General features: G+C 54.5%; 104 protein-coding genes and 3 tRNA genes (1 of these 107 running past the window's edge). 48 read left to right on the top strand and 59 right to left on the bottom strand.

The features are described from left to right. Together drmD and ACTVJH_RS00530 are read right to left on the bottom strand one after the other, a co-directional pair. Window positions 1–684: the 5' end (the start) of a DISARM system SNF2-like helicase DrmD gene (drmD, locus tag ACTVJH_RS00535; RefSeq protein ID WP_455986378.1), read on the bottom strand. The gene continues 2484 nt to the left of window position 1, outside the view; the window shows 684 of its 3168 coding nt (coding positions 1–684); its start codon is at window positions 682–684; its stop codon lies off the left edge, out of view. 9 nt (window positions 685–693) lie between these two features. Next, the gene (locus ACTVJH_RS00530; protein ID WP_455986376.1) at window positions 694–1779 is read right to left on the bottom strand and encodes a DNA cytosine methyltransferase; all 1086 of its coding nucleotides are present in this window, start codon (window positions 1777–1779) and stop codon (window positions 694–696) included. An 813-nt stretch (window positions 1780–2592) separates the two neighbouring features. Here ACTVJH_RS00530 and ACTVJH_RS00525 point away from each other — a divergent pair. The 7 genes from ACTVJH_RS00525 (at window position 2593) to ACTVJH_RS00495 (ending at window position 10715) form a co-directional block, all read left to right on the top strand. Next, window positions 2593–3849 (top strand): tyrosine-type recombinase/integrase, encoded by a 1257-nt coding sequence (locus ACTVJH_RS00525; RefSeq protein WP_455986374.1) that lies wholly within the window; start codon window positions 2593–2595, stop codon window positions 3847–3849. A 285-nt stretch (window positions 3850–4134) separates the two neighbouring features. Further along, a complete protein-coding gene (locus ACTVJH_RS00520; RefSeq protein WP_455986372.1) occupies window positions 4135–4815 on the top strand; it encodes a hypothetical protein in 681 nt (226 codons plus the stop codon). Between the two features lie 336 nt (window positions 4816–5151). Further along, window positions 5152–7602, top strand: coding sequence for a DUF3987 domain-containing protein (locus ACTVJH_RS00515; RefSeq protein ID WP_455986370.1), 2451 nt, complete (start codon window positions 5152–5154; stop codon window positions 7600–7602). A 493-nt stretch (window positions 7603–8095) separates the two neighbouring features. Beyond that, window positions 8096–8665 (top strand): hypothetical protein, encoded by a 570-nt coding sequence (locus tag ACTVJH_RS00510; RefSeq protein WP_455986368.1) that lies wholly within the window; start codon window positions 8096–8098, stop codon window positions 8663–8665. A 162-nt stretch (window positions 8666–8827) separates the two neighbouring features. Beyond that, complete coding sequence (locus tag ACTVJH_RS00505; RefSeq protein ID WP_455986366.1) at window positions 8828–10177, top strand: DEAD/DEAH box helicase; 1350 nt, start codon at window positions 8828–8830, stop codon at window positions 10175–10177. A 126-nt stretch (window positions 10178–10303) separates the two neighbouring features. Further along, window positions 10304–10495: a hypothetical protein gene (locus tag ACTVJH_RS00500; RefSeq protein WP_455986364.1), complete on the top strand. Its 192-nt coding sequence runs from the start codon at window positions 10304–10306 to the stop codon at window positions 10493–10495. 40 nt (window positions 10496–10535) lie between these two features. Further along, window positions 10536–10715, top strand: coding sequence for a hypothetical protein (locus tag ACTVJH_RS00495; protein ID WP_455986362.1), 180 nt, complete (start codon window positions 10536–10538; stop codon window positions 10713–10715). 250 nt (window positions 10716–10965) lie between these two features. Here ACTVJH_RS00495 and ACTVJH_RS00490 read toward each other — a convergent pair. Continuing rightward, a tRNA-Arg gene (locus ACTVJH_RS00490) sits at window positions 10966–11042 on the bottom strand. A 653-nt stretch (window positions 11043–11695) separates the two neighbouring features. On the opposite strand from ACTVJH_RS00490, the gene ACTVJH_RS00485 reads away from it, so the two are divergent. The 3 genes from ACTVJH_RS00485 to ACTVJH_RS00475 all read left to right on the top strand — a co-directional run bounded on the left by ACTVJH_RS00485 (window position 11696) and on the right by ACTVJH_RS00475 (window position 14583). After that, complete coding sequence (locus ACTVJH_RS00485; protein ID WP_455986360.1) at window positions 11696–13021, top strand: TolC family protein; 1326 nt, start codon at window positions 11696–11698, stop codon at window positions 13019–13021. Between the two features lie 179 nt (window positions 13022–13200). Then, the gene (locus ACTVJH_RS00480; RefSeq protein WP_455986358.1) at window positions 13201–13662 is read left to right on the top strand and encodes a chemotaxis protein CheX; all 462 of its coding nucleotides are present in this window, start codon (window positions 13201–13203) and stop codon (window positions 13660–13662) included. 102 nt (window positions 13663–13764) lie between these two features. Beyond that, the gene (locus ACTVJH_RS00475; RefSeq protein WP_455986356.1) at window positions 13765–14583 is read left to right on the top strand and encodes a hypothetical protein; all 819 of its coding nucleotides are present in this window, start codon (window positions 13765–13767) and stop codon (window positions 14581–14583) included. Here ACTVJH_RS00475 and malQ read toward each other — a convergent pair whose 3' ends face one another. The 3 genes from malQ to ACTVJH_RS00460 form a co-directional block, all read right to left on the bottom strand. Further along, window positions 14584–16146 (bottom strand): 4-alpha-glucanotransferase, encoded by a 1563-nt coding sequence (gene malQ / locus ACTVJH_RS00470; RefSeq protein WP_455986354.1) that lies wholly within the window; start codon window positions 16144–16146, stop codon window positions 14584–14586. An 11-nt stretch (window positions 16147–16157) separates the two neighbouring features. After that, a complete protein-coding gene (glgB, locus tag ACTVJH_RS00465) occupies window positions 16158–18047 on the bottom strand; it encodes a 1,4-alpha-glucan branching protein GlgB (protein ID WP_455986352.1) in 1890 nt (629 codons plus the stop codon). A gap of 112 nt (window positions 18048–18159) precedes the next feature. Continuing rightward, on the bottom strand, window positions 18160–19011 hold the full coding sequence (locus tag ACTVJH_RS00460) for a DNA polymerase III subunit delta' (protein ID WP_455986350.1): 852 nt from the start codon (window positions 19009–19011) through the stop codon (window positions 18160–18162). Between the two features lie 511 nt (window positions 19012–19522). Here ACTVJH_RS00460 and ACTVJH_RS00455 point away from each other — a divergent pair. The 8 genes from ACTVJH_RS00455 to ACTVJH_RS00420 all read left to right on the top strand — a co-directional run bounded on the left by ACTVJH_RS00455 (window position 19523) and on the right by ACTVJH_RS00420 (window position 28526). Beyond that, complete coding sequence (locus ACTVJH_RS00455) at window positions 19523–20320, top strand: 2-amino-3,7-dideoxy-D-threo-hept-6-ulosonate synthase (protein ID WP_455986348.1); 798 nt, start codon at window positions 19523–19525, stop codon at window positions 20318–20320. A gap of 234 nt (window positions 20321–20554) precedes the next feature. Then, on the top strand, window positions 20555–21526 hold the full coding sequence (locus tag ACTVJH_RS00450) for a 3-dehydroquinate synthase II family protein (RefSeq protein ID WP_455986346.1): 972 nt from the start codon (window positions 20555–20557) through the stop codon (window positions 21524–21526). A 10-nt stretch (window positions 21527–21536) separates the two neighbouring features. Next, entirely contained in the window at window positions 21537–22610 is a 1074-nt protein-coding gene (gene pheA, locus ACTVJH_RS00445; RefSeq protein ID WP_455986344.1) for a prephenate dehydratase, read from the top strand. A gap of 51 nt (window positions 22611–22661) precedes the next feature. Further along, complete coding sequence (aroA, locus tag ACTVJH_RS00440) at window positions 22662–23978, top strand: 3-phosphoshikimate 1-carboxyvinyltransferase (RefSeq protein WP_455986342.1); 1317 nt, start codon at window positions 22662–22664, stop codon at window positions 23976–23978. A 142-nt stretch (window positions 23979–24120) separates the two neighbouring features. Continuing rightward, window positions 24121–24843, top strand: a complete 723-nt coding sequence (locus ACTVJH_RS00435; protein WP_455986340.1) for a prephenate dehydrogenase/arogenate dehydrogenase family protein — start codon at window positions 24121–24123, stop codon at window positions 24841–24843. Between the two features lie 272 nt (window positions 24844–25115). Continuing rightward, a complete protein-coding gene (locus tag ACTVJH_RS00430) occupies window positions 25116–26468 on the top strand; it encodes a glutamine synthetase family protein (RefSeq protein WP_455986338.1) in 1353 nt (450 codons plus the stop codon). 134 nt (window positions 26469–26602) lie between these two features. Beyond that, window positions 26603–27613, top strand: coding sequence for an NAD-dependent epimerase (locus ACTVJH_RS00425; protein ID WP_455986336.1), 1011 nt, complete (start codon window positions 26603–26605; stop codon window positions 27611–27613). Window positions 27614–27764: 151 nt separating this feature from the next. Beyond that, window positions 27765–28526, top strand: a complete 762-nt coding sequence (locus ACTVJH_RS00420) for a ParA family protein (RefSeq protein ID WP_455986334.1) — start codon at window positions 27765–27767, stop codon at window positions 28524–28526. A gap of 5 nt (window positions 28527–28531) precedes the next feature. Here ACTVJH_RS00420 and ACTVJH_RS00415 read toward each other — a convergent pair whose 3' ends face one another. Beyond that, a complete protein-coding gene (locus ACTVJH_RS00415) occupies window positions 28532–28942 on the bottom strand; it encodes a hypothetical protein (protein WP_455986332.1) in 411 nt (136 codons plus the stop codon). 165 nt (window positions 28943–29107) lie between these two features. On the opposite strand from ACTVJH_RS00415, the gene ACTVJH_RS00410 reads away from it, so the two are divergent. Next, entirely contained in the window at window positions 29108–30046 is a 939-nt protein-coding gene (locus ACTVJH_RS00410; protein WP_455986330.1) for a ParB/RepB/Spo0J family partition protein, read from the top strand. Continuing rightward, window positions 30047–31057: a bifunctional heptose 7-phosphate kinase/heptose 1-phosphate adenyltransferase gene (locus tag ACTVJH_RS00405; protein WP_455986328.1), complete on the top strand. Its 1011-nt coding sequence runs from the start codon at window positions 30047–30049 to the stop codon at window positions 31055–31057. It abuts the gene before it with no gap. A gap of 50 nt (window positions 31058–31107) precedes the next feature. Here the strand turns inward: ACTVJH_RS00405 and ACTVJH_RS00400 are convergent, their stop codons facing one another. Continuing rightward, window positions 31108–31776 carry a hypothetical protein gene (locus tag ACTVJH_RS00400; protein WP_455986326.1) on the bottom strand — a complete coding sequence of 223 codons (669 nt, stop codon included), beginning with the start codon at window positions 31774–31776 and terminating at the stop codon, window positions 31108–31110. A 400-nt stretch (window positions 31777–32176) separates the two neighbouring features. Then, complete coding sequence (locus ACTVJH_RS00395; RefSeq protein ID WP_455986324.1) at window positions 32177–32731, bottom strand: hypothetical protein; 555 nt, start codon at window positions 32729–32731, stop codon at window positions 32177–32179. A gap of 254 nt (window positions 32732–32985) precedes the next feature. Here ACTVJH_RS00395 and ACTVJH_RS00390 point away from each other — a divergent pair, with 254 nt between their 5' ends. The 4 genes from ACTVJH_RS00390 to ACTVJH_RS00375 all read left to right on the top strand — a co-directional run bounded on the left by ACTVJH_RS00390 (window position 32986) and on the right by ACTVJH_RS00375 (window position 35040). After that, on the top strand, window positions 32986–33765 hold the full coding sequence (locus ACTVJH_RS00390; protein WP_455986322.1) for an inositol monophosphatase family protein: 780 nt from the start codon (window positions 32986–32988) through the stop codon (window positions 33763–33765). A gap of 113 nt (window positions 33766–33878) precedes the next feature. Then, window positions 33879–34151 carry a LysO family transporter gene (locus tag ACTVJH_RS00385; RefSeq protein ID WP_455986320.1) on the top strand — a complete coding sequence of 91 codons (273 nt, stop codon included), beginning with the start codon at window positions 33879–33881 and terminating at the stop codon, window positions 34149–34151. After that, a complete protein-coding gene (locus ACTVJH_RS00380) occupies window positions 34148–34762 on the top strand; it encodes a lysine exporter LysO family protein (RefSeq protein WP_455986318.1) in 615 nt (204 codons plus the stop codon). Before ACTVJH_RS00385 ends, ACTVJH_RS00380 begins: the two co-directional genes overlap by 4 nt. A 101-nt stretch (window positions 34763–34863) precedes the next feature. Continuing rightward, on the top strand, window positions 34864–35040 hold the full coding sequence (locus ACTVJH_RS00375; protein ID WP_455986316.1) for a hypothetical protein: 177 nt from the start codon (window positions 34864–34866) through the stop codon (window positions 35038–35040). A gap of 213 nt (window positions 35041–35253) precedes the next feature. Here the strand turns inward: ACTVJH_RS00375 and ACTVJH_RS00370 are convergent, their stop codons facing one another. From ACTVJH_RS00370 to ACTVJH_RS00285, 18 genes are all read right to left on the bottom strand, one after another. Beyond that, complete coding sequence (locus ACTVJH_RS00370) at window positions 35254–37443, bottom strand: ATP-binding protein (protein ID WP_455986314.1); 2190 nt, start codon at window positions 37441–37443, stop codon at window positions 35254–35256. After that, complete coding sequence (locus ACTVJH_RS00365; protein WP_455986312.1) at window positions 37440–38540, bottom strand: ABC transporter substrate-binding protein; 1101 nt, start codon at window positions 38538–38540, stop codon at window positions 37440–37442. Before ACTVJH_RS00365 ends, ACTVJH_RS00370 begins: the two co-directional genes overlap by 4 nt. Window positions 38541–38775: 235 nt before the next feature. Further along, window positions 38776–39663 (bottom strand): motility protein A, encoded by an 888-nt coding sequence (locus ACTVJH_RS00360; RefSeq protein WP_455986310.1) that lies wholly within the window; start codon window positions 39661–39663, stop codon window positions 38776–38778. Window positions 39664–39665: 2 nt separating this feature from the next. Further along, window positions 39666–40415: an OmpA/MotB family protein gene (locus ACTVJH_RS00355; protein WP_455986308.1), complete on the bottom strand. Its 750-nt coding sequence runs from the start codon at window positions 40413–40415 to the stop codon at window positions 39666–39668. Between the two features lie 303 nt (window positions 40416–40718). Next, window positions 40719–42146 (bottom strand): NADH-quinone oxidoreductase subunit N, encoded by a 1428-nt coding sequence (locus tag ACTVJH_RS00350; RefSeq protein WP_455986306.1) that lies wholly within the window; start codon window positions 42144–42146, stop codon window positions 40719–40721. Between the two features lie 2 nt (window positions 42147–42148). Continuing rightward, a complete protein-coding gene (locus ACTVJH_RS00345; RefSeq protein WP_455986304.1) occupies window positions 42149–43663 on the bottom strand; it encodes a complex I subunit 4 family protein in 1515 nt (504 codons plus the stop codon). A 66-nt stretch (window positions 43664–43729) separates the two neighbouring features. After that, entirely contained in the window at window positions 43730–45505 is a 1776-nt protein-coding gene (locus ACTVJH_RS00340) for a Na(+)/H(+) antiporter subunit D (RefSeq protein WP_455986302.1), read from the bottom strand. After that, a complete protein-coding gene (locus ACTVJH_RS00335) occupies window positions 45489–45758 on the bottom strand; it encodes a hypothetical protein (RefSeq protein ID WP_455986300.1) in 270 nt (89 codons plus the stop codon). Before ACTVJH_RS00335 ends, ACTVJH_RS00340 begins: the two co-directional genes overlap by 17 nt. Before the next feature lie 70 nt (window positions 45759–45828). Further along, window positions 45829–47322 (bottom strand): monovalent cation/H+ antiporter subunit D family protein, encoded by a 1494-nt coding sequence (locus ACTVJH_RS00330; protein WP_455986298.1) that lies wholly within the window; start codon window positions 47320–47322, stop codon window positions 45829–45831. Between the two features lie 3 nt (window positions 47323–47325). Continuing rightward, on the bottom strand, window positions 47326–47634 hold the full coding sequence (nuoK, locus tag ACTVJH_RS00325; RefSeq protein WP_455986296.1) for an NADH-quinone oxidoreductase subunit NuoK: 309 nt from the start codon (window positions 47632–47634) through the stop codon (window positions 47326–47328). Continuing rightward, window positions 47631–48134 carry an NADH-quinone oxidoreductase subunit J family protein gene (locus tag ACTVJH_RS00320; protein WP_455986294.1) on the bottom strand — a complete coding sequence of 168 codons (504 nt, stop codon included), beginning with the start codon at window positions 48132–48134 and terminating at the stop codon, window positions 47631–47633. The genes nuoK and ACTVJH_RS00320 overlap by 4 nt, the downstream gene beginning before the upstream one ends. A 5-nt stretch (window positions 48135–48139) precedes the next feature. Beyond that, window positions 48140–48652 carry a 4Fe-4S binding protein gene (locus ACTVJH_RS00315; RefSeq protein WP_455986292.1) on the bottom strand — a complete coding sequence of 171 codons (513 nt, stop codon included), beginning with the start codon at window positions 48650–48652 and terminating at the stop codon, window positions 48140–48142. 58 nt (window positions 48653–48710) lie between these two features. Next, window positions 48711–49682: an NADH-quinone oxidoreductase subunit NuoH gene (nuoH, locus tag ACTVJH_RS00310; protein WP_455986290.1), complete on the bottom strand. Its 972-nt coding sequence runs from the start codon at window positions 49680–49682 to the stop codon at window positions 48711–48713. Next, on the bottom strand, window positions 49679–50824 hold the full coding sequence (locus ACTVJH_RS00305; protein ID WP_455986288.1) for an NADH-quinone oxidoreductase subunit D: 1146 nt from the start codon (window positions 50822–50824) through the stop codon (window positions 49679–49681). The genes nuoH and ACTVJH_RS00305 overlap by 4 nt, the downstream gene beginning before the upstream one ends. A 9-nt stretch (window positions 50825–50833) precedes the next feature. Further along, window positions 50834–51361 carry an NADH-quinone oxidoreductase subunit C gene (locus ACTVJH_RS00300; protein WP_455986286.1) on the bottom strand — a complete coding sequence of 176 codons (528 nt, stop codon included), beginning with the start codon at window positions 51359–51361 and terminating at the stop codon, window positions 50834–50836. Then, window positions 51358–51888, bottom strand: a complete 531-nt coding sequence (locus tag ACTVJH_RS00295; RefSeq protein WP_455986284.1) for an NADH-quinone oxidoreductase subunit B — start codon at window positions 51886–51888, stop codon at window positions 51358–51360. Before ACTVJH_RS00295 ends, ACTVJH_RS00300 begins: the two co-directional genes overlap by 4 nt. Continuing rightward, entirely contained in the window at window positions 51864–52244 is a 381-nt protein-coding gene (locus ACTVJH_RS00290) for an NADH-quinone oxidoreductase subunit A (protein WP_455986666.1), read from the bottom strand. Before ACTVJH_RS00290 ends, ACTVJH_RS00295 begins: the two co-directional genes overlap by 25 nt. Window positions 52245–52896: 652 nt before the next feature. Then, a complete protein-coding gene (locus ACTVJH_RS00285) occupies window positions 52897–53472 on the bottom strand; it encodes a TetR/AcrR family transcriptional regulator (RefSeq protein WP_455986282.1) in 576 nt (191 codons plus the stop codon). 359 nt (window positions 53473–53831) lie between these two features. Between ACTVJH_RS00285 and ACTVJH_RS00280 the strand changes: the two genes are divergently transcribed. Then, window positions 53832–55124, top strand: a complete 1293-nt coding sequence (locus ACTVJH_RS00280; RefSeq protein WP_455986280.1) for an OmpP1/FadL family transporter — start codon at window positions 53832–53834, stop codon at window positions 55122–55124. A 67-nt stretch (window positions 55125–55191) separates the two neighbouring features. Here ACTVJH_RS00280 and ACTVJH_RS00275 read toward each other — a convergent pair whose 3' ends face one another. Next, the gene (locus ACTVJH_RS00275) at window positions 55192–55725 is read right to left on the bottom strand and encodes an FmdE family protein (protein ID WP_455986278.1); all 534 of its coding nucleotides are present in this window, start codon (window positions 55723–55725) and stop codon (window positions 55192–55194) included. A gap of 240 nt (window positions 55726–55965) precedes the next feature. Here ACTVJH_RS00275 and ACTVJH_RS00270 point away from each other — a divergent pair, with 240 nt between their 5' ends. From ACTVJH_RS00270 to ACTVJH_RS00230, 9 genes are all read left to right on the top strand, one after another. After that, window positions 55966–56622, top strand: coding sequence for an ABC transporter ATP-binding protein (locus ACTVJH_RS00270; RefSeq protein ID WP_455986276.1), 657 nt, complete (start codon window positions 55966–55968; stop codon window positions 56620–56622). Beyond that, window positions 56619–57410: an ABC transporter permease gene (locus ACTVJH_RS00265; RefSeq protein WP_455986274.1), complete on the top strand. Its 792-nt coding sequence runs from the start codon at window positions 56619–56621 to the stop codon at window positions 57408–57410. Before ACTVJH_RS00270 ends, ACTVJH_RS00265 begins: the two co-directional genes overlap by 4 nt. 184 nt (window positions 57411–57594) lie before the next feature. Further along, entirely contained in the window at window positions 57595–58506 is a 912-nt protein-coding gene (locus tag ACTVJH_RS00260; RefSeq protein ID WP_455986272.1) for a TIGR01777 family oxidoreductase, read from the top strand. Window positions 58507–58580: 74 nt separating this feature from the next. Next, on the top strand, window positions 58581–58871 hold the full coding sequence (locus ACTVJH_RS00255; protein WP_455986664.1) for a response regulator: 291 nt from the start codon (window positions 58581–58583) through the stop codon (window positions 58869–58871). A gap of 183 nt (window positions 58872–59054) precedes the next feature. Then, window positions 59055–60347 (top strand): electron transfer complex subunit TmcD, encoded by a 1293-nt coding sequence (tmcD, locus tag ACTVJH_RS00250; protein ID WP_455986270.1) that lies wholly within the window; start codon window positions 59055–59057, stop codon window positions 60345–60347. 27 nt (window positions 60348–60374) lie between these two features. Next, entirely contained in the window at window positions 60375–61034 is a 660-nt protein-coding gene (gene tmcC / locus ACTVJH_RS00245; protein ID WP_455986268.1) for a TmcC family electron transfer complex membrane anchor subunit, read from the top strand. A gap of 38 nt (window positions 61035–61072) precedes the next feature. Next, complete coding sequence (gene tmcB, locus ACTVJH_RS00240; RefSeq protein WP_455986266.1) at window positions 61073–62395, top strand: electron transfer complex ferredoxin TmcB; 1323 nt, start codon at window positions 61073–61075, stop codon at window positions 62393–62395. Between the two features lie 9 nt (window positions 62396–62404). Continuing rightward, complete coding sequence (gene tmcA / locus ACTVJH_RS00235; RefSeq protein WP_455986264.1) at window positions 62405–62836, top strand: acidic tetraheme cytochrome c3 TmcA; 432 nt, start codon at window positions 62405–62407, stop codon at window positions 62834–62836. Between the two features lie 113 nt (window positions 62837–62949). Further along, complete coding sequence (locus ACTVJH_RS00230; protein WP_455986662.1) at window positions 62950–63792, top strand: universal stress protein; 843 nt, start codon at window positions 62950–62952, stop codon at window positions 63790–63792. A 138-nt stretch (window positions 63793–63930) separates the two neighbouring features. On the opposite strand, the gene ACTVJH_RS00225 is transcribed toward ACTVJH_RS00230, so the two are convergent. Next, complete coding sequence (locus ACTVJH_RS00225) at window positions 63931–64248, bottom strand: MoaD/ThiS family protein (protein ID WP_455986262.1); 318 nt, start codon at window positions 64246–64248, stop codon at window positions 63931–63933. Window positions 64249–64345: 97 nt separating this feature from the next. On the opposite strand from ACTVJH_RS00225, the gene larC reads away from it, so the two are divergent. Genes larC through larB form a run of 3 tightly spaced genes read left to right on the top strand, consistent with a single transcriptional unit; the run spans window position 64346 to window position 67130 of the window. After that, on the top strand, window positions 64346–65521 hold the full coding sequence (larC, locus tag ACTVJH_RS00220; RefSeq protein ID WP_455986260.1) for a nickel pincer cofactor biosynthesis protein LarC: 1176 nt from the start codon (window positions 64346–64348) through the stop codon (window positions 65519–65521). Further along, window positions 65518–66351, top strand: a complete 834-nt coding sequence (larE, locus tag ACTVJH_RS00215; protein ID WP_455986258.1) for an ATP-dependent sacrificial sulfur transferase LarE — start codon at window positions 65518–65520, stop codon at window positions 66349–66351. Before larC ends, larE begins: the two co-directional genes overlap by 4 nt. Next, window positions 66348–67130, top strand: coding sequence for a nickel pincer cofactor biosynthesis protein LarB (gene larB / locus ACTVJH_RS00210; RefSeq protein ID WP_455986256.1), 783 nt, complete (start codon window positions 66348–66350; stop codon window positions 67128–67130). The genes larE and larB overlap by 4 nt, the downstream gene beginning before the upstream one ends. A 323-nt stretch (window positions 67131–67453) precedes the next feature. Here the strand turns inward: larB and ACTVJH_RS00205 are convergent, their stop codons facing one another. Further along, the gene (locus ACTVJH_RS00205; protein ID WP_455986254.1) at window positions 67454–67756 is read right to left on the bottom strand and encodes a YciI family protein; all 303 of its coding nucleotides are present in this window, start codon (window positions 67754–67756) and stop codon (window positions 67454–67456) included. A 279-nt stretch (window positions 67757–68035) separates the two neighbouring features. On the opposite strand from ACTVJH_RS00205, the gene ACTVJH_RS00200 reads away from it, so the two are divergent. The 5 genes from ACTVJH_RS00200 (at window position 68036) to ACTVJH_RS00180 (ending at window position 73213) form a co-directional block, all read left to right on the top strand. After that, entirely contained in the window at window positions 68036–70237 is a 2202-nt protein-coding gene (locus tag ACTVJH_RS00200) for a methyl-accepting chemotaxis protein (RefSeq protein ID WP_455986252.1), read from the top strand. A gap of 308 nt (window positions 70238–70545) precedes the next feature. Further along, a complete protein-coding gene (locus ACTVJH_RS00195) occupies window positions 70546–70812 on the top strand; it encodes a helix-turn-helix domain-containing protein (RefSeq protein ID WP_455986250.1) in 267 nt (88 codons plus the stop codon). Continuing rightward, window positions 70790–71998: a type II toxin-antitoxin system HipA family toxin gene (locus tag ACTVJH_RS00190; protein ID WP_455986248.1), complete on the top strand. Its 1209-nt coding sequence runs from the start codon at window positions 70790–70792 to the stop codon at window positions 71996–71998. Before ACTVJH_RS00195 ends, ACTVJH_RS00190 begins: the two co-directional genes overlap by 23 nt. Before the next feature lie 400 nt (window positions 71999–72398). Continuing rightward, window positions 72399–72722 carry a type II toxin-antitoxin system PrlF family antitoxin gene (locus ACTVJH_RS00185; protein WP_455986246.1) on the top strand — a complete coding sequence of 108 codons (324 nt, stop codon included), beginning with the start codon at window positions 72399–72401 and terminating at the stop codon, window positions 72720–72722. After that, window positions 72719–73213 carry a type II toxin-antitoxin system YhaV family toxin gene (locus tag ACTVJH_RS00180; RefSeq protein ID WP_455986244.1) on the top strand — a complete coding sequence of 165 codons (495 nt, stop codon included), beginning with the start codon at window positions 72719–72721 and terminating at the stop codon, window positions 73211–73213. Before ACTVJH_RS00185 ends, ACTVJH_RS00180 begins: the two co-directional genes overlap by 4 nt. Window positions 73214–73286: 73 nt before the next feature. On the opposite strand, the gene ACTVJH_RS00175 is transcribed toward ACTVJH_RS00180, so the two are convergent. From ACTVJH_RS00175 to ACTVJH_RS00155, 5 genes are all read right to left on the bottom strand, one after another. Then, on the bottom strand, window positions 73287–73949 hold the full coding sequence (locus tag ACTVJH_RS00175; protein WP_455986242.1) for a Fic family protein: 663 nt from the start codon (window positions 73947–73949) through the stop codon (window positions 73287–73289). 88 nt (window positions 73950–74037) lie between these two features. Beyond that, window positions 74038–75150: an ABC transporter permease gene (locus tag ACTVJH_RS00170; RefSeq protein WP_455986241.1), complete on the bottom strand. Its 1113-nt coding sequence runs from the start codon at window positions 75148–75150 to the stop codon at window positions 74038–74040. A 2-nt stretch (window positions 75151–75152) separates the two neighbouring features. After that, window positions 75153–76289 (bottom strand): ABC transporter permease, encoded by a 1137-nt coding sequence (locus tag ACTVJH_RS00165; protein WP_455986239.1) that lies wholly within the window; start codon window positions 76287–76289, stop codon window positions 75153–75155. Then, window positions 76286–78247: an ATP-binding cassette domain-containing protein gene (locus ACTVJH_RS00160; RefSeq protein ID WP_455986237.1), complete on the bottom strand. Its 1962-nt coding sequence runs from the start codon at window positions 78245–78247 to the stop codon at window positions 76286–76288. Before ACTVJH_RS00160 ends, ACTVJH_RS00165 begins: the two co-directional genes overlap by 4 nt. 250 nt (window positions 78248–78497) lie before the next feature. Beyond that, the gene (locus tag ACTVJH_RS00155) at window positions 78498–79577 is read right to left on the bottom strand and encodes an efflux RND transporter periplasmic adaptor subunit (protein ID WP_455986235.1); all 1080 of its coding nucleotides are present in this window, start codon (window positions 79575–79577) and stop codon (window positions 78498–78500) included. Between the two features lie 149 nt (window positions 79578–79726). On the opposite strand from ACTVJH_RS00155, the gene ACTVJH_RS00150 reads away from it, so the two are divergent. Both ACTVJH_RS00150 and ACTVJH_RS00145 read left to right on the top strand, forming a co-directional pair. Then, entirely contained in the window at window positions 79727–80062 is a 336-nt protein-coding gene (locus ACTVJH_RS00150) for an MGMT family protein (RefSeq protein WP_455986233.1), read from the top strand. Window positions 80063–80131: 69 nt separating this feature from the next. Continuing rightward, window positions 80132–80476, top strand: coding sequence for a helix-turn-helix domain-containing protein (locus tag ACTVJH_RS00145; RefSeq protein WP_455986231.1), 345 nt, complete (start codon window positions 80132–80134; stop codon window positions 80474–80476). A 597-nt stretch (window positions 80477–81073) separates the two neighbouring features. On the opposite strand, the gene rhuM is transcribed toward ACTVJH_RS00145, so the two are convergent. The 15 genes from rhuM to ACTVJH_RS00070 all read right to left on the bottom strand — a co-directional run bounded on the left by rhuM (window position 81074) and on the right by ACTVJH_RS00070 (window position 94288). Next, a complete protein-coding gene (rhuM, locus tag ACTVJH_RS00140) occupies window positions 81074–81430 on the bottom strand; it encodes a RhuM family protein (protein WP_455986229.1) in 357 nt (118 codons plus the stop codon). A gap of 181 nt (window positions 81431–81611) precedes the next feature. Beyond that, the gene (locus ACTVJH_RS00135; RefSeq protein ID WP_455986227.1) at window positions 81612–81791 is read right to left on the bottom strand and encodes a hypothetical protein; all 180 of its coding nucleotides are present in this window, start codon (window positions 81789–81791) and stop codon (window positions 81612–81614) included. Beyond that, on the bottom strand, window positions 81791–83146 hold the full coding sequence (locus tag ACTVJH_RS00130; protein ID WP_455986225.1) for an ATP-binding protein: 1356 nt from the start codon (window positions 83144–83146) through the stop codon (window positions 81791–81793). The genes ACTVJH_RS00135 and ACTVJH_RS00130 overlap by 1 nt, the downstream gene beginning before the upstream one ends. Window positions 83147–83420: 274 nt before the next feature. Then, window positions 83421–83759 (bottom strand): tRNA-binding protein, encoded by a 339-nt coding sequence (locus tag ACTVJH_RS00125; RefSeq protein ID WP_455986224.1) that lies wholly within the window; start codon window positions 83757–83759, stop codon window positions 83421–83423. A gap of 125 nt (window positions 83760–83884) precedes the next feature. Then, window positions 83885–84916, bottom strand: coding sequence for a DUF3089 domain-containing protein (locus ACTVJH_RS00120; RefSeq protein ID WP_455986222.1), 1032 nt, complete (start codon window positions 84914–84916; stop codon window positions 83885–83887). 202 nt (window positions 84917–85118) lie between these two features. Then, window positions 85119–85958, bottom strand: a complete 840-nt coding sequence (locus tag ACTVJH_RS00115) for a hypothetical protein (RefSeq protein WP_455986220.1) — start codon at window positions 85956–85958, stop codon at window positions 85119–85121. A 196-nt stretch (window positions 85959–86154) separates the two neighbouring features. After that, on the bottom strand, window positions 86155–87450 hold the full coding sequence (locus tag ACTVJH_RS00110) for an L-cysteine desulfidase family protein (RefSeq protein ID WP_455986218.1): 1296 nt from the start codon (window positions 87448–87450) through the stop codon (window positions 86155–86157). A gap of 149 nt (window positions 87451–87599) precedes the next feature. Continuing rightward, window positions 87600–88082, bottom strand: coding sequence for a methylated-DNA--[protein]-cysteine S-methyltransferase (locus ACTVJH_RS00105; protein ID WP_455986217.1), 483 nt, complete (start codon window positions 88080–88082; stop codon window positions 87600–87602). 136 nt (window positions 88083–88218) lie between these two features. Beyond that, a complete protein-coding gene (locus ACTVJH_RS00100; protein WP_455986215.1) occupies window positions 88219–88680 on the bottom strand; it encodes an Lcl C-terminal domain-containing protein in 462 nt (153 codons plus the stop codon). Window positions 88681–89137: 457 nt separating this feature from the next. Continuing rightward, window positions 89138–89214 (bottom strand) — tRNA-Met (locus ACTVJH_RS00095). A 63-nt stretch (window positions 89215–89277) separates the two neighbouring features. Beyond that, complete coding sequence (locus ACTVJH_RS00090) at window positions 89278–89799, bottom strand: TonB family protein (protein ID WP_455986213.1); 522 nt, start codon at window positions 89797–89799, stop codon at window positions 89278–89280. Between the two features lie 2 nt (window positions 89800–89801). Continuing rightward, window positions 89802–90224, bottom strand: a complete 423-nt coding sequence (locus ACTVJH_RS00085) for an ExbD/TolR family protein (protein WP_455986211.1) — start codon at window positions 90222–90224, stop codon at window positions 89802–89804. Then, window positions 90221–90823: a MotA/TolQ/ExbB proton channel family protein gene (locus ACTVJH_RS00080; protein WP_455986209.1), complete on the bottom strand. Its 603-nt coding sequence runs from the start codon at window positions 90821–90823 to the stop codon at window positions 90221–90223. Before ACTVJH_RS00080 ends, ACTVJH_RS00085 begins: the two co-directional genes overlap by 4 nt. 447 nt (window positions 90824–91270) lie before the next feature. Continuing rightward, the gene (locus ACTVJH_RS00075; RefSeq protein ID WP_455986207.1) at window positions 91271–92440 is read right to left on the bottom strand and encodes an ATP-grasp domain-containing protein; all 1170 of its coding nucleotides are present in this window, start codon (window positions 92438–92440) and stop codon (window positions 91271–91273) included. Window positions 92441–92686: 246 nt separating this feature from the next. Further along, on the bottom strand, window positions 92687–94288 hold the full coding sequence (locus ACTVJH_RS00070) for an NAD(P)/FAD-dependent oxidoreductase (RefSeq protein WP_455986205.1): 1602 nt from the start codon (window positions 94286–94288) through the stop codon (window positions 92687–92689). A gap of 575 nt (window positions 94289–94863) precedes the next feature. Between ACTVJH_RS00070 and ACTVJH_RS00065 the strand changes: the two genes are divergently transcribed. Next, the gene (locus ACTVJH_RS00065) at window positions 94864–96315 is read left to right on the top strand and encodes a catalase (RefSeq protein WP_455986203.1); all 1452 of its coding nucleotides are present in this window, start codon (window positions 94864–94866) and stop codon (window positions 96313–96315) included. 355 nt (window positions 96316–96670) lie between these two features. Continuing rightward, complete coding sequence (locus ACTVJH_RS00060; protein WP_455986201.1) at window positions 96671–98059, top strand: DEAD/DEAH box helicase; 1389 nt, start codon at window positions 96671–96673, stop codon at window positions 98057–98059. 150 nt (window positions 98060–98209) lie between these two features. Here the strand turns inward: ACTVJH_RS00060 and argC are convergent, their stop codons facing one another. Then, window positions 98210–99265, bottom strand: a complete 1056-nt coding sequence (argC, locus tag ACTVJH_RS00055; protein WP_455986199.1) for an N-acetyl-gamma-glutamyl-phosphate reductase — start codon at window positions 99263–99265, stop codon at window positions 98210–98212. A gap of 149 nt (window positions 99266–99414) precedes the next feature. Continuing rightward, on the bottom strand, window positions 99415–100437 hold the full coding sequence (gene rfbB / locus ACTVJH_RS00050) for a dTDP-glucose 4,6-dehydratase (protein WP_455986197.1): 1023 nt from the start codon (window positions 100435–100437) through the stop codon (window positions 99415–99417). Window positions 100438–100537: 100 nt separating this feature from the next. Here rfbB and ACTVJH_RS00045 point away from each other — a divergent pair. Together ACTVJH_RS00045 and ACTVJH_RS00040 are read left to right on the top strand one after the other, a co-directional pair. Next, window positions 100538–100613: transfer RNA gene (locus ACTVJH_RS00045), tRNA-Val, on the top strand. Between the two features lie 141 nt (window positions 100614–100754). After that, on the top strand, window positions 100755–101225 hold the full coding sequence (locus tag ACTVJH_RS00040) for a tRNA (cytidine(34)-2'-O)-methyltransferase (RefSeq protein ID WP_455986195.1): 471 nt from the start codon (window positions 100755–100757) through the stop codon (window positions 101223–101225). Between the two features lie 190 nt (window positions 101226–101415). On the opposite strand, the gene ACTVJH_RS00035 is transcribed toward ACTVJH_RS00040, so the two are convergent. The 7 genes from ACTVJH_RS00035 to ACTVJH_RS00005 form a co-directional block, all read right to left on the bottom strand. After that, window positions 101416–104670: a type I restriction endonuclease subunit R gene (locus ACTVJH_RS00035; protein ID WP_455986193.1), complete on the bottom strand. Its 3255-nt coding sequence runs from the start codon at window positions 104668–104670 to the stop codon at window positions 101416–101418. Between the two features lie 521 nt (window positions 104671–105191). Continuing rightward, the gene (locus ACTVJH_RS00030; RefSeq protein WP_455986191.1) at window positions 105192–108464 is read right to left on the bottom strand and encodes a DEAD/DEAH box helicase; all 3273 of its coding nucleotides are present in this window, start codon (window positions 108462–108464) and stop codon (window positions 105192–105194) included. After that, a complete protein-coding gene (locus ACTVJH_RS00025; RefSeq protein WP_455986189.1) occupies window positions 108461–109201 on the bottom strand; it encodes a hypothetical protein in 741 nt (246 codons plus the stop codon). The genes ACTVJH_RS00030 and ACTVJH_RS00025 overlap by 4 nt, the downstream gene beginning before the upstream one ends. Before the next feature lie 50 nt (window positions 109202–109251). Then, window positions 109252–110382 (bottom strand): restriction endonuclease subunit S, encoded by a 1131-nt coding sequence (locus ACTVJH_RS00020; RefSeq protein WP_455986187.1) that lies wholly within the window; start codon window positions 110380–110382, stop codon window positions 109252–109254. Then, the gene (locus ACTVJH_RS00015) at window positions 110379–112490 is read right to left on the bottom strand and encodes an N-6 DNA methylase (protein WP_455986185.1); all 2112 of its coding nucleotides are present in this window, start codon (window positions 112488–112490) and stop codon (window positions 110379–110381) included. Before ACTVJH_RS00015 ends, ACTVJH_RS00020 begins: the two co-directional genes overlap by 4 nt. Before the next feature lie 186 nt (window positions 112491–112676). Beyond that, entirely contained in the window at window positions 112677–114500 is a 1824-nt protein-coding gene (glmS, locus tag ACTVJH_RS00010) for a glutamine--fructose-6-phosphate transaminase (isomerizing) (protein ID WP_455986183.1), read from the bottom strand. A 50-nt stretch (window positions 114501–114550) separates the two neighbouring features. Next, window positions 114551–115171, bottom strand: coding sequence for an XTP/dITP diphosphatase (locus ACTVJH_RS00005; protein ID WP_455986181.1), 621 nt, complete (start codon window positions 115169–115171; stop codon window positions 114551–114553). Window positions 115172–115343: the final 172 nt, after the last annotated feature.

Below are 115343 nucleotides of genomic sequence, written 5' to 3'. Positions count from 1 at the left end.
GGTAATCAGGCGTGGAAAGGAGGTCCATGGGTTTACGTGAATACCCCGGTCCCGCCTCAGCTTGTGGATGTACTCGGTGTCGACGATACGGAAATCCAGACCGAACTTTTCTCGCATCTCCGTTTGCCACTTGATCTGCAAGGAGGCGGGGCAAACGATAAAAACCGTCCGAGCTCGATGTCTAACCAAAAATTCCTGAATGATCAGCCCTGCCTCGATCGTTTTCCCGAGTCCGACATCGTCGGCGATCAGCAGATTCACTCGAGACATTTCCAGAGCTCTTACCAAAGGATCCAGCTGGTAATCCTCGATGGAAATTCCGCTTCGAAAAGGAGACTGAAGGAAGAGGCGATCGGCGTTGGTCACAGCCCCCCAACGAACAGCGTCGAGAAAGGCATCGAGGCGATCCTTCGAATCGACACCGGTCATTTTTGGCATTCCTGCATTTTCCAGAATCCTGGCTCCCGGTTCCAACTGCCAGATGACCTGGATTTTTTCATCGAATGCGTCTTCGTCGAGTGAGGATAGGGTCACGAGGTGTTCTTCATGTCGGTCAGACAGGGTATCGCCAAGAATATCATCGACTATCCATTGCCGTCTTCGAACTTCAACAAGCTGTCCGGGTTCAGGGATGCGGTGATCGAAGCCAATTCGTTCGGATAGGTCATTTTCAGGAATGTCCATATGGGTTCTTCAGTGTCGTGTTTGGTGTTGAAGATACCGTACGTGCGCCACGAGGCTTATTCCAATGACCTCGCCGAGTTTCACAGGGACGGCATTGCCAATGAGTCGCCCGACCGTTTTTTTGCAAATGGGTTTTCCGGGTGCGACGAATTCGTATTTTTCCGGAAAACTTTGCAAAATAGCTCCCTCACGAAGGGAGAGTGCTCGATTCTGCTCGGGATGGCCAAACCTGCCATTGCCGAATCCGTAAAATTGCGTGGTAACTGTAGGTGAAGGCTGGTCCCAGCGCATCCGCCCGTAAACGCTGGGATAGGTCTTGCCACTTGTTTTTTTGTGGCAATTGGTCACGAGTTCTCGGGGCCAGTCCCTCCATGTACCGCCAGGACGTGAAGCGAGGATTCGCTTGAAATTGAGGGGGGAAAGGGAAGAACTTTGATGGAGAGGGTCGTCTGGGTATATTTCACCAGCCTTCAAGGCAGGGAGATTGCCTATGGCTTCTCGAACGGTTTTTTTTGGGGGATTTAGAACTTCTGGTGAGAGAATCTCTATCTCCCCCATCCGAGATGCGAGCAGAACCAAACGATTTCTTTTCTGGGGCAGTCCATACTCGGCGCAGTCGACCACCCGGTAATCGGTTTCATACCCCAGATTTTCGAGACTATCGACAAATTCTTGAAAAACATCTTGATCCACGAGACCGGGCACGTTTTCCATGGTCACGAGTTCGGGAGTCGTTTCCTCTATCAAACGGGCGAACTGACGCAACAGCCACCATCGTTTGTCCGAAGAATCAGCCTTTTGATTGTAGGAGGAAAAGGTCTGGCAGGGAGCGCATCCGGCAAGAAGTTTCAGCCCTGGTTCCTTGAAGGCTCGTTTCAGCTCGTTCGCTTGGACTTCGTCCACGGATTTCAATAAAAAACGGGCCTTGTTGTTGGCTGAGTAAGGGAACTCGCAAGCTGGATCGATGTCGATACCGAGTTTGACATCGATACCTGCAAGTTCCAACCCCTTGGTCAAGCCGCCAGCCCCGCAGAATAGATCGACCGCCTTGATCGGATATCCACGATAGGGGGCTCTGGTAAGAGAATTATTCATCTTCGCACCTACCTCTCTTTCGCCGCCACAAAAAATTACCTGAACCGATTGGATCCTACGATCCACATGTTTCTTCTTGAATTTCCAGAATTGACCCATGAAGGATGCCAGCATATTCATCTTGTCGATTTCTTTACGTATTGTGCCCCTATTGACATCAATGTCGTTACATGACTCTTCGATTGACCGGCAACGACCATCCTATTCCATCATCCTCAACATCCCGACCGCCCTTCGTTAATTTCTCGATCGTTCCGTGCCTCAATCCTGTCGACGTAGAGGGCCCTAAAAAATGAGGAAAAGAAATGTCATGCTTGATAAGAGTATACTGTGGAAAATGTCTTCCATTCCATAGAATAGAAGTACTCGGGGAGGCCCATAACTCCAGAGACCCGTATGACACAAGCAGTCATCAGTCTTTTTATCGCTATCACAGGATACGGCGTGACATGAAGCCCCCTGTGTCCGGGAAGTTGTCGCCGTGCTGGTTTTCAGAAAGTATCCCAAAGTTGGAGTTTCACTGTCCCAAATTTGTCCCAAACAGGCTTTTGGACCCAAAAAAGGGCTTGAGTTTTCACTCAAGCCCTTGATTTTATTGGTGCTCCCGGCAGGATTCGAACCTGCGGCCCACGGATTCGAAGTCCTTTTTTAAGTAATTTCAGCTACTTTCATTAACCTTACCTAAAGTAGCTAAAACCCTTGACGGACAAGGCTTGAGATACTATTTATTTTTCACTGACTTTCACAGAACGACACCCGCAATAATCAAAAAAGGTAACCCCAGGGTAACCCCAGATTTGGGAAGGTGAAAAAATGAGCGATTGGAAGCCCGTCACAAACCGGAAGGGCATCAAGACGAACCCCGGCGTTTACTGGAAACCCTTGACCACACAAAAAAATGGGGCGGTCAAGGATGATGTTCTGTACAGCATATATTACAAGTTCGAGGGGAAGCCAAGGCGCGAGATCGTGGGCAGACAATCCGAAGGGACAAATGCGGATGAATGCTCCGGCATCCTGGCCCGGCTAAAAAGGAACCGAAGAGAGAAGAAGGGACCCTTCACCCTTGAACAGGAGCGAGCAGAGAACGACCGGACACGCAAAGAGCAGGAAGCTGAACAGCGGCAGGCAGAAAGGGACTCTCTCACTTATGGGCAGTTTTTTGAAGAGACCTACTTTCCACACGCACAGGCTGACAAGGGGAAGAGATCATGGGAGCGCGAGGAAACCTTTCACAGGCTATGGGTGGCCCCTGTTATCGGTGAGAAGCCCTTGAACAAGGTTTCACAGCTTGACCTTGAGCGGATCAAGAAGGCTTTTGTTGGCAAGGGAAGAAGCCCGAGAACGGCGCACTATTGCCTTGCCACCATACGGCAGGTGTTCAATTTTGCCATTTCAACAGGCATCTTGAACGGCAAGAACCCTGTGACCAGTGTGAAGAAGCCCAAAGTGGACAACCGGAGACTCCGTTTCTTGACCCGAAGAGAAGCGGAAACCCTTATGCACGAATTGTCCAAGAGATCGAAGAACCTTCACGACATAGCCCTTGTGTCTCTTCGGTGCGGATTACGGGCGGGTGAAGTCTTTTCCCTGACGTGGGCAGACCTGGACTTTGAAAGAGAGCTCCTAACCCTGCGAGACACCAAGGCTGGCAAGAACCGTGTTGCCTATATGACCAAGGACGTTCTGGCCATGCTCAGAGGCAGATTCAGGGATCAAAGCCCCGGGGAGCTGATCTTTCCAGATCGGACTGGCAAGAAGCGGGTGGCAGTCTCGAAGAGCTTTAGACGGGCGGTCCAGGATCTTGGATTCAACAAAGGCGTTTCGGACAAGCGGCAGGAGGTATGCTTCCATTCATTGAGACACACATTCGCTTCCTGGCTGGTGGAGAACGGGACCGACCTTTTCACAGTAAAAGAGCTTCTGGGTCATTCCACACTGGCCATGACAGAACGATACAGTCACCTTGCTCCAAACACCATGCGAAACGCGATAAAAGACCTCGAACAGTCCATGGTCAGCGGTCAGTTGATAACCCTTGAGCCGGGACAAAGGACGGGCAACGAGTAGCCCCTGCCACTATTCCAGGGAGTGGCTATTGTGGCTATTTTGGCTACAAATACCCCGGCAAGGCATGTAAGCCGTGGGTCCCCGGGAGATGGTGGAAATGGCTATTTTTGGCTACTTTGGCTATTCTTAATAAAAACAGCTGGTTGAAAGATGACAGGCCTGATAAAATATCAAGACTGACATAAAATTTCCCGGCCTAGGCACGGACTGATCATCCATGCTGAAAAGGTGTTTCCCTGAACACCCTGGCCGGTATCCATTTCAGGGGTTCCTCAGGGGGGGGATATGCAGAAGACGGTACGAATCCAACCATCTCAAAACATTACAGATTCAGAGCGGCTACATAAGGAACTGGCGGCTACCATCGAGCAGCGGTTCGGCCCATTGTCCGAAAAAGCGTCAAATATCAGTTATGCACTGCTTGCGGAATTTGCGTATACGCACGGGTGGGCGAGGACGGGAGAAAGCCCCAGTCAAGCCGAAGAGCGACTATACAAGCTACAGCAGCAGCTTAAAAGGATAGCCAAGACCGTTGACGATGCGAGGGCCTGTATCACAGCAACAAATGCGCTGGATTGTGCCTTGCACAAGAAGATGAGCCGCATGGACAGCGTATCACCGAAGCGGAAGCCTCGTGGGTTGCGTCTTCCAGAAGGTCCGGCATCCTACCCGTCTTTTTGTGACATCGTGGGGGAGACTACTGTTTTTTGGTCAAGCCTTATCGCTGAAGCCGTGGGTACGCTGAACGAGTATCCCAAGCATCTTCAAGTGAAGCCCGAGCGCGATCTTGTCCAGTTGTTGGCTTGTGTGTGGCGGGAGCAGTTTGGAGAGCAACCCACTGTGAAGCATGATCGCCTCACAGAGCAGTACCGAGGAGTGTTTTTTGAGGCGGTACAGCGTTGTCACAGAATACTTGGGTGGAGCGCACCCATAGGAAAGAATGTCGAAAATTACCTAAAGCAATAGCAGAAAATCTTTTCTCAAAAATAGAAAAGTTCTTCCCGTGAAATGGCGGGACGGTGCGTGTATAAATCCTTCATCTGCAACCACAGATGGAGGATTTTTTTATGCAGAACATAGATATGTCAGAGTTGGTTCGTGCTTGGTCGGCTCCGTATGTAGCCCGAAGACAGGTGGCTAAATTTAGCGGAGGGATATTGCATCCAAGGACAATGGCGAACCTCGACTCCCTTGGGAAGGGGCCTAAAGGGCGTATTCGCATGGGAAGGGCGATCGCATATCCCACAGGTGAGCTGGTCTCCTGGATGCAAGAACGTACTGAATTGGTGGAGGGCTAACTCTATGACAAAAGAAAACCCCGGCCAGAGCGGGACCGGGGGTACGGCAAGAGATCGACATCAGACGATTTCTGCTGCACCCATACCGCAAAACCCCGCAAATGTCAAACAAAATGACTGTCTGTATCATTCGTTGAAGACGCTGAATGATATGTCGTTAGCCGAATCAGCAAAACATTATTGCAAAAAAGGCTTTGCAGTTTTTCCGTGTCTTCCAAAAACAAAGAAACCTGCAACAAAACATGGTTTTTTGGACGCCTCAAACGACTTGGAACAGGTAGAAAGATGGTGGAGGCAGAACCCTCAATACAATATAGCTATTCCCATGGGCCACGGTGTGGCGACACTAGACGTTGACCTACCTCACGGCCCGGCATCATTGGCAGATTTGCAAGAGGAAAACGGCTCCCTACCTCACACCCTCGCCCAACAAACAGGTGGGGGCGGCTCTCAATACATCTTCACTGTGCCCGGCCCCGTAAAAAACAGTACGTCAGCATTGGGGCGAGATCTCGATGTGCGGGGGGATGGTGGGTATATTGTTGTGCCTCCGTCTGTCCATCCAGCAACCGGCAATCGTTACGCATGGACGCGCTCTGCTCCTCCGGCCCAGGCCCCAGAATGGCTTGGGAAGGCAATTCACAAGGATGCCCCACGGCAAACAGTAACTCCCATAGAGCCCACCGGCCATGCCACACCCTACGCACAGTCTGCCCTAGAACGGGAAGTCGGGCGCATAGCCATAGCTGCTAAAGGGTCTCGGAACGCGACACTAAACACGGCGGCCTTCTCTCTTGGTCAGCTTGTGGGCGGCAAAGAGATTGCCGAAATGGAAGCCCTGGAAGCCCTACAGAAGGCTGGTTTGGCTTGCGGCTTGTCGGGGGATGAAGCGGCCCGGACAATCAAGAGCGGCCTGAAATCCGGGAAGCAGGAGCCCAGGACGGCCCCGCAAGCGCAACCAGGGACAGAACCCCCCACAGGAGAACCCATCAAGTTTTGGGACAGGGAGACTCGGGAAGAACCTTTCCCCGTGGAGGCATTGCCTGCACTTATCCGGGGTGCAGTGACCGAATACCAGAGTTTCGGGCAGCAACCCCTTTCGATGTGCGCGTGTTCTGCACTGGCCACCGTGAATGTGGTGACACAAGGCCTGGTCGATGTGGCGCGGGATTCACTCTTGGTCGGCCCCAGCAGCCTCTTCTTTTTGATCCTGGCAGATTCCGGGGAACGCAAGTCAGCATTGGACAGCGTTTTTTCTCGGGAGGTTCGGGCATGGGAACGACGGCAGCGGGCGGAGGACGAAGAACTACGGCAAAAAATCCAAAGCGATGTCGAAGCCTGGAAAGCGGAACGATCGGGAATTCTGGATGCGATCAGGCAGGCAAAAAAAAGCGGCAAAGACGATGTGGTTCTGACCTTGAAACGGAAGCTGGCGGACCACAAAAAAACGGAACCCCAGATCCCCAAAAGCCGAGATATGTTTTTCGAGGATTCAAACCCTGCGGCATTGGCGGATCAGCTAGCGAACCAAGATTCAAAAAGGGCAAGCCTATCGTCAGCGGAAGCACTCGCCGTGACGGGCGGCAATGGAATGAGCAAGGACAATTTGCAGTCATTTCTTGCCCTGTTGAATAAGTTGTGGGGCGCGGAGCCGGTGAACATGACCCGCAAGGTCTCCCGGTCGTCTAGGGTGGAGGACGTAAGGTTTTCCGCCAACCTGATGATGCAGGGACCCGTTTTTTCTGACCTGCTCAATGAACGGGGAGGCCTGGCCCGAGGTTGTGGGATGCTGGCCAGGTTTTTGATTTGCAACCCGGCATCCACCATGGGAACCCGGCTTTATCAAGACCCACCTTCGCAGATGAAGTCGGTAGAAGCGTTTCAAAGGCGGATCAGAGAACTTCTGACCGTGCCTCTTCGGTTTGACGAGGACGGGCGGCTTGCCCCTGAACCTCTCACCATGGAGCCTCAAGCAAAAGCTATCTGGACCGCGTATCATGACACGGTGGAGCGGCGGCTTTCACCCCTGGCCAGCTTGTTCGATGTTCGAGATTTTGCAGCCAAGAGCGCAGAGAACGCGGCCCGACTGGCGGCAACCTTTCAGGCCTTCGAGGACGGACCTACGGCGAGCATATCGGCTGAAAACATGGCCCGAGGATGCGAAATAGCGGCGTGGTTCCTTGGCGAGGCACAAAGAGTGTTCGGCATGATCGACACCCCCCAGGAGGAAAGGGATGCTGCGTCTCTGCTTCAATACTTCGCGCCTCGTATGGCAAAGGGGCTGACGCGGATCACAGGCGCGGACCTTTTGAGGCTTGGACCCCGACCCCGAACCAAGAAGAGGCGCAGACCAGCACTGGAAGTCCTTCGATCTTACGGATGGATCAGCGAAGAACCGGGAAACGTGATCGTTTTGAATCCCGCAATTCAGGGGGTGGCTAATGAGCTTCCTTAACGAGTGGCGAACAGAACAGGCTGCGAGCCCCCAGACCGTGGCGAAAGTGGCTATTTTGGCGAATGATACCGGCGGAAGCAAGGCGGGAAAAGGCTTCCCGGAGGATCAGAAAAAAGGCGATTCCTGGCTATTCGTGGCGAATAATCCCAGCAGTAGCCAAAAAATAGCCACCAGTAGCCAAAGAGTAGCCAACGTAAACCCCTGTAAACAAAAGGAAATAGCCACAATAGCCACAATAGCCACCAGAGAAGGAAGTGGGAGGAACGAGAGCACAATGCCGCTGAATCAGCGCAGGTGGCTACCTGGCCATTGCCGGGCATGCGGGGGGACTACTTATTGGATCAATGCAGGAGGTGCGCGGGTGTGTGCTGTATGTCATCCACCGGCACATTCGAGAGCGTTTTTTATACACAGCGAGCAGAAAACAGCATAGTAAACGCGGCCTGTCCTGTATGCGGTACGGGGCAGGCCATAAACAAAAGAGGTATCTGACATGCTTTATGAAGAAAAGCTAGAAAATGAGCGACAGCAACAGCGTAAAGAGTTACGACAAAAAGCCCAAGCCGTTGTTCATTTCGCCCAGGAAAAATGTAACGAAGTAGCAAGACTCACGCACCATGACAATCTGCTAAAACTTTGGGATGCAGGAAATACTGATGAGATTTTATCCATTGCAAACAAAGATGTAATCCAAAAAAGTTTAATGTCGATGTGCAAGGTCATGGAATCCGAATACAACAGGCAATCGGATCATATAAACTTTAGGGAAGTCAAAAAGCTACGCGATAGTCGACTTGAGTATAATCGGTTACGCACGTTCGTTGAAAACCATGTCGGTGAATTTATGCGGTTTGAGATTGCAAAGAAAAACGACAGAAACCTTGCTATGTCGGCTTTTAGGGACAATATGTTCATACTGGGCAGTGTTTCAGACAATGTGAGGCACATGTCGCAAATTGCAAAGGTACTGCATTACACGGAAGAGCACCTTGCATGGTTGAACACTATCGGCCTGGACCCTGCGGGACAGATTCTCGAGGAAGAGGCCCGGGAAGCGGACTAACCAATAAAAAAGCCCCACACGGAGCTTTGGCGAGCGGTCTGTGTGGGGCAAGGAGAGAGACATCGTGGCTTCGACGATATTCTACTGTGTGTCAAATGCGTTATTTATTGGAATGGCTTTAGGTATAGATTTCACCGTCAGATGTCAACGCGGGGGGCGGAAATGAATGTTACCCTCGACAGCTGCATCCGACTTGAAAAATGCCCCACGCCTTTGATGCGGGAGATCACCCGTTCCTTGGAAATCCGAAACCCGAAGTTTGACGAGGCTGTCCGGTGTGGTCGCTGGACAGGTGGGATTGATGAGGTCTTGGAGTGCTATAGCTTTGATTCTGAAGGCCGTTTGTGCCTGCCAAGGGGTTTTGGTCTAGACTTCCACCGACTGGCCTTAAAACAGGGGGTACAGCCCCATTACACAGACAATAGGCGGCTGCTCGATCCTGTTGAATATCAATTCAAGGGAGTGCTCAGAGATTACCAACAAGAAGCGGTCGACGATGCACTCAAAACCCGGTCGGGCATTGTCACGGGACCAACGGGCATGGGCAAGACCGTTCTCGGACTGGCCATGATTGCGGAGCGGAGGCAACCGACGATGGTCTTGGTTTCCTCCTTGGAATTGATGCACCAATGGGCAGACAGGATTGAACAGTTTCTTGGGATCAAGGCCGGGATGGCCGGAGGTGGCAAGTACGATGTCAGAGACGTGACCGTGGGTGTTGTGAACTCCGTGCTGAAGCACCTTGACGAGCTGACGCCGAGGTTTGGGCATGTGATTTGTGACGAGTCCCACCGGACACCCTGCCGGACATTCACGGATTGCTTGAGCAGGTTTGATGCAATGTTCGTCCTGGGGTTGAGCGCGACACCGGCAAGGCGCGACAAGCTGGAACCGCTCATGTTCTGGGGGATCGGTCCATTGGTTCATTCTGTGGATGCTGACCGGCTACGAGATTCCGGTAAGGTGCTCCGACCAGAGATCATTACTCGGAAGACAGGGTTTCAATATTCAGGGAACATTGCCAATGAGTACGCCCAGGCTATCACCGCATTGTGTGAGGATCAGCACAGGAATGAACTGATAGTCCATGACGTTGTGAAGGAGGCACAGAGGGGCGCGGGTACTGTTCTGCTTGTGAGCGATAGGGTCGACCACTTGGAACGTCTAAAATCGCTCGTAGAGGCTCAGGGACAGGATGTCCGACTGCTCACAGGAAAAACACCTAAACGGGAACGGGCGCAGATTGTTTCCGACCTGACAGGGGGCAAGGTCAAGGTCTTGGCTTCGACCACAAGTTTGATCGGTGAGGGATTCGATGCTCCGGGATTGGCAACGCTGGTGCTGGCCTGTCCGATCAAGTGGTCCGGGCGATTGATTCAGACCGTGGGAAGGGTGCTTCGACCTTCACCAGGGAAACGGGCGCGGGTTATTGATTTTGTGGATGAATTGGAGCCTGTGTTGCTGGCTTCATTCAAGGCACGGCAACGGGTTTACCGAGAGATTGCGGCGTAAATTGTCGGAAGAAATTCAGAAGAAAAATCAGGAGGTTGGAAGGATGACAGCGAAAGAGAAGAATACCGAAAAGCGGAGTTTGATCTTAAGATAGCCGGACCTGCACTGGAAGCACGGCGCGGGAGAATGGCCAGGTACTCTATGAAGATCGACCGGACGTTGGTTGACAAAGCCCTCGAGGGAGATGTGCAAGCAATCAAGCTGTATTATCAACGGCTTGAAAACTGGTCCCCTTCCAAGAAGACCGAGCTTGTTGGGAAGATCGACGGGCAGCTAACCCTGGCCGATGTTTTGAATGGAACGGTTGACGAAATCTAAACGCTCTCCCTAGAACAAGCAAAAACCACGGGGGTAGAAAATGGAGATGACGGCGCAAGAAATAGCGGAGTACGAACGGATAGCCGAGTTAGCGAGGAACCTTCCCGATCCAGACACGATCTGCATAGCGGATTTGTCGATGGAAGAGAAAATGGACCTGATGCTGGCCGAATCACTGGCCGAAACCTGGAAGAAGTCGGGCAAACAGGAAACTCCGTAGCCGGTCAGCGAGATCGGGGTTTTGCAGTACCCTAAAAGACCGCCTCTTGGTCCTGATCCAAGGGACGCCCCAGGACAAGTGCGCGAGAGTTCCCTTCTATAAAAAAAGATCGTCCCACAAGACCGCCTTTTGTGCCAGTCACGAAGGGCGGTCTTTTTTTGGTCTAACTCAAAAGGTAACCCTATGGTAACCCCAAATAGCCAAAAATGAAAAAGGACTCACAAAGTAATTTTGTAAGTCCTTGATTTATTGGTGCTCCCGGCAGGATTCGAACCTGCGGCCCACGGATTCGAAGTCCGGCACTCTATCCAGCTGAGCTACGGAAGCAGGGGAAAACGGCTAGTCCTCGGTGACGTGGCCGTGTTCGTTGCTCAGGGCCCAGAGGATGAGGCCGAGGGTACAAAGTCCTGTGAGCAAAATAAGTCCTGAGTACAGCATGGTTGTCCTCCTTCTGTGAGTCCAATTGACAGGGATACGCCCCAGTGAAGATGTAGATTTGAAAATTTCAAAAACGATTTCTAGTCCGTATCGAGACAAATTTCAATATTTTTCTGCATGCAGCCATGCGCCGGTACACACCTGGTTTATTGGCCCTCTCCGTGCCGGACTGCTGAACCCTCGGGACCCATATATATTCTCATGGCCGGCCCTCCGTTTCGAGCGGCCCGACACGTTTTTGCCGGCCTCGTACCATCAAAGCATTGCCCGGTAAAAGCAATAACCCCCGACAGGATAGAAGCCAACAGCTTGATAGGTGGTGCCGACTCGCTCAGCCAGGCAGTCCGCCCAAAATATGACAAACCAGCCATGCTATTTCAGGCGGTTGGATGCGGACAGCCGTGCCATGGTCGAATCCGGCGCATGCCTTGATTTTTTGTGTGAATTAGAAGAAGAGTTCTGAGGTTGCCATCCATGGTGGCACCATCTTCTCAATTCGTTTTTCGCCCAACCATGCAAGCCCCTGTCTCAAGGAAGATTTCATGCAATTTTTTCATGCACGCTCCCTTTTTCTGGCCATGCTTGTTCTGTTTGTGGGTTCCACCTGTGCACCGGCTGCGGAATCTCCCCTGCGACTGACCATGGAAGAGAGCATTGCCAAGGGACTTCGGGACAATCCGCAACTCAAAGCACTGCGCAAGGAGATCAGGGCGGCGGAATACGGCATCGATGCGGCAGCAGGAGGACTTGGCCCCTCCATGAGCGCCAACTACCGCTATCTTCGCCAGGAACACGATACGCCTTCGGCAGGGTTGGCTCAGGACGACTGGTCCCTCAACCTGAACCTTCACCAGCCCCTGTTCACCGGTTTCAGGCTCTTGAGCACCCTGGAAAAATCCCGGCTGACAAAAGATGTGGCCACAGCCCGTCTGGAACAGGCCACCCAGGCCTTTATTTTCACTGTTCAGCGCCATTTTCTGGCACTTCTCCAGGCCCGGGAAAACGTCCGCAGCGCCCAGGACTCTCTGACCCGTCTTGAGTCTCAACTCACTGTAATCACTTCTTTTTACGAGGTCGGCATCCGCCCCAAACTCGATGTCCTTCAGGCCGAGGTGGATGTGGCCCATGCCGAGCAGCAGCTTTTGGCCGCCCGGATCGCGATGAGAAACCAGATTTCCAGGCTGAACAGCCTGCTCGACATCTCAGTCACCCAGGAGGTCGACTACGTGGGGGGACTGGAATTCATCCCCTTTACAAAGGATCTGCAACACTGCCTGGACAGCTCGCTCACATACCGTCCAGACATGGAAATCGCCTCCAAGAGCATTGCCATCGCCGAAAAAGAGGCCAAGGTGGTTTCCAGCGGTTTTTACCCCCAGCTCGGTGCGGACATCGATTATTACTCCCACGGCGATTCCCCTGATGCCTATGGGAATGCATACCTCCCCGAACGCGACAATGATTATTGGACCGCTCAGGTGACCCTTTCCTATCGTTTTTTTGAATCCGGTGCCAATTACCACTCCTTCAAACAGGCCCAGGAACGGATCAAGGCCCTTGAAGAGGAGTATAGCAATCTGCAGAACGAAATCTCCTTCCAGGTCAAATCCAGCTATGACACGCTCAAAGAAAGTCTCGAGCGGATCGACGTGACCAAGAAGGCCCTGGTTTCGGCCAAAGAGAGCTATCGGATGGCCAAGGCGAGATACGAGGCCCAGGTGGGCACGAACACGGATGTGCTCGATGCCCAGGCCAATGTCACCCGGGCCGAGGCCGACACAACCCAGGCCCTGGCCGACTACCAACAGGCACTGGCCGCCCTGTATCATGCCATGGGCGTCAGGAATATCGATTTGATGCCCCAATGAGTCGAAAATTTTTTTGCGGGGATCTGTCACAAAACGGTGAAGCCACGACATGATGTTTGACGGAACACCCTAAAACATACCGGGAATCCCCGGCAAAAATCGACACGATCCCGAACAAACAGGCCTGCTGCATACCAGCCGACAAGCATCCCCATCAACAATTCGAGTCCGGAGAACCAATGACTGAAATAGAAATTGCCAAGCCCTTCATCAAGGCCACCCAGAATATCCTGTCCACCATGGCCATGCTGGAATCCAGGCCGGGCCGACCGTATGTCAAAAAGGAAAAGGTGGCCAAGGGAGACGTTTCCGCGATTATCGGAATCACTGGTGACCGCAATGGCACCTTTGCCATCTCCTTCTCCAAGACATGTGCGGTCCAGCTTGTCAAACGCATGCTGGGTGACGATGTGGACGATCTATTAAGCGATGTGCAGGATGCCGTAGGGGAGATATCGAACATGATCTCCGGACACGCCCGATTGGGACTCGCCGACATGGGACTCAAGCTCCAGGGATCAACGCCGTCGGTGATCATGGGTGACAACCATGTGATCAGCCATATGACCAGGGCCGCAGTCGTTGCCATCCCCTTTGAAACGGAGTTCGGCAATTTCGCGGTTGAATTCTGTTTCGAGTGATCGCAGCGGATCTCGTTCTCGGGGTCTGCCGGTTGCCATGGTTCACAGGTGATTTCGCCATTCTGGCCCGCATACCCCCAATGACTACACCCCCTCACATTCATGGACCAGAAGCGAGACATCAACGATCGGGTCAGGGCCCTGCTCCTCGATGCCAGGACCAGGGACAGCCGAAAACTTCCAACGGAATTCGACATGGTCGATATGCCGCTGGAGGGTGTGGCAGCCTATTGGCTTTCACTGAAAAAAGTACTGCAGGAGAAGAAAAAAACAGATCTTTTAGCAAGCGAAGCCGCCCACACCAAAGAGATCTTTGTCCGTCACCTTCTCGAATTGTGCACCTCATCCCTTGGTCCCGACTCCATCCGCCGCTTTGCCGCGGTCAAGAAGGACGTCATCCTTGCCGACCTGCGCCGCAAATTCGTTCTCATGGCCATTTCCCTTTTGGGAATTGCGGATAACGAAAATCCCCAAAAGGTCATGGTCCGTTTTCTATCCAAATTCTCCATTTCCCCGGTCTTTGAACGGCAGGTCTTTGAGGTCGCCCAACTGATCATTTCCAATCTGGGCAATACCTCGTTCAATCATCGCAAGTTCATGACCCTGAATATCCAGATGAAGCCCGAGGCCATGCTCATCGTCCTGGTCGTCTTCAGTATGCTCGTTCGTCGCAAGGGGCCGCGCGGACTCGACCCCTTCCTTCAATATGTCCGCTGCAACTATTTCAGCGAGGGGTTGACCCTGATCAATGACGGTTTTGACAAGGACTTCATCAAGTATCGTCTCAATCTCCACCAACGGGAAATCCTGGAAGAAACCGAGAGAAAAATGGACATGTCCACCGAACTGGGCGTCGCCGTGAACACCCAGGTCTCCTATGATGACATGTACCTGATCGCCCGGTCATACATGCTTTCCTGATCACACCCGCCCAGAGGTATCTGCCAAAACGTCTTCCTGATCTTTGCCCTGGTCGTTTGCAGCCGCATCTCTTCCATACAGCCACACCATCCTGGCCAGTTTCCGGGCCACAGCTTCGGACAAACGCTCCCGCCGAACCCTCCACGCCCAGTTCCCGTCTGTTTCTGACGGCCTGTTCATCCGTGCTTCCCCGCCCAGTTCCAGAACATCCTGCAAGGGAAAAACACACACATGGGCCACGGACATCATCACGGCGCGGATCATCGCCCAGTGGAGACCATGAAAGTCATGACCCGTTCCCAGATACTCGGCCGCCAGCTCCCTTTCTTCCAGAGAGATGTCGTTCTCATACCAGCCCTGGAGGGTGTTGTTGTCATGGGTTCCCGTATAGAAGACACTGTGCTTGTCCACGTTGTGGGGGATGTAGGGACTGTTTGGCAGGTCGTCGGAGAAGGCGAACTGCAAAACCTTCATACCCGAAAAGCCGAAATGATCCATGAGCTCCCTGACATCGTCGGTGATATGCCCGAGATCCTCGGCAATGATATCCAGATCCGGCAGTTCACTCAGGACCTTCTCAAAAAGCCGCTTTCCCGGGCATGGACGCCACACACCGTTTCGAGCGGTCCTGGAACAGGCCGGAACCTGCCAAAAGGCGGCAAATCCCCGAAAGTGGTCCAGACGCACTGTGTCATACAATTTTTGGTTATGACCCAGCCGATCGGTCCACCATGCAAACCCGTTGTCTTCCATCCGCTCCCAGTCATAGACAGGATTGCCCCAGAGTTGCCCTTTTTTGCTGAAATAGTCCGGGGGTGCTCCGGCCACGTGAATGGGCAATCGATTGGCGTCGAGATCGAACAGCTCGGGGTGCGACCAGACATCGCAGCTATCCAGGCTGACATAGATGGGCATGTCCCCGAAGAGTCTGACCCCCTTGGTGGCGCAATAGCCCTTGAGATTTCCCAATTGTTCAAAAAAGACAAATTGCTTGAACCGTTCCCGTTCCATCTGCAGATTGAGCCGGTTACGCCAGGTGTCAAGGGAGGATGGGTGTCTGAAACGGATATCTTTGGGCCAATAGTACCAGGGAAGGCCCTCAAAATGCTGTTTCAATGAGGCGAACAATGCGTAGTCTTCCAGCCACCCCTGGTTGTTCGTCTTGAAATCCTGATATCCGGATCGACCGGGGAGCCAGGAAAGACCGTTTTCAAAGGCGATGGTCAAAAGCCGGTCCTTCCACATGGCCACGCGGGCGTATTCGACCCGGTCGTCGGGGAAACAAGGGACCTCCCTGAGATTTTCCGAGCTCAGGAATCTCTGGGCCAGGAGAAGGTCCGGGCTGATGAGCAGAGGATTTCCAGCGAATGCCGAATACGCATTGTATGGAGAATTACCCGTGCCGCTATTGGTCGGGGTCAGGGGGAGAAGTTGCCAATAGGTCTGTTTGGCAGAGGCCAGAAAATCGACGAAATTATAGGCCTCGGGTCCCAGATCCCCGATACCGTACCTCGAGGGGAGGGAGGTGATGTGCAGCAGGATACCGCTTGCCCGCCGGGTCATGGGAATGCACCTCACGCCTGGTTTTCCGGCCTGAAAAAGATCACCCCCAGGGGGGGGAGGGTCAACTCGGCCATAAAGGGCAGGTCGTGCCAGGACTCCTCTCTCGCCCGGACAGCACCTTCGTTGCCCACGCCGCTGCCACCGTAGATCCGGGAGTCGCTGTTCAGAATCTCCCGCCAGGTACCGCCCCGGGGCAGCCCCACCCGGTAGTGATATCTGACCACCGGGGTGAAGTTGCAGGCCACAAGCATGACCTCGTCTTCATATTTCCGGAAAAAGGTGAGCACGCTCTGCTCCGAGTCGTGGCAATCCTCCCAGGCAAATCCGTTTTGATCGTAGTCACCGGCATGCAGGGATTTTTCCCGGGTATAGACCGTGTTCAGATCCCGGACCCAATCCCGGACCCCTTGATGGGCGGGAAAATCCAGCAGATGCCAGTCCAGGGATGATTCATGGTTCCATTCACGCCATTGGCCGAACTCTGCCCCCATGAAGAGGAGCTTTTTCCCGGGCTGGCCGATCATATATCCGAACAGAAGACGCAGATTGGCCATTTTCTGCCAGGGGTCTCCGGGCATTTTTTCAACCAGAGATCCCTTCAGATGCACGACTTCGTCATGCGAAAGGGGAAGGATGAAATTTTCCGTGTACGCGTACCAGATCCCAAAGGTGAGCTGCGCGTGATGAAATTTTCTGTGCACCGGTTCCCGGGACATATAATTCAGGGTGTCGTTCATCCATCCCATGTTCCACTTCATGCCGAACCCCAGACCTCCCAGGTACACCGGCCTTGAAACCATGGGCCAGGAGGTGGACTCCTCGGCCATGGTCTGCACGTCGGGATGATTTTCGTACACGGCCATGTTCAGCCGGCGCACGAAATCCAGGGCGTCCAGATTTTCATTCCCCCCGTACCGGTTGGGTATCCATTCGCCGGGATTGCGCGAGTAGTCCAGATAGATCATCGAGGCCACGGCATCTACCCGCAACCCGTCCACATGGTATTTTTCCAGCCAGAACAGGGCACTGCTGATGAGATAGGCCTGCACCTCGTACCGGCCGTAATTGAAGATGGAGCTGTTCCAGTCCGGATGAAAACCAAGTCGCGTGTCTTCATGCTCGAAAAGATGGGTCCCATCGAAACGAGAAAGCCCATGGGCATCGGTGGGGAAGTGGGAGGGCACCCAGTCCAGGATGACCCCGATGCCGTTCTGGTGGAGATGGTCGACCAGATACATGAAATCCTGGGGCGTTCCGTACCGGCTCGTGGGCGCAAAATACCCCACGGTCTGGTAGCCCCAGGATCCATAAAAGGGGTGTTCCATGATCGGCATGATCTCAATGTGCGTGAACCCCATTTCCTTGGCATACTCGGCGAGAAGATGCGCCATGGCCCGGTAATCCAGGTAGTTGTCAGGATCATCCGGGCTTCGTTTCCACGATCCCAGATGGACCTCGTACACGGACATGGGACTTTTCAGACCGTTCTTGTGCCTGCGCCCGGCCATCCATGTTTGATCATGCCATTGATACTCGAGATTCCAGATCCGTGACGCGGTTCGTGGCGGTCGTTCCCAATACAGGGCAAAGGGATCGCCCTTTTCAAGGATACTTCCGCTCGTTCCCTGTTCGAGCCTGAATTTATACTCCTGGCCGATCTCGGCCTCTGGGACGAATCCCTCCCAGATTCCTGATTCGTCCTGACGGACCGCAAGGGGAGAAGAGGCCGGGTCCCAGGCATTGAAGGCCCCGATGACAGAGACCGAGCGGGCATTGGGCGCCCATACCCCAAACCAGACGCCGTCCTGCCCGTTTTGGGTCACGGGATGGGCCCCGAGCTTGTCGTAAAGACGATAGTGACGCCCCTGCTTGAAAAGATAGATATCGTGTTCCGTAATCATGTGATTTCGTTTCCGAGGAATCTGGTTTGCGTGCCGGCAACGCATTGATTTTCAGTCGATTATATTTTCAATCGCATACACCTTGTCGCCTGATGGTGTCCAATGCTCATTTTCAGAGATGCATGGCCCTCCACAACCGAACCGCCACCCAGTCCAGAACCAGGGCGGGGTTGACCCGCTTGTCCAATGCAGCAAGCCCATGCGCCAGGACATGTTCCAGGCGATCAAAGGGGACCTGCTTTTTTCCAGCCTTCAGACAATTACACAGCGCGGTTCCCTGTTCTCCCCTGGAATAGAGCACAATTCCTCTCTGGAAACGAAGAAGCAATCTTTTGGCCAGGTTCGCATCCACATTGTTTTTCTTCCCGGTCCGGGAGAACCAGCCCTGGCCCGTTCCCAAAAAGCCGATCAAGGCCTCCTCCCATTCCGCAATCTCCTCTGAACACTGGGATCGTTGCAGCCAGGGCAGGGTGAGCACAAAACTCCGGGATACCAGGGTGGGGAGGAGCGTTCCCCGCTGCGGGGCAAGAAGAACAAAAACATTTCCCGGACCCGGCTCTTCCATGGACTTGAGCAGGACATTGGCTGCCGGCGGATCCATGTTCTGGGCCTCGGCCAGGATGATCACCCGTCTGCCCGCACCATGGGGGGGCTGCCCCATGAGGGATCTGACAGTGCGGACATGCTCGACAAGAATCTGGGTTTCCCGACCGTCCACGATTTCCATATCCCTGAAGACCTGTTCCTGTATTTGAAGGCAGGTCGGGCAGTGCGAACATGGCCGCCGGGCCTCCGGGCAATTGAGCAATGCCGTCCAGTACAGGGCCAGAGAAAATCGGGACGCACTGTTTCCTCCCTCGAGAAGAAGCGAGTGGGGGGGATTTTCGGCCAGGGTGTCCAGGTAGCGAATGATTCGCTCCTGGCCTGCGGGTTCGAGCACGTTGTTTGGTTCGGCATGTTCCATGTGAAACGCCTGGTTGCGGTTGGAAAAATCAGATCGTGGATCCGGGAAATTGGCCCCTTGTCTCTGTGTGCATCCTCTCTTTCCTCATCTGCCCGGGGTCTTGTCAACGTCATTTTCAAAACGGCTTTCCCCCTTTGAGTTTGTCTGTACCAGACAGCAACGATCCACCTGCCGAATTGAGTGGATCGCATGCCATCCTACCATACGCTTCTGCCATGCACAGTGACTCTTTCAAAAAAACTCAAAAAAAAACTTGACTCCCTACCTAGCCTCGTGCATCTGGGACACATGAACATTCCAAATCAGACCATTTTCTCCAACGCATATTTCTTTTTCTGGTATTATTTTACGTGGACCTGTGGTCTGGACGGGGACTTGTAACTTTTTATCTGTACACATACTCTCCCAAAAGGGCCGCAGGCGACTAGCCGGCGGCCCTTTTTTTCATCCAGCCGCCTGCTACCTCCCTCGACCCCTCACCCAAACATCCGCCACACGCGGGGAGGACAACATGCAAGCAGGAAAAGAGCTTCGTCTGGAGCGAATTCTCAACGCCACATCCGGCAAAACCATTCTCGTTCCCATGGACCACGGCACCAGCCTGGGCCCCATACCCGGCCTGATCTCACCCAAAAAGGCCGTCGACAGCTTTGCCCAGGGCGGTGCCGATGCCGTGCTCATGCACAAGGGGCTTGTCCGTTCCGCCTATGCGGGTCATGCACGCGACCTCGCCCTGATCCTGCATCTTTCCGCATCCACCGATCTCTCCACCCGACCCAATGCCAAACGGTTGGTGGCCACGGTTGAAGAGGCCGTCAAAATGGGTGCCGATGCGGTATCCGTTCATGTCAATCTGGGCGATGAGACTGAATCGACCATGCTCGCTGATCTCGGCAAGGTGGCCTATGTGGCTCAGGAATGGGGCATCCCCCTGCTCGCTATGGTCTACGGTCGCGGTCCCAAAATTTCCAACTCCATGGCCCCTTCGGTCGTGGCCCATTGTGCCCGTGTCGGTGAAGAACTGGGTGCTGATATCGTCAAGGTCCCGTATACCGGTGATATTGATTCGTTCGCCAGGGTGTGCGAAGGGTGTTCGATTCCTGTTGTCATTGCCGGCGGCCCCAAAATGGATACCCGCGACGATATCCTGCGCATGGCCCACGATTCCGTCCAGGCCGGCGGGGCAGGGCTTTCCATCGGCCGCAATGTCTTCCAGGATCCGGATCCTGCGGGGTTGATCGCTGCGCTCCGAGGGATCGTCCATCACGGACAGGGATTGGAAAGGGCCTTGAGCGTGTCCGCTGCCTGATGAATTCCGCCCTTTTTTGTCGCGAGTGGTCGTTGGTGTGCCCGCTCGTCCGAGACCGACACGAATCCGGCTGACCGATGCGTATGACCGCTATCATCAAGAGGGTACGATCCTTCGCCCCCTCAAGAGATCGAACGTCTCTTGGTTGACATGCTCCTGGTCTCTATCAATTTTCAATACTCCTACATATTTGTCCATGCAACGTTCATACTGATTCGAACAAGGAAGCCCACGATGCGCCGAACCATCTATTTCAAAGCTGTTCCCTTTTCCAAAAACGATGTCACCCTCGCTCTTGAATCCGGAGTCGATGCTGTCATTGCCGAACCCGAACATGTTCAGGAAATCGAATCCCTGGGGCGTGTGCCTGTCATTCCCCTGGACACCCTTGTCTTCAAGACCCTGGCCTGTAAAGAGGATGAAGAAGAGGTGGTCACCATCCTTGCTGAAAACCGCGAGGTCATTTTGGGAATCGGCTGGGAGATCATTCCCGTTGAGAATATCCTTGCCCAGCAGGCGGATCTCGGTCTCGAGGTCGATTCCCTGGAATCTGCCCGTGTAGGGGTCGGGATTCTGGAACGGGGCGTCTCCTTACTGGTCGTTCTTCCCCAGGCCATCACCCAGCTCAAGGAAATCGTTCGCGAGATGAAACTTTCCCAGGGGACCCTTCCCCTTGAATCGGCAGAGGTCGTCGCTGTCACCCCGGTGGGACTGGGTCACCGCGTGTGCGTGGACACCCTGTCTCTTTTGGACACAGGACAGGGCATGCTGGTCGGCAATACCAGCGGCTTCTCTTTTCTGGTCCATGCCGAAACCGAGTCCAATCCCTATGTCGCTCCCAGGCCCTTTCGCATCAATGCCGGAGGGGTTCATTCCTACGCAACGCTTCCCGAGGACCGAACCGCCTATTTGGAAGAACTCTTTCCCGGACAGGAGGTACTCATTGTCGGAGCCGATGGCATGACATCCACGGCAGTGGTGGGGCGGTGCAAAACGGAAATTCGTCCCATGCTCATGGTCACCGCAAAAATCGGTGAAAGGGAAGGTTGTGTGTTTCTGCAGAATGCCGAAACCATCCGTCTGGTCCGCGATGATGGAACACCTGTAAGTGTGGTCCGGATACATCCCGGCGACCGCATCCTCTGCCACCAGGATGTGGCTGGTCGCCATTTCGGTATGCGCATTCAGGAAGACATCCGCGAATAGGGGAGACCTCATGATTGATCCATTTGCCAGGCTCAGACAGTCCATCGACGAGGTCGACGCCCAATTGCTCGAACTTTTGAACAAACGAGCCACATTGAGCCTCGAGGTAGGAACGATCAAGAGCAAGGGGAGTTTCCCCATTCTCAATCCCAAACGGGAAAAGGAACTCGTTCTCAACCTCGAGAAGAACAATCCCGGTCCCCTTCCCAATGATCATCTACGCCGGATCTATCGCGAAATCATGTCTTCGTCGCGCCGGCTCCAGGCCCCTTTGACCGTGGCCTATCTGGGTCCCAAAGGCACGTTTTCCTATTATGCCGGTGTCGAGGCCCTTGGCTCGAGCCTGGACTACATTCCCCAAAGGGATCTCGAATCCGTATTCCAGGCCGTCGCCTTTGGCAAAACCCAGCTGGGCATCGTGCCCTTTGAAAATTCGCTGAACGGGGGTGTTGGTCAGAGCATGGATCTTTTTTTGCGTTACGACGTTTCCATTCAGGCGGAAACCTATTCCCGCATCAGCCATTGCCTGCACGGCAGAACCAGGGATCTGGATGGCGTGACCCATGTTTTTTCCCATCCCCAGGCCCTGGCCCAATGTACCCGCTGGCTCAAAAACACTCTGCCTCAAGCCGAACTCATCCCCACGTCGAGCACAGGGGCCTCGGTGGAGGCAGCCCTCGAACATCCCGGCGGGGCTGTGATCGGTCACATCAGTCTGAGCTCGAATGAGACTCTGCGATGCCTGGCCCAGGATATTCAGGACGAACCCGATAACTGGACACGATTTCTCATTCTGACCAAGCATCCGTACGCTGGTGAATCCCGCGACAAGACATCTCTTCTGCTCACCCTCCCCGACAAACCCGGGGCCCTGCAGCAGATCTTGTCCATCTTCTCTCAGGCCGGGATCAATATGACCAAACTGGAATCACGCCCCTTGCGACCGGAAAAATGGAAATACGCCTTTTTCATCGATGTCCAGACTGACCTGACTATTCCAGAGCATCGAAATGTCATGGAGACACTTCGCGATCAGGCCCAGTCGCTGCGCATCCTTGGAAGCTACACATCCTGGATCCAATGATCCCCAAACCAACCCATACCCACTCATCGATCATCTTTTACCTCCAACTATATGCAAACCATAGCGATTACAGCACCACCTTCCAAATCCCTGTCGCATCGCGCCCTTATCTGCGCTGCCCTGGCACCGTCCCTCTCAAGACTCACCAATATTCTGGAAAGCGACGACCTGAGCCGGACCCGGGAATGTCTCACCGCCCTGGGGGCGGGCTTTCATTCCTCCGCCCAAGGGCTGACCGTCCAGGGAATAACCAGCCGGGACCTTGGAAATGCCCTTGTCGATCTTTTTGTGGGCGAATCCGGAACCACATGCAGGCTTGTCACCGGGGTCATTGCCGCCTTGTGCGGCCGGTTTCATATCCATGGCGCCGGGCGGATGCATGATCGGCCCATGACAGCGCTTGTAGCGGCACTTTCCCGATTCGGGCTCACCTTTGAGTTTGAGGAGCAAGAGGGCTTTCTGCCCCTGATAGCCCATTCTCCCGGCACCTTGGCCAGCCGCGTGTCCATCGATATTTCCGAAAGCAGTCAGTTTCTCTCCGCCCTGCTTCTCGCCGCTCCCTTTGCCCCCGAAACCGTGACCATCTCCCTTGAAGGCAGTAAAATCGTCTCCTGGCCGTACGTGGCCCTGACCCTTCAGGCCATGGACGACTTCGGGGTCACGGTTGACGTTCAAACGCGGATCAATGGCCCGTGGGAGTCCGTGGATTGGCGATCCCTGCATGCTGTCTCCCCGGATTCGATCCGATTCCGGATCAAACCCCAGACATATACCGCTCGTTCCTACCAGGTCGAAGGGGATTGGAGCAATGCCTCCTATTTTCTGGCGGCAGGGGCCGTTGGTTCCTCACCCGTGTGTGTCAGCGGAATTCGTGCTGACTCCATGCAGGGCGACCGGGCCGTTCTGGACATCCTCACGACCATGGGGGCCTCATCCATGTGGGATGCACAGGGATGTACGGTGTTTCCGTCGTCTCTGACGGGTACTCGCCTGGATATGTCCTTTTGCCCGGATATCGTTCCCACTGTGGCCACGGCTGCCTGCTTTGCCTCCGGCCCAACGGAAATCCGGGGGGTGGCCCATTTGCGGTTCAAGGAGAGTGACCGCCTCGAGGCCGTTGCCTCTCAGCTCCGACGGGCCGGACAGGATGTGCAAGTCCTTGACGACGGACTGATCGTTCATCCCCAACCCATGCAACCAGACACCAAGATATCCCTCTCTTCCTTTGGAGATCATCGCATGGCCATGAGTCTGAGTCTTCTTGGGTGCGGCGGCGTCCAACCTGTTTTTGACGATCCCGCATGCGTCTCCAAATCCTTTCCCCGATTCTGGGATCTATGGTCCCGGATTCCCACGAACACCGTATAAGTCGTGACGGTGTCTTTTTCGAGCACACAACATGATCGGGCTATCAATGATAAAATGGATACAATCGTATCTTTTGGCCCATCAAACCGCTTCATACACAGGTTGAATGATGATTTCTCCATTTTTGCAACGAGTCGCCATCATGGGCTCACGCGGAAGCATGGGCGGTTTTTTCATGGACCGCTTTCTGTCTCTTGGCATCGATGTCTACGGCTTTGATCTGCCCATGGATATCAACCTGCTCTCGCGGGTTATACCCACCGTGGATCTTGTTCTAATCGCGGTGCCCATTCCGGCAATGGATCGCTGTCTTGGGGCCATTTCCAGTCTGTTGCAACCAACGACCATCCTGGCGGATCTCTGCTCCGTGAAGACATTGCCTGTGGACAAGATGCTTCACGCCTTCCCCGGTCCGGTCATCGGAACCCATCCTCTTTTTGGTCCCCAGCCCGTAAACGGGGACCTTCGCGTGGCCATCTGCCCGGCGCGGCATCCCGAGGCCGCCGAGCGGCTGGAAGAGGTCTTTTCCATGTGCGGTTTGACCACGTTCAGGACCGATCCCGCTGAGCACGACAAGGCCATGGCCTTCATTCAGGGGCTCAACTACGTTGGGACCTTGGCCTACTTCTGCGCCCAGGACCATGATGACAGACTGCAACAATTTGTTACCCCGTCCTTTGTCAGACGGATGGATGCCGCCAGAAAAATGGTTGTCGAGGATGGTCCTCTTTTCGAGGCCATCTGCGACAACAATCCCTTCATGGCCTCGGCTATCCGCAGATATCTCAAGGTTCTCGGACTCGCTGCTGCCGGTGATTACGATCTCCTTCAGGACAGGGCCCTTCAGTGGTTGCAACAAAACTGATTGGTTCTCGTGACCTGATAGCCCCGTTTGGGATTCTTTGAATGTCTCCCGAGCAGGGCATCGTTCATCAAACCACGATATCCCCGGTGGTTGGATGAGAACAATCACCCATTGGTGGTTGCAATAATCTGCTGGCCTTTATCTACAAATTTGTCTATTTTGTCTTCTTTATTGTTTACCACCATCTTTGGTACCGACTCACCCACGATCTTTGCGTGAGATAGTGAGGTCGACGCCCGATCTGATCACTTTCTTTGCCAGGAGAAATCACCATGGAAGAGTATCCCATTTTCAATTGCAAGACCTCGGACGACGTTATCAAGGCGGTCCAGGATTACCGCATCTCCTTTGTCCAATTCTGGTTCGTGGATGTTCTTGGCACCTTGAAGAGTTTTCAGGTCACCCCCAGTGAATTGGAAACCGCCTTTGAAGAAGGCATGGGATTTGACGGTTCGTCCATCGAAGGATTCTGCCGCATCCATGAGAGCGACATGATCGCCTACCCTGACGCCTCATCCTTTCAGATTGTTTCCTGGCGTCCCACGGAACGCCCTGTTGCCCGGATGTTCTGCGACATTATCAAGCCCGATGGCGCTCCCTATGAGGGGGACAGCCGCTACGCGTTGAAACGGATGCTCGCACGGGCGGCCGAGAGGGGCTACACCATGTATGTGGGGCCAGAATTGGAATTTTTCATCTTTGAAAATGACCGCAACCCGTCCTACACCGACCTGGGCGGCTACTTTGACGCACCCCCCCTGGATCTGGGGAATGATATCCGCAGGGACATCATTTTCTCTCTCAAACGCATGGGCATCAAGGTGGAATACTCCCATCACGAAGTCGCCCCCAGTCAGCACGAGATCGATCTACGCTATGACGAGGCATTGAAGATGGCGGACACGGCCATCACCTACAAGGTCATTGTCAAGGAAGTCGCTCGCAAACACGGATGCTATGCCACCTTCATGCCCAAACCCGTATACGGGGTGAACGGATCCGGCATGCATGTCCATCAGTCCCTGTTCAAGAACGGGCGGAACATGTTTTTCGATGCCCATGACAAGGACGGATACAATTTGAGCCCAGAAGGGAAATCCTATATTGCCGGGCTGTTGAAACATGCCAAGGAATTGACCGCCATTTGCAACCAATGGGTCAACTCCTACAAGCGTCTCGTTCCCGGCTATGAAGCCCCTGTCTACATTGCCTGGGCCAGGCGGAATCGGTCATCCCTGGTACGGGTTCCCATGTACAAACCCGGTAAGGAGGCTGCCACGCGTATCGAACTCCGTTCCCCGGATCCGGCCTGCAATTCCTACCTCGCCTATGCCGCCATGCTCGCGGCCGGCCTCAGGGGAATCGATGAAGGCTATGTGCTCGAGGCCCCGGTCGAAGAGGATATCTTCCGGATGGACGATGCTGAACGCCGGGAAAAGGGGATCGACAACCTGCCCGGGAGTCTTATCGAGGCGGTGCACTACCTTGAAAAAAGCTCCATTATCCGCGACGCCCTGGGTGACCATATTTTCAAAAAATTCATCGACAACAAAAAGGTTGAGTGGGACGACTATCGGACCCAGATTACGGACTACGAAATCAAGAGGTATTTTCCACTGCTGTAACATTGAATGTCTTTTGGATTCCCCCCGGGCCCGGAGGTTCTTTCTCCGGGCCCTTGCTTTCTTGACCCAGACAAACTTTCGTGCTTGTAACCGCTACACAGACAGAACCATCGTGACTATCGCCAGGAGCTATCATGAATATATTGGTCACCGGCGCAGCCGGGTTTATAGGATTCCATCTCTGCAAACGTTTTCTCCAGGACGGCCACACGGTCACGGGCATCGACAACCTGAATACGTACTACTCGGTCGACCTGAAGAAGGATCGTCTGGCCCTGCTCAAGGATCATGAAGGCTTCACCTTCATCAAACTCGATCTGGCCGACAGGACAGGGATGCAGGAGCTTTTTGCCGCAAAGGGATTCACCCATGTGATCAATCTGGCCGCCCAGGCAGGGGTCCGTTACAGCATCAAGAACCCCTTATCCTATGTTGACAGCAATCTGCTCGGATTTGCCAACGTTCTCGAGGGATGTCGTCATACCAAGGTCGAGCACCTGGTTTTCGCCTCTTCCAGCTCGGTCTACGGGCTTAATACCTCCATGCCCTTTTCAGTCCACGACAATGTCGACCACCCCATCAGTCTGTACGCTGCCAGCAAAAAGTCCAACGAGCTCATGGCCCATAGTTACAGCTATCTCTATGATCTGCCCTGCACGGGTCTTCGTTTTTTCACCGTCTACGGACCATGGGGTCGTCCGGACATGGCTCTGTTTCTGTTCACCAAGGCGATTCTGGAACACAAGCCCATGCAGGTCTTCAATCATGGCAGGATGAAGCGGGACTTCACCTATATTGATGATATCATCGAGGGGGTTGTCCGGATCACGGCCAAGACACCGACTCCCAATCCCTCCTGGGATCCGGCGCACCCTGACCCGGGATCAGCTCCCACACCCTACAAGATCTACAACATCGGCAACAACAACACCGTGGAACTCGGTCGGTTCATCGAGGTTATCGAGGACCATCTCGGTCGAAAAGGGATCAAGGAGATGCTCCCCATGCAGCCCGGCGATGTTCAGGCAACGTACGCCAATGTGGATGATCTCATGCGCGATGTCGGGTTCAAGCCGCAAACCACCATTGAAGAGGGGATCGGCAAATTCATCGAGTGGTACACTGATTACTATGGTCTCGATTGAAAATTATCGATGTTTCTTCATGGCAGCGGGGCATCCCGCTGCCATTTTTTTTCGTTGACACTTCTTCGGGGGTCCCCGTATAACCCGTGACGAATGAACGTCATGTACATGTTTCACGTGAAACAAACGTCGACAAGCAAGCGAGGCAAGTGTGGCTCGAACTATTGTGGTGGCCAATCAGAAGGGAGGTGTGGGCAAGACGACAACAACCGTCAACCTGGCAGCATCTCTTGCGGTGATGGAAAAGAAGGTATTGATTGTGGATTGCGATCCCCAGGCCAATGCCTCGAGCGGGTTGGGGATCGACGTAGGCGAGAAAAGGGATAACCTGTACACAGCCATGTTCGACGAAAATCGGCTTGACAAGGCGATCTGCACGACCGACCTCCCGTATCTCCATCTTATTCCGTCCACACATGATCTTGTTGGAGCCGACCTGGAACTGGTCGACAAAACCAGGCGGGAATTCTTCGTGGCCAACATGATAGACAGGTTGGACGAAACGTATGAGTATATTTTTCTGGATTGTCCACCTTCACTCGGGCTGGTAACGGTCAATGCATTGTGCGCCGGCAGGGAACTGCTCATCCCGTTGCAATGCGAATACTATGCCCTGGAGGGAATCGCTCAGCTCGTGCAAACCTATGAGGCCGTCAAAAAAAGACTGAACCGAAATCTCGAAATCATGGGGGTTGTCCTGACCATGTTCGACAAACGGAACAGGCTTTCCTATCAGGTGGAGCGGGAGGTGAGAACCTATTTTCCGGACAAGACATTCAGGACGAAAATTCCCAGAAATGTCAGGCTTTCCGAGGCACCGAGCCACGGAAAGCCCGCCATTACCTACGACATCAGGTCAACCGGAACCCAGGCCTATATAGCCCTGGCCCGAGAGGTTCTGGGTAGAAAATAGGGCAGCTACTTCTTTTCGCAAAACGGGATGCAGGAGCAGGTGATCTTGTCCTTGAAGTGCTGTTTGGAGACCCGGGCCTTGCAGGACTGACATTCAAAACACGTCAACCCACCGATGTTGGCCGCCTTGAGACGGAACTTGCGGGGGTCGTCTGCCATCCAATCCTCTGTGGTATTGCCACACAATTCACAGGTGACATCCATATCGACCTCGTAGGCAAAGTCCCAAAAATCCAGAAGGCGATTCCAATCGTCCAGGGGCTCGGGAAGGGGTGTCTGGGTCGTTTCCAGATACCGGTCGATAATCGGTTCAACTTCCTTATGGATGGCCGCCCAGAGATCGGGAGAGATAAAAATGCCGAACATACTGCCCTGTTTGTCATAAAGCGCTGTAATATCTTTTTTTTTGCTCATCATAGCGTACTCCATCGATATGTAGAGGATCGTCGTCAAAAAACGCCCAGGGAACGATCGCCTTACCGGGGTGTCCCGGGGCACCAGCTCCCAGGTATTATGTTCCGAGGCGTGCATAGGTGCAGAAAAAGGCTGTCCGTAGTGGAATCAGGGTTATAACCATGGTGTATGAAAAAGCAAGGTAAGGATATGAGTGTCAAAAACAGAGGACTCGGCAAGGGGTTGGATCTGTTACTCAAGGGAAGCGCTGAAGATGAGCGGGTCGATCGAGCGGAAATTCGGGAAATCCCCCTGAAGGACATCTTTCCCAATCCTTCCCAACCCAGGCAGGAATTTCTTGAAGATGCATTGGATGATCTGGCCCGATCGATCCAGAGCCAGGGAGTACTCCAGCCCATCCTGGTTCGTCCCCGCCCCAAAGAGCGATCCGGATACGAAATCGTAGCCGGAGAACGCAGATGGCGCGCCACCCAGCGAACGGATCTGACAGCCATCCCTGCACTGGTCAGGGATATCGATGACCAGGAAACCCTGGCTATCGCCCTGATCGAAAACCTGCAGCGCGAAGACCTCAACCCCATTGAAGAGGCGGCCGGGTTGCAGCGCATCAAGGAAGAACTCGGTCTCAGCCAGGAAGAGCTCGCTCAGCGGGTCGGCAAAAGTCGATCCGCTGTAGCCAACAGCATGCGATTGCTCCACCTTCCTGAATCGATCAAAAAAGATCTGGGGGGCAAGGTTATCTCATCAGGGCATGCACGGGCCTATTTGGCACTTGACAGTCAGGAGATCCAGAAAACAATCCACGCCCGGGTGGTGGGCAAACACCTCAATGTCCGACAAACAGAAACCCTGATTCGTCAAATCAATGAACAGCAGGGTGAAAAGAAGCAACCATCTGCTCGCGAAGCACGTGAGACCAAAGAATTTTGCAAACAGTGCAAAGGATCGCTTGAAAAGGTACTTGGCAAGCGAAAAGGACTGGCATTACGGGTCAGCGGTGGACCGAAACAGGGGGCGATCACCCTTTCCTACACCACGGCCGAAGAGCGGGAACGGATCATGCGAATCATGGAGCAGGGAGCAGGACAGCTCGAGGACAGGGGGTAGATGACCATGGCACAGGTGAGCAAGACCGATGTGCTCGAGGGACTGCACCGTCTTGAAGGGCGACCCGTTCTGATAGTTGGAGACTGCATGCTCGATCACTACCAATGGGGACGGGTGAACCGGATTTCGCCGGAGGCCCCTGTGCCCGTGGTTCAGGTGGAGCAGGAAACCTGGAAGCTCGGTGGAGCAGGAAATGTTGCCCGGAACATCAGGGCCCTGGGAGGGGATCCGTATCTGGTTTCCCTTGTTGGTGATGATCCCGCCGGGAAAAAAATCGCCGAAATGCTGGACCAGGATCATATTCGCCACAACCTGGTCACCTCGCTGCGTCCCACGACCATCAAAACGAGAATCATAGCCGCCAACCAGCAGATGCTTCGGGTGGATCAGGAAAAAAAGGGGGAGATGTCCCCGGCAACTCACGCTCGATTCAACGCGGTTCTCGACTCCCTGAAATCAGAATATGATGTAGCGGTGATCTCCGATTACGGCAAAGGGGTCATCTCCAGGGATGTTCTGAACGTGATGCGAACCGGTCCGCATCCGAAAAAGGTGCTTGTTGATCCAAAAATAGAAAATTATCCGTTGTATACCGATCATTATCTCATGACCCCCAACTCCAGAGAGGCGGGAGAGAGCGCACATGGACCCATGGGAACGATCCCGGAGATTCGCAGGGTGGGGGAACAAATCGTACGGGACAAGAGACTGGAGCATCTCCTCATCACTCTGGGTAGCCGGGGAATGGTCCTTTTTGGAAATCAGGATCCACCGCTGCATATCCCGACCGTGGCCCAGGATGTCTTTGACGTGACCGGAGCGGGGGACACGGTCATCGCGGTCCTTGCCCTCTGCTTGAGCGGGGGAGTGGATCTTCTGACCAGCTGCGTCATTGCCAATTGCGCGGCCGGGTTCGTGGTCGGTCAGATTGGTACGGCTGCGGTCAGACGCAAGGACCTGGAAACAAGCCTGGAAACCATCGGACTGCCAGAAATAAGCACGTGGTCATGAGGAGCTGAGCCAGAAAAAAACTGACTCGATCCTGATTGAGGCATTGAGAATCAATTTTTCTTGAGCACGTGATTCATCATCTTCTGCAATTTGCCCATGTCTTCGAGAAACATGTCCTCAAGATGATTCAATCGGTTGCTGATCCGGTCGATATCCGGGGAGGATCCCTCGGAAAGCGGTTGGTCCCGAAGCGACTTGATGAGGGCATGGTGATCCTTGTAACCCCGATACAATGTGCACAGGGCCTTCCGGTACTGCGCCGAGGTCTTTTCAAGTTCCTCACCCCGCGACTTTTCCGCTTCAAGTTCATCCTGCATCCGGGAGAGGGTGGCTGACGTCTGGTTGTCACGCTCCATCAAGGCATCGATTTTTTTGCTCTGGTCGCTGACGATATCCAGAAACTGGAACAATTTTTCTTGAAGAACGGCATTGTCGGTCCTGACCAGGGCCTGGCTCGCCGACATGGCCGAACCATCGACATCGATGGTTCTGGGGAGTTCTTTCTTGAGGATGTTTTCAACGTCATCCTTTTTATGACCATCTGCATAGAGCTGTGAGATTCTGGTCAGGATGTGGCCGGCATCCGGGGCATACAACGTCATCCGTCCAACTTTGCGATGGGGAAGATAATCGGAAAAAAGCTTTGCATACCGGCGGGCTGTTGGTTCCGGGATCTGTAGGCGTCGGGCCATGGCGGTCAGACTGAGCCAATCGTTCATGGTATCCTCGAAATAGGGTAGTGAACATACAATCACATGGTAAAAAGAAAAAGTAACTATTCAGAACTAGCCCAAAAGAGGCAGGTCGTGTTTGATCGTCATCCCGGAGTTGATCCGGGGTCTTGTTCGACAAACATCACCCGAGGCCCTGGAGATCCCGGCCTGGGCCGGGATGACGTGCTGACGACATCCGGTTCAACCCTGCTGAATAGAAACAAAACTCAACACGAAAAAACGTGGCTGGATCAATGGCAATGCTCGTCATGTAGAAACGCTATTCGAAATCAGTGATTATCTGAGATTTTGTATGACTGTCAACGCAGGGATTGATACAAACGCATTGGCGACGAGCAACGCGACGGATCGTGACACAACCACAATGGATCCATGACCGAGAAAATCAGGGCCTGAATCCTCCCCGCCATAGAATCCCATCGTCATCCCTGTCACCCATGCGCGGGATTTCGCTGATCTGAAAAACCGTGTACACATCGGGTTCGTCACCAGCACGACGCGCAAAGGTCGAACGGGAACTGAAAACATAGCCCAGCACATCCTTGGCGGTCGGTTCGGTGGTTCCGGAAAGGGGACGAAGCAACGCCTTGAGTACGGGATGCTCGAGGCGGTCCCTGTCTGTGATGATGGCGACCATCTTCTTGACGTCTGAGGCATCGTGTACGAGATTCCACCCCTCACCGAGACCGCGATTTTCAGGAATCAGGGTATAGGGTGAATCCTTGGGGACGAACAGCAGCCCGGAAGGATTGAAGGGCCTGGCGGAAAAATAGGTTGCATAGGAGTCCAGATCCTCCAGAATGTTCGAAAGAGAGAGTTCGATTCCCACTCGTGACGGATGAACAAGGGGTGGCGTGGATAAGGATGCGCATCCGGATGATCCGAAAACGACGCTCATGATCACAAGAAAATACAGACAAAAACTTCGTTGAAAAATCACGGGACCTCCCGGGCTGGAGGTTTGCATACATATTCACAAGTTGAAGAAACAAAAGAAGCCACTGACGGCTTGACGGGTATACAAGGTATAATCCTATCCAGAAACATTGGCAATAACCAGGTACCTGATTGACCGGGCTGATCTGTTCTCAGGGTACGGGAGGCGCTCGAAAGCAAACACATTTTCCCTGAACCGCTGACAGCATGTACCTGATCGGAGATTATCAGAACCCACAGCAAACAAGGGGTCCGACCATGAACTCCCACCTCGTTGAAAAAGTCATCCAGGCCGCTCGAGAAGCGGGCACCATGATCAAAAAAGACTGGGCCGGCCCAAAGAAAGTGACCCACAAGGGACGGATCGACCTGGTCACGCAGACCGATGTGATGGTCGAAAAGATGCTTGTTGACCGATTGGCAACGATCATCCCCGGTTCAACATTCTGGTCCGAAGAAATCCATGCGGATTCGGGGCTGCACAAATCCACATGGATCATCGATCCCATTGACGGCACGACCAATTTTGTTCACCAACTCCCCTTTGTGGCCACCTCGATCGCCCTGTGGAATGACGGCGAACCGGTTCTCGGAGTGATCAATCTTCCCGTCATGGGGGAAGTGTTCCATGCCGTCAAAGGGCAGGGGGCCTATTGCAACGGAGAACGCATTCATGTTTCACAGGCCGGTGATTTGGGAAGCTGCGTGGTGGCCACAGGATTTCCCTATACCATCGCCAAAGAGATCGATCCTGTTATAAGCAGCCTGAAAAGGGTACTTTTGACAACCCAGGGGGTGCGGAGAGCCGGGGCGGCAGCGGTTGATCTGGCCTATACCGCCTGCGGACGCGTGGACGGATTTTATGAAATCGGCCTCAAGCCCTGGGATACGGCGGCAGGCATCCTGCTTGTCACCGAGGCAGGGGGAAGAATTTCCCGATTTGATCCCGATTCCCCGTACAGTCTCGGAGACCGGGATATCCTGGCGAGTAACGGTAGCATTCACCATGCATTAGGGGCATGTATCACTGGTGCATAACCTGATGCGGCCAAGCCGCAGTTTTAAGTTTTAAGTTTTAAGTTCAAGCGGTTAGAAATTTTCTTTTTTTTATGGCAGACTTTCACGAGTAAGGTACTAAAAAACGCAAAAAAATGTTGACGATTATCGGAATATTCATTGCCGGAATAACTTTGGGATTTGTCCTGCGAGGTCAGCAGGGCCTGTTGCAGCTTGGGGCACGCCTCTCGGATGTGGCCCTGTATGCGCTGTTGTTGCTTCTCGGCCTTTCTCTGGGAGTCGATGAGCAACTCATGGCCAACCTGCCCCATCTGGGAGTCAATGGCCTCATACTGGCCCTTGCAGCACTTGTCACGAGCATAGGGTGCACGTTTCTCCTTGCCAAACTCTGGACAGACCGAAAATGAAAGATACGTGCATCCTGCTCGGCTTTTTCATGGCCGGAATCATAATGGGGCTGTACGATCTTATCCCCGAGGAATATTTGACACCTTCCCTGGAGATGGGGACCCTGTACGCACTCATATTTCTCGTGGGAATGGGCATGGGAAGTGACGGTAAATTTTTGCGCAATATTCTCAAGGTGGGAAAAAAGGATCTGATCGTCCCCATTTCAGTGACCGTGGGCTCCATTGCGGGTGGGGCGGCCATCTCTCTTGTGCTGATGGACATCGACATGACCGAGGGGGCTGCCGTGGGTGCGGGATTTGGCTATTACAGCCTGTCGAGCGTCCTCATTTCCCAGCTTCGGGGGGATGAACTGGGGACTATCGCCCTGGTGGCCAACATCACCAGGGAGGTGATCACCATCCTGGCGGCTCCCATCATGGTCCGTCTGGTTGGCCCCCTGGGACCCATTGCCAGTGGAGGGGCCACGACCATGGACACAACCCTGCCTGTCATTGTCAAATATTCCGGAAAAGACTATGCCATGGCCTCCGTGATCAACGGGATCGTATTGACCTGCCTGGTCCCTGTCCTGGTCCCGTTCATTCTGGACATCAGTCTGCCCTTCTGAACAAAGGATGACGACCGATTCGATTCGTCAAGATGACGAATCATCAACCATTGAACTCATGTTCGATTGTGAGATACAACGCTGCAACAGGAGACTGAAAAATGATATTTGTGGTCAGTAAATGCGTGGATTGCCCCTTTCACCAGGTCGTGGACGGAATAAGAAAGTGCAAGGTAGCTTCCGTGGTCTATCAGCACATTCCCGCCGAGGAAAAAAAACGGCCTGAATGGTGCCCCCTGCGTAAAGAGCAGATGATCGTCAGGGACAAGAAACTGTAATCGAAAATCACGACGCACCGGCGAACCGCAACGGTTTGCGCATAAAGGCGATGTTCCCGATCGGTACGAACTACGATCGCGGGACGTCGCCTCTATTTTTTGAAAAGACGGAACATGGGCAAAGCAGGGGAAATGGAAAGAAACAGGCGGCCCAGATGACGATACAACGAAGCGGTATCAATGTTCGATGGGTAACGTGGTATGGGATGCTGATTAGTTGGACATGACAGAACAGAGGATGGACTCGAGATCCTCGAGGGTGAACGGCTTGCTTAAAAAATGATCGATCCCGCATTGACGGCTTTTCTCACGATGCTTGTCGCCGGCCAATCCGGTAATGGCGACAATGGGAAGCGTATTTCCCTGGTCTCGGATGGTCCTGGCAACGGTGAATCCATCCATGCCCGGCATCTGGATATCGAGCAACAAAAGATCATATTCCGTGGGCCGGGCTGCGAGTTCATCCAGAGCTTCCTGGCCATTGGAACAGATATGAAAGGAGTGTATACCCAGAAGATCAAAGGTCTCCCGGATCAATTCCTGATTCATGGGGTTGTCTTCGGCAACGAGAATGTTCAAACGATCGTACGAGGAGCCATCGACTGAATCGTGAGAAGCAGCGGATGGCTGGACATCCTCATTGTCCTGATGGGAACCATTGTCATAAGCCAGATCGAGACTGAAAGAAAAGCGACTTCCCTTGCCCGGGGTACTTTCGATTGCAATGGAACCACCTCCCAAAAGGGAGACGATCTCGCTGGCAATGGCGAGGCCAAGCCCTGTCCCGGGATATTTCCGGGCCAATCCACTGTCCACCTGGGTGAAGGGCTGAAAAATCGATGCCTGACGATCCCTGGGTATGCCGATTCCGGTATCCTCCACGGAAAACTCGATCTGAACCGTGCCCGAGGACTTCTCGAGGCACAAACACCTGGCCTGAAGCAGTACATGGCCCGAATGCGTGAATTTCAGGGCATTACCCACAAGATTGTTCAGAACCTGCTGCAGTCGCAACGGGTCGGTGACGACATGGGTGGGCAGGTCCGTGCAGACGAGGCGCATATCGATTCCCGCTGCCGATGCCGCAGGTACATGGGTCTGCTGGATGGATTCGAGAAGCCCGCACAGATGAACGCGTTCCGGTTTGATCTCAAGCCCCTTGGCCCGAATTTTTGAGACATCGAGAACATCGTTAATGATACTGAGAAGATTGTGTATGGAGAGGAGCATATTGGCCGCATACCGATCCTGCTGGGAGGTCAATCCCGATCGCTGCAGCAGCTGGGTCATTCCGAATATACCGTTGAGCGGTGTTCTGATTTCATGGCTGACCGTGGCCAGAAAGGCATCCTTCATGGTGCTCAAGGATTCGGCCTCCTCGCGGGCCTTGTGCAGATGACCGGCCATGGCCTTGAACGAATTGATCAGGGAGTGGATTTCATCCCTGGCAGGAGATGGATAGACGACTTTTCGCAGGGGCACGATGGAATCGGTCATCCGAACCTGGTGGGCGGCTCGGGAAAGGGAGATGATGGGTAGAATGATTCGCCGTTTGAGATACATGTAAAAGGCAAAACAGCCGCACGCCGTGAGCAGGGCCAGTCCGGCAAGGAGCAATGCCAGGGTGTACAAGGGCTCCTGCAACGGTTGCAGGTCGCGGAGCAGATAGAGGGTCAGGGAGTCTTCAAACAGCGAAATCCGGGATTGCGCCGAGATGACGGGGGTCGCAGTCCCGTTGATATGAACACGGATTTTCTTTGTGTCAAAAATACCCGGCTGGGAGAGATCTTCCAGGTCCAGATGAGTTGCGGCCGCAACGATCTGGTTGTCTTTGACAAGGGCAGCATATTGGTTCTGATCGTTGCCAAGGTGATCGAGAAAAAATTGGTCGGGAAAAACAAAGGCAAGAACCAGAAAACCCTGTAATACATGGTCGCGGCTATAGATGGGCCGGCGCACGAGATGGTTGAGCCGTCCTTTATGGATACAATACCGCTCGGAGGGCCCTGAAAGGGTCATGGGGCAGAAATCACTCTCACCCGAAGGATACGAGGTCTTGATAACTTCATCCGTACCGAGAATCCAGGCTGCGCGTACCGGATTGTTCCTGGAAAATCCACCAAGGGTCCTCGCTGTCTGGGACCAGAGCTCAAGCTGGAGAAGAACGCGCAGCGAGTTATCCGAGGCCATTCCCCGTGCCTGGCGACTATTGAAAAGGAGTCGGTCTTCGAGCATCTGTCGAATCAGGACAACTTCATGCTGGAGTTCCGAAATCACGGTATTTTTCTGTAGTCCGATAATATGCCAGAAAAAAAGCCCCACAAGCACGGCCAGGAGCAACAGAAAAGCCAGCCAGGCGTGGAGGAGTTTTTTGTGAATGGAAGTGGATGAGGAAAAGATCATGGGCGACTGAGCAAAGGGATTGACGTATACAATTGATCCGCAGCCATGAGCAGGGGAAGAGGGATTTCCTGGTCGAGCATGGCAGCCCGGGCGGAATTAAATACAATGGCAAAATCAGGGGCATCGACAATGGGAAGCTCTCCAGGGGCCTGACCATCGAGGATCTCCCGTGCATAGAGACCGGCAGCGTAGCCCATGGATTCGAAATTGACAGCGGCTCCCCCAAACAGACCCAAGCGGCAGAATGCGTAGTTCAACGTGAGTTCGGGAAGCCTGGAATGGACAATGGTCCAGGTAAAGATCTCATCGGTAGAAACCGATCCTGCCGAATCCTCGGGCAGGTTCAATGCTGCCGGGTACATGGCGCACACATCCGGATCCTGGTTCAACTCGTCGACGATCGTTTTATATTCGGTAAAGGTACGGGCCTGGCGGGATTCCCAGGCAACAGGGAGTTGATCCCCTGACGTCTCGAGTTCCATCTGTCGGGCTATGCCCAGACCCGTGGGCGAACTGTCGGTTATCCCGACGATTTTTCGACAATCCGGAATAACCTTCTTGGTGACCTCAAGGGACTTTCGCAAAAAAATTTTTTCATAAATTCCAGTGATATTTCCAGCGGGATGCAACCGAGAATCCATGAAGTGGTGCTGATCGTTATACCATTCAGGCGGATTGTTCAGCCCAGAGAAAACAATGGGAATCCTGTCCGTGCCTGTAAGGGAAAGAGCCACGGTTCGAAAGGCATTGTCATCGATGGTGATGATCAGATCGGGTTGCGCACGCTCTATCTCTATCAGAGCGAGATCACCACGTTGTCTGATGGCGGTTTCTCCGGTGTACAAACGTTTTGTGCGCATATAAAAATGATCGAAAACCACACGCCGATCAAAAAGAGGACGCTCCCGCAAGGCACGCTCGATACCCTGAAATTGGGGCGCCCCGCAGATATGGTTCGGCCCGTAGCTGTGGACCACGAAAATCCTGGTAGACTCGGGAGTTGGTTCCACCGAAGAGGCAGAGGAAAAAGCGGGCCGACAAAAGACAAGCGCGCACACAGACAAAAGAAAGAATCCGATAGAAAAAAAACGATCCATGAGAAGATACCTGCTCGAGAAAGGGAAGGATCGATCAGCCTTAAAAAACCTTTGGGCCGACCCATGCCAATCGGAGACATCTTGCCTGCATCGATCGTCAGAAGCAACGAAAAAGATCCTGCTCCCAACATGTTGAGAACAGGATCTTTTTGGTATTCCTATCAGATTAAAATACGCATGAACCGGCAATGCGGATATCAATATAGGTTGGATCAGCCCCGTGTTTACATCCGGCCTACAAGCGGGCCTGGGCCGTCTTCAACCTTGGTCCGGTGGACGTATTGCCAGCCACAGCAATACCCTCTTCCTGGTTCTGCCTGCGAACCATGCTGATGTACTTCTGCCGGATGGCGGCAAAATCACGATTCGTCGTGGTGCGCTCCAGGGGGGAAAGAAGGGCGGCAAGGCGCTTTTCCAGCTTATGGGGATGCTGCTCCTTCTTGATGGCCAGAATACCCTCGAGAACGATCGAGGCGTTCAGCAATTCCGCATTGGTTCGACTGCGAATACATTCCGCCACGGGCGTGCAGAAGAACTGGTTGAAAACGATCCCGTACAGGGTCGACGTCAAGGCCATGGGAATGGTCTGGAGAATGACCTGGGTATCGCCAAGGCCGGAAAGCATGCCAATGAGGCCGATGACGCTTCCTGCCACACCAAAGGATGGGGCGAATCGACCCATGCTCCGATAAATGGACTCACTCTGGATACGGCGATCTCTGAAAAAACCGGCTTCCATGGAGAGAATTTCGCTGATTTCCTGTTCAGTATATCCGTCCACAAGAAGATCCAGCCCGTTGCGCAGAAAGGCAACACCCTGTTGACCCGATGATTTTTCCAGGCTCAAAAGCCCCTGACAGCGCGACTTGACCGAGAGTTCCAAAAGAGACTGGACAATGGTGGCAGGTTCTGGAGGCGTCGAGGTATAGGAAGCTATTGCGGTTTTCACGGCCCGAACCAGATTCTCAAAGGGATGACTCAAAAAAACCGCTGCAAGTGTCCCGCAGAGAACCACGGCCAGTCCACTCAGATTCAAAAAGGCAAGCCGGTTGTCCCAAAAGGCAAACGCGAGCAAAAAAATAACCATGCATACACATGCACCCAACAGGTTCTTTCTTGTCATAATCACATTCCTTGATGGTTTCTGGTCAGAAGAATTTCAACCCGTCTGTTCTGGATCCTGTTGGCCCGAGAGGTGTTCGGTACCCGGGGATCATTGGGCCCCCGGCCGCTGACCGTGATCCGCGAGGGGGATATCTTGCCCTCATTCATGAGCCAATGAGCCACATTCATGGCCCGGGCAGTGGCCAATTCCCAATTCCCGGAAAATTGGCCGGTATGCACGGGGAATCCGTCCGTGTAGCCGATGACCTGAACATCCAGATTGGATTTTTCAATGATCGGAAGAACGTTTTTCAACGAGCTGACCGCGCCGGGTTCCAGATCCGCAGAGAGATGATCAAACAGAATGGGCCGATCCAGGGTGAAGGCAATCAATTGCGGGGACTGCATGGACTTTGCCAGAACGGTTGCTTCGTCTCCGGGACGTAACCCGATATGCTGCTCAGCCTCCACACCCGTATAGGTCTCCCGGTGGACAGGGCGCAGTTTCAAGGGGGACGAGGTCGGCTGGTCAAGTTCTTGACGGACACGCTGCTCCGACTGGTCGAGCCCTTCGCGAATTTCACGAAAAAAATCCCGCTTGGCACTGGCAAAGGCGAAGAGGACCGCAAACAGGATGAACATGGTCATCATGAGGTCCGACCAGGGGACAGCCCAGGAAGATGCATCTGAAGAATCCTCGATTCCGCGGAAATGATGCGTGGAAAACAGATGTTCTTGTGTGTGCAACAAATTGAAATAATGACGGTTCATAACCTTTCCATGATCCGGGAAATAAGGGTGTCAAAAATGGTGGTCTAGTCAGTGCTCAATGACATTAAGCAAGGACGATGCCGGATCGCGATGTACATTTTCATTTTCCATACAAAACAAGGGGTGATAAAAAAAGCGAGGCGTGATTCCGACTATTCGGAATCACGCCTCGCTGCGTTTCTACAACGCGTGGGTCAAGGAATGGAGGTCCCTTGAAAAGTGAAGACGTTCAAAAAACTGGTTTGATCGACAACCAGGGTCCATGATCGGGTAAAAAAACCCGGCAGGTACAAATGGACCCGATCACGCCCCCCAAATGGATTGGGTAGCTGTCAGGGCGGCCTGATAGACACTGGAAGGCAGACAACCCAGAACAAGAACGATACCGGCCAGGCCCAGGGCCATGATCCGCGAACCAAGGGTCGCATCCACGGTTTGGGGACCGGTTTCCTCCTTGGTATAGGCGTACCTGACCAGATTCAGATAATAGAAAATGGAAAACGCGGTATTGATGGCCCCGAGAATGACCAGCCAATCATACCCATGACCCCACAGGGAGGTGAACAGAAAGAGCTTGCCCGTAAATCCGATGGTCGGGGGCATACCCACCAGGGCAAAGGCCCCCACGGCCAATGTCAGGGCATAGGCCGGGGCGTATTTGTACATGCCAGCGAGGTCATCCAATTGCACATTCTTCCCTTCGGGAGCAATCCGGGCGATAACCCAGAAGCAGGTCAGATTCATGAACACGTAGGCCAATCCATAAAAGGCCGCAGCAGCCAGTCCGCTCTGGGTTCCGGCGACAAGGCCGATCAGGACATATCCGGCATGAGCCACGCTGGAATACCCGAGTATACGCTTGACATCTTTCTGAACCAGGGCGGCCAGATTCCCATAGGTCATGGACAGACCTGCAAGGATGGCCAGGACATCGGTCATGGCGAAACCGGGGATGACCAGATGGGTGATACGGATCAGGACAACCACGGCCCCGAGTTTGGGCAGGGTTGCCACAAAGGCGGCCGTCTCGTTGGTGGTTCCGGTGTAGACATCCGGACACCAGAAATGAAAGGGAAATACGGCCAGCTTATAGAAAAAGGAAATCAGGAACATGGTTATCCCGATCATGGCGATGGGACATTCCATGGAAATCTTGCCCGCAAGCTCCGCCATGTACGAAGTGTGGGCACAGGCCAGGGTGAAAGAGAGTCCGAACAACGAGATGGCCGTGGCTGCCGCGCCGAAAAGGATGTACTTGATGGCCGCCTCGGCTGCCATCTTGCTCCCCTTGCGCAGGGAAACGAGCGAATACAGACTGTAGGAAGAGATCTCCAGGGCGATGAACATGGTCATGAGTTCCACCGCACTTGAAAGGAGCATGAGGCCCCAGGAACTCAGGGCGAGCATGAAATAGTAATCCGTCCGCTTGAAGGCCTCGACCCCGGGCAGTTTCTTGCCATTGAACACGGTAATGCAAAATCCAATGGCTATGGCCAGTTTGAAAAACTGGGACAATCCGTCCACACGATAGGCGTCGGCGAAAAACATGCCCTGGTTACCCAATCCGGCAAAGGCGATGAGCACTCCGGCCAGGGACGCCCATGCGATCCAACCTGTTTCTTCGGTTTTCTTGCTGAATACCGAGACCAGAAACAGGGCAGTGATGAACAGGAGCTGGAAAAGCTCCGGGCCAAGGGTGACGATAAAGGAAAGCATGGGGGAGTTGGTCATTGTTACTGAACTCCTTGAGGGGACGTCGGGGTGTTGACGGTCATGTGCATAACGAGATCAGGACGTTTGTCTTCGAGCACGGTTTGGACTCGGCTGATGGTCTTGGGAATGGACGCATCAATGGTCAAACGGGTCAGGGTCGGAGCCAGACCGAGATAAAGAACAAGAACCGCCAGGGGCACAATATAGGCCCATTCGCGACAGTTCAAATCGGACAATCCCTTGCCGGCCGAAGGGGATCCCCAGGCGAGCTTCTGAAGCAGCCTGAGCATGTAGGCCGCAGCGATCATGGCTCCGGGAATGGCCAAGGCACCGACAATCACATTGTTCTGAAAGGCACCGATAAGGACGAGGGCCTCGCCCACAAAACTGTTGGTTCCGGGAAACCCCAGGGAAGACATGGAAAACAGACCGAAAAAACCGATATATGCGGGAAGATACTTGGCCAGCCCAAGATTGTCGGCGATCTCTCTGCTGTGGGTCCGCTCGTAGATGGCCCCCACGAGCATGAACAGGGCACCCGTGGTGATTCCGTGGTTGAGCATCTGGAAAACCGCCCCTTCGATCCCTCGGGCGGTGAACACGAAGATGCCCAGGGTGACAAAGCCCATGTGGGCCACCGAGGAATAGGCGATCAACTTCTTCATATCCTTCTGACCCAGGGCGACCAAACCGCCGTAAATGATGGAGACGATGGAGATACCGATCATCAAGGGGGCGAAATAGACCGACGCCTCCGGAGTCATGGGCAGACAGAAGCGAAGAAACCCATAGGTCCCCATCTTCAGCAGCACCGAGGCAAGAAGCACACTGCCGGCTGTGGGCGCTTCCACATGGGCGGCCGGGAGCCAGGTGTGAAACGGGAACATGGGCACCTTGACCGCAAACGCCAGCGTCAGGGCCAAAAAGGCCCAGAACTGAAACTTGAAGGAGAACTCGCTCTCCATGATTATGGGAATGGAGAAGGTTCCGGTCTGAAAATAAAAGGCGATGATGGCCACCAGAAGCAGGGTACTTGCTGCCAGGGTGTATACGAGAAACTTGATGGAGGCATATTTGCGCCGGGGACCGCCCCATACGGCGATGATCAGGAACATGGGCACGAGCATGGCCTCCCAGAAGACATAGAAGAGGACCATGTCCAAAGCGGCGAATACTCCAATGCACACGGCGATCATGAGCAGCATGCAGATGTGGAATTCCTTGACCCGCTTGCCGATGTAGTTCCAGGAACAGAGAACACACAAAGGCAGAAGCAGAATGGTCAAAAGAATCATCAGCAGGCTGATTCCGTCGATTCCAAGGTAGTACGAAAGCCCCCATTGGGGGACCCAGGATATCTGTTCGACGAATTGAAACCCAGTGGCATGGATATCGAATCCGATGAGCGGAAAAGCCAACGCCATTTCCACAAAACCGGCCGCAAGGGTAACCAGACGAATCGTCCGGTCGTTACGCAGCCAGGCCAGAAGAAAGGAAACCACAAGGGGGAAGACGATAAGACGCGTGAGGGTCATGAAGCCGACTCCGATCAGATGGTTAAGGCCAGGGAGAACCACGGCCGTTGGTCTGATAGCAAGTAATTAGAGAAAGAAATAAACCGCTGCGATGATCCCGATTCCGACAAGGGCGGACAGGCCGATATAATCGGAGAGCTTGCCCGTCTGAAGCTTGGCCAGGACACCTCCGATGCCGACTACAGAAGTAGCCGTGCCGTCCACGACTCCGTCAATAACACGGGCATCGAATCTCGAGGATCCGTGGGCCATGTCCAGAAGCCTGGCAAGACCGATCTTGCGGTACACGGATGTCCACCATGAGTCGATCAGGGCAACCGGGTATTTGGCCAGAAACAGTCCTATCCACCCCAGAATCCGATAGAGAAAATCGAAATCGAGATTCCGCCCTTCATGCGGGGCAATAATCTTCCGGCAGACATAAAAACCCAGTCCGGTGAATCCCAGAAGCTGCAGGGAGGCCAGAACCTGCCAGGGAGCAAAGGGTTCATAATCCAGAGGAAAGGGAAGCAGACTGTACAGAGCCTGGGGATAGATACCCGTGAAAAAGCACAAAAAGGCGGCCATGAACATGGCTACATACATATTTGCGGGCAATTTTTTAACCTCGCCGGTATATTCCGGCTTGGACCAGAACGCGAAGTAGGGCAGCTTGATGCCGACGGAAAGGAAGGTACCCACTGCGGCGATTTCCATGCCCAGGGCCAGCCAGGTATGGTGCGACATGGCTGCTCCGGCGATGGTGATATTCTTGGAGATGAAGCCGTTGAACAAGGGGAAGCCGGATATGGAAACAGCGGCCACCATGTAACAGAACATGACCAGAGGCATTCTGGAGGCCAGTCCGCCAAGCCGGGTCAGCTTGGCCGTGCCCGTGGCGTAGAGGATACAGCCGGCGGCCATGAACAGGAGCCCCTTGTAAAGAATATGGGCGTAGGCATGGGCACAGGCCCCGTTAACGGTCATGGCCGTGCCGATACCGATGCCCGCAACCATGTATCCGACCTGGGAGACAATGTGATAGGCCAGAATGCGCCGGGCATTGTTTTCAATGGTCGCGTAGGCCGCCCCGTAGATGGTCATGATCACACCCATGACACCGAGGATCTCGAACCCGGAAAACCCGCGGGCCAGGACATACACGGCTGTCTTGGTGGTAAACGCGCTCAAAAAGACAGCACCGGTCACACTGGCCTCGGGGTAGGCATCCGGAAGCCAGGCATGCAGAGGGACGACAGCCGCATTGACGCAGAATCCGAGCAGAATCAGCCAGTCATAGATCTGGGTGGAGCCGGGGGTAACGGCGGTGAAGGCAAAGGTGCCCAGATCCCCGTATCGCAGAAGCAGTCCCGCCAGCAGGAAAAGACCTCCCAGGGTATGGAAGATAAAATACCTGAACCCTGCCTGGGTGGAACGCTTGTTCCTGCCAAGCCAGATCACGAAAGTGGAGGCAACGGACATGAGCTCCCAAAAAAAGAACAGGGTCACATAATCGCCCGAGAACACGCAGCCGAACCCTCCAGCCACATACAGGGCCGTGGCAATGTGCTGATACTTGTCCTTGACGTGCATGGCGAAAATCATGCCGATCATTGCCTCGAGGGCAAAGACATGGGCAAAGATAACCGAAAGCTTGTCAACGCGGCCGAGAACCATGTCCAGACCAAGCCAGCTCATGAATCCGTACGTACCCGGATGCATGGACAGGACAGCAACGATAGCCACAAGTCCGGGAACAGGCAGGAGCCAGCGCCAGGCCTTGTTATTCCGGGCAAAGGGAAGGATGGCCGCCAGGGCGAAGAAACCCAGGGCCGGGTGAAGGAAATTACTCAGACCGGTCATAGAACGCCTCGGGTTTGTTGATCAGGGGGTAGATGATTTTTTTGAGTACCAAAACCATGATCACGCTGGCCACGACCCCGAAAACGGCCCAGAATCCGATCTTGGTTTCCATGGCAAAATGGGCGTGGTGAGGATGGAGAAAAAAATTGATCCCCACGAGAATGCCCAGAACCGTGAACAATGCTTTTTTCCAAAAAGAGGCATTGTCCCGGGCCTTGATAAGAATGTGCGAAAGTGTGCTGGTAAAGCTCATGACGGTTCCGTTTCGTAGATGGTTTGCGTCGTGATGCGTCTTATTTGTGTGATGATCCGAACGAACAGGGCTAGACACCCCTGAAAATCTGAATCAGCTGGATGACCGGATCGGGATAGATACCGATGATCACGGAAATGGCCGCAGTGATGCACAAGGGAATGACCATGCACAACGGGGCTTCCCTGACGCCCTCATAGGCAAAAGGAAGCTCGGCCTGGACCGGTTTACCAAAAAAAGCCTTGTACACAACCGGGCCGAAATAGGCGGCGTTGAGCAGGGTACTCGCGAGCAGACAGACCAGCAGAACGACCTGGTGGATCTGCACCGCACCGTTGACCAGAAACCATTTGGTCACGAATCCCGACACAGGCGGGATGCCTATCATGCTCAGCGATGCCACGGCAAAGGCACCAAAGGTCCAGGGCATCTTACGCCCGAGTCCGGACATGAGCCGGATGCTGCGGAGATTGCAGGAAACAAAAATGGCCCCGGCAGCGAAGAAGAGAGTGATCTTGGAAAAGGCGTGGTTGGCGATATGGATCAGCCCGCCCTGGACGGCAACAGGGGTGAGCATGGCCACACCAATGATGATATAGGAGAGCTGGCTGACCGTGGAATAGGCCAGCCGGGCCTTGAGGTCATCCTTGGTCAGAGCGATGATCGAGGCCGCGACAATAGTGAATGCGGCCACATATGCCAGGGGAATCCCCAGGTTCAGGTTGTGCATGAGATCGACGCCAAACCCGGACAAAATAATCCTGCTGATGGAGAAGACACCCGCCTTGACCACGGCCACCGCATGCAAAAGGGCGGAAACGGGAGTCGGCGCAACCATGGCCGAGGGAAGCCAGTTGTGCAGGGGCATGATCGCAGCTTTGGCAATACCGAGAATATACAGAACATAGGTAACGGTAACCAGGACCGGATCGGCATCGGCCGGGAAGATACCCGTGACCATGTCCCCGAGATGGAAATCGAGGGTGCCGGCCAGGACATAGGTCAAAACCATGGCCGGAAGCAGGAAGAGCTTGGAGGTACCCATGAGGTAGACAATGTACTTCCGCGCGCCGGAATAGCCCTCCTCGTCCTGATGATGAGCGACCAGGGGGTAGGTGAAGATGGTGATGATCTCGTAGAACAGGTACAAAGTAAAAATGTTCGCGCTCATGGCCACGCCCACAGCCCCGAAGATGGCCACGGCAAAGCAGAAGTAGTAGCGCGTCTGGGCGTGCTCCTTGAGCGAGCGCATGTATCCGATGTTGTAACTCGTGGCCAGAATCCACAAAAACGAGGCCACAAAGGCAAAAATCAGGGTCAGACCGTCGGCACAGAGTTTCACGTCGATGCCGGGCAGAATATGAAAGAGCTGCAGGACCAGGATCTTGCCCGAAAGAACCGGGGGAACCAGGGTCAGGACCGAGATCAGGGTCAGGATGGCCGCGACAAAGGAAACGGCCTCACGCTTGTTCGGGTCCTTGGCTGCAAGCCAGATCAGGATAGGGGCCAGAAGGGTGATTCCCAGGGGGATGAGAAGGCTGTAGCTGGTTATGATTTCAGACATGGATCATCCTTTAAGCGTGGAAATTTTCTGTTCCTCGATGGTCCCGAAACGACGATAAATAACAATGATGATCGCCAGGACCAGGGTCGCTTCTGCCGCGGCCAATCCCATGATCAGCAAGGCTCCAAGCTGTCCGAGCTGAGCTGATGCCGGTGTCAATTGCGATGTTGCCACGATGGACAAACCCGCACCATTGAGCATGAGCTCCACGCCGATCAGCATGCCGACGAGCCGGCGGCGCAGAAGCAGGCCGTACAACCCCAGGGCGAGCATGCCCAGGGCAATGAGCTGGTACATGATGAATACGTTCATTGTCTCCTCTTGAATCCCAACAGGATGGCTCCGGCCATGGCCGCAAACAGAACCACGGAAATAAGTTCAAAGGCCAGACCATACGGGCCGAGCAATGCCCGGCCAAGATCTTCGACCGCTACCGGCGTGGCATCATTGGTTGTAACGATGGAGTATTTGATCACGGTCATGGCCAGAAAAAAGGCCGGAATGAATCCCGCCAACACGGCCAGGGCCCGTTTTTTTATGGTCGTTTTACTCCGGTTGCGTGCCTCTCGGGATGCACCGGTAATAACAATGGCAAAAAAGATGAGTACGGCAACCGCACCGACATAGATAAGAATCTGCATCAGACCGATAAAAGGAGCGGCCAAAAGAAAATACAAACCCGCAACCCCGAACAGAGAAATGACCAGACCGGTGAAGGCCCGGACAAGACTGGGAATGGTCACCGCCCAAAGCGCCCCGCCCAGACACAGGAGGGTGTAGAAACCAAAGGCAATATAAGCCATTATCTCCATAAGTATTACTCCTTGTCTTCGTGAGCTTTGCGGTCTTCGATGACCTTGCGGGACCGCTCGATCAGGTCATAATCGAAATCACTCCGGGAAAAGCCTGCCAGATAGACGTCAGTGGAGAACCTGAGGGCCTTGGTCGGGCAATTTTCAACACATTGCCCGCACAGACTGCAGTAATTGTAGTCCACTTCAAACAATGACGGATATTTCGCCTTCTTGGGCTTCTGGAGTTTGCCGTCCTCACCGATCTCCGGTGGAAGCTCTGCCTTTTCCATGGTGATACATTGTGAAGGGCAGTTCCGGACACAGGTACCACAGGCAATACATTTGGAAAAATGAGACGGTTCGTCCGTGGGCACGAATTCAATATGCCCATGGTAGGTATCGATATTGTCCACGGTCTGCCGGGGATAGTGCACGGTTTTGGTCTTGGAGAACAAGGCCCGTCCCGTGATCCCGAGGCCGATGATCAGGGAGTAAAGGCCCTTGATCGCCTGGCGAATGTCTTCGAGAAATGTCATGGCGTATCGCTTTGTTGTATGGAGTCTGAATGCGTGTGAAACAATCGGTGTTCGTCCGCTAGAGTTTTACAAGGATAGCTACGTAAAAAATATTGAGCAGCGCCAGGGGGATGAGCCATTTCCAGCTCAGATTCAGAAGCTGATCGAATCTGACCCGGGGAAAGGTCCAACGCATCCACATCATGACGAAAATCAGGAAATAGACCTTGGCCGCGAACCACCACCAGCCGTCAGCGAAAGGACCATGCCAGCCGCCCAGAAACAGGGCCGTGCCCACACTGCTGACAATGACCATGTTCGAATACTCGGCAAAAAAGAAAAGACCGAACCCCATGCTCGAATATTCCGTATGAAACCCGGCTGTGAGCTCACTTTCGGCCTCGGGCAGATCAAAGGGCGCCCGGTTGCATTCTGCCAGGGCACAGATGAAAAAGATGACAAATCCAAGAGGCTGCACAAGTACATTCCATTGCCAAGGCCAGCTTCCCTGCTGATTCACGATTTCCGAAAAATTGAGAGATCCGGAAAAAATAACCACACCGAGTACGGTGATAAGCAAGGGAACTTCATAGGCGACAGTCTGGGAAACGGCACGTGAGGCCCCGAGCAAAGAGAACTTGTTGTTCGAACCCCAGCCGGCCAGAATCGTTGCCAGAACGCCCAGACCGGAAAAGGCGAGAATCAGGACAACTCCAATTTCGGATTCCATGCCCAGGAGCATCGGACCAAAGGGGATGGGCAAAAAGCAAAGAAACACCGGGGCAAAGGCCAGAATCGGAGCGAGCCAGAAAAGACGTTTATCCGCACCGGCCGGAGCCACGAGCTGTTTGCTCATCAGCTTGAGCCCGTCACACAGGGCCTGAAGCAGGCCGTGCGGACCCACTTCAAACGGACCGGGCCGCAACTGGAAGTGACCGGCGAGCTTGCGCTCAAGCCAGACAAGCATCAGGGCGTTCAGGGAAACAAAGGCCAGGATGGCAACGGTGAAGATGAGAAGCCGCAGCAGTTCCACGTGAATATTGGGTATCATCGATCAATCTCCGGGATGACGAGGTCCAGGCTGCCCAGGGTGGAAATGGCATCGGCCAGCAGGGTTCCCTTGGCGCACTCGGAAAAGAGACTCAGGTTGGAAAAGGTGGGTGAACGCAGCTTGATCCGGTAGGGGATATTGGTTCCGTCACTGACCAGAAACACCCCGATCTTGCCCCGGGCACCTTCCACGGCAAAATAGGTCTCACCCTTGGGAGGCTTGATCACCTTGGGCACTTTGGCTCGAATATCCCCCTCGGGAAGTTGATCCAAGGCCTGGGTGATGATCCGCAGAGATTCAGAAATCTCATCCATCCGGACATGATACCTGGCCATGGCGTCCAATGTGTCCCGAGTGGGAATATCGAACTCGAATCGATCATAGATGGAATAGGGTTCAGCCCTGCGAATGTCGTAGGCCACACCCGACCCGCGGAGAACAGGTCCGGTGGCTCCGTATCTTCGGGCCATCTCCACAGGAATTTCACCAATTCCCTCACACCGATTTCGAAAAATGAAGTTCTCCGTGACCAGATCCTTGTACATTTTCACCCGCTCGGACATGCGGACGCAGAATGCACGAAGTCCCTGGATAAAGGTGTCGTCGACATCGTACGCCACTCCGCCGATGCGGAAAGAGCTGTATGTCAGACGGGAACCGGTTATTCGCTGCAGCAGATCCTGAGCCATCTCGCGATCTTCAAAGGCGTACAGGATGGGGGTGAACGCGCCCAGATCCAGGACATAGGCCCCCCACCAGAGCAGGTGGGAAGTGATCCGGTTGAGCTCGCAGGAGATGACCCGGACAAATTCGGCCCGCTCGGGAACCTCGATTCCCATGAGCTGTTCCACAGCGCCCACATAGGCCCAGTTCCAGGCCAGCGGATGCAGATAATCCACCCGGCCCATGTTGGGCAAAAATTGATTGTAGGTCTTACATTCACCCATCTTTTCGTGCATCCGATGCAGATATCCGAGTACCGGCTCCGATCGGGTGATGTACTCTCCGTCCAGTTCCACGAGAACCCGAAGTACACCGTGCGTCGAGGGATGCTGGGGACCCAGGTTGAGAATCATGGAATTCTCGGTAGGCCCCTGTTGAAAATTCTGGGAGTAGAAGTCTCCGTCCAGATTGAAGGTCATAATGGTCGGCTACTCCTTGTCGCCGGATTCATCCGGGTTTATGGCACAGGGAACGGGGATGCCGATGGTCTGACACTTGGAAAGGGATTCAAACAAAGAAACCCTTTTTTTCTCTTCCTTGATCAGGGGATGAAACCCGAAATTGTCCGGGAGCAGCAGGGGGATCAAGTTCGGATGGCCCTCGAAGGTAACTCCGAAAAAGTCGTAGCATTCACGCTCATGCCAGTCTGCACCCTCGAAGATGTCGCTGATGGACGGCATGACAGGATTCTCGTGTACCGTCAGTACCCTCAGCGTCACCCGATAGGGCTTGTCGTACTTTGTGAAATGATAAATGAATTCGAACCCTTCCTTGCCATCCAACCCCGTGATGTCCTCCAGGAAGTATCCGGCCTTGTCCAGATTTCTCGCGGCCTCACGCAGCCGTTCATGCTGGAGGAACAGATTCCAGGTTGTGCCCGTGGCCTCGTTGTCACAGGCCGCAAGGCCGAAGGGTTCGATATCCTTGAGCCATTCAGCGGGGATCCAGTCTTTCATAAGTTCACTTCCTCGGGCTTGGGCCACCAGCGCTTGCCGGTGATTTTTTCCTGAAGCTTGAACACCCCCTCAAGCAATCCCTCGGGGCGGGGCGGACAACCGGGAACGTATACATCCACGGGAATAAACAGATCCAACCCTTCGACGACCGAATAGTTTTCCTTAAAGGCAAAAGGACCTCCGGAGATGGCACAATTGCCCATGGCGATCACGTACCTCGGTGCAGGCATCTGCTCATAAAGATTGATGATCGCCGGGGCCATTTTTTTGGTGACCGTACCGGCAACGATCATCAGATCGGCCTGTCGGGGAGAGGGACGAAAAACCTCGGCCCCGAACCGGGAAATATCGAAACGGGACATGCCCGCAGCCATCATTTCAATGGCACAGCAGGCCAGGCCGAAGGTCATCGGCCACAGGGACATGGCCCTGCACACGTTGAAGATCTTCTTGGGCAGGGCAAAGGGAATGAGCTCCGGCTCGACCGAGGAGGTCAGCGGACCTATGCTTTGATCTTTCGGGGCCATGTAAAGACACCTTTCTTGTAGAAATAGAGGATGGCCGCCCCAAGGACGGACAGAAAAATCATGATTTCCAAAAAGGGAAACCAGCCAACGGTACGGGGGTAAATGACGGCCACGGGGAAAAGATAGAGTACGTCCACATCAAAAGCGAGAAAGATAAGGGCATAGAAATAATAATTGATATTGAAGCTTCCCCATGCGCTCCCCTGAGGAGGCATACCGCACTCATAGGGCATGGCCATGGCTCCGCCTCGAGCCTTGGGCGCAAGAATCGTCGGAACAATGAGCGCTCCCACGGCAAACAAGACACCGACAAGGATCAGGACGATCATGCCCAGATGAAACCAATTGAAAACCATATGGTTCATTCTCCTCTTGCTGGAGGTGAGATGCAACAGAATCCGTAATCTAGGAAGAAAAGCCGAAAAGAACAGTGTTAATCGGCCAAAGGTCTTGTTACTCTGCTGAATGGAAAAAAAGCAAGTCGAATATCTTTATAAGCATGTTTGTAGCAACAATGAGAGTACGCACAGGGGGAAGACGCTGCAAAAATGGGAAAAAAAGAACTTTTGTCAGATCAAGAAAGGAGTCAAACCCATGCTTCAGCAAGCAGAACGTGATAATAATCACAAAAAAATCGGTACTTCTTTTAATTACAGTTGATTATCAAAAAAAATTCGCGAAGAATTGTAGACGTAAGATTGCCTTTTGATTGGCCGGCTCGATAGGAAACCAAGAGGGAGTCCACCGGAGTCGTCCGCTCTGCTGAAAAACGACTACTTTGTATCTGAATCATGCCCGTCTCCAAAGCAGGCCCGGACAGAAGCGATACTCTGGAGCACATTTGAAATCTTACAAACACACAAAGATGCCTTATACAAGGAGAGCTTGGAAGCGTGGGGCGGGCCAGGGGCCAGGACAACCTGCCTTGTTTGAAACGGCAGGTCATAGCGGAGTGAAAAAGGTTCGAGGAAATGTCTGGCGGAAAAACTGATCAGAACCGGCAACGAACTATTTCGCCAGGGTATTTCTGAAAAAAGTCACGATTTCCGGGTAGAAATCTGCGGGGGTGTTGAGGCGGATGTTGTTGGCGCGGGTGGCTCCGATCATGGTTGAGAAAAGAATATAGGCGGTCATGTGAGGATCGCATTCTTTCATGGTCTCATCTTCAACGCCCCTGGCCACGGAGTCCTTGAGCAGTCTAAAAATCCGCTCACACTCGATGGTGATGGCCTTGTTCTCCCTGGGACCGGCCTCCAAAAGAAACGGTGAACATCGAAGCAGGGTGGTGAACCACTCCCGATTGTCCACCGAATATTTGAGAAAGCACTTGATGAAATTGGTCACCGCGCCCAGACCGTCCGAGGAATAGAAAAGGCTTTCTTCAAGTTTGTCGTGCAGATCACGAAGAATGGTCCGCTCCACCTGGAGGAACAGTTTTTCCTTGTTCCCGAAATGGTGGGCAATGAGCCCCTCGGTCACACCGGCTTCCTTGGCGATCTTCTTGTACGTGGTTTCGGCATATCCCAGCTGACCGAGCAGTTTCGCTGCTGCCTCGAAGATATCCTCTTTGGCGGTTTTCTTCACCTCGTCCTCCCCATTGATCCTGCCTACAAAATTTCCTTGATCGATATTATATACTGTATACGAGAACACAAGTCATTACACCTTCCGGCTGTTGTGCGTCTGTTTAACCCGTATATGAAGGGGGTCAATATCCGCAAACACGAGCAAGGGTCAACAATGAGCTTTCCCAAGGAAAAATCCTGTTTTTTATATCAAAAAAGTGAGTTGACCTGGTCAGACTTTTTTGTAGGCGCTCGTTTAGTTTTTTTGAGTAAGCATTTAACCAGGTCGATTTTCACTCCAACAGGTTATCCCTCCGGGAAGGCTGACCTGACTGGCGACTGCAGATCGCACCAAGTGATACCAACCAAGGAGAGACGATGCGCACATTGCTGGGAAAACACGTGGCACTGACTCTGATCTGCCTGTTGGCAGTGGCGGAATCGGCCTTTGGAGCAGGATTCGGAATTTACGAATGGAGCGCACGGGGAAACGCCCTGGGCGGCGCCATGATCGGCCGGGCCGACGACCCTTCGGCCGTGGCCTACAACCCGGCCGGGATCACCCAGTTGCCAGGAGTGCAGGTTATGGGTGGTTTTTCGATGCTCATGCCTCAGGCAAAGGTTGAGATAGACAGTGAAACGTTTATGGCGGGCACATCTCTAGGAAAAGAGTCCGACTCAACCCATACGAAAAGCCTGGGTATGGATGGTTTCGCTCCCAATGCCTACATAACCTACCAGCTGAACGACAGATTCTGGTTCGGACTGGGGGCCTACACCCGCTTCGGACTGGCCTCGGAATATGATGAGGATTGGATTGGTAAGTATGCCGAGTATTATGCCGGGGTCAAAACCTACTCGATCAATCCGACCATTGCCTATAAAATCAATGACCAATGGTCTGTTGCCGCCGGAATCGAGGCGATGTACTTCGATGTCGAAATCAATCGAAAGCTCGCCACCAAAATTTTGGGAATGTCTGATGACAGCGATGTAAAAATGGCCGGAGACTGCTGGGCACCCGGATATAATCTGGCCGTGCACTACAAGCCCGCTTCATGGTTTGCCGCCGGATTGACCTATCGCGGCGAGGTTCATCCCCATGTCAAGGGAGATGCGGATTTCAGCGGTCCGATACTCGCGGATCCCACACGTGCAGACCAGGATATGCGGGGTTACCTGGATCTTCCGGCCTCATGGGCACTGGGATTGGCCTTTTTTCCGACCGACAGGCTGAGTGTCGAGGTGGACGCCATCTACACGATGTGGTCTTCCTACAAAAAAATCACCTTTGATTACGATATATTGGGAGAAAATAGTGAGCCCAAGGATTGGAAGGATGTCTGGCGTTTTCAGGTAGGCGTTGAGTACGCCTACAACGACTGGCTCGATCTGCGCTGCGGATACGTCTTTGACGAATCACCGATCAATGATGCACATTACGATTATATGGTTCCCATGACCGATCGGCATATTGTGAGCGTTGGAACCGGGATGCACTGGGGCGATCTGACCCTTGATCTATCCTACGGCTATCTTTTCTCCAAAACAAAGGATGCAGAAATCGATGTTGTTCTCAGCAAAGATTATCATATTAATCAGGTCCACGACGCCTCCTTCAAGGACGCCCATTGCCACATGCTCGGCCTGAATATCGGCTACGCATTCTAGCCATCACCTTGCCCGCCAAAGAAAAGGCCCTGCTTCGTTCTGAAGCAGGGCCTTTTCTTTGGGTGACTCATCGCTGTTCCAGCCGGGTAAAGCAGGGGATGCACAAGACCCTGCCCCCGAACCGGCGGGTCCGGGATTCCATGGTCTTTTCCCCGCATTCCTCGCAGACCAGACTCTCCAGGAGATGGGCCCTGGATGGGAGGCAGACTTCCGGCTCGGAAAAGGCGAACAGGGTTTTCAGCGGAACGGTCATGATCGCCTGGATACGATCCTCCCGGCTCAGCTCCCGTCCCCAGAATTCGTCCCGCACGGCAATGCGCATTCCCTGCCCCGTGTCCCTTTTGTAAAAGGTGAATGCGGCCTTGCCCCAATCCCGATGGATCAGGTTTCCCTTGCCAAAGGTACAGCTCACCAGGAATTGTATGGCATCCACCGCGCACATATCCGTTTCCGTGATGCAGACGATATCCTCGTCATTGGCGCTGCCGAATTCCCTGAGCCCCACCTCGGCCGCCCGTAGTCCCAATGCCAGGCCTGGACACCAATGTCCGTGAAATGCCTTGGTCGATTCTATCTGGTCCTGGGTAAGGGTGCAGGTCATGATGGATGCTCCTGGTTGGTGGTTGGGATAGTGTATTTATCTGTGAATACCTTTTTTAAATTCGTATTACCAGTTTTGCAATGTTTTTTTGCTCGGAAAAAAATCAGTACTCATCCCATCGTGGTTGTAAAGGCACAGAGGAATCTCTAGGGAATGAAAAACATGTAAAAACATGGGCCTCCGTGACCGATCACCCCGGCGGCAGAAACCGACCAAAACTCCAACTCAAAAATGACTCCCATGAACCAATTACACCTTCAGGGAATAACCGTCCAAAGAGACAGCAGGACCATTCTCCACGACATTGATCTCACCGTTCAAAAAGGGGACAAAATTCTCATCCAGGGCCCCTCGGGAAGCGGCAAGTCAACCCTGCTTAAGGCCATTCTGGGCTTTGCCAGGGGCGTTACCGGCACCATCCTACTGGACGGAGAAAAAATAGACGGCGCATCCATCGCCCGGTTGAGAAACCATTTCGCCTACATCGGACAAAAACCCCTGGTGTTCGAGGGAACGGTCAGAGAATACCTCGCCATTCCCTTCACCTTCCGCCACAACCGGGGAAAAAACCCTGATCAGCAGCGGGCTCTGGACCTCCTGGCCGCCCTGGGATTCGGACCCGAGGTGCTCACGAGCGGATACCACACCCTGTCCGGCGGGGAACAGCAGCGCATAACCATTGCCCAGGCCCTGCTCCTGGACCGGGAGATCCATCTCCTGGACGAGGTCACCTCGAGCCTGGACGAGGCAAACATCATCCGGGTCATCGAGCTGTTCACGGCCAAACCCGATCAGACCGTGATAACCGTCTCCCACAACAAGGAATGGCGGGCATACGCCACCCGGGTGCTGACCCTTGAATCCGGAGTCCTGCGTGAAACAGGAGGAAAATCATGAACGCAGCCATGGACATTTCCGTTATCCAGCTGGGATGTTTCTTTCTCCTGCTGGTCATTCCTGCCATGCTTTTCCGCTATCTCGATCTGGGCCTGACCCGGGAAATGGTCATCGGATTCACCCGGATGATCGTCCAGCTCTCCCTGGTCGCCGTGTATCTGGAGTACATCTTCACATGGAACAATATGGCCGTGAACATTCTCTGGATCCTGATCATGGTCCTTGTGGCCAACGCAGCCATTCTCAGACAGAGCGGCCTTTCCTTCCCCGGATTTATCACCGCGACCTATCCCTGCTATGCGCTTTTGGCCCTGTCTATCCTGGGCAGCTTCCTGATCGTGCTCGAGTCGCAGGTCCTGTTCTCGGCCCGCTATCTCATTCCCCTGGCCGGAATGATCTTCGGCAACATCCTGCGGACAAACGTGGTCGCCCTGGACCGGTTCTATTCCCAGCTCATCCGGCGGGAAGAAGAGTACATGGCCTACGTATCCATGGGCGCCACGCACAGGGAGGCCATCCGTCCCTTTGTCCGCGAGGCCTGCAAGGCCGCCTTCGGTCCCCAGCTGGCAACGGTCTCGACCATGGGTCTGGTCTCCCTCCCCGGAATGATGACCGGTCAGATTCTCGGCGGTTCGTCCCCGGCCGTGGCTATCAAGTACCAGCTGATGATCATGGTGGCCATCTTCCTGACCTCCTCGCTGTCCAGCTTCCTGGCGGTCATGGTCTCCACCCGGAAAAGCTTCGACCACTACGGGCGGTTGAACCGGGAGATGTTTCTGAAGGAGTAAAGCATGCGCCAATCCTGGGTCACGCTTCTCAAAAAGATCATCCCGGACAGATTCACGGATCCCCGGAATCCATTATAGATCAAAAAGAGATTGCACGGGTTCACAAATCGAGAATCTCTCCTTGCAATACTTCCCTGAGTGTGGCAGATACAAGGCAAACGAGCGGAACCAGGAGACAAAACGCATGCACTACTTCGTTCTCGGGGGAACCGGATTCATTGGCACGCATCTCATAGCCCACCTCGTGGACCAGGGCCACAAAGTGACCGCCCTGGTTCGTTCGGTCAAAAAAACGCCTCCCCAAGCCCTGAATGCTGTGAACGTTGTCCAGGGCGACCCTCTTGCTCCGGGAGCGTGGCAGGAACATCTCTGCGAGAAAAAGGTGGATGCGGTCGTCAATCTGATCGGCAATCCGATCATCCAGCGATGGAACCCAAAGCTCAAACAGGCCATTCACGATACCCGCATCCTGTCCACGCGCATGGTCGTTCAGGCCCTTGCCCACGCAACGGATCAGACAACCTTTTTCTGCGCCAATGCAACGGGTTATTTCGACGATCGCGGCAATAAGATCGTCGAGGATGACGCCCCTCCGGGCGATGATTTCCTGGCCGAAATCTGCCAGAAATGGCAGCAGGAGGCCGAAGCCGCACAAGAGCACGGACATCGGGTGATCGTCGGCCGGTTCGCCCCGGTCATCGGCAGGGGCGGCGGACTGCTTTCGCCCATGCTTCCCGCATTCAAGGCAGGCGTGGGAGGCATCCTTGGAAACGGCCATCAATGGATGAGCTGGATTCACGTCCAGGACCTGTGCAGGGCCATTGCGTTCACCGTGGACCATCCGGATCTTGACGGCCCCCTGAACATGACCGCGCCCAAGCCCGTGACCAACAGACATTTCACGTCCGCACTCGGTAAGGTGCTTCATCGTCCGACCCTGATGCGCGTACCGGCTTTTGTCCTCAAGCTGGTCTATGGCGAGGCATCCGAGGCCATCCTGGACAGTCAGCGCTGTATACCCGTCCGGCTGAAGCAGACCGGATTTTCCTTCCATTTTGCCGAGATCGAAGCAGCCCTCGAGGATGTCTGCGGATGACCGGCTCCGGTCACGGCACATCCGATCCAAAAATCTATGCGGAAAGCCGGTGACGACAACAACTTTTCGCCTCACTGGTCTCAGGTTCGCGCGATTCTCTACAGCCATCAAAAGTCGACCTGATGATCATCGACCTGGGTATGCCGGGAATGGGCGGGGAGCCGTGCATCAGAAAGATTCTCCACCAGAATCCCAAGGCCAGAATCCTCGTCGCTTCCGGGTATTCCGGGCATCCCATGGCCAGGAATCCCCGCGCATACGGAATAGAAGGGTTTCTGGGCAAACCGTATAAATTCGCGGATCTCGCCAGGTGGATTGACAAGGTGATCGGAAGCAGGGAAGGGAGCGACAACCAGAATGATTGAGCCGGCGCTCCAGGCCGGTTCCAACGAACCATATTCGACTGCCCGTGCATAAAGTCACAAACTGGCCTTTGCCCTGAAAATGACGGATTCATAGGCGGGCAGTTCAAAAAACATGGTTGCGGTTGCAGTTTTTTTTGGTATTGCGATAACCATATCAACCTTCAGGAACGACGGAAGAAGATTATGACAAAAACCAGCATGATCCTGCCGGATCAGGAAAAGGTTTCCTGGGATTGGGATGTGGGCGAAAAAAAGATCGTCAGCACCACCTACTGCTCCACCCAATTCGAGTGGATCGAGGAGTTTCAGGTCAGCCCGGACGGCGAAAAGATCGCCATGGTGGCCAAGGTCGGCGGGTTTGAATTCAGCGTCTGCGAGAAAGGCGATATCTGGGACCCCCCCTATGAAAAAATCTGGCAACTCGGGTATAGCCCGGACGGAAGACTCGCAGGTCTCGTCGCCCAGGACGGTGAGTGGACCGTGGCCGTTGACGGCCAGACCTGGGATGAGACCTACGGATTCCTTTGGGATACCATGTTCAGCGGTGATGGGAAGGTCATCGCGGTGGCCGCGCAGCAGGACATGACGTACGGCATGGTGGTTGACGGCAAACCTTGGAAACAATTTTTCGAGAATGCCAACCAGTTCGCTCTGAGCCACAAAGGAGACAAATCCGCTGCGGTCGTACAGACAAAATCCTTTGCCCAAGCGGATATTCAGGCATTTCAAAACGGCTGCTATACAATTGCCGTGGATGGCGAGCCCTGGAAACGGAATTTCGTCAACGCATGGACTCCGGTGTTCAGCCCTGATGGAAACCGGGTGGCGGCACAGGTGCGAACTTCCTTATATGACTATACCGTGGCCGTTGACAGTCAAACCTGGGCCCAGGGTTACACCGGAGTCTGGACACCGCTCTTTTCTCCTGAGGATGGGGCTGTGGTTGCCCCGGTCCGGGAACGAGGCAAATGGGGCATGGCCAGAAACGGAGAGTTCATCTGGGAACCCACGTTCGACCAATGCTGGCATCAATGCTTTTCCGACGACGGCCAGAATCTCTGGGCCATTGTCGCCCCAAAATTCGGTCACTTCACCTTGGCTCAAAATGGCCGTCCCTGGAAAACCTGCTTTCCCGTGGTCACGGATCTCATTGTCGGACCGACCGGCACCAGAGCGGCAGCCCTGGCCAAAGACGACAAGGACCAATGGACAATCATTACCGACGATACGCCCTGGCCTGGCACATATGCCATGGCATGGCCCGCCGTATTCAGCCCGGATGGCAACCATCTGATCGCAAAGGTCGAACAAAACGGAAAATACACGTTTGTCCTGGACGGCAGGGAATGGAACGAATTGTTCGACCAGGCCTGGGATCCGGTTTTCAGTCCGGAAGGGGACAAGATCATGCTCAGATATATCAAGGATGATGCGTATTTCCGTCGGGTTGTGCGTCTGGAGGATTTCAAGGGATGATCAAACTGCAAGTCGTTGGAGGCAGTTATGCATAGCGTGTATCAATTCGTAGTCGGCCCGCTGGCCTGGGTCGCCTGGTCGTTGTTCATCGGCGGTTCACTGGTACGTCTGGCCCTGATGTATCGGTCGGTACGCAAAAAAGACCCGGTGGTTTTCGAGTACATGAGCTTCAAATACGGGATGCGGTCCATCCTTCATTGGATCACCCCATTCGGCACGGTCAATTGGCGCAAGAATCCAGCCATGACCATCGCCACATTTGGATTCCATGCCCTGCTTTTCGTGGTTCCCATTTTTCTTTTGGCCCATGTGGTTCTCTGGGATCAATTCTTCGGGATTTCCTTTCCCGCATTGCCTGAGTGGCTGGCCGACATTCTGGCCATGGCAGTGGTTCTCGCGTGCTGTTTTTTCGCAGCCAGGAGGATCATTCTCCCCGAGGTCCGCTTCGTGACCAGCCCCACGGACTGGATCGTGCTTGTGATTGTGGTCCTGCCCTTTGTCACCGGCATCCTGGCCTATCATCAGATCCTGAACTACGAGCTGATGCTCATCCTGCACATTGTTGCCGGAGAACTCATGCTCGCAGCGATTCCTTTCACCCGGCTCAGCCACATGCTTTTCGGGTTTTTCTCCAGGGCCTACATGGGATCGGAGTTCGGAGCCGTCAGACACGCAAAGGACTGGTAACCGCCGGGTAGGCGAAAGGTACATAAGAAGGAGAATCCATGAAAACTACCATAGGACATATATCCAAACGCAAAATCGATGACGTGGGTCTGCAGACCGGGGTGGACCGGCTGACCCCGGAACATATCGAAGATGTGGTCACCCGGGTTCTTCAGGGAGAGACCGGGGCACGACTCCAGGCCTATAGTGAAATATGCGTGCGATGTGGGTTGTGCAGCGAGGCCTGTCATTTTTATCACTCGCACGACAAGGATCCGAGCTATTCCCCCGTGGGCAAGGTCAGCCAAACCATCTGGCCTTTGCTTGAAAAAAAGGGACGGGTGAGCCCCGAATTCATCTACCAGATGGCCCAGGTGGCGTACACGGAATGCAACCTCTGCAAACGATGCGTCCAGTACTGCCCCTTTGGCATCGATACCGCCTACATGATGCAGATCGCACGCAGGATCTGTCATAAACTCGGAGTGACCCCGCAATACCTCCAGGACACGGCCCAGAGTCATGCCGCGACCATGAACCAGATGTGGGTCAAGGACGACGAGTGGATCGACAGCCTGCAATGGCAGGAGGAAGAGGCACGGGACGAAATCCCCGACCTGCGCATCCCCCTGGACAAGGAGGGGGCAGACATCTTCTACTCGGTGATCGGCCCGGAGCCCAAATTCAGGACCCAGCTCATCTACCAGGCCGCCGTACTCATGAACGTCACCGGTCAGAACTGGACCATGCCCTCCATGCCCGGATGGGACAACAGCGATATGGCCATGTATTCAGGCGATTACGAGATCATGGGACGGCTCAAGCAAAAACATTTCGAGTCCGCCATGGACCTTCGTTGCAAGAGGATCGTCATGGGCGAATGCGGTCACGCCTTCCGATCGGTCTATGACATGGGCAACAGATGGCTCGGCTGGCGATCCCATCCCGTCCGGGTCATGCATGCCCTCGAGTTTTACTGGGAGCTCATGGAGGAGGGCAAGCTCAAGGTGGCCAAAACCTTCGATCAGACCGTAACCTTTCACGATCCCTGCAACATTGTCCGCGGTCGCGGACTGCACGAAAAGGCCAGGGAGGTGGTCAGAGCCTTCTGCCCCAACTTCATCGAGATGATCCCCAACCGCGAACATAATTATTGCTGCTCGGCCGGGGGCGGAGTGATCAATTGCGGACCTCCGTTCAAGAACACCCGGGTTCAGGGAAACCGGGTCAAAGCGGATCAGCTGAGAAATACCGGGGCGGCCGTATGCATCGCCCCCTGTCATAACTGCCATGGAGGACTCGAGGACATCATCCATGATTATAAGCTGGATATGAAACTCATGTTCCTCATCGATATCATCTACGAATGTATGGAAAAATAGGAAATGATCATGGGAACGACAAACAAGATATCTCGCACTCACAGGATGATCCAGATCCCAATAACCCTGGCCCTGACGCTTATCCTGGTCGCTCTTGCAGGTACGGCTCTGGCACAGGAAAACATGACCATACTCCGCTCGCCCGCCTTTGACACGCACCAGCGTCCTCCTGTCCCTTTTGTCCATGACCTGCACAACGAGATGGCGGAAATCGAGGATTGTGCCGTGTGTCATCATGTCTATGAAGACGGTGTGCTGCAGGAATACGAGACATCCGAAGACCAGCCCTGCTCTGCCTGTCATCCGGCTCATCCGGAAGAGGGGGAACTCGGGCTCATGCGCGCCTTTCACAAACGGTGCATCACCTGCCACGACCAGGCCGACAAGGGTCCGCTGACCTGCGGTGGATGCCATGTGAAGGAACGATCCGGAACACGATGACGATGAGCATCAATCCTTATTGACGGTCTAACAAGGAGAAAGATCCATGTTTTTCAAGAAGATCCTGCTGGCTATCACCCTCTCCGGAGAGCGATTACGCTGCCAGGGAGGCCATTGCCCTGGCCCGGGAAAACAAGGCCAGGCTGTATGTCTTCCATGCCTGTGGTGTGGAATACGGATGGGGCCAGGTTCGCCATCTGATCCCCGGAGGAGAGACGGAAAAGATGAAAACCCTCCTTCGGGAGTACTATCAGAAAATGACCGATGGATTGCCGGATGTCTCCTACGAAGTCACTGCGGGATTACCTCACACAGAGATCCTGCGCTTTGCCCGAAAGCAGAAGATCGATCTCATTGTCATGGGTCCGCACGCATCCAAAGAAATTGAATGCCGTTCGACCATTTGGGGGGCTGCGGGAAGCTGTCTGGAAAAGGTCAGCCAGAAGGCCCGCTGTCCGGTGCTGATCGTCACCCGACCCCATTTGCACAGGGAAAAACATTCTCTACAGATCGTGGTGGCCACGGATTTTTCACCATCCGCCAGCCACGCCTTGCAATACGCCGAACGCATGGCCCGAAAATACAAGGCCGGACTTCATGTCTTCCATGCAGTAAAAATCAAGGGAGGCTACCGGGGAATGCGCGAGGATCAGGAAGCTATTGAGGAGGCATGCAACGAGGCGGTCGCCCGCATCGAACACGAATGCCAGGGACGGCTCAGCGGCGTGGAATCATTCACTGCCCAGGCATGGGAAGGCACACCCTACCAGGAAATCATCAAGTGCGCCCGCTGGAAGAACGCGGATTTCATTGTCATGGCCCACCATTCCGAGGACACCAAAGACGAGGCCTTCATGGGCTCCACCGTGGTTCGGGTGGCCCTGCGAGCCCATTGCCCGGTCATGTCCGTGAACTACCAGGCCATAGCCGGAAAATTGCGCGAGGAAGAGGATTGAAAATTCTGGCAGTAAGAAAAATGAATCCTCCTGACAGAACGTGCTGATCGGGTTCTGTCAGGAGGATTCGTCAATCTGTCGGTGACTGAAGAGGAGGGCCGGAAGAAGTTTTTTACATCAGAAAGGCTTTCCGCTGGTTCAGCCGTCACAACCACAGCGATCGCCCGCATCGCGCAATTGATCCCTCTTTTCGCTGATCCCCAGAATGAACCGGTACGGCCCGGGCGTCCCCGGGGGGACCAGGGCGACCCGATCGCCAGGATTGAGCTCGGTATCCAGGGGACGAACCGATCCATTGATAAAGCTTCCCTCGACCAGAGAGATATCGATGTTAAGACGCGTCAAAACCGTCTTGACAGTATCCCCGGGACTCAGAGAAACACAGTTTTCATCAGCTGCAAGTCCTTTTTTTTCAAATTCGGGCTGTAAAAATGAAAATGCCTTAAGCGTTATCATGGTATTCTGCATGGCTTCCCCCATATTGCAGTGTCGCGTGAATCATCCCGAACATATCCGGGTGATCAATGTATTTCAATAGGCTATGAGTCAAAGAATGAATATATTATTTTACGACTGTTTCTCGGGAATCAGCGGGGACATGAATCTGGGGGCCATGCTCGATCTCGGCGTGGACCCGGACGAACTTGAGCAGGAACTTTCCAAGCTGGGGCTTGATAACGAGTTTTCTCTGAAACATGCCCCTGACTCCCGCAAGGGAATCACCGGAACCCGGGTGGATGTGATTCTTAAAACAGCTCGTCATGATCACCGCCATCTGCACGATATCCAGCGAATCATCCTGGCCTCCCGCCTGGATGAACCCGTCAAACAGACCAGCCTGGCCATCTTCACCATCCTGGCCAGGGCCGAGGCCAAAGTGCACGGCACCACGGTGGACAACGTCCATTTTCACGAGGTCGGGGCCACGGACGCCATCGTGGACATTGTGGGTGCGGCCGTCTGTTTTCACCTGCTCGGCGTGGACGCGGTCTGGTCCTCTGCCGTGGAGCTCGGGGGCGGCTTTGTCACCTGCGCCCACGGAACCATTCCGGTACCGGCCCCGGCAACCGTTGAGATCCTGACCGGATGCCCGACAACCAGAGGCAGGGTGGACAAGGAAACCACCACCCCAACAGGTGCGGCCCTTCTGACCACCCTGGCCGACCGGTTCACGGACTCACCCAGAATGACCGTGACCCGAACCGGATACGGCATCGGTCACAGAGACACATCCATCCCCAATGTGCTCCGGGTTCATCTGGCCACGGTGGACGACGAATCCGCAGGCTGGGAGACAAACTGGGCCCGGGTTCTGGAATGCACCATCGACGACATGACCCCGGAGGCCCTGGGCGTGGCCATGGATCTGTTTCTAGCTGCAGGTCCCATGGATGTCCACTTCACCCCGGTGATGATGAAAAAAAACCGTCCCGGAACCATCATCACCCTGCTCTGCGCGCTCGAGGATGAGGAACGCTTCAAGCGTCTTTTGTTCGAACACACGACCACCCTGGGCATCCGGTGCCTGACCGTTGAAAGATCCACCCTGGCGAGGTCGTTTGAACCGCTGGAAACCAGCCTGGGCAGGGTGACCATGAAAAACGCGATCATGGACGGGAAGGTGATCCGATCCAAGCCTGAACTGGAAGAGTGTCGAATGATCGCCCAGCGTCACGGCATCTCCCTGGAGAGGGTCTACCGGGAGATTTCCAGGACCCGGCAGTCATGACCCGGGAAACATCAGCGCAGGAGAGATACTCCCGACTCATCGGGATGCTCCGGGGAGCAGGCAGTGTTCTGGTCGCCTTTTCCGGGGGGGTGGACAGCACCCTGCTTCTGCATGCCGCTACAGAGGGACTGGGCAAAAGGGTCCTGGCCGTGACCGTGGCCGCCCCGTATGTTTCCGAACAGGAAGTCACGGCGGCCCGCAACCTGGCCGTATCCCTCGGGGTACGCCATCGGATTGTGGAAATCCCCTTTCCCGAAGCCCTGCGCATGAACCCCCCGGACCGCTGCTATATCTGTAAAAAAATCATCTTTTCCCGGTTGCAGGATATCGCCCGGGCAGAAGGAATAAACGCTGTCATCGAAGGGACCAATGCAAGCGATCTTGACGAAGACCGCCCCGGGATCAAGGCCCTGAAGGAACTCGGAATATTCAGCCCCTTTGTCACGGCGGGATTGGACAAGACGGATATCCGAAATCTCTCCCATGCCCTGAATCTGCCCACCTGGAACAAGCCATCCCTTCCCTGTCTGATGACCCGGATCCCTTTTGGCAGCAGGGTGGATAGGGATCTGCTCGCGCGGATCGAACAGGCCGAAACCTTTCTGGCCAAAATGGGTTTTTCCGGAGTCCGGGTGAGAACGCACGGCGATCTCGCGAGGATCGAGGTAGAGCGGGATAGAATCAATGAACTTATCAGGCCAGAAACCGCCCAGGCCATCGAAACCCGTCTGAAAACATTGGGATACGATCACGTCTGCGTGGACCTGGCCGGATACCGCACCGGAAGCATGAACACCGCTCCCAGGGGAAACAGGCAGGAACGACCATGAACGATCAGCATGAACTCAGGGATCTGCTTCAAAAGATCAAAAACGGTGAGATGGACGTGGACCAGGGCATGAGCCATCTCAGGGATCTGCCCTTTCTGGACATCGGTCATACCAAGATCGATCTGCACCGATCCCTGCGCAACGGTTTCCCGGAGGTCATCTATGCCCAGAGCAAGACCCCGGAACAGGTCGGGGAGATCTTCACCCACATGCACGGCCGGACCAACATCCTGGCCACCCGGGTCTGCCGGGAAACCGCAGACCATGTGCTCTCGCTCTTCCCGGAGAGTCGCTACGACGAGCTTGGCCGAACCCTGACCCTTGTTCAAGGCGATATTGCCTTTGGCAGGGCAGCGGTGACCATCATCACCGCCGGAACCTCGGATCTGGCCGTGGCCAGAGAGGCCCGGACCACCTGCGAGATGCTCGGGACCAGAGCAAACATCATTTCGGATGTGGGCGTAGCGGGCATACACAGACTTTTTGACCGACTGGAAGAGATCCGAACCGCCACCGTGCTCATTGTCATTGCGGGCATGGAAGGTGCTTTGGCCAGTGTCATCGGAGGACTGGTGGACAAGCCGATCATCGCGGTTCCCACCTCCGTGGGCTACGGGGCTTCCTTTTCAGGCCTTTCGGCCCTTCTGGGCATGCTCACCTCCTGCGCCAGCGGGGTGAGCGTAGTCAACATCGACAACGGATTCGGCGCGGCCTGCGCGGCCTGCAAGATCACCCGTCTGGTGGAAGAGGGATCACGTCAGGATGATTCCCACGATTAAAACAAACCGTAACTATTCAGGTGCATTTCCCGGGGATCAGAATTGTAAATTTCAGAAATTTAAGAGATTTAAGAAATTACAGGCGGTTAGCGTGCAGGTCCTTAATTTCTAATATTTCTGAAATCCTTAAATCTCTAAAATTTACGGGCTGGCACTCAAATTTAACATCACATTGCAGTCTGTTGCGCCTGATAAATTTTGACCTGAATAGTTACACACTCTTTCCTTTACGATTCACGCCATCCACCAGGCAACTGTCCGGTTGTTTTGTCGGAACCGAATATAAGGCCGCGAAATCACAACGACCCGGCACCATCACACACTTACTTCCCCAGAAGCAGGGGCGGAACCATGCCCTTGCGGATCTCCACGCTCTCCCAGACCTTGCCCAGAACATAGGGTTCTGTGTCCAGCCACTCTGTTTTGAGGGCCTCTTCCGAGGGAAAATCACAGACAATGATCGAACCGTTCATTGTTCCGTCATTGTCCAGCAAGGCCACGGCGTACAGAAAAACCCCCTTGGCGTGATTCTCCTTAAAGGTTGCCAGGTGGGCCTCCCTGGCGGCCAGCCGCCGATCCAAAGCCTTGTCGTCCTTGCCGTCGTGCCCGATGACCACGAATTGCATGCAGGTATCCCCTTATGGTATATGTGTTAAATTGAAACCCAATTGCTCAACAAACTGAACCGTGTCATTTTCAACACGGGAGAAGAAACCTCAACACACCTTTCCCACGCGTGCATTCAAGATACTACCATTTCAGCCGATAGAAATCTTGACCGCAGGGAATGAGTATGACAGACTATCTATTAACTATTGATACTTATTATTATTTAGTCGTCACCATGTACAGGCGTAACGTACACACGATGACAACATTTCAGACACAACTCAAGGAATATCACCATGAACATCGGAACCAAACTCATCGTTGTCGGGGCCGGACTCGTCGCGCTGACCACCATGGGCATTCTGGGCATCTTTTTTTGGCAGAGCATGAATCTCTCAGATACATTGGACAGCCAATTCATCAAGGAGGCCGAGCATGAAGTGGAGCTGGCCACGGTGGATGCCTCCAATCTTCTGAAAACCCAGCATGCCACACTTTCCAAGCAGTTAAGCAACGACATGAACGTCCTGCTGGACATTGTCGAGCAGGGCGGGGGGATCCATCTGCTTGAGGAAACCGAACGCTGGCAGGCCATAAACCAGGTGACCAAGAGCCGCTCGAATGTTTCCCTTCCCAAAATGGCCCTGGGGAGTGAGTGGCTGGGGCAGAACGCCGAACCCGGCCAATCCACACCCATCGTGGACAAGCTCAAATCCCTGACCGGGACCACCTGTACGGTTTTTCAGTCCATGAATCCCCAGGGGGATCTGCTGCGCGTGGCCACCAATATTTTGAAAAACGACGGCAAACGCGCCATTGGAACCTATATCCCCGGTAGCAGCCCTGTGGCACAGACCGTACGCTCGGGTGAAACCTATTACGGGACCGCGTATGTGGTCAACGCATGGTACCTGACCCAGTACCGACCCATCATGGATAACCAGGGCCGGGTCATCGGCTGCCTCTATGTGGGAATCCTGCAGGAAAACGTCAAACAACTGCGCCAGGGACTCATGGATGTGACCATCGGTTCCACCGGTTACATCTCCATTCTGGGCGGATCTGGCAACACAGCGGGCGTGTTCAAACTCCACAACGACGCCTCCATCGAGGGCTCCAACGCCTTTTCCATGAACAACAGGGAGAGCGCCACGGTCTACAGGGAACTGGTCGCCGAGGCCAAGCAGGCCGGTGGCGAACCCGTTGTACGGAATGCGGCCATGGTCGAGCCAGGCGGCACCACTCCCCAAGAGACCATCCTCACAGCCATCTATTTTGAACCCTGGGACTGGGTCATTGTGGGTACGGGTTTTACCGAGGAGTTCATGGAGGGCAAACGTGTCGTGGATGCGGCCCTGCAGCGCTCCGGCATGTGGTCGGGTGGGGCCGGGGCGTTCATTCTCGGCATAGCCGTTTTCATTGTCTTTCTCTTTGCCCAGGGCATCCGCAAGAGCATCGGCAACGCGGTCCAGACCATGGAGCAGATCAGCCAGGGACATCTGGATGTTGCCAGGCTGCCTGAAAACCGAAAAGACGAACTCGGTCAGCTCGGCAGAACCCTCAATGCCATGAGCGCGAATCTGAAAAACATTGTCGCCACGCTGCTGACCATCACAGGGAATGTGAACTCCAGCAGTACCCAGGTATCTTCGGCCTCCGAAGGCCTTGCCCAGGGCGCCACGGAGCAGGCCGCCAGCGTCGAGGAAATCTCCTCCAGCATGGAACAAATGGCCGCCAACATTCGGCAAAATGCTGAAAACGCCCGGGAAACTGAAAAAATGGCCCTGCATTCGACCGAATCCGCTGAAGCGGGAAGCCGGGCTGTGTCCCAGACCGTGCACGCCATGCAGGAAATCGCGGAAAAAATATCCGTGATCGAAGAGATCGCCCGGCAGACGAACCTGCTGGCCCTCAATGCGGCCATTGAGGCGGCGCGCGCCGGCGAGCACGGCAAGGGATTCGCAGTTGTCGCGGCCGAGGTGCGCAAACTGGCCGAACGGTCCGGAGCGGCAGCCAGCGAAATCAACGAACTCTCGTCGTCGAGTGTTCATATCGCTGAAGACGCCGGCAAGCAGCTCGCGGAAATGGTTCCCGAGATCAAACGCACTGCAGAGCTTGTGCAGGAAATCGCCTCCGCCAGCGCTGAACAGAATGCGGGAAGCGATCAGATCAATACCGCGGTTCAGGAACTGGACAAGGTTGTTCAGCAAAACGCAGCGGCCTCGGAAGAACTCTCTGCAACCTCTGAAGAGTTGAGCGGCCAGGCCGAACAAATGCAGGAGGCCATCTCCTTCTTCAAAATCGGCAAGGATCAGGAATTCGCTGCGGCCCCGTATTCCCAGGGTCCCAAGCCCGAACGACGCGGTGTCTCCGCCAGCCAGGGCCGCCTGCCATCACGGATCACCGGGGCCAAAAAACAGGCTAAAAATGAGGTCAAGGGCATCGATCTCCATCTCGAGGACGACTTCGCTGATCAGGACTTCGAGCGGTTCAGTTGAGAAACAACAAAGTCCAATAATCCGACACCATTCAACAAGCCATAACAACGCGGCCGTCTTCCCGGAATCATTCGGAAAGACGGCCGCGTTGTTATATACGCAGATTCTCCTGCATTGGCAGCGTATTATATGAAAAAATGGTAACGCGATTCAGCACGACAACTCGCCAAGCGAGTACGTCTTTTCCCGGGAAGGACGAGAATCAGGCATCATTGACTTACGAAATACAAAAGGATGTGGGTTCATGATTCTGCATATTTTTATATGCAAAAATTGACTTTTCCTTCAAATTGCCTATGATAATAGGCATGGATCTCTTGGAAATAGGAACCACCATCGCGGCTCTGCGCAAGGAGCGCAAGATGTCTCAGACCGAGCTCGCCCGACGCACCGGTCTTTCCCGGGCCTTCATCAGCAATCTGGAACGGGGCATCGCCGCTGATGTCGGGATAAAACGGGTCATGCGCATCCTGGATGTCTTCAAGATGGAGATCACCTTGAGGAAGCATCCCGGCCCGCCGACCCTCGATGATTTCGCTCAGGAGATGGAAGATGCTGAACGTGCTGGCAGGTAACCAGATCGCAGGACAGCTGAACCGGGTATCGGCAAACACCTTTTCCTTCACCTATCGGCCGGACGCCGAAAAAGACCAGGCCGTCTCCCTGACCATGCCGGTGCGGCCGGAATCATGGATATGGCGCCACGGGCTGCATCCCATATTCGACATGAACCTTCCCGAAGGCGCTCTCAGACGCTGGATCGAAGATATGTTCTCCAAGGCCATTCCGGACTTTGACGATCTCGAGCTTCTCAAGATCACGGGAGGTTCGCAGATCGGCCGGTTGCAATACCGGGAGCCCGATACCCGAATGGAACCCATGCAATCGGTCAGCGTGGAAGAAATCCTGACCTATCAGGGGGCGGAGGACCTCTTTCAGGATCTTTTGGAAATCTATGCCGCGTCCTCGGGCATTTCCGGGGTCCAGCCCAAAATCCTCATCAGGGCCAGCGATGGCGAAAAGATGAGCCCCGAGCACAAGCTGACGGTCCAGGCTTCCACCCATATCGTGAAAACCTGGGATGCCCGCTATCCCGAACTTGCCCGGAACGAATACTGCTGTCTTCAGGCGGCCCGGTTGAGTGGCATGCAGGTCCCTACGTTCAGCGTCTCGGACAACGGCCGCTTTCTGGTCGTCGAACGATTCGACATGGGAGAACACGGCTATCTGGGCCTGGAAGACTTCTGCGTCCTCCAAGGTCTTGCATCCAAGCAAAAATATTCGGGATCATTGGAAAGACTCCTCAAAACTCTCAAGGCGTTCACCCAAGAAGCAGACAGACACGCGGCATGCCGGGAAGTCTTCAAGATGATCGTCCTCTCGGTGGGCCTGCGCAACGGAGACGCCCACCTCAAAAATTTCTGCCTGGTCTACGATTCCCCGACCGGGCGATCGGGCAGACTGGCCCCGGTTTTCGACCACATCACCACCACAGCCTACCTCCCCAAGGACACCATGGCCCTGACCCTCAAGGGAACAAAACGCTGGCCCACTCTAAAGGGACTCGTGGAATTCGGAAGATCCCATTGCGATCTCGCCCCCCAAGAGGCATCCAGGGCCATACAGGAGGTTGCAGAAGGCATCAGTCAGGCACAAAAAGAAGTGAAGGTGTATGGAAAATCATTGCCCGAATTCAGGGAGATTGCCGAGAAAATGGTCCGGGCGTGGGAGGAAGGATTGGCAGGATTGTCCGGCAAATAGATCGGCCTCCCTGCCCTTGCGGGTTTTGTAGTAGAAAATTTCGGACGTGATCCGATGCAGCCATGAAGACCATGTTTTCCAGAAGCTGGCCGGATTTCTTGTATGATGTCTATCAGTTACTCAATCCGGTAATGAAAATGACCGATTTTTACAAAAAGTGGTAATTTTTATTACCGATTTATGCATTTACTGGTAAGAATTTTTACCACCTTCACCGCCTCTCCCCATCCATCACCCCGGAGTCTTGGAAAAACGTTCCCGCAAAAAATGTCGGATCGGTTCAAAAAAATGAAAACCCATTGTCCGTGTAAACTCTTGAAACGGACATATAACCTTATGCCAGAGTTGACGTGACAATGCGAGTGCATTACCCAGATATAAACTTCACTCCGGAGGTCATATGTCCGCCACTATCGAATCAACCCTGACAGACCGTTATCAGACCACGGTACCCAAAAATGTCCGGGAAGCTCTACAGCTTAAAAAACGTGATAAGATTCGCTACGATATACAACCCAACGGAACAGTCTGTGTGTCCCGGGTCGATACCCGGGAACAAGATGATGATGTTCTGGAGCATTTTCTTGAATTTCTAGCCGATGATATAAAAAAGCACCCCGAAAAGATTCAGGCGATTCAACCCGAGCTGGTACAAAGAGTGAAAAGTCTGGTGCAGGATGTCGATCTGGACCTCGATGCCCCCTTATCCCCGGAAGATGAATGAACAGCACCGGCCCGGACTTTCTGGTAATCAACGGCTGGACCATTTTTGCCCATCCCCTGTTCCTTGATCAGCTCGACTCGCTCATTTCACAGGTTGGAATCCTGCGCGACAAAGACCCTCAGGGATATACGAAAAAAAATGCTTCCAAGCGGCTGGCCGCCATTTGGAAATTGGTTTTCGAAATAATACCCCAGGGACCGGACAATCCTGAATATCGTCAGGGCAATACACTGGGAAAAAGCCGCAAACACTGGTTCCGGGCTAAATTCTTTCAGCAGTATCGATTGTTTTTCCGCTACCATCGAAAAAAACGAATCATTGTCTATGTATGGGTCAACGACGAAAAGACCAAACGGGCGTATGAAAGCGGTAATGATGCGTATAGAACCTTTCAGAAAATGTTGAAAAAAGGGTTTCCGCCCGATGACTGGGAAACACTTCTCGCACAATCAAAAAAAGAATCCGACCGGTTACATCGAATTGTCCCATAAGGCTGCTTTCCTCGCCAAGAGTAACCATCCACCCGCCTGATTACATCTTTGCCCCCAAAATCCTTGGAGCCGCCTACTCGAATCGGGCGTACATGCTGTCGTGGCATTCCCGCAGAAACCTCGTCATTTCCGCAGGGTCGCCGCTATCATATAAACGGATCATGCCTGCGTTGTACTCGCTGAGTCGTTTGGCGGGAATCGAGACCGGCGGATACCCGTTGTGCATCAGATGGCCGCAGCACATGAGCAGACCGGTCCGTTTGTTGCCGTCGTCAAAGAACTGATTGCGGGCAAAATCCAGATGGACCCGAAAGGCCTGATCCCGCACGTCCTTCATCACGCGTATCTCACACAGCATCCGCGTAAACACCTTGTCCAATTCCTCAGCCGGCGGAGGAACATACTCGGTACCCGCAATACCTACACGCCCGGAACGGAACCGGCCGATCTCCAGGGCCTCATCCCTGGCAATGATGCGCTGAATGGAGCAGGCGATCTCTTGTGTCAGGGCGAATGCACCGGTCTTGACCAGGGAGATGAGATGTTTCCAGCCAAGGATCTGCTGTTTCAGCTTGTCCTCATCAGTCACTTTGTGCCCGCCCACGGTGATTCCCTGAAGATATGTCTGGATCTCGGGCAGGGTGAAGGGCATCCCTTCGAGTTTTTGCACATCAAAAACCAGCTCGGCAAATATCTTTTCAGCGATGAAGATGGCTTTTTTTCTGTCCTGTTTCATACAACATCCTTATCGTTCAAGGGTCGACCTTCCAGTAAGATCTCTTTCCGCGGATAATCTTTCGCCCATTCCACTCCATCCCCACACATCATCCCAGGGTCTTGGAAAACCGCATCCTGGCCAGAGTCACAAAACCCACGGCCAGGGCGATTTCCCAGAGGATGGGCCGAAGCAGCTCACTCACCCCCACGCCCTTGAGGACCACCCCGCGCAGGATGTCCATATACCAGCGCATGGGGTTGATCACGGTCAGGTACTGGACCGGTTCGGGCATATTGCGCACCGGATACATAAACCCGCTTAAGAGAACCAGGGGCATGAGCACGAAAAATCCGGTCAAAAGCGCCTGCTGCTGGGTCTTGGCCGAGGTGCTGATGAACAGGGCGATCCCGATGGTGGCGACCAGATAGACCCCGGTCAACAGGTAGAGCAGGGGAATGCTGCCCGCGATATGGACCTGGAAGATGACCCGGGCCATGCCGAACATGATGGTCATGAGCAGGTAGCCCACCAGCAGATAGGGCAGGGACTTGCCCAGGATGAATTCCAGCTTGCCGATGGGCGTGACCATGATCTGGTCGATGGTCCCGATTTCCTTTTCCCGGACAATGGCAATGCTCGTGAGCACGATCCCGGACACCGAGAGCATGACCGCAATGAGTCCGGGTACGAAATAGAACCGGCTCTCCATGTTCGGATTGTACCAGGCCCGGACGGCCAGACTGATACTCCCGTTCGCGCCTGCCGATCCCGTCATGGCCTGCAGTTTCTGGTTGAATCGGGTGACGATTGTGGTGGCGTACCCCGTGACCACGGAGGCGGTGTTGGAATCCGATCCGTCCGTGAGCACCTGCACCATCCCTGTTTCACCCTTCTGCAGTTTCCTGGAAAATCCGGGCAGGATGCGTATTCCGGCCCGAATGTCTCCCTGGTCGAAAAGCCGGATCATATCCTGATTCCGTTCCACCTGGGCGATAACGGAAAAATGATCCGAGGAGGTAAACGCCTGGATCAATTGCCTGGAAAGGGGGGTCTGATCCCCATCCAGGACCGCCGTGGCGATATGAGTGACGTCCGTTGTCAGGGCAAAGGCAAAGACGAGCATCTGCATGCAGGGCAGGACCACGATAATGATCCGCATGCGCACATCCCTGAACATCTGCAAAAATTCCTTGACGAGCATGTTCTTCATTCGTCGCATGATCACTCCAGGGAAAGACGCATTTTCTTGTGGGCCATCACGATCATGATCACCATATACACGGCCAGAAGCAGGGCGTTGACCCAGAGGATTTCAAGCCCGATCCCCTTGAGATAGATCCCCCGCAAAATGGCGATGAGATACCTGGCCGGAAGAATATAACTCACTGCCTGGATGAGCGAGGGCATATCCTGGATGGCGAACATGAATCCCGAAAGCATGATCGAGGGCATGAAGCTCGAAAGCAGGGCGATCTGGTTCGCCAGAACCTGGGATTTGGTGGCAATGGAAACCATCAATCCATAAAACAGGGTGCCTATCAGAAAGATGGAGGCCAATCCAAAAACCAGACCCGTGGAACCGCGCAAGGGAACATCAAAAAGCAAATAGCCCAACCCCACGGACAGGGCCACATCGACTATCCCGATGATGAAATAGGGGATGACCTTGCCCACGAGCAGTTCAGGAACCCGGATGGGCGTGGCCAGAAGCTGCTCCATGGTTCCGGTTTCCCACTCCCGGGCAATGGTCACCGAGGTGAGCATGGAGGCGATGACCACCATGACGATGGCCACGATCCCTGGAACGATCCCGTTCTGACTGCGCAGGTCCTGATTGTACAGGGTTCTGGGCCGCAACTCCACGAACGCGCCGGAATCCGAAACACCCCGGGCCTGCATCCGCATGGCCTTGACCTGCAGGGAGAAGGAGGCCCCGATGGCCGCCACATAATTCATGGCCAGGCGGGCCGAATTGGCATCACTCCCGTCCACGAGAACCTGGATGGAGGTATCTTTTCCAGAGAGAAGGCTGCCGGCAAAATCATCGGGAATGACCAGTCCCACCAGAATATCTCCCCGGTCCAGCCCGTGCTGCATGGCTGCGTAATCATCCGTGTGGCTGAGGATCTCAAAATAGGGCGACCCCTGAAACAGGCTCACCAATTCCCGGCTCTGGGGCGTCTGGGAACGGTCCAGGACCATGGTCGGCACGTTCTTCAGATCCAGACTCAGGGCATAGCCGAAGAGAAGAAGAAGGAGCAGGGGAATGGCCACCGCCATGACCAGACTGCGCCAGTCCCGGATGACGTGCAGAAATTCCTTGCGGGCCACAGCGGCCAAACGGGAAAGACGGATCATGACTGCTGCTCCTGTTTTCTGTCTGTTTCCTCGATCAGGGAAACAAACACGTCTTCCATGGAGGGAGTGATCCGTTCCAGGGTATATTCCGTGTGATCGCCACGCGTCATCAATTCCTGGATTTCCTCTTTGGCCCCCTTTTCCTCATCAACGACCAGATGCAACCCCGCACCGAACAGGGCCACGTCGCGGACGGTTTTCAGATCGGCCAGATCATCAGCAAGGGCCTGGGGGTTCTCGCACGCCAGATTCAAAAGCACGTCATGCATCTGCTTGGTCTTGAGCTCCGCTGGCGTTCCCAGGGCAACCATTGCTCCCTGATAGATAAGGGCCAAACGGTCACAATACTCGGCCTCTTCCATGTAATGGGTGGTCACGAAGATGGTCATGCCGGACTCGGCCATGGAGGTGATCAGATCCCAGAACATGCGCCTGGACAGGGGATCCACCCCGCTGGTGGGTTCATCCAGAAAGAGGATGGGGGGTTCGTGCAGCACGGCGCAGGCCATGGCCAGACGCTGTTTCCAGCCGGCCGCCAGGGTGAGGGTGAGATGATCTTCCCGTCCGGCAAGACCGGCCATGCTCACGGCCCAGTTTCTGCGCTCGGCCAGACGCCGGCTCGACAGTCCGTAAATCCCCCCGTAAAAATCGATGTTCTCCACCACGGTCAAATCGTCATACAGAGAAAACTTCTGACTCATATACCCGATATGGGTCTTGATTTTCTCCGGGTCCCTGGAAATATCCAGCCCGTGAACACGGCCCGTACCCGCACTGGGAGCGAGCAGGCCACAGAGCATCTTGATGGTCGTGGATTTTCCGGCCCCGTTGGGTCCGAGAAAACCGAAAATTTCTCCCCGGGAAACACTGAAGCTGATGTCGTCGACCGCTGTGAAGGAACCAAACCGTCTGGTCAGATGGTCCACGGTCACGGCCGGATCACGGCCGGTGGGAGGGGTGTTTGCAGAACCACGGTCCGGCGTGACTGGGTTCGGAGCCTGGGTGTCTGAGGGAGTTTCGGAAGAATCCTCCTCTCTGAGCAGCTCCACAAAGACGTCTTCAAGCCCGGGCCGAACCTCAACGATCTCTTCAAAGGGGAATTTGTTGTGGGCGAGCAGGGAACGCACCCGGGTCTCGGTGTCCTGCACATCCCTGCACACGGCGTGAACCCGATCCCCAAAGACCTCCACCCCGGAGATTCCGGGAATCTCCTTCAAGAGCGGACGCATGGCCCGGGCCCGTGAGGAACGTACCGCCAGAACGTGTCCGGGCAGCAGCGCCCTCACCTCGGCCGGACTGCCCGTGGCGATAAAGGAACCATGGTGAAGCAGTCCGAGACGCGAACACCGTTCCGCCTCGTCCAGATACGAAGTGGACACGAGAATGGCCACCTGGTCCGCCAGTAGCCGATACAGAATGCGCCAGAAATCCCTGCGGCTCACCGGATCGACCCCGTTGGTGGGTTCGTCCAGAAGCAGGACCTTGGGGGTATGGATCAGGGCGCAGACCAGCTGCAGTTTCTGCTTCATCCCCCCGGAAAGCTTGCCGGCCTGCCGTTTCTTGAACAGGGTCATATTGCTGAAATCAAGGAGCTCGTGAATGCGTTTTTCCCGCCCCCGCCGGGGTTCGCCGTAGAGATCGGCGTAGAAATCGATATTCTCCTGCACACTCAAATCCGGATACAGACCGAACCGCTGACTCATGTAGGCCAGCCGGTCCTTGACCGCATCAGACTGTTTACGGGTGTCAAACCCGGCCACCATGGCGGTTCCCCCGTCCTGGCCCAGGATGGTTGCGAGCATGCGCAGGGTGGTTGTCTTGCCCGCCCCATCCGGACCAACCAGCCCGAAGATCTCCCCGTCCATGACGGAAAAAGACAGATTGTCCACAGCCCGGAGGGTTCCGAAGGATTTGGTCAGCTTATCGACCTCGATGGCAGGGTGGTTGGATTGCGTCATGGGAAAAAAGTGCGCAGTGCACAAAAGTAGACAGCAGACAGTGCGCAGTTGGGGTTTCAGATGTATATCGTCATTCTTGCCGAATCCTGAAAGTTATCACTTTTCGACCCGAGTTCTCGCCCTATTCCGTCATCCCGGCGCAGGCCGGGATCTTGGACGCCAAAAACGTTGTCAGGACGTCACGGCAACGCCAAGCCCATGGAGATCCCGGATCAAGTCCGGGATGACGATTCGTGGAATCGTCTCCACGTCATGCCTTGTCCGACTCCCTGTCTCCCGTCTCCTGTCTCCTGTCTCCGTTCTTCTCCACATGTACCCTGGCCGGCATGCCCGCTTTGAGCAGCCTGTCGGGATTATCCACATAGACCTTGATCCGATAGACCAGCTTGACCCGCTCCTCGGGCGTTTGAACCGTCTTGGGAGTGAATTCGGCCTCGTCAGCGATAAACCCTACCTGGCCGGTAAAGGTCTGGCCGTCCAGTCCATCCACACTCACCCGGACCCTGTCGCCACGGGCCACCCGTACCAGATCGGGTTCCGGCACAAAGGCACGCACCCATACCCGGGAGAGATCGGCCATGGTCAGTACCACCGAGCCGGCCCCGAGATATTCGCCTTGTTCCGCCACCTTGGTCACAACCGTTCCTGAAAAAGGAGCATGCAATTGCGTGTAGGCAAGGCGAAGTCGAGCCTGCTCCACGGCCTGTTCGGCAGCGGCGAGCCCGGACCGGGCCTGTTCGATATCCCCGGATCGAAATCCCTCTTGTACAAGATTGAGGTTGGCCCGGGCACTTTCGAGCATGGCCTCCTGTTCCTCGACCCCTTTTTGAGCTGTCACCAACCGGGTTCTGGCAACATCGAATTCCTGCTTACTGATCACGGCTTCATCATACAGGGTCTTGAACCGCTGAAAATCCGTGGCTGCCAGATCGAGATCCGCCCTGGCCCGGTTCAGACTGGCCAGCGCTCTGGCAACACCCTGTTCAGCCTCCTGGATCTGCTGTTTCCGATTCCCCTGAAGCAGATCATCGAGAAGGGCCTGGGCACGATCCCTTTCGGCAAGAGCCTTGGCCAGTCCGGTTTGTTCATCCCGGTCATCCAGCCGGGCCACAAGCTCGCCCGCCTCGATCACATCTCCCTCGTCCTTGAACCGCTCGAGCAACCGACCGGGAATCCGGAACCCCAGGGCGGATTCAGTGACCTCCACATTCCCGGAGAGGACAAGTTCGTCCTGCTGTGTGGCCTCCCGTTCGAAATACTGCCAGCCTGCCCCGCCGGCCCCGAGGGCCAGAACAAGGATGACAAGAACTGTTTTGATCCGTGTGCGCATTGCTCTTCTCCTTATGGTCGGGTCGAGGATACAGGCAGAACGCCCCGCTGTCAGCATCGAACCGGACGGATTTCTTGCCAACCCTGTATACATCCTCTAAAAATTGTACCGGACCATCTGACACCCTTTCGCGCCCCGTCCCTCTTGCCGTGACCAGACACCCCTTCACAACCCGAACCATCGAGTGCATCCGGGCCATCCCCCAGGGCAGGGTGGCCACCTACGGGCAGATAGCCGCCCTGGCCGGCAACCCCAAAGGGGCCAGACAGGTCGCGCGGATTCTCCATTCCTGCGCAAAAGGGGAAGAGTTGCCGTGGCACCGCGTGGTCAACCGGGAGGGCCGGATTTCTTTGGGAAAATTCCAAGGGGAGGTGGAACAGAAAGAGCTTCTGGAAAAGGAAGGAGTGGTCTTCGATCACACAGGACGAATCGACCTCGCACGATTTCTATGGCAAACCGAGCAGCCTTTATACTTTTCGAGTTGATCGAAACGCTTGAAAAAAAATTGTATTATATAGATTGCATTAAAAGTTTTTATGACTTACAAATAACACATGTCAAAACAAACCCAAGCAATCGATTCCCTTCATCCCAAGATCCGCCAACGGCTCACGCAACTCGGACTCAACATTCAGGAGGCCCGCAAACGACGGCGGCTTTCGGAAAACGCTCTGGCACGGCTGGCCAATGTTTCCCGTTCGACCATACGTCGCATCAGCCAGGGGGATCCGTCCGTTTCCATAGGTGTTCTCTCCAGTGTCCTCGGAGCGCTTCATCTTGATGACGGACTGGACCAACTGGCCAATCCGAATAACGACCGAGAAGGTCAAATCCTTGACAGGGAAAGACTTCCCAAACGGATACGGAAGAAGACCGAGGACGACGAATATGATTTCTAGTCTCCTGAAAGGTTCTCGTGTCGATCCCTTAACAAAACTCACGTTCTCAAACCGGTTTGGTTTAACAGCTCAAAGAACCCGCTTTCGTCAGCCTACATATTTGCAGACTCCCACAACAACACCCTGCAAAAAAGTAACATCCTCCCCCTCGGCAAAAAAGCCCAACCCCCTACCCTCCGTGCCGCTTCCATCCCCCTTGTCCGGCGCCAATCCGAGTCTGAAGATACCCATGGATACGTTCACGCTGAAGCAGGGGTGCGCTTTGGGCTGATGTTCTCATGATTCGACCCCGACACGGCCAGCACCGTACAGAAACAGATAAATCGAAAGGCTCTTGTTGCATTCCGGGGGTCTGTCTCTTCCCTGCCAAGTATCACTGATTCAGCACGACAACCGACGTTGCAAACGAGTCTTTCCCCTGGGAACGCCGAGCGTCTGCTCGGCCTTTCGGGCAACACCTGAAGCGTACAGCCTCATACTGTCTATCCGGCATCATCTGCCTATATTTCAGCTGGATAGTAAACGCAGTGCCGAGCAGACGCTCGGTGTTCCCAGGAGGGAAAAAACAAAGCCGGAGAATCACTACATGCAAGTTACCTAACTTCCAAAGCAGGCCCCTGAAACCCAACAAGAGCCAATCCTGAATTGAGTCCCTCTTTTACTCCTGACTCTGAAGCCGATGGCTAAAACCATCTCCAATGAGTAGAAGGTGACAGTATAGTCCTTGCCGTCGGCGGCAGTTGTTAAATATTCCTTAATAACTGACTTTTCATCTAATTCTTTTTCTTTCAGTATGTTGGATATATGGATGCTGATGTTCGGCACGGAGGTGTCAAAAAGTTTTGCCAGCTGGCTCTGGTTCATCCAAACCATGCGGTCTTTGGCATAGAGGGCCACACAGGCCTTGCCGTCAGCCGTGTTGTAGATGATGATATCTTGCATGTCCTGATCCATGGTCAGTCCTCAATGAGTTATTGGGTCGTATCGGGTTTCAGGTTCCTGCCTCTTGTTGTACGATTCGATCGTAATCAAAGACTATCATCGAGTCCACCGGGTGCGTTCGTTATCATCGTATCATAAGGATATGTGCCTGCAGAATTGGCGAAATTCGATCCTGCATGAGAATCCTGCTCTTTCAGATATCAATCCCATCCTGGACAATCTTTGCGCCCCTTATGATCTGGTGGCCGGACTGCTTTATGGCTACGGGCATCGGTTGCTCGAATGCCTGCGCCTGCCGATGCAGGATATCAGTCTCGACGCCCTGATTCTCATTATCCATGACGGCAAAGGCAAGGAGGACCGAATATCCCATCACCCATGCCTCAGGTCCTGCCCTCTCATCTCCTCCATGAAACCGTCCACGTCCTCAAGGGAAAGCCCCCTGTAGGTGAATGTATAGCCGTCATACCGCTTGTGCAGCCGCTCTGTCTTGTCCTTCAGTTGTGTCAGTTTGATATTTTTGGGGTTCATCTTGACTTCGACCACGAGGACTTCTTTGTCGAGATCATCGACGGCCACGAGGTCGATCTCGTTGACGTTCCCCTTTTCCCAGTAATTGCCTATGAGTCCGTACCGGGGAGAATAGCCGGTCATTTCCATGAACAGCTTTTCCAGGACAGGTCCGGCAAAGGTGGGCAGGTCCCTCTCGATCAGTCGTTTGACATAGTCGAAACGCTGGTTTTCGATCATGCTCATGTTCCTGTTCACGAACCTGAACCAGAACCGGATGAAATTGTCCTTGATGGCGAATTTCTGATTTCGCGACTGCTTGCGGTCGCCCATGGGTTTTATTTTTTCGATCAGGTCATACTGGGTCTCGAGTTTTTCCAGATAGCCTCCCACACTCTTCTCCAGCACGGACTCGATCTGGGTCCGCGAAGTCCTGCCCTGGGACAGCAATTCCAGGATGGAAAAATAGATGCCATACTCCTTGCCGAATTCCTGGATGAGCAGGCTTTTGCCTTCGGCAATAAAAAACGAGTCCTTTTCAAAGATGAAATCAAGGATGGATGTTTTGTCGAAGCATCGATTCTGGATCAGGAGTTCCTCGTACCTGGGCACACCTCCGGTCACGAGATAGTTGTAGAAGAGGTTGTCATTGCTCAGCTCGCCGTAATCCTTCAGGATGGTCCGGATCACTCTGGCCTCGAAGGGGCGTATGTACAATACCCTGTCCGCCCGACCGTACAGGGGCTCCTTTTCGTCCTGAAATATCTTCGTCATCAACGAATACACAGAACCGATGAAGACGACATGAATCTTTGTGCTGAACTTGTGTCGGTCCCAGAGTCTCTGGATATCGGAATACACACTTTTGTTGATGGTAAAAAATTCCTGGAATTCATCGATAATCAGGACAAAGGGATTGTCCTTGCCGTACTCGAGCAGCAATTCAAAGAGTTGGACGAATCTGTTCAACTCCCCGATGGGTTTCTTGTGAGTGAATTCCTCATACGCGGCCACAAACTCCTGACACAGAAGGGATTCGGCCTTCTTGCCGGCGAACAGGTACAAAGAGGGTTTGTCCCTGGCATACTCGAGGGCCAGCATGGTCTTGCCCACCCGCCGTCGTCCCGTGATGACGGTTATCTTGCCGTAGTCCGCCGTACACTGCCCGTATATGGTCTCAAGAACGGACAGCTCATGCTCCCTGTCATAAAATTTCATCGCAATCTCCGTTACTGTAACCTGAGTTGCGATAATTTACGATAAGGCAATATTTGTCAACCAGGTCTCCAAAAATCGACCGTACAGAGGCGTCCTCCCGATCATGAAATATCGCATGGCACTCGAGTCCGTGATCCTAGTGGTGCGCACAGGCAACAGATGAAATGCAACCTTATAACCAGAAAGCCCCTGCATTTTCGTGCAGGGGCTTTCTGATGCATGTCGCGGATCGTATGCCAACAGGTTCCGGGAATCCGGGGCCTTGTGTCTCCCTCTAGCAGAGCTTGGTCCCCAGAGGCACGTCCTTGTCCGGAACACACAGGGCCACGTCCCCGTTGGCGTCATGAAACCCGGTAACCAGGCATTCGGACATGACCGGCCCGATCTGCTTTTTGGGGAAGTTGACCACCCCGACCACCAGCCTGCCCACCAGCTCTTCGGTGGTGTACAGCTTGGTAATCTGGGCGCTGGATTTCCTGATCCCGATCTCCTCGCCGAAATCCACGTGAAGGATATAAGCCGGATTGCGGGCCTCCTTGAAGACCTCGGCCGAAACGATCCTGCCCACGCGCAGTTCGACCTTTTCAAAATCGTTCCATGTGATGGTTTCCATAAAGTATCCTTGTGATTTCAAATGGATGTCATGAGTCCTTCAAACCATGACAAACAAAGAGGGGCCCTGGACACAACATCCAAGGCCCCTTTTTGGACGAAGAAATTCCCGATCTCAACCTCCAATCATTTTCCCAGATACGCGGCAATCCTCTCCTGCACATTGGCCTCGAGATTGTTGAACCAGAATGCATAGTCATACCTGTGAAATACCCCCTGGGGCCACCGGCCCATGTGCACGAGATTGATCTTGTCGGATGTGGGGGTTTTCATGTCCGTTGCGATGACAACACCCTTTTGGAGATCGATACGGGCACCAGCAAAATGCGGGATGGCCTCGATGAGTTTTCCTTCGGCATCATTGAAGAATTTGGCACCCAGGTTTTCATCGTTGGAGGCGGGGGTGGAGTCGGTCTTCCAGTTCAGGGGATTGATGGCAATGGCCCCGGGCAGAAGGACCGGCGACGGACCCGCGTCCTTGCCTTCGGTGTTGAAGGTGACGACCACGCCGGTGTCGCTTGCACCCTGGGCGGGCTTCATCCAGGGGTAGGTTTTCAGGTCGTCCCTGGTCACGGAATAGCCGATCAAATAGGCGGCCACCAACCGCTTCTGAAGCTCTGGATCATTGAAGCGTTTACGCATCAGGTTGATGAGGGTCATGGTTCCCTGGCTGTGACTGGCGAGGATGAACGGTCTGTCCTGATTGAGATGGGTCAGATAATAGTCGAACGCCCTTTCCACATCCCGGGCACCGACCTGGAAAACCGGGTCTGCATAGGCATCCTTGCCCCCATTCCCCGCATCCATGCTCTGCTGGGCGGCTGTCTGCTGGCGGTAGAAGGGCGCGAACATATTGGCATGGGGGGAATAGACCCCGGCCTGGGCCTTGGTCAGCCCCTTGGCGTTGGCCCTGAGGGCGGGATCGGCAATATCCATGTTGGAGGGATGCTTGCCCACATAGATGGTCGGATAGACATAAAAGACATCCACCGGCTTATCGATGGTCGCTGGTTTGGCGACCCAGCAGAAGTCATCGGAATAATCGAGTTGTTGAGACGTGTCCTTGGTATTCATGACGTTTTTCCCGGTGATACAGCCGTTACAGATGAGTAAGACCACAAGACAGACCAGAACCACTACCAATGATTTGTTTCCCATGACCTCCTTCCTTTCCTTGTAGTTGACTTTCTTCCTGAAATAGCGGGTTGTATAACCCTATCAGACCCAATGAGACAACCAAAAATTCGACATATATCATGGAGAATCGAAAACCCATCTTGAATAATCAAGAGGGGTTTTGCTTGTTTCGACGTATGGGATCGAGAGCTATTTCCGGAAGGGTGGGCGTCCCGCTCGCACCTTACAACCTGAACCAATACCGCTCCTTGCTCACGAATCGGTTCACGTTCCTGATCTGGTTCATGGACAGATTACCCTGGTTCTTCTCGAGAAAACTGGCCATGGAGGTCAGCCAGCCGATCCGCTGGCTGCGTTCCAGAAAGCTGGAATCCACATTGGCAGCGTACGCGGCATCGTCCTCGAACACACCATAGAGGCTCAAAAGCAGGGTGATATTGGATCTGAATTCCGCCAGAAGGTTGTTGGTCGAAGGATGGTCACCCATGAGCAAGGCCGAGCTGGTGGCGATGTACAACCCTTCGACCACCGCTCCATACAGGGAATCGAGGACCAGGGCGAAACCGGTTTTTTCGGCCATGATATCCTTGTATTTGGGTGCGTTGGCCGCATAGGCGTCGATGACCTCGTCGATATCCACCGTGTCGGGTTCCCTCAGCATCCAATTGAGTTCCGGGGGAAACAGGGCCGAGGTATTGACGATGCTCTTCATGTTGGTTCGGTTCAGCAGGTCGCCCATGGCCTTGATGGCCTTGGCAGCCTGGTTGCGTCGCCCAAAGGAGGCTGCGTACAGGGCGTCGAACTGATAGGCCCCGATGAGCAAATGGATGTTCTTCCCCGTTTCCACCCTGTCCGGCAGATCAGGAGGAAGGAGCATGGCCGGCTGAAACGATGCCCCATATTCCTTGAGCTTTTTGGCCACATCCATCATGGACCGGACATTCTTTGCCGACAGGATCTTCTGTGCCTGATCCACATAGGTCTGCATATCGGCACACATTCCCGTCCCGGAAACCAGCAGCAACAGACTCACAATCACAACCAGACGTTTCATCATGGACATCGAACGTTTCCTCTCGGTTTGGCGGGTCGTTCAAACCCCGGTGACATGAAATGTATCCAGGCATTTTTGATTCAAATTGCCTAGCCGGGATCAGTTATTCTTGCAATACATATCAACCAGGTACTCCTCATACTTGTTGCGCATCCGCACGCCGACAAATTGGTAATGGCCAAGAAGGTACTGATTTCGGCCGTCCTCACTCGGATGTCATGATCTTCAGGATCACTTCGTCGGTCTGCTCCATGCCCGTGCTGGCCAGTTCACCGATATTGCGGATGGTGGCTTCCACGTCATCGCCCACGATGCCTTCGCCTCCGTGCAGGTCCCGGTGGTAGGAGGCCAGTGTGGCAGAATCAAAGGCTGCGTAGATGCCCGTGGCGATCTTCATGGCGCAGGAGGGCTTGGCCCCATCGCAGACGATTCCCGAGACGTTGCCCAGGGTGTTTACGATGGCGTGGGCCGTGGTGTCGAAGTCCTTGCCGAGCAGAAAGGTGATCGCTCCACTCACCCCGGCCGCCGCACACATCGCCCCGCAATAGGCCGACAACCGGCCCACCTGGGTCTTGATATGCACCGTGCACAGATGCGAGAGAAAAAGGGCCCGGATCAATTCATCTTCGCAGTGTCCTTTCAGCCGTGCGAATGTGATCACCGGCAACGAGGCGGTCATGCCCTGGTTACCGCTTCCGCTGGTGGTCATCACCGGCAACGGGCAGCCGCTCATCCGGGCGTCGCTGCCGGCCGCGGCAAAGCTCGCGCAGCGGTTGCGCACGTCGTTGCCGTAGATTCCCTGATCGATGTTCTTGAGGATGCTGGCCCCGATGTTCACACCGTAGGTATTTTGCAGCCCCTCCTCCGCAATGGTGCTGTTCAGGTCGATAACCTGCCTGAACAGGGGCCGGATCAAATCCAGATCAATGGTCCTGGCCAGGTCGTAAATGAGTCTGACCGACAAGATGGAACGATCTTCCTCGGTGGTGTGAAAGGTTTCGGAACTGAATCCGCGGTTGAGCAAAACCTGGCCGTTTTTGACGACTCTGGTCAGATTGGTGTGCAGATACCGCGCCTCGACCTCGGCGCTCTGGTCCCCGGCAACCGCCTCGATCCTGATATACAGCTTGATGGGTGTCTTTTCGTGGATCACCTTGAAGAATGTCCGCTCCAGGCATTCCCTGACCCCGACCATGTCCTGTTCGGTTATGCCGCTGATCACCATCAGGCCTTTACTGTAATCCCCGGCCACGATGCCCATGGCTGCCGCGGCCTCGATCCCCATCATCCCCCCGCTGCCTGGTACGACCACACTCTTAACGTTCTTGATGATGTTCCCGGAAACAAAGATTCTGACCTCTTTCGGAAGAACGCCCAGCACGTCACGAACTTTTGCCGCCACAAGAGCTATGGCAATGGGTTCGGTGCACCCCTGGGCGGGCACGATTTCCTCATGCAGAATTTGTAAAACCTTTGCGATGGTATCGGATGCAACGTTCATCAACATCTCCGGTGTTGAGGTTGTCCTGAGCATGACGTCCTGATTGCGGGGCGTGCCGCAACAAAATCAGGGGCGTTGTCGGGCTCGTCCACGTACCAAAGGCAACCCGAAGCAGATCTGGATTGTGGCCACGATGGCCAGGACACCTGTCAGAAACCATTGACTTCATTTGTGTGTGTTTCCAGATGCAGCAGCATTTGTTTGGCCGCAAGTCCGTGCGCAAATCCAGTGAGCGTGCCGTTACTACCGATGACCCGGTGGCAGGGTATGATGATCGGAATGGGATTTTTTGCATTGGCCATGCCCACGGCGCGAGATGCCTGGGGATTGCCCACTTTCGTGGCCACTTCCTTGTAGGTGCGTACCTCGCCGAAAGGGATGGCGCAAAGCGCCTCCCAGACCTTCTTCTGAAAGGGCGTCCCCGACGGATTCAGGTGGACGGTAAATTCCCTTTGTTTTCCTTCGAAGTATTCCAGAATCTGTTCCCGGCCGTGCTTGAAAAACCCGTCATTGCGAACCCATGCGTCCTGAATGACGAATGAACGTTTGCCGTCACCGGTCTTCATATGCAGATGGGTCAGCCCTTTTTCATCGCCGACCAGAACGATCCCGCACAGGGGCGTGTCGAACATGGTATAATACACTTCCCCGGTCCTCCCTGACAAAATCCCTTGATTGGCGCGACATACAATCCATGTGCGACCGAATGCATCCACGCAAAACAAAAACCTGAAAAACTCGAATCCAGACAGTCAAATCACCAAATCATCAATTACTGTCCCGCACGCACCGCACGCGTAACTTGAAAGAATCATAGCCACCATAGCCCGCGCCACCGTTCCTGAAGCTCACGACCCATGCGTAATTGGATTTATCTGGAAATGGTGATGACGACCAGTAAAAGTCCATGATGACGTCCAGTGTATCTTTACACGGCGAATAGAATAAGGCTTGTAATTCGTCGACTGTTGGCAGTCGCCAGCCCGAATGACCGCCAAGAGAAAGCCCGGAGGCGTAACTCCTGGCATCATACCAGTTCATAGGACCAGCTGTTGCCTTCTGCCACATCAGGCCCGTGTTTGTGTCAGTCACTGTCCCGTCTCCATTGTCACTGCAACGAGACTGCTGACCACCAGCACTCAATGCGGTACCCGCCGTGACCAGTCCGATGATGCAAAACATAGCCGTGAAAAACGCTGCTCCAAGCCATTTGTTGAAAGTACGTTCCATACTAACGCCCCCCTCTATCTCTCAAAAGGTTAACGGGTTGATATTTGTACCTGAATCCAGATGGTCATGACATCGTGGTACTACGGATGCAGGCAGATTCCGGACCGATGTTCCGCCTGAAGCAAGACACAAGTCAAACCAAATCATATTAAAATCAATACATTTTGAAATCATTTTTTATCTCTATATAATAAAAATATTTTTGGACTGTAAAGCGATTATTCTATATATAATATTACCCAAAATTAAACATCCTGTACAGTAAAAGTGCTCTGTGCAACGGACTGATTTGTTCTCATGACTGGCTTACTTCGTTTACATCGGCTCGACCCCCCCCCTTGAGGGTTTCGCACTATCGAGCCATTGTTCCATAAAAACGAAACGTTCCAATAACATACTGAATTTAGACAAAAAAAAAGGCCTGGAAGCGATCTGCTTCCAGGCCTTTTGATATTCGTGGTAGCGGGGACCGGATTTGAACCGATGACCTTCGGGTTATGAGCCCGACGAGCTACCATACTGCTCCACCCCGCAACAAGAGAAAGGAGTAACTATAGGTTTGCACATCACTTGGCAAGGACTTTTTTCAAAAAATAATTACAGGCCGTACTGATATTTGACCGTTACCCGCAGGGAGAGAGGGGTATCGCCGGTGATGGGCGGACGTTTGACCCTGCCCGAGGAGGCACGGAGGGCAAGCAGGGCGGTTGTATCCAGCCGGGGGTCACCGGAGGAGCGGACCAGGTGGACCTGGATGAAACGCCCATCTTCAGTGACGGTCAATCCACAGGTGGCCCGGCCGATCAGATCGGAAAAATTTCCTCCCGGGGGCTGGAACTTGTTCGCCTCGATGGTCCGGCGGATCTCCTTGAGATATTCGGCAAAAACCCTTTGCCGCTTGTCCGCCAGGGATTCCCCCTGCTCCTTGGCATCCGAGGAAGCCATCTCCGCGGTGAGGGAGATCCCCTCGGAGGCCCGTTGCTCCGGGACCATGGTTTCCAGGGTCACGGGTACGGTTCCCTCCACCGAAGCGGGGCGGAAAAACTCGATGTGCAGAAACCCTCCATGCAGGACAAAGGAAAGAATCAGGATCGCGACCCAGGTATGCCGTTCGTCCATGGCTAGGCTGGCTCCCCGGAATCCGGCGATCGGGTTCCGATGACCAGATTGGAGAATCCCGCCCCCCGGACCGTATCCATGACCTTGATAAATCGTTTCACCGTGACGTCGGCCTCCACCTTGAGCAGAACCTTGCGGTCCCCTCCGTGGTGCACGAATTCCCGGCCAAGCGTCTCCATGAGCATGCCCGGGAAGACCTCGTCACCATCCAGAAAAATGGTCCCGTCCGCCTTGATCACCAATTCCAGGGGCTTGCCTGAAACCGCTTCCCCGGAGGTTGCCTCGGGCAGGTTCACGTCCATGCCCCGGGTGATGAAGATGGACGAGAGCACGAAAAAGATGAGCAGGATGAAGATGATGTCCACCAGCGGGGTCATGTTCACCTCGACCCGACGATCCGTGCGGTGACGCGCAAAAGAGATCACGATGACATCTCCTCCAGATCGTCCACGAAATCCTGGCTCTCGTGCTGCATCCTGAAGCCGATTTTATCCTGCAGGCGGGTCAGGAAATGATAGGCCAAAAGGGCGGGGATGGCCACACCAAGCCCTGCCGCCGTGGTCAAAAGGGCCTGCCAGATCCCGTCTGCCAAAAGGGCGATATCCACCCCGCCCGGGGCGCTCGAGACCCGGGAAAACACATCGATCATCCCGAGTACCGTGCCCAGAAGACCCATCAACGGGGCTGCGGCCGCACCGGCAGACAGGACGGGCAGCCTGCGCCCAAGTCTGAAAAGGATGGTCTCCCCGGCCCTGGATGCGGCCTGCTCTTGTTTGGTCTTTCCGGTGACCGAAAGGATGGCCAGAAAAACCGCTGAAGAACCCGGTCCCTCGTTTTCGAGCAGGGCCTTGGCCTCTGCGTCCTGTCCCTCGGCAACGAGTTTCTTGACCCGGTTGAGAACGGATTGCGAAACCATCCTGAAGGTGGTCATGGCCAGCAGCCGGTCCAGGATGACCGCCAGAATGAGAATGGAAAAGCCCAGAATGGGCCAGATCATGATCCCGCCCTTGTCCAGAAGCATCATGTGATAACATCTCCTTGAGTCGATGGTGTCTGATACGAGGCAAGATACCTGCCGATATCCCGGGTGTCCATATCCCGACCAATGGCCACGAGGAAATGAACCGATTCAAAAACGTGGTCTTGCCCGAGCCCAGAAAACCGCTCAGAATAATGAACTGCGGGCGCATGTCAAAGACCCTGGCGTAGTCTCCCGAGCGCTCCAAAAGGGAGAGGTCGTGGGCCTGCCGGAAAAATTCCTTCCCTGGAATCTCGGGATCGGCCACAAGATCCTGTAACCGGGAGAAGGCCATGAGGCCGTCCATCTCCCCAAGACCAAGAACGAGTCCCTTCTCGCCCCGGTCCAAGAGAACATGCTGCATACTGTCCTGCCAGACAATCGCTGGTAATCATGTAACACGGATTGTTGGGGTGAAGGTGAAAGAAGCGCTCAGACGCAACGTGCTAAGCGTCACCCAGCATCCAAGGTCAAGAATTCCTTGAGATCCGAGTGGAGCAGCGCCCTGAATTCGCTGAGATCATCTTCCGGAACCCGGGCAAAGAGGAAGGCGAATACCGGATACTCGCGGACATCGATACGCCGGAGTTCCAGGGGATCGGAGAACCGATCCGTGAATGCTTCATAATCCACCGAGGTGATGGACGCACAGTCCATATCCGCAGCCACATCGGCCACGAGAACACCCACGGCCTGATTCTCGCGTTCGGCGAGGATGGTCTTCCAGTCAGGCGTTTTTCCTTCCAGATAGCAGACATAGGGATTGAACCCCCAGGCGTGAAAGGTCAGATCCGCCACGCACCATCCTGCAAAGCGCATGGGATTGACCTCGATGGGCATGATCCGGCCAGCCGCGTCCACCCGCAGTTCCACATGGGCCGGAAAGTGGCTCAACCCGGCCCTGGCACCGATTTTTCCCAGATAGTCGGTGAACCGATCCAGCCAGGTGCGGATGATTGTGGGCGAGGTGAGATAGACCCGATCGCTGACGTCATCGGCCGAGGCAAAAAGGTGTCCGAGGATGTTTACAATGACCGGTTTGCCGTCACCACCGAAATACACGTCCACGGCAAATTCCTCGCCCTGGATGCATTCCTCGATGATGAAATGGTCGAGACTCAGAACCTGTTCGGGATACTGGGACCGGATGCGGGAGACTTCCTTGTTGATGGCATCAAGAACCTTGGGCCAGTCCAGGTCGGAGTCCACCTTGTGCACGCCCAGGCTGAAGAAGCCCACGGCGGGTTTGATGATGAAGGGTTTGGGAAATGCCGACGGATCAACGTTTTCCAATTCCTCAAAAGGGACTCCCTTGAACACATAGTCCGGATGCATGTCGCGGATGAGTTGGCGGAAGAGGACCTTGTCCTTGAACGTCCGGATGGTGTCCGGCAATCCCGTGGTTTGAAGATGGGTGCCGATCCAGTCGATAGCGTTTTCCGAGTTGGAATACACGGGCAGATCCGGAGAGGTCCGGGCCACGAAATCCTGGGCCGAACAAAGGACCGGGGCCTCGGGACCGAAATGTTTGACGGCCACGTCATTGGCGAGGACGGGGGATTGGCGGTCGAGGATGGTCTGCTTCAGGAAATCAGAGACGTAGGGGGCTTCGAGAATAAACATAAGGCGGTTTTAAGTTTTAGGTGTTAGGTTTTAGGTGTTAGGTTTTAGGTGGTTAGGTTTTAGATTGGGGTGATGATACAAGATAATGATTTGTCTTTCCCGGAAACGCCGACCGTCTGGTCGGCGTTTCCGGGACGGCAGGCGGGTAAGCATACCTGAAAAAATATCCAAAACGATAACACCCAACATCCCGTACAAGGGGCACGGCGCGCCGTGCCCCTACGGACCTACAATTATACAGGGCGTTTATGTGTTATTTTTGATTTTTTCTGCCACCATCTCGGCCGCGCGGATGCCGTCGACCGCGGACGAGGTGATCCCGCCGGCGTATCCGGCGCCTTCGCCAGCCGGGTAGAGGCCCCTGAGGGACACGGACTCGAGCCCCTGGTCGCGCAGGATGCGCACCGGCGAGGAACTGCGGGTCTCCACCCCGGTCAGGATGGCATCGGGCCGGGCGAATCCCTTGAGCTTGCGGTCCAGGGCCACAATGGCCTCGCGCATGGCAACAGACACATACTCCGGCAGACACGGCCCCAGATCGCAGAGCCTGACCCCCGGGGTATAGCTGGGCTCGACCCCACCGAGAATCTTCGACCCCACGCCCTGGAGAAAATCCCCCACCAGCTGGGCCGGGGCCCGAAAATCCCCTCCGCCCAGTTCAAAGGCCCGGGTTTCCCATCGTCGCTGAAACTCCACCCCGGCCAGGGGATCGTCTCCCGGGAGATCAGAGGTTGTAACGCCCACGAGCAGGGCGGCGTTGGCGTTTTCTCCGCTCCGGACCCGCAGGCTCATGCCGTTGGTGACCACTTCGCCCGGACCGCTGGCCGCTGCAATGACCTGACCGCCCGGACACATGCAGAAGGTGTATGCGGAGCGGTCCCCTTTGCAGTGGTGCACCAACCTGTACGGGGCCGGACCCAATTTGTGATGTCCGGCATGCGTCCCGTAGAGTGCCCTGTCCACCATGGACTGGGGATGCTCGATACGGCATCCCAGGGAAAAGGGCTTTTGTTCCATGGCCACGCCGTGATTTCGGAGCAGCTCGAAGGTATCCCGGGCGGAATGACCGATGGCCAGGATAACGTGGTCTGTTTCGATTTCTTCATGATCGTTGACCATCACTCCGCACAGCCGGCCCTCCTCGATAAGCAGGCCGGTGACCCTGGCCTGGAAACGAACCTCCCCGCCCAGGTCGATGATCGTCTGCCTGATTGTCTGGACGATGGACACGAGCAGATCCGTGCCCATATGCGGATGACTGGCAAAAAGGATATCCTCGGGCGCGCCGGCAGCCACGAATTCCTCGAGCACCTTGCGGCAGCGGTTGTTTTTGTCCTTGATCCCGGTGTTCAGCTTACCGTCGGAAAAGGTGCCGGCACCGCCCTCACCGAATTGGACATTGCTTTCCGGGTCATGAATCCCTGTCTCCCAGAACCGGTTCACATCCCTGGTCCGCTCGCCGGCCGGGCGACCCCGGTCGAGAACCAGGGGGCAGTATCCGCAGCGGGCCAGAATGAGGGCGGCAAACAATCCGCAGGGCCCGGCACCCACAACCACCGGACGGCCGATCGATCCGCCAGGCGCAGGGGGAGGGAGACAATAGGAAAGATCAGGGGAGGGGGTATATTTGACGGACCGGGAGAGAGCGGTCTCTGGAACCAGCTCCACATCCAGGGAATAGACAAAAAAGACCGCATTTCGCTTGCGTGCATCAATGGATTGTCTGCGTACATGAATCGTTTCGATCCGAGCTGGATCGATACCCAGATATTCTGCCACGGCCAGGCGCAGATCATCGGAAGTATGGTCCAGAGAAAGTTTGATCTGGGTGATGCGCAGTCCGGTCATATGGGTATCCTGAGGCGTAATGAAAAAATCAAAAATATTTCGTGTCAGAAGCTGTTTTCTTCTGTAAAGCGGATCCTGTCCAGCAGCCATCCTCATGATGCTTTTTCCGGATAAACCACCATCCAGTGCCGGAATGGGTGGCCGATCTTTGTTCCCAGGTCAAGCACATTCCCTGGGCAGGACAGGGCAAGGATGTTCGTATGGCCGGCTCACCCCGTTCCGGTCGGTTTGAAACTCCCTCGCGGGCCTCGTACCATCAGGCCGTTGCTCCATAAAATCATAATGTTATGTAAAAATGCCAGGCAACGGCCTGATGAACGATGCCTGGCTCGGTCAGACAGTCAAACCGCCCCAAACGGGGTGAGCCGGCCATACGATATTCCAACCGCCTGGATGAGAACCCCTTTGCCTTGCTGTGGAAGAGCTCGCAATGGGAGATATCCCTGGATAAATGTTGTTTGGTATGCCATAAGAAAACCAGCCGGCGACTCGCACACCCGGTCGTGAAAAAGGATCTGATTTGGCGCAATATGAGACGACGAATCAAAAGAGCCCAACACCAAGGAGGAATGAAGATGAAAAAAATCGATCACAAACCCCTGACCACCGATGCCGGCATCCCCGTGTCCAGCGGGGAATACTCCCTGACCGTGGGATCCGACGGACCGATCCTGCTCCACGACCACGTCCTTATCGAACAGATGGCCAATTTCAACCGGGAAATGATCCCGGACCGCCAGCCCCATGCCAAGGGATCAGGGGCCTTCGGGCAGTTCGAGGTCACCGGCGATGTCAGCAAATACACCAGGGCGGCCCTGTTTCAGCCCGGTACGAAGACCGATGTTCTGGCCCGATTCTCCACGGTGGCCGGCGAAAGCGGCAGCCCGGACACCTGGCGGGACGTGCGTGGTTTCGCCCTCAAATTCTACACCACCGAAGGCAACTACGACATGGTCGGGAACAACACCCCGGTCTTCTTTCTCCGCGATCCCATGAAATTCCAGGATTTCATCCATTCCCAGAAGCGCCGTGCGGACAGCGGACTTAGGGATAACGACATGCAATGGGATTTCTGGACCCTGAGTCCTGAAACCGCCCATCAGGTGACCATCCTGATGAGTGACCGGGGCATCCCCAAAAGCTACCGGCACATGAACGGCTATACCAGCCATACCTACATGTGGGTCAATGACCAGGGGGAAAAATTCTGGGTCAAATACCATTTCAAGACCGACCAGGGGATTGAATTCCTCACCCAGGAGGAGGGCGACAAAATCGCGGGTCAGGATGCCGATTACCACCGCCGCGACCTCTTTGAGGCCATTGATCGAGGCGACTATCCAAGCTGGACCCTCAAGGTGCAGATCATGCCCTTTGAGGAGGCGGCCGCCTACCGGTTCAACCCCTTTGACCTGACCAAGGTCTGGCCCCACGTCGACTACCCGGTGCACGAGGTCGGACGAATGACGCTCACCCGTAATCCATCGGATTTTCACACGGAAATCGAACAGGCAGCGTTTGAGCCGAACAACCTGGTCCCGGGCATCGGTCCCAGTCCGGACAGGATGCTCCTGGCCCGACTCTTTTCCTATTCCGATGCCCACCGTGCACGGTTGGGCGTGAATTACAAACAGATCCCGGTCAACCGGCCCAGGGTCGCGGTCAACAACTACAGCAAGGGCGGGACCATGCGCATGGAAAACGTGGCCGATCCCGTGTACAAACCCAATTCCAAGGGCGGTCCCGTGGCCGATCCCGAGCGGTATCCCGAAGACGCTGTCTGGAGTGCGGACGGCACATTCATGCGTACCGCCTACACCCTGCGCAAGGATGATGACGACTTCATCCAGCCCGGCACCCTGGTCAGGGAGGTCATGGACGATGCCCAGCGGGACCGGCTGGTTGCCAACGTGGTCGGCCATCTCAAGGGCGGTGTCTCCGAACCCGTGCTCAAGCGCGCCCTTGAATACTGGCGGAGCATCGACACAACCATCGGGGAGCGCATCGCCAAAGGGGTGAAGGGATGACTTGACCGAACACACGGATTCGCATAGATGTCTTTCCAGCGACTCCGAAACCACTTGCACACACCAAAGGGTTATCAGGACCAACTGATAGCCCTTTTTCTTGTGGGAGCATCTGTGGCATACGGTACGGAGTCTTCATCTTCATTACCCCGATGCAACGATCCTTGTGATCTCCCCGTGGTACCTTTTTTTCGTCCCGTCAGCTTTTTTTCCCGTCGTCTCGGAATACCAGGTTTATCAGGACATTGTACTTCAAGGAGATGTCTCCCGCCAGGGACATGGGCATCCTCTTTTCTTTTCCCCACCGGCAGGCAGGAAAATGGAACAACTCGCCGGTAAGGATATCAATCTACATATGCAGAACCAACGCGCTACAACCACCCGCGCTGCCGGCCGTCGCCGGCCGGCAACCCTCCGAACAGAACACCGCAAACCAATCACCAACTCCATACCCCTGGACGGGGTCTTCACCACCCTGATCCCGGAACTTCAGAAAGCGGTTGCCGACATGGGCTACCAGGTGCCCACGCCCATTCAGGAACAGGCAATCCCCTTTCTGACCGCAGGCCGGGACATCATCGGCTGCGCCCAGACAGGAACGGGCAAAACCGCCGCCTTCAGCCTGCCCATCCTCCAATATCTCGTCACCCATCCGAAAAAACGCGTTCCGGGCAGTCCCCGGGTGCTCGTGCTCGCTCCGACCCGGGAGCTCGCCGCGCAGATCGATGCCTCCATTCATGACTACAGCACCTATCTCTCCCTGAGCCACACGGTCATCTTCGGGGGCGTGGGCCAGAATCCCCAGGTCAGGGCTCTGAAAAATGGGCTGGACATCCTGGTGGCCACCCCCGGCCGGCTTCTGGACCTCATGGGCCAGGGGCACATCGACCTGGGTAACATCGAAATTTTTGTCCTGGATGAGGCCGATCGCATGCTGGACATGGGCTTTCTCCCGGATATCCGCAAGGTCATCGCCAAGCTGCCGAAAAAACGGCAGACCCTGTTCTTTTCCGCGACCATGGAAAAGCAGATCATGGATCTGGCCACGACCCTGGTCACTCAACCGGCACGCGTGGACATCGCTCCGGAACAGCCCGCGGTCGAACGGATCGTGCAGAAACTCTATTTTGTGGACAAGAACGCCAAACCGAATCTGCTCAATCAGCTCATGAAGGATGCAAGCCTCAAGCGGGTCATTGTCTTCACCCAGATGAAACACATGGCCAACCGGGTGGTCAGCAAACTGACCTCTGCCGGATTCACGGCTGCGGCCATTCACGGAAACAAGAGTCAGAATGCCCGAACCAAGGCCCTCGAGGATTACAAAAAAGGCAGGGTCCGGGTTCTCGTGGCCACGGATATCGCGGCCCGGGGCATCGACGTGGACGGGATCACCCACGTGATCAACTACGATCTCCCGGTGGAACCCGAAACCTATGTACACCGCATCGGCCGCACCGCCCGGGCCGGGGCCGACGGCATGGCCATCTCCTTTTGCAGCGCGCCGGAACGGGATTATCTGCGAGGCATCGAGCGGTTGCTGCGACAGGCCGTCCCCGTGGTCATAGACCATTACTTTCATAGCGAAGAGGCCAGGAATGCCTCGGGCAATGCAGCACGCCCCGCCCCGAGAGGCCAGCAGATGAAATCCAGGCGTCCACGGTCGCAATCCTCCGGCACCGGGTCTTCGAAACCCCGCTCCCGGCAGGGACAGCGCCCCGGACGATCGAGAAGGGCATTATAACCATTTTCCCTGGAAACTTGCAGGTTTTCGATCTCTTGAATTTCCGAACTCTCTGAAATCTCTAAAATTTGCTCTAAGCATACCAACTGCAAAAGGCTGCCGGAATGATTCCGGCAGCCTTTTGCAGTTCCTGATGGGTACAGATACAGATTACGGGATCAGGGTCCCCAGGGTAAGCCCCAGATCCATGTTCAGCCCGTACATGAGGTTGGCGTTGGCCAGGGCCTGCCCGGAGGCGCCCCGGCACAGGTTGTCTATGGCCGAAACAATGATCAGCCGGTCGGTACGCGGATCAACGGCCAGGCCGATGTCGCAGAACATGGTTCCCCGCACCCATTTGGTCTGGGGCAGGGTGCCCTTGGGCAGGACCCGCACCCAGGGCTTTTCAGCATAGAATCGGGAAAAAAGATCATGCACCGCATCCAGGGTGACCGGACGGACCAGACGAGTATAGGTGGTGGAGAGAATGCCCCGGTCCATGGGAATGAGATGGGTGTTGAAGGAAAGGGTGATATCTGTTTTCGCGGCAACCGAGACCTCCTGCTCGATCTCGGGAGTATGCCGGTGCCTGCCCAGATTGTAGGCCCTGAAATTATCGTTCACCTCGCAAAAAAGCGAGGGCAGTCCGGGCTTGCGCCCGGCGCCTGTGGCCCCTGACTTGCTGTCGACCACGATTCCCCGGGTCTCGATCAGACCGCTCTCAAGGGCCGGATACAACCCGAGAATGGCCGACGTGGGATAGCACCCGGGATTGGCGATGAGATCGGCACCACGGATGGCCTCTTCATACAACTCGGGAAGTCCGTAGACCGCCTCGGGCAAAAGATCCCTCTGGGTATGCTCGACCGTGTACCATGACTCGTAGATTTCGGGATCACGGAGCCGAAAATCAGCACTCAGATCCACGACCCTGACCTTGCGGGCCACGAGTTCCGCGGCAATGTTCATGGCCGTCCCATGGGGTACGGCTAAAAAGACCAGATCGCATTGATCGGCCAGAAGATCCGGGTCCGGCTGGACAATGGGCACATCACCCAGTGCGGTAGCCTGGAGATGGGGAAAGATGTCCACCAGAGTCTTGCCGGCCTCTTTGCGCGACGTGGCCAGAACGAGCTCGAACACAGGATGCCCGATCATCAGCCGGGCCAGTTCCATCCCGGTATACCCGGTCGCACCGACCAGGCCTGTCTTGATTTGTGTTTGCATGGGAAGTTGGTTTTAGGTGTTAAGTTTTAGGTTTTAAGGGGTAAGGGTTAAGTGTTAAGGGATAAGGGAGTAGACCCATTGGACGGAGGGGGCGCTGGAGATGCCAAGTTTTTTCTGCGCACTGCGCACTGCCTCCTGCGCACTTCCTTCTATTTTCTTTCCCCGTACCACTGGTTCATGAAGGCCCTGTATTCGCCGGACTGGACGTCCTTGAGCCATCGACCGTTTTTTCTGTACCAGGCAAGGGTCTCCTTGATCCCGGAGGCGAAATCATGCTCCGGGGTCCAGCCGAGTTCTCTGGTGGCCAGGGAGAAATCCATGGCATAGCGTTTGTCATGGCCCGGACGGTCGGTGACATAGGTGATCAGGGATTCGGGCCTGCCCAGTTCCTTGAGAATGGTCTTCACGATATCGATATTGGTCATCTCGGCGTTGCCGCCGAAATTATAGACCTGGCCGGGCCGGCCGTTTTCAAGGGCCATGGCCACGCCCTTGCAGTGATCACGTACATAGATCCAGTCGCGGACATTGAGCCCGTTTCCGTACACGGGGATGGACTCGTCCTGCATGGCGTTGGTGAAGATCAGTGGGATCAGTTTTTCCGGAAACTGATACGGCCCGTAGTTGTTGGAGCACCGGGTGATGACCACGGGCATGTCATAGGTCTTGTAATAGGCCCGGGCCAGGAGATCGGCCGAGGCCTTGGACGCGGAATAGGGGCTGTTCGGGGCCAGGGGTGTGGTCTCGGAAAAAAGACCTTCAGCACCAAGGGAGCCGTACACCTCGTCCGTGGATATCTGGACAAATCGGGGGATCTCGAGCTGCCGGGCCGCTTCGAGCAGGGTCTGGGTGCCGTTGATATTCGTGGTGATAAAGGGCGAGGGATTGTTGATGGACCGATCCACATGGGACTCGGCCGCAAAATTGACCACTGCGTCGATTTCATGGACGCGCATCATTCCCGTAACCAGCTCGACATCGTTGATATCGCCATGAACAAAGATATACCGGCCGCCGCCGTACTCCCTCTCGATGGACGAGAGATTCTTGCGGTTACCAGCATAGGTCAGATTGTCCAGGTTGACGATATGCACATCATCCTTGGTTTCAAAGAGGTAGTGAATGAAATTGGAGCCAATGAATCCACAGCCGCCGGTAACGAGAATGTTCATGAATCTTCCTTGTTGATGATGCCGCAGGGTAAATGATTTGAGCTTTCAGAAAAAAGAGCTTGCCTTGAAGAATCTTTTTTTCTAGAAAAATCGCTTGTTCGGGCGGTTAACTCAGCGGTGAGAGTGCCATCTTCACACGGTGGAAGTCCGGAGTTCAAATCTCCGACCGCCCACCATCTTTCCAATCAGGGCCCTGGTTTTCGCCAGGGCCTTTTTTTGTACCAAAAAGCGATCGAGCCTGTTCGAACAACACGCGGACATACGTTCTCACGTCCACTGCGGTGGATATAAAGTTTGACCTCAAAGAGCAACCCCCCATGCAGATAGCCCTGTACGAACCGGAAATCCCGCCCAATACCGGAACCATTGCCCGACTCTGCGCCGCCGTGACCACGCGCCTCAATCTCATCGAACCCCTGGGCTTCAGCCTGGAGGACAAATATCTCAAACGGGCGGGCCTCGATTACTGGCCCCACGTGGACGTCCGGACATGGAAAAACTGGGACGCGTTCACGACGTCCCTGCCCCCTGCGGCCCGCCTGATAATGACCAGTGCCCGCAAGGGACAATCCCATCACAGGTTTGCCTTCCACACCGAAGACATCATTGTCCTCGGCCCTGAAACCCGAGGCCTTCCCGAAAACATCCTCGCCTCGGCCGACCACCTGGTACGCATCCCCATCTGGGGTCAGGTGCGATCCATCAACCTGGCCAATTGCGCATCAGTCCTTCTCTACGAAGCCCTCCGCCAGACCGGAGAGCTCGACCGCCACGAACCCGCCCCCTGAAGGAACGCCGAGCGTCTGCTCGGCACTGTGTCTGCGAACCAGCAGAAAACAGGGGCAGATGGCACGCCCGGATAGGAGTATAACGATACTCCATCTCCATGGCCTGCAAGGCCGAGCAGACGCTCGGCGTTCCCAGGAAAAAAGACGCTGCCTTATCCCGAATTGTCGTGCTGAATAGTTACAAACCGTTTTATACTGAAGCACCAAAAAACGGCGAAGGAAGATCGGGGTAGGCGCGAAAAACATGGCTGTAAACGTCCATGGCCTTTTGGGAGACTTCGGCATCGTCATAGGCGTTCACCGGAAGCCCGGTGGCATCGGCCCAGAGAAAATCCGTGATCTGGACGCGCACTGCGTCTCGTGTGGCCTCCTTGTCCCGCCAATGGTCGATGCGCAGCTTTTCCTTTTTGAGGGTTGTGAGCAGATCAACGGCCACCTTCTTGATTCTCTTGATGTCCCGTGGGGAAAGATCGGTTTTTTTCAGCAGATCGAACACGGCCAGAGATTCTTCGTCCAGCCCCTCGCGAGCGGCCCGGCGCTCTTCATCGGTGAGTTCTTTTGCGTAGAAAGCAAGCAGGGCCTCAAAGGTTTTTTCAATGGTGGCCCGGTCCTTCTCCCGGTTGTACGCGGCAACGATGTCCTCGAAATGTCTCTGGAAATTGGTTCGCAACGGGTTTTGCTCCAGCAGTCGTTTCAGCCTGTTTTCAATGACCGTCTTCAGGCTCTGCACCGTGGTCCGTTTGGCCCGGCTGCCTTCGAACTCCTTGCGCAGCCGGTCAAAATCAATTTTGCTGATATCGAACAACCTGTGTTCCTCGGCTGCGGCATCAACGGGTTTGGTCGCAATGGCCTCATCAACCACCAGGTGGAGCTGCCTGATGATATGGGATATATCGGCCAGGTCCCGATCCTGTTGCAGACTTTTGTACACCACGCGTATGGCCTCGTAATCGGCCCGGTGTGCATTGATTCCCTGGACATTGATACACGCCTTGAATTTCTTGAACACCTCCCGGCACATGATCTCGAACCGTTTTCTGGTCCGGTCGTTTTCATTGGCGGCTTCCTTGGCTGCCAGGATGGCACCGTTACGTTCGAACCCGGTAGCGGTAATGATATCGTCCAGGGATGCTTCGTTTTTGACAAGAAAATCCCTGATCAGCCCAATGGCCTCGGCCAATTCCGCAAGCAGTTCCTCGTCAGGGCGTGCGGGTTCCGTCTCACCGATCCCCCCTGCATGCCCGGCGTCCCCCTGTCCGGCAAAGGTGGCCAGGGCCTTGCGCAGATTCTTGAGTATCCCGCAATAATCCACGATGAGCCCGTTGTTCTTGCCTGCATTGATCCGGTTGGCCCGGGCAATGGCCTGCATCAGGGTATGGGCTTTGAGGGGTTTGTCCAGATAGAGGGTGGACAGAGAAGGGACATCGAATCCCGTCAGCCACATGGCGCAGACAATGGCGATGCGGAAGGGGTGTTCTTCTTCCTTGAAGGCTTCTTCCAGCCCCATGCGTTGCAGATTTCTGAATCTCGGTATGTGACGCAGGGATTCGGGCAGATCGATCCCGTTCTTGATCAGACGCCGGTGGGGGGTGATGTCCAGATCCCACTGGGCAAACTTTTCAACCTCTCCCTGTTCTTCGCTGATGACCACGGCCATCCTGGTCTGACGCATCCATTCGATCTGTCGCCTGCTGTATGCTTCTTCCTGCTCGTCCCGGGCAGACCCGAGTTCCGATTCCAGTGTGTGGATATGGCGGTCCCAATAGAATTCAATCAGGCGATACATGCGCACGCAGGTGATCTTGTCGATGCATACCAGCATGGCTTTGCCCGATTCCCAGCCCCGGGAATAATGGTCCACAAAATCCCGGGCTATCTGATCCAGCCGTTTGCCGGCGGTGATCACATGGTAATCGCGTTTGAGATCTTTTTCCAACCGCTGGGCAAGATCGATATCGTCCAGATCCAGATCATCCAGTTTTTCTGCGATGCGGTCGTTCAGATCACCCACGGCCACCCCAAGCGAGTCTCCCCGCGGGTCATAATACAGGGGGACCGTGGCCTTGTCTTCCACGGCCCGCTGAAAATCATAGGTGGAAACATATTCCCCGAACACCCGACGGGTTATTTCGTCGTCGTTGAAAAGGGGCGTGCCGGTAAAACCGATGTAGGCGGCACCGGGCAGGGCATTGCGCATGTTCAGGGCCAGTGTGCCGTATTGGGTCCGATGGGCCTCGTCGGTGATGACGATGATGTCGTCCCTGCGGGTGTACGGCACATCCGGGTCAACGTCCTGGTTGAATTTCTGAATCAGGGAAAAGACATAGGCCTTGTGTTCGGCCAGAAGGCAGCTCAAATGTTCCCCACTGGCTGCCCGACAGGGGTCCCGGTCATTGTCCACCACACCGCATCCGGCAAAGGTCTTGTAGAGCTGCGTATCCAGATCCTCCCTGTCCGTAAGCACCAGAAAGGTGAAATTGCCGCCCAGCTTCCGGTAAACCTTGCGGGTGAAAAAGACAATGGAATAGCTCTTGCCGGCCCCCTGGGTGTGCCAGAACACCCCCAGTTTTCCCTGCCGGTCTGCGCGATTCCTCACCGCCTGAACGGCCCGGTTCACCCCGAGGAATTGATGATTGCGGGCCAGAATCTTGCGGGTTTCGCCTGCACAGTCATCAAAGAGAATGAAATTTTCAAACAGGTCCAGAAGATTGTGCCTGTCACAGACCCCCTTGAGCAGGGTCTCCATGTCCACGGCTCCGGACGCATCTTCCTCAAGACGTTTCCAGTCGCTGAAGTGCTCGAATTTGCTTGATATAGACCCGATCTTCGCATCCACGCCATTGGCCAGGATGACCATGGCATTGTGGTGGAAAAGATGGGGAACCGTGTCCTTGTAGTCTTTGAAATTCTGTTCAAAGGCAGTGCGGATGTCCCTGTTGACGTTTTTGAGCTCCATGAAAACAAGGGGAATGCCGTTGACAAACCCCACGATATCGGCCCGTCGCCGGTACAGATCGCCCCTGATCCAAAGCTCCCGAACACACAAAAAATGGTTGTCGGACTCCTCGGAAAAATCAAAGACCCGCAACCGTTCCCGAACCCGTTCACCGTCATCATTGCGGAATGTCACCTGCACACCGTTCGTCAGAAGCCGGTACATGCCCTTGTTGATGACCAGCATGGACTGCCCGGCCGGTGTGGTCACGATCTGCCGCACGGCATCGTCATAGGCAGCATCGGGCAGCCTCGGATTCAGCCTCTCCAATGCCTGCCGCAGATACCGCGTGAGCACGACGTCCTTGTCGGACCTCCGCCCCAGGGTTCCTTCCGGACCAAAGGTCTCCGTATTGAAGGCATAGACCGACTCCCACCCAAGCCGATCGTGCAGATAGTCGGCCGTGGTTTGTTGAACCAGGGTATCTTCGGTGTAAGGGGAAGGGGGCATGGCGAGCGGTCCTTGGGTGCTTTATTTGAGCAATTTTTTTCCCGATTCGGTAAGACGATAGGCCAATACGTTAACCACGGCCTTTCGTAGAGACAAAGCATGCCTTGTCTCTACATGGCAAGCACCAACACATCTCAGATCTCGAATTCAGTCGTCGTTTTCCCTGCTGCTCGCCGGGGAGGGAGATCGTGAGTTACCTCATTTTGACTGTTTTTATTGAAAAACGAGGAAAACTCGAGCGATTTTGTTAAATATAACTCATTAAGATTAATAAGTTTTTATTTCTTATCCTTCAATCTATTTAAAAACAGCCTAAAACTCACCATGATTTGTTAAAATAGAATCCTCAACCAGGAGCTGTTTGAAACGAGGAGTTTTCAAACGAAACCGTGGTTGCAGCATACGGGAAAAATACCTGGAGCGTGGGTCTCCCACTTGCTTCTTCATTGCCGAATACTGAACCGGGAATCGACAACAAACGCGTGTGTGTGTGAAAACGTAGACGAACTGACGACGTCATTTCAGTCTCCTTCCCCGGCGAGAATCTCCCATACTTTCTTGTATCCAGCCCCGTTCAAAGGTGTCTGTTCTGGCTTTACGCAATCCCAATCACCGTTGGACATGTTTTTCAGAAAAGTACGTGCTTTCCCCACAGAATATCGTTTGTCATCATCGTCCAAAGCATCACGATAGAAGGAGCCGAGTTCTTCGGCCACGCTTCGAGGAACGGAGTTCATTCTCATCAGCACCGCGTCTTCTGTTCGGACCCCATGGTAGATCATAGCGGGCAAAGCGTTTATTCGGCGGCGCTCGGCAGCGGTCATGTCTTCAAAATTCATCCCCGAGACACGGCTCAAAGCCGATATTCCCCAGGTACCATTGTTGACAACGGCGCGATAGATAGCCTTGCATGCATCCGTTAACGCCCTGGTTACGGAAGAACTCTCACCGTCTGAAAAATACGCCTTCGCAATGTCTTCAAGCCGAACACCATTCACCCAATCGCGGGTGAGCTTGGATAAGTGGGAGTGGTCAAACCCTTCCCCACCAATATCTGCAAGCTGCTGTTTGAGTTGTGGTACCTTTAACATGACCCCGAAAAGCTCGCTCATCCGCCCCGCATCGCCAAACAGGCTTTCCGGTGTCCAGTCATCGGGCTTTAATTGCTCTTCGAGTTTCCGCATGCCGCTCATCGCTTTTCCCACCCCTTCTGGCGAAAAGCCGGTCAAGTCGGCCAGTTCTGCGGTCCCCGGCATATCGGCCAATTTGCGGGCATAATTTTTCGTGGCACTCAGCAATGCTTCCGCCTTGTCTCGTTGAGCAGGATCATTGCGCAAGGTCGTGTAACCATAGGTCTGTCGGAGAAGTTGCTCGGATTCGGCCAATACCACATCAAGATTCTTTTTTTCCGCCCAGAGATGGGCAACATAACAACGAAAATCTTCCCATTGATCCTGCCAAAGAACCCCATCGAGGTTGTTGAGCTGACCTCGTTCGGCCAAATCATCCAGAAGGGTAACCAAACGAGAGGCAAGAGCACCCGTATTGCGGCGCACAAAATCGATTACCCCGTTTCTATCCTTCCCCTCTGCAAGGCCGACAACGCCAACGCTGTCGTGGCCGATACGGCCGGCTCGTCCTGCGAGGTTCCAGAATTCCCGAGGAGACATTTCGACCGACTGCCGTCCTTGCGGGACAAAACGTGAGGCCAGGAATATTGACGATACAGGAAAGTTGATCCCCTGAGAAATGGTCGATGTCGCACACAAAACGCGCAAATGCCCCGATTCCGCGAGCCACTCCATGAGCGTTCGGACTTCATCGGACAAGCCCGCATGATGCACACCAATCCCATGGTCGAGCATGGCGATCAGCTCGAATCCCGGACTGAACTCGCTCCTGAGAAAGTTCTGAACAAGATGCACGTCGTCCGGTACGTCACCAAATTTGGCAACACTTGCTTGTGCATGGCGGGCCATGGTCCATACAGTATTGATATTGTTGGCGACAGCAATACTGGTCCCCCGGACGGACATGACAGCGGCCATAGCCGCCGTCTGCAACCCGAATCCTATCTGCCGACCACAGGACAGAACCTTGCTTTTTGGTACATCAATCGGTCTGCAAGGGCCGGCACGATGGGAACCCCGGAGCTTCATGGCCCTCTCTGTGACAGTCAGGGTTTCGTACTCGAGGTGCCAACCGGCACGTTCACTGTCATCCGGTATCGCGCGATAAAGTCCTGCGATACGTTCATTGGGCTTCCATGCGGTCGTGCTGAAACTGATCGCCTTTCCGGCGTTGACGTCCTGTGCAAGCCAGCGGGCTATTGTCTCGCTGCTTTCCACATAGGGCATCAGCAGCAGGAAATTGGCCTGGGGACAATCACGCTTGATAGTGGCAAGAAGGAACTCGATTCGAAGTCCTCTGGATTCCGTTTCGAGATTGTGTGCTTCGTCCATAACTACAAGAGCAAGGGGCCGTGATACATTTTTATTGCGGATGACGAGAGAAAGCTTTTCCGGCGTTGCAACCAGGACATCAAACGGTTTTTCCTGATCGATAAGAAGTTCTTCTTCGAAGGTATCGACTTCTATGGCTCCGCTGAGCTGTTCAACCCTTAGCCCGATAGGTTCGAAGTCGCGGCGCAACCGTCGTGTGATCTGAGAGGTCAACGCTCTGGTGGGTGCGACATATGCAACCCAGCCGTCGTCTGCATCAAACTGATTGAGAGCCTGAAGAATCCGAAACTGTGCCAGCAATGTCTTACCGCCGGATGTCGGCATATCAACGACAATGGCGGTTTTGGCCTGATCCAGAAGTCCCTGTTCAAGCAAGGCGGCGCGTTGTGGCGGCAGAAGTTCGAACATCGCCTGATGTTCGCGTTTGGTCAGTGTTCTGACAAAGGCTGAAACGCGGGAGTTGACGGTCCGTGTGCCCCACCACAGAGAATTCGTGACCATGATCCGACCGGCGGCATGAAGCCAGCGCAGGATGACCTCATGTCCGGCATCGCCCGATGCCGTGGCTGCCTTGATGGCGGATTCAAAATGTTTGTCAAGATCTCCGAAAATTGTACGAGACTGTCCCTGTAGCATGTACTCAGCAAGAATTTCAGTCGCTTTGGCCCAATGATACAGGGCGATCAATCGTAGTGCGACTGCTCTGTCCTCCCTCACAGAACCATTGTCCAGACATGCTTTTTCATGCGCTCTCTGGCTCTCACGCAATCCTGCAATGATCTCCCGGATGCGATCGAGGTCGTCCCACCCATCCTTTCGGAACAGGCGAATCCAGCATTCAAACAATCGGTAAAGAAGCCGCCGATCCCATGGCGCATCCGCCACAGAAGGTACTGCAACAGCAGATCTATTTTCCATGAACCAACGTCGTAGATCCGACCATCGGTCACCGCAATAGGCAAAGGCGGCGAGTTGCAGCACATGAAAGATTCGCTGCTCCCTGTCTTCCGGAACCATCGTCAGGCGACGAATATCAAAAACCTGGTGTGAAGCTGCCGTAGTCTGTTTGCGAAGCTCATTGTCGCCGCCATCGGGACGACTCAAGGCATCCAACCCCTCGACAGCGGCCATTTCATAGGCCAAAGCGACGCGGTTCAGAAGATCTTCGTCAGATTCCTTTTCTGTAAAAGTAAAATCAATCTGTCGGCCAACCGCTTTGCGAGCCAGTCGCTCGTTGATCAGATTAGCGACATGGGCTCGTTCCTCTTGGGGGATCGCACTGAGTGCCCAATGAGACTGAAGATCCTGGAGAGCCTCGGTGGTAACGGTCATGCGCCACCTCCTGTTCGCACTGCCAGAGTCTGCGCAGCCAGACCGGCTATTGCTCCAATCGGCAAATACAGAGCGAGCATTTCTATGTGTGTGCCTTGCGGACAATCGTTTCCAAGTTTTTCAACCCGAACGCGTACATCGTCTACGTGAGGTTCGACATCGCGCACAAGCACACCAAAAAGTTGAATATCCGAGGTATTACTGAGATATCGTTTGCCGGCAGCTCTGAATCGTTCCGCCCACGGGGCATTGTTGGCGCGGAGGCCAAGGTAGGTAAACAGGGTGTTTCGGATACCAACCTTGTCCCGCAGGTCTTCGAGTTGCTGTTTCAAACCGGTCCGACCGTAAAGAGCTCCTGGTGGGTATTTCGCTTCTGCGGAAGTCTTGATTTCTCCAAAGACAAAACGGTCGCCGAGTTCGTTCTGCTGAATCCCCACAAGGTCGGCCCCCGGCAGACTCGAACCGTTTTTCCGTTCGTCCCGGCCATCGGGCCAGGGAAACAGGCACCTCCTGTGTTCCGTCAGATAAGCCTCTGCAATGGCTTCTCCAACCCGCCATCCTTCTATTCTATCCGGGCCGGCCAATGCTCTGGAAAGCTGCTCCTGCTCGAAATCGGTTTCCACAACACCAGCCAGCAACTCTTCAATGTCTGCTTTACCCTGGTCATCAAAGACCAGTGCTGAGACCGGGCCACTGATTGCCGCCTCGAGTTCTTTTGAGTTCCACGATCGGCCCATTCCGGTACTCGGAGGGTTTCCGTGGCTATAGCATTGAGATCCAACGGGAATCATAGGGAAACCTCGCCGTTCATGAGTCGGGGGAGGAGGATGTCACGGGCTTTTGCGAGTTGCAGATTATGAGTCGCCAAGTTCTCAATTTGATCGAAAACGGGTTTGGCGAAATCGGAAAAATTCTCAAGTGCCAGCCGAGCTGGAATAGTGATTTCGATACCAGAAAATTTTGACTTGTTAACATTTGCCATGGTCGCACCACCCCCCATTCCTTCAAGCAAAGGTTTCAAATCTTTAGCCATAAAGTAGGCCCAGTATGTAACAAATTCGTTAACCGGAACGATGCTGTTAATCTGCTGATTTGTCTGGGCAGGTGAAGCGTTAAAAGCCACCGCCCCGACTGTACCGATGCAAGAAACGAGAATCGACCGGGGAGGAAGAGTCTTGTTGCTCTGGGTCTTTGCGCCTACTTCGGAAAGCGACTCGCTTGTATGAACTACAAGAGCATTGCCGTGCATGTCCGGCGTTTTAATGAATGGTAAATCATTGCCGTAATTTTCAGCTTTTTTTTTGCTGGGCGTTTTTCCTGTGATTACTTTTCCCAAATCACCTATTGTCCCCTTCTCCCACCCCTCCGGCACGCCATCCACAACCTTGACATGCTCATGGCCGGGAAAGCGAAGCCGCACGAACCACTCCCTGTAGAGCAGTCGCGCCGATTCTTCAAGTAACTGAATGCGGCGGCGGTTGTTTTCGATGAGGTCGTCGTAGGCGGAAAGGACAGAAACAATCAACTGCTGCAAAACAACATCTCGGGTTGTTTTAACTTCCCTGGCATGTAAATCGTTCCGGTTTACTCCAGGCACAGCTGCTTTATCACTTGTGGTCCCTGACAAGACACTCTTTAGAAAATAAGCAATAAATCTCGGATTATTCCCCTTAAAATCTTGAACATACAAAGACGTATTCAGGGGCCAAAACGCCTCTTTGATAAAAAAGATTTTACCCAGAGTTCCATAACGCCCGGTGACAACTCCCGGACCGGAGACCTTTGCAACGTTATGAAAACCGGATTTTCCTGATGAAGACACAATCGGAACTTCTCCCGCTTGCCTTTTTGCAGCAGGTAGATCGTATCCTCTTTTTAGAGTGATCAATTCTCCAAGTTTGATTTTTTCCCAACTCATACCCCCAACTCCTCAAAATTCCTCTTAATCGTCCCCGCAAGCTCCACCGCTTCCGCATTCAACTCCTCCAACTCCACGTGAATCCCCCGCAGCGCCTCTTCAAAATCGAAATCCTCATCCACCTCTTCCGGGGCAACACCCACATAGCGTCCCGGGGTCAGGCTCCAGTCGTTGGCTTTAATCTCCTCTCTATCCACCAGCTTGACCAGCCCTTCCACATCCCGCAGCCGGGCTTCGGGGAAGCGTTCTGTCAGCCAGCGGGCCTGGCGGTGGAAGTAGCGAACCTGTTTGAGTTGTTTCACGCCCAGTTGCCTGGCTTCATCAAGTGCCTTGCGGGCTCTGGTGATCTCTCGGGGCGACCAAAGATCGCTTTTGCGGGCCTGCTGGTCCTCGCAGGTATCAATGAGATGGCACGCCTGTTTGTACACCTGGTCGATCTGCCGGGCCTGGTTGCGGCTGGTTTCTGCCAGAGGGGCAAGACGGTCCACGGCTTTTTTCAGTTCGCCGTTGGTTGTGTCCTGAGAACTCCATACCTGGCATTCGGTCAGGATGGTTTCCATAAACGGAAGCATTTCCTGGGTGAGGGCTGTAAACGCGTTTTCGAATTTGGTGAAGGCTTCCTGACAATCGTTGTTCCCTTGCTGGGTTTCTAAAAAAGCTCCCATGGCACTGAGCAGTGTGTTTTGAGCGAAGACAAAGCCTTGCAGGGGCTGGATATTTTCCCCATTGTCATCCAGCATGCTCAGGCACGCGGTGGCCTCCTTGACTGTACGGCGGCAATACCCGGCCACGAGATCGAGATATTTTTGGGTTTCCCCCCGATGCAGCCAGACAATGGCCAGGATATTTTGCTCCTGCTCCGGGCTGAAATCATAGATCTTGCGCGTCACCTTGCGGTAGACGTTGCGCGCATCGATCATGAGCACCTTGTCCCTGAGCTCTTCGGGTTTGCTGCGGTTCAAAAACCACAGCTCGCAAGGGACCGTCCGGGTATAGAAAAAATTCGACCGGATGGCGACCATGGCCTCCACATCGCCTGTCTCCACCAGCTTTTGGCGGACCTTGGCTTCATCCCGGCCCGCACTGGACGCCTGGGAGGACATGACAAACCCGGCGCGTCCGGCCTCATTCAGATAACTGTAGAAATAGCTGATCCATATATAGTTGCCGTTGGAGACCTTGCCCTTTTTGTTCACACCCGGCAGGCCGAATGGCAGGCGGGGATCGTTCTTGACTTTGTCCGCGTCGATTTCATCCACATTGAAGGGCGGGTTGGCCATGACATATTCGGCCTTGCCGGCCAGCTCATGAGGATCTTCGTAATAGGTGATGGCCTGCTGGATATCTCCCTCCAGGCCGTGCACCGCCAGATTCATCTTGGCCAGCCTGATGGTGGTGGCGTTTTTTTCCAGCCCCCGGAAGGTCAGTTTTTCACTGGGATTCTGATGATGTCGCTCCACAACCCGTGCGCTCTGGACAAACATGCCGCCGGATCCGCATGCCGGGTCCAGCACGGTGCCGTGGTTCGGTTCCAGAATGTTGGCAATGAGGGAGACCAGGGAAACGGGCGTGAAAAATTCGCCCCCATCGTGAGCCTTCTTGTCGGCAAACTGGGTCAGAAAATACTCGTAGATGCGACCAAAGACATCACCGGACATGCGCTTGAGCTCATCCGGGTCCAGGGTTCGCAGGAGTTGCCCGAGAACATCGTTGTCCAGTTCCTGATATTCGCTTTTGGGCAGGACCCCGCGCAGGCTTTCGTAATCGGACTCGATGGATTCCATGGCCTGAATAATGGCCTTGGCCCGGTCATCGCTGTCGGCCAGGGCCACAAGGGTGTCGAATTGGGCAGCGGGCTGCAGGAAAATGGCGCTTTTTCGGGAAAAATCCTCCTTGGTCAGCGGCCGGGTTTTTCCACCACGGGTGGGGAGCCCGGCCTTTATGTCGTCCTGCACCGTCAGAAACCGGCTGTAGGCGTGACGCAGAAAAATAAGGCCCATAACGGGCAGAAAATATTCATTGCTGGCATAGTTCGAATTGGCCCGCATGGTATCGGCGGCGGTCCAAAGTCTCTTCTCGATTGCCTCTATCTGTTCTAATTGCCCCATGGTTTTTCGATTTCTCCACAAAATTATTGCTCCACTGATCAACGTGACAATGCCCGTTTCTCAAGCCCTGAAAGCAAGAGAGAACGGGCATTGTGACATAAACCGGGATGTACTTCACGATTACCGGGTAAGAATACAACGTGCATTGCTCACCCGCAAGGCCATCTCTTGCGCCCCTTTTTGCCCCTATTCCACGGTAACGCTCTTGGCCAGATTTCTGGGCTGGTCCACGTCTTTGCCCAGATAGACGGCCATTTCATAGGCAAAGAGCTGCAGGGCCGGAAGGACAAAGAAACTGCTCAGCGGTTCACTGACCCGGGGAATGACCCAGGTGTCGTCTTCCTGGATGTTGGCCCCCTTGTGGGTCAGGGCGATGATCTTGCCGCCTCGGGCCTGGACCTCCTTGAGGTTGGACTTGACCTTGGGCAGGAGAAAATCGTCCAGGGCCAGGGCAAAGGTTGGAAAATCCGGATCGATCAGGGCGATGGGCCCGTGCTTCATCTCACCCGAGGCATACCCTTCGGCATGGATATAGGAAATCTCCTTGAGCTTCAGGGCCCCCTCAAGGGCCAGGGGAAAGTTGATTCCCCGCCCCAGGTAGAAAAAACTCCTGGCCCAGGCGTATTCCCTAGCCAGTTTCTTGGCCTTTTTCCGGAGCATGGGCAGCTCTTCCTTGAGCTGCTTGGGCAGACCGAGCAGCCCCGGTAGAATCTTGTCCCTGGTTTCCTGACGCAGAACCCCTTTCTTGTCCCCCCAGTAATAGGCGAGCAGGGTCAGAAGCACCAGCTGGCTGCACATGGCCTTGGTCGAGGCCACACTGATCTCCGGACCGGCCTGGGTGTAGATGACCGCGTCCGCATCTCTGGCAACAGATGATCCGACCACATTGCAGAGTCCGAGAACGGGCACACCCTTTTCCCGGGCGATACGCATCCCGGCCAGGGTGTCGGCGGTCTCCCCGGACTGGCTGATGGCCAGAACCAGATCCTCCTTGTCCAGAACCAGGCTCCTGTAGCGAAACTCCGAGGCGATCTCCACGGAAACCGGGATCTTGGCCCAGGCCTCGATGATATACTTGGCCCACAATCCGGCATGATAGGAGGTTCCGCAGGCAACGATGCTCAACCGTTTGGGCACATCCATGCTCCTGAGCTCGGGGATGTCGAGAACCTGTTTGCGCTCATCCACCCGGCCTGAAAGACAGTCACGAATGACCTGGGGCTGCTCAAAAATCTCCTTGAGCATGAAATGCTTGTAGCCTGACTTCTGGGCCGCCTGCAGATCCCAGGCAATGTGCTGGTTTTTCTTGCTCAACGGGGCCAGGGTCTCCACATCAAAGAGCTTCCAGGAATTGGCATCCATCTCCACCATCTGATTGTCCTCGATGAAGATGACCTCCCGGGTATAGGGGAGAAAGGCCGGGATATCCGAGGCCACGAAATTCTCGCCCGCTCCCACCCCGAGCAGCAGGGGACTGGCGTTGCGGGCCGCCCAGATCTTGCCGGGATTCTGCAGATCGATCAGGGCAAAGGCATAGGAGCCGTCCACCTGTTTCAATGCCCAGGAGATGGCCTCGGGGATGGAATCCTTGAGCCGGGCGCCCTTGGAGATCAGATAGGCCAGGACCTCGGTATCCGTATCCGACCAGAATTTGTGCCCCTCCTTGACCAGCTCGTCCTTAAGTTCCTGGTAGTTTTCAATGATCCCGTTATGCACCAGGGCCAGACGTCCCTGTTCGTCGATGTGCGGATGGGCGTTCTTTTCCGTGGGCAGTCCATGGGTGGCCCAGCGGGTATGACCGATTCCATAGGTGGCTGAGAGGGCATTGATTCGTTCGAGCTTTTTTTCCAGAACACTCAGTTTGCCCTCGGAGCGGACCACATTAATCCTGTCCTTGCGCATGTAGGCGATGCCCGCTGAATCATAGCCCCGGTATTCAAGACTCTTGAGCCCTTCCAAAATAATGGGCAGGGCCGGTCTATGCCCCGCATATCCAATAATTCCGCACATATGTAACGCTCCTTGGTTTATCCCCTAAATGACATTGCGTACAATTTTCTTCAATCAGACATGGCAACCTTGTTCCAAAAAAGGGGCCATTGTTCAAGCAGAGATTGCAGGGCCTTGCCCCGATGGCTGCGACTGTTTTTCATGGCCTGATCCATCTGGGCCGAGGTCATGTCTGCCGCAGGGTCGAAAAAGATCGGATCATAGCCAAACCCGTTATCCCCTCTGGGCGCTGTGGCGATCCTTCCTTCCCAGGCTCCCCGGGTGACCAAGGACTCCCCGGTGGGGGCAAAGGCGGTGATCACGCATACGAACCGGGCGGTCCGTTTTTCCTGGGGAACATCCTTTAATGCCTCGAGAAGCTTGCGATAATTGCGCTCGTCCGTGGCCCCGGGACCGGAATACCGGGCCGAATGAACACCGGGCCGGCCATCCAAGGCATCGACCTCCAGTCCGGAATCGTCGGCAACCGCGACATGACCGGTCAGCCGGGCCACGGTTTCCGCCTTAATCCGTGAATTTTCCTCAAAGGTGGTTCCGGTTTCCTCGATCTCTCCGATGTCTGGAAAATCCCTGAGCCCGCGCACCGTGAGATCGGGCATGATCTCCTGAAGCATGGCACTAAATTCGGCAATCTTCCCGGCATTGCCTGTGGCGAGTACAATTATGCTCATTGGTCGATCCTTCTTTGTTCGCTGATATGATGATTTACTATTTTAGTAACTACTCACCCCCACCATCTTTGAGTCCTGGAATTTTGCCTTCCAAGGCCAGCTGGATGGCGACAAGGGGATTGAGGCCCTGATTTGCCATTGTCTGGAGATAGCTTGAAATTCGGCAGTAAGC

The sequence above is a fragment of the Desulfoplanes sp. PS50 genome (assembly GCF_053851535.1).
Note: the sequence above shows the minus strand (reverse complement) of the source record. Positions and strands in the feature narration are given on the sequence as shown.

Bases quoted from the DNA above. Each gene is read 5' to 3' on its own strand.
- ACTVJH_RS00135 (WP_455986227.1), bottom strand. From the start codon at position 81,791: ATGGGATATTCGGTCCTCCTTGCCTTTGCCGTCATGGATAATGAGAAT.
- ACTVJH_RS00295 (WP_455986284.1), bottom strand. From the start codon at position 51,888: ATGGCCCCGAAAGATCAAAGCATAGGTCCGCTGACCTCCTCGGTCGAG.
- ACTVJH_RS00290 (WP_455986666.1), bottom strand. From the start codon at position 52,244: ATGGTTTTCAATTGGTTTCATCTGGGCATGATCGTCCTGATCCTTGTC.
- ACTVJH_RS00530 (WP_455986376.1), bottom strand. From the start codon at position 1,779: ATGAATAATTCTCTTACCAGAGCCCCCTATCGTGGATATCCGATCAAG.
- ACTVJH_RS00485 (WP_455986360.1), top strand. From the start codon at position 11,696: ATGCAATTTTTTCATGCACGCTCCCTTTTTCTGGCCATGCTTGTTCTG.
- rhuM (WP_455986229.1), bottom strand. From the start codon at position 81,430: ATGGATCAGGACATGCAAGATATCATCATCTACAACACGGCTGACGGC.
- ACTVJH_RS00075 (WP_455986207.1), bottom strand. From the start codon at position 92,440: ATGTTTATTCTCGAAGCCCCCTACGTCTCTGATTTCCTGAAGCAGACC.
- ACTVJH_RS00060 (WP_455986201.1), top strand. From the start codon at position 96,671: ATGCAGAACCAACGCGCTACAACCACCCGCGCTGCCGGCCGTCGCCGG.
- ACTVJH_RS00525 (WP_455986374.1), top strand. From the start codon at position 2,593: ATGAGCGATTGGAAGCCCGTCACAAACCGGAAGGGCATCAAGACGAAC.
- ACTVJH_RS00350 (WP_455986306.1), bottom strand. From the start codon at position 42,146: ATGACCAACTCCCCCATGCTTTCCTTTATCGTCACCCTTGGCCCGGAG.
- ACTVJH_RS00165 (WP_455986239.1), bottom strand. From the start codon at position 76,289: ATGATCCGTCTTTCCCGTTTGGCCGCTGTGGCCCGCAAGGAATTTCTG.
- ACTVJH_RS00065 (WP_455986203.1), top strand. From the start codon at position 94,864: ATGAAAAAAATCGATCACAAACCCCTGACCACCGATGCCGGCATCCCC.
- ACTVJH_RS00040 (WP_455986195.1), top strand. From the start codon at position 100,755: ATGCAGATAGCCCTGTACGAACCGGAAATCCCGCCCAATACCGGAACC.
- ACTVJH_RS00505 (WP_455986366.1), top strand. From the start codon at position 8,828: ATGAATGTTACCCTCGACAGCTGCATCCGACTTGAAAAATGCCCCACG.
- ACTVJH_RS00130 (WP_455986225.1), bottom strand. From the start codon at position 83,146: ATGAAATTTTATGACAGGGAGCATGAGCTGTCCGTTCTTGAGACCATA.
- ACTVJH_RS00020 (WP_455986187.1), bottom strand. From the start codon at position 110,382: ATGAGTTGGGAAAAAATCAAACTTGGAGAATTGATCACTCTAAAAAGA.
- ACTVJH_RS00090 (WP_455986213.1), bottom strand. From the start codon at position 89,799: ATGGACGAACGGCATACCTGGGTCGCGATCCTGATTCTTTCCTTTGTC.
- ACTVJH_RS00515 (WP_455986370.1), top strand. From the start codon at position 5,152: ATGACAAAAGAAAACCCCGGCCAGAGCGGGACCGGGGGTACGGCAAGA.
- ACTVJH_RS00035 (WP_455986193.1), bottom strand. From the start codon at position 104,670: ATGCCCCCTTCCCCTTACACCGAAGATACCCTGGTTCAACAAACCACG.
- ACTVJH_RS00205 (WP_455986254.1), bottom strand. From the start codon at position 67,756: ATGCAATTCGTGGTCATCGGGCACGACGGCAAGGACGACAAGGCTTTG.
- ACTVJH_RS00200 (WP_455986252.1), top strand. From the start codon at position 68,036: ATGAACATCGGAACCAAACTCATCGTTGTCGGGGCCGGACTCGTCGCG.
- nuoH (WP_455986290.1), bottom strand. From the start codon at position 49,682: ATGATACCCAATATTCACGTGGAACTGCTGCGGCTTCTCATCTTCACC.
- tmcC (WP_455986268.1), top strand. From the start codon at position 60,375: ATGCATAGCGTGTATCAATTCGTAGTCGGCCCGCTGGCCTGGGTCGCC.
- ACTVJH_RS00170 (WP_455986241.1), bottom strand. From the start codon at position 75,150: ATGCGACGAATGAAGAACATGCTCGTCAAGGAATTTTTGCAGATGTTC.
- ACTVJH_RS00155 (WP_455986235.1), bottom strand. From the start codon at position 79,577: ATGCGCACACGGATCAAAACAGTTCTTGTCATCCTTGTTCTGGCCCTC.
- ACTVJH_RS00070 (WP_455986205.1), bottom strand. From the start codon at position 94,288: ATGACCGGACTGCGCATCACCCAGATCAAACTTTCTCTGGACCATACT.
- ACTVJH_RS00460 (WP_455986350.1), bottom strand. From the start codon at position 19,011: ATGGAACATGCCGAACCAAACAACGTGCTCGAACCCGCAGGCCAGGAG.
- ACTVJH_RS00345 (WP_455986304.1), bottom strand. From the start codon at position 43,663: ATGACCCTCACGCGTCTTATCGTCTTCCCCCTTGTGGTTTCCTTTCTT.
- ACTVJH_RS00455 (WP_455986348.1), top strand. From the start codon at position 19,523: ATGCAAGCAGGAAAAGAGCTTCGTCTGGAGCGAATTCTCAACGCCACA.
- ACTVJH_RS00375 (WP_455986316.1), top strand. From the start codon at position 34,864: ATGATATTTGTGGTCAGTAAATGCGTGGATTGCCCCTTTCACCAGGTC.
- larB (WP_455986256.1), top strand. From the start codon at position 66,348: ATGAACGATCAGCATGAACTCAGGGATCTGCTTCAAAAGATCAAAAAC.
- ACTVJH_RS00185 (WP_455986246.1), top strand. From the start codon at position 72,399: ATGTCCGCCACTATCGAATCAACCCTGACAGACCGTTATCAGACCACG.
- ACTVJH_RS00115 (WP_455986220.1), bottom strand. From the start codon at position 85,958: ATGTCCATGATGAAACGTCTGGTTGTGATTGTGAGTCTGTTGCTGCTG.
- ACTVJH_RS00475 (WP_455986356.1), top strand. From the start codon at position 13,765: ATGGACCAGAAGCGAGACATCAACGATCGGGTCAGGGCCCTGCTCCTC.
- ACTVJH_RS00180 (WP_455986244.1), top strand. From the start codon at position 72,719: ATGAACAGCACCGGCCCGGACTTTCTGGTAATCAACGGCTGGACCATT.
- ACTVJH_RS00520 (WP_455986372.1), top strand. From the start codon at position 4,135: ATGCAGAAGACGGTACGAATCCAACCATCTCAAAACATTACAGATTCA.
- ACTVJH_RS00355 (WP_455986308.1), bottom strand. From the start codon at position 40,415: ATGAACCGTCATTATTTCAATTTGTTGCACACACAAGAACATCTGTTT.
- ACTVJH_RS00120 (WP_455986222.1), bottom strand. From the start codon at position 84,916: ATGGGAAACAAATCATTGGTAGTGGTTCTGGTCTGTCTTGTGGTCTTA.
- ACTVJH_RS00450 (WP_455986346.1), top strand. From the start codon at position 20,555: ATGCGCCGAACCATCTATTTCAAAGCTGTTCCCTTTTCCAAAAACGAT.
- ACTVJH_RS00495 (WP_455986362.1), top strand. From the start codon at position 10,536: ATGGAGATGACGGCGCAAGAAATAGCGGAGTACGAACGGATAGCCGAG.
- ACTVJH_RS00125 (WP_455986224.1), bottom strand. From the start codon at position 83,759: ATGGAAACCATCACATGGAACGATTTTGAAAAGGTCGAACTGCGCGTG.
- ACTVJH_RS00175 (WP_455986242.1), bottom strand. From the start codon at position 73,949: ATGAAACAGGACAGAAAAAAAGCCATCTTCATCGCTGAAAAGATATTT.
- ACTVJH_RS00110 (WP_455986218.1), bottom strand. From the start codon at position 87,450: ATGAACGTTGCATCCGATACCATCGCAAAGGTTTTACAAATTCTGCAT.
- ACTVJH_RS00005 (WP_455986181.1), bottom strand. From the start codon at position 115,171: ATGAGCATAATTGTACTCGCCACAGGCAATGCCGGGAAGATTGCCGAA.
- ACTVJH_RS00435 (WP_455986340.1), top strand. From the start codon at position 24,121: ATGGGCTCACGCGGAAGCATGGGCGGTTTTTTCATGGACCGCTTTCTG.
- ACTVJH_RS00500 (WP_455986364.1), top strand. From the start codon at position 10,304: ATGGCCAGGTACTCTATGAAGATCGACCGGACGTTGGTTGACAAAGCC.
- ACTVJH_RS00305 (WP_455986288.1), bottom strand. From the start codon at position 50,824: ATGACCTTCAATCTGGACGGAGACTTCTACTCCCAGAATTTTCAACAG.
- ACTVJH_RS00370 (WP_455986314.1), bottom strand. From the start codon at position 37,443: ATGATCTTTTCCTCATCCACTTCCATTCACAAAAAACTCCTCCACGCC.
- ACTVJH_RS00015 (WP_455986185.1), bottom strand. From the start codon at position 112,490: ATGGGGCAATTAGAACAGATAGAGGCAATCGAGAAGAGACTTTGGACC.
- ACTVJH_RS00030 (WP_455986191.1), bottom strand. From the start codon at position 108,464: ATGACCGTTACCACCGAGGCTCTCCAGGATCTTCAGTCTCATTGGGCA.
- ACTVJH_RS00300 (WP_455986286.1), bottom strand. From the start codon at position 51,361: ATGAAAGACTGGATCCCCGCTGAATGGCTCAAGGATATCGAACCCTTC.
- ACTVJH_RS00195 (WP_455986250.1), top strand. From the start codon at position 70,546: ATGGATCTCTTGGAAATAGGAACCACCATCGCGGCTCTGCGCAAGGAG.
- ACTVJH_RS00340 (WP_455986302.1), bottom strand. From the start codon at position 45,505: ATGACCGGTCTGAGTAATTTCCTTCACCCGGCCCTGGGTTTCTTCGCC.
- rfbB (WP_455986197.1), bottom strand. From the start codon at position 100,437: ATGAACATTCTCGTTACCGGCGGCTGTGGATTCATTGGCTCCAATTTC.
- ACTVJH_RS00315 (WP_455986292.1), bottom strand. From the start codon at position 48,652: ATGACATTTCTCGAAGACATTCGCCAGGCGATCAAGGGCCTTTACTCC.
- ACTVJH_RS00025 (WP_455986189.1), bottom strand. From the start codon at position 109,201: ATGGGCCGATCGTGGAACTCAAAAGAACTCGAGGCGGCAATCAGTGGC.
- ACTVJH_RS00415 (WP_455986332.1), bottom strand. From the start codon at position 28,942: ATGATGAGCAAAAAAAAAGATATTACAGCGCTTTATGACAAACAGGGC.
- ACTVJH_RS00390 (WP_455986322.1), top strand. From the start codon at position 32,986: ATGAACTCCCACCTCGTTGAAAAAGTCATCCAGGCCGCTCGAGAAGCG.
- tmcB (WP_455986266.1), top strand. From the start codon at position 61,073: ATGAAAACTACCATAGGACATATATCCAAACGCAAAATCGATGACGTG.
- ACTVJH_RS00225 (WP_455986262.1), bottom strand. From the start codon at position 64,248: ATGATAACGCTTAAGGCATTTTCATTTTTACAGCCCGAATTTGAAAAA.
- ACTVJH_RS00510 (WP_455986368.1), top strand. From the start codon at position 8,096: ATGCTTTATGAAGAAAAGCTAGAAAATGAGCGACAGCAACAGCGTAAA.
- ACTVJH_RS00405 (WP_455986328.1), top strand. From the start codon at position 30,047: ATGACCATGGCACAGGTGAGCAAGACCGATGTGCTCGAGGGACTGCAC.
- ACTVJH_RS00190 (WP_455986248.1), top strand. From the start codon at position 70,790: ATGCTGAACGTGCTGGCAGGTAACCAGATCGCAGGACAGCTGAACCGG.
- aroA (WP_455986342.1), top strand. From the start codon at position 22,662: ATGCAAACCATAGCGATTACAGCACCACCTTCCAAATCCCTGTCGCAT.
- ACTVJH_RS00365 (WP_455986312.1), bottom strand. From the start codon at position 38,540: ATGGATCGTTTTTTTTCTATCGGATTCTTTCTTTTGTCTGTGTGCGCG.
- ACTVJH_RS00335 (WP_455986300.1), bottom strand. From the start codon at position 45,758: ATGAGCTTTACCAGCACACTTTCGCACATTCTTATCAAGGCCCGGGAC.
- tmcD (WP_455986270.1), top strand. From the start codon at position 59,055: ATGACAAAAACCAGCATGATCCTGCCGGATCAGGAAAAGGTTTCCTGG.
- argC (WP_455986199.1), bottom strand. From the start codon at position 99,265: ATGCAAACACAAATCAAGACAGGCCTGGTCGGTGCGACCGGGTATACC.
- ACTVJH_RS00330 (WP_455986298.1), bottom strand. From the start codon at position 47,322: ATGTCTGAAATCATAACCAGCTACAGCCTTCTCATCCCCCTGGGAATC.
- larE (WP_455986258.1), top strand. From the start codon at position 65,518: ATGACCCGGGAAACATCAGCGCAGGAGAGATACTCCCGACTCATCGGG.
- ACTVJH_RS00385 (WP_455986320.1), top strand. From the start codon at position 33,879: ATGTTGACGATTATCGGAATATTCATTGCCGGAATAACTTTGGGATTT.
- ACTVJH_RS00265 (WP_455986274.1), top strand. From the start codon at position 56,619: ATGAACGCAGCCATGGACATTTCCGTTATCCAGCTGGGATGTTTCTTT.
- larC (WP_455986260.1), top strand. From the start codon at position 64,346: ATGAATATATTATTTTACGACTGTTTCTCGGGAATCAGCGGGGACATG.
- ACTVJH_RS00425 (WP_455986336.1), top strand. From the start codon at position 26,603: ATGAATATATTGGTCACCGGCGCAGCCGGGTTTATAGGATTCCATCTC.
- ACTVJH_RS00480 (WP_455986358.1), top strand. From the start codon at position 13,201: ATGACTGAAATAGAAATTGCCAAGCCCTTCATCAAGGCCACCCAGAAT.
- ACTVJH_RS00400 (WP_455986326.1), bottom strand. From the start codon at position 31,776: ATGAACGATTGGCTCAGTCTGACCGCCATGGCCCGACGCCTACAGATC.
- glmS (WP_455986183.1), bottom strand. From the start codon at position 114,500: ATGTGCGGAATTATTGGATATGCGGGGCATAGACCGGCCCTGCCCATT.
- ACTVJH_RS00160 (WP_455986237.1), bottom strand. From the start codon at position 78,247: ATGACGCAATCCAACCACCCTGCCATCGAGGTCGATAAGCTGACCAAA.
- ACTVJH_RS00280 (WP_455986280.1), top strand. From the start codon at position 53,832: ATGCGCACATTGCTGGGAAAACACGTGGCACTGACTCTGATCTGCCTG.
- ACTVJH_RS00410 (WP_455986330.1), top strand. From the start codon at position 29,108: ATGAAAAAGCAAGGTAAGGATATGAGTGTCAAAAACAGAGGACTCGGC.
- ACTVJH_RS00100 (WP_455986215.1), bottom strand. From the start codon at position 88,680: ATGGAACGTACTTTCAACAAATGGCTTGGAGCAGCGTTTTTCACGGCT.
- ACTVJH_RS00275 (WP_455986278.1), bottom strand. From the start codon at position 55,725: ATGACCTGCACCCTTACCCAGGACCAGATAGAATCGACCAAGGCATTT.
- ACTVJH_RS00320 (WP_455986294.1), bottom strand. From the start codon at position 48,134: ATGGAGATAATGGCTTATATTGCCTTTGGTTTCTACACCCTCCTGTGT.
- ACTVJH_RS00080 (WP_455986209.1), bottom strand. From the start codon at position 90,823: ATGATGCTTCTGGACAAGGGCGGGATCATGATCTGGCCCATTCTGGGC.
- ACTVJH_RS00270 (WP_455986276.1), top strand. From the start codon at position 55,966: ATGAACCAATTACACCTTCAGGGAATAACCGTCCAAAGAGACAGCAGG.
- glgB (WP_455986352.1), bottom strand. From the start codon at position 18,047: ATGATTACGGAACACGATATCTATCTTTTCAAGCAGGGGCGTCACTAT.
- ACTVJH_RS00105 (WP_455986217.1), bottom strand. From the start codon at position 88,082: ATGTTCGACACGCCCCTGTGCGGGATCGTTCTGGTCGGCGATGAAAAA.
- ACTVJH_RS00360 (WP_455986310.1), bottom strand. From the start codon at position 39,663: ATGACAAGAAAGAACCTGTTGGGTGCATGTGTATGCATGGTTATTTTT.
- ACTVJH_RS00430 (WP_455986338.1), top strand. From the start codon at position 25,116: ATGGAAGAGTATCCCATTTTCAATTGCAAGACCTCGGACGACGTTATC.
- tmcA (WP_455986264.1), top strand. From the start codon at position 62,405: ATGGGAACGACAAACAAGATATCTCGCACTCACAGGATGATCCAGATC.
- ACTVJH_RS00145 (WP_455986231.1), top strand. From the start codon at position 80,132: ATGTCAAAACAAACCCAAGCAATCGATTCCCTTCATCCCAAGATCCGC.
- malQ (WP_455986354.1), bottom strand. From the start codon at position 16,146: ATGACCCGGCGGGCAAGCGGTATCCTGCTGCACATCACCTCCCTCCCC.
- nuoK (WP_455986296.1), bottom strand. From the start codon at position 47,634: ATGAACGTATTCATCATGTACCAGCTCATTGCCCTGGGCATGCTCGCC.
- pheA (WP_455986344.1), top strand. From the start codon at position 21,537: ATGATTGATCCATTTGCCAGGCTCAGACAGTCCATCGACGAGGTCGAC.
- ACTVJH_RS00260 (WP_455986272.1), top strand. From the start codon at position 57,595: ATGCACTACTTCGTTCTCGGGGGAACCGGATTCATTGGCACGCATCTC.
- ACTVJH_RS00380 (WP_455986318.1), top strand. From the start codon at position 34,148: ATGAAAGATACGTGCATCCTGCTCGGCTTTTTCATGGCCGGAATCATA.